Annotated in this window: 99 protein-coding genes, 1 tRNA gene, 3 pseudogenes and 2 riboswitches (1 of these 105 running past the window's edge); of the genes and pseudogenes, 65 read left to right on the forward strand and 38 right to left on the reverse strand. The window is 46.2% G+C overall.

The features are described from left to right. Positions 1-220 precede the first annotated feature (220 nt). Positions 221-622: pseudogene (locus AC58P7_RS15100) on the forward strand (IS110 family transposase); the annotation flags it as partial. A gap of 742 nt (positions 623-1,364) precedes the next feature. Here AC58P7_RS15100 and AC58P7_RS15105 read toward each other — a convergent pair. Further along, positions 1,365-1,868: an HD domain-containing protein gene (locus AC58P7_RS15105; RefSeq protein ID WP_497344147.1), complete on the reverse strand. Its 504-nt coding sequence runs from the start codon at positions 1,866-1,868 to the stop codon at positions 1,365-1,367. A 219-nt stretch (positions 1,869-2,087) separates the two neighbouring features. Between AC58P7_RS15105 and AC58P7_RS15110 the strand changes: the two genes are divergently transcribed. From AC58P7_RS15110 to AC58P7_RS15135, 6 genes and pseudogenes are all read left to right on the forward strand, one after another. Beyond that, complete coding sequence (locus AC58P7_RS15110) at positions 2,088-2,753, forward strand: DUF2306 domain-containing protein (protein ID WP_497344148.1); 666 nt, start codon at positions 2,088-2,090, stop codon at positions 2,751-2,753. 578 nt (positions 2,754-3,331) lie between these two features. Beyond that, entirely contained in the window at positions 3,332-3,856 is a 525-nt protein-coding gene (locus AC58P7_RS15115; RefSeq protein ID WP_497344150.1) for a DUF420 domain-containing protein, read from the forward strand. An 84-nt stretch (positions 3,857-3,940) separates the two neighbouring features. Continuing rightward, positions 3,941-4,147, forward strand: a pseudogene (locus AC58P7_RS15120) (IS4 family transposase); the annotation flags it as partial. A gap of 170 nt (positions 4,148-4,317) precedes the next feature. Further along, the gene (locus AC58P7_RS15125; RefSeq protein WP_497344151.1) at positions 4,318-4,929 is read left to right on the forward strand and encodes a TetR/AcrR family transcriptional regulator; all 612 of its coding nucleotides are present in this window, start codon (positions 4,318-4,320) and stop codon (positions 4,927-4,929) included. 92 nt (positions 4,930-5,021) lie between these two features. After that, on the forward strand, positions 5,022-6,440 hold the full coding sequence (locus AC58P7_RS15130; RefSeq protein WP_497344153.1) for an MFS transporter: 1,419 nt from the start codon (positions 5,022-5,024) through the stop codon (positions 6,438-6,440). 145 nt (positions 6,441-6,585) lie between these two features. Next, complete coding sequence (locus AC58P7_RS15135) at positions 6,586-7,407, forward strand: SDR family NAD(P)-dependent oxidoreductase (RefSeq protein ID WP_497344154.1); 822 nt, start codon at positions 6,586-6,588, stop codon at positions 7,405-7,407. A 264-nt stretch (positions 7,408-7,671) separates the two neighbouring features. On the opposite strand, the gene AC58P7_RS15140 is transcribed toward AC58P7_RS15135, so the two are convergent. From AC58P7_RS15140 to AC58P7_RS15150, 3 genes are all read right to left on the reverse strand, one after another. Continuing rightward, the gene (locus AC58P7_RS15140) at positions 7,672-8,769 is read right to left on the reverse strand and encodes a GerAB/ArcD/ProY family transporter (RefSeq protein ID WP_497344156.1); all 1,098 of its coding nucleotides are present in this window, start codon (positions 8,767-8,769) and stop codon (positions 7,672-7,674) included. A gap of 203 nt (positions 8,770-8,972) precedes the next feature. Continuing rightward, positions 8,973-10,127: a Ger(x)C family spore germination protein gene (locus tag AC58P7_RS15145; protein ID WP_497344158.1), complete on the reverse strand. Its 1,155-nt coding sequence runs from the start codon at positions 10,125-10,127 to the stop codon at positions 8,973-8,975. Position 10,128: 1 nt separating this feature from the next. Further along, positions 10,129-11,619 carry a spore germination protein gene (locus tag AC58P7_RS15150; protein WP_497344160.1) on the reverse strand — a complete coding sequence of 497 codons (1,491 nt, stop codon included), beginning with the start codon at positions 11,617-11,619 and terminating at the stop codon, positions 10,129-10,131. Positions 11,620-12,088: 469 nt separating this feature from the next. On the opposite strand from AC58P7_RS15150, the pseudogene AC58P7_RS15155 reads away from it, so the two are divergent. Beyond that, positions 12,089-12,178: pseudogene (locus AC58P7_RS15155) on the forward strand (VOC family protein); the annotation flags it as partial. 160 nt (positions 12,179-12,338) lie between these two features. On the opposite strand, the gene AC58P7_RS15160 reads toward AC58P7_RS15155, so the two are convergent. Beyond that, complete coding sequence (locus AC58P7_RS15160) at positions 12,339-12,959, reverse strand: TetR/AcrR family transcriptional regulator (RefSeq protein ID WP_497344162.1); 621 nt, start codon at positions 12,957-12,959, stop codon at positions 12,339-12,341. A gap of 185 nt (positions 12,960-13,144) precedes the next feature. Between AC58P7_RS15160 and AC58P7_RS15165 the strand changes: the two genes are divergently transcribed. Further along, positions 13,145-14,326: a YhgE/Pip domain-containing protein gene (locus AC58P7_RS15165; RefSeq protein ID WP_497344164.1), complete on the forward strand. Its 1,182-nt coding sequence runs from the start codon at positions 13,145-13,147 to the stop codon at positions 14,324-14,326. 250 nt (positions 14,327-14,576) lie between these two features. Next, on the forward strand, positions 14,577-15,575 hold the full coding sequence (locus AC58P7_RS15170; protein ID WP_497344166.1) for a type I glyceraldehyde-3-phosphate dehydrogenase: 999 nt from the start codon (positions 14,577-14,579) through the stop codon (positions 15,573-15,575). Between the two features lie 319 nt (positions 15,576-15,894). Here AC58P7_RS15170 and AC58P7_RS15175 read toward each other — a convergent pair whose 3' ends face one another. Further along, the gene (locus AC58P7_RS15175; protein WP_497344168.1) at positions 15,895-16,515 is read right to left on the reverse strand and encodes a TetR/AcrR family transcriptional regulator; all 621 of its coding nucleotides are present in this window, start codon (positions 16,513-16,515) and stop codon (positions 15,895-15,897) included. 188 nt (positions 16,516-16,703) lie between these two features. On the opposite strand from AC58P7_RS15175, the gene AC58P7_RS15180 reads away from it, so the two are divergent. The 6 genes from AC58P7_RS15180 (at position 16,704) to AC58P7_RS15205 (ending at position 22,562) form a co-directional block, all read left to right on the forward strand. Next, a complete protein-coding gene (locus AC58P7_RS15180) occupies positions 16,704-16,994 on the forward strand; it encodes a hypothetical protein (protein ID WP_497344170.1) in 291 nt (96 codons plus the stop codon). 56 nt (positions 16,995-17,050) lie between these two features. Next, positions 17,051-18,139 carry a nitric oxide synthase oxygenase gene (locus tag AC58P7_RS15185; protein ID WP_497344172.1) on the forward strand — a complete coding sequence of 363 codons (1,089 nt, stop codon included), beginning with the start codon at positions 17,051-17,053 and terminating at the stop codon, positions 18,137-18,139. 413 nt (positions 18,140-18,552) lie between these two features. Continuing rightward, complete coding sequence (locus AC58P7_RS15190) at positions 18,553-18,876, forward strand: metal-sensitive transcriptional regulator (RefSeq protein ID WP_497344174.1); 324 nt, start codon at positions 18,553-18,555, stop codon at positions 18,874-18,876. 138 nt (positions 18,877-19,014) lie between these two features. Further along, positions 19,015-19,212: a copper ion binding protein gene (locus AC58P7_RS15195; protein WP_497344176.1), complete on the forward strand. Its 198-nt coding sequence runs from the start codon at positions 19,015-19,017 to the stop codon at positions 19,210-19,212. Between the two features lie 16 nt (positions 19,213-19,228). Then, the gene (locus AC58P7_RS15200; RefSeq protein WP_497344178.1) at positions 19,229-21,667 is read left to right on the forward strand and encodes a heavy metal translocating P-type ATPase; all 2,439 of its coding nucleotides are present in this window, start codon (positions 19,229-19,231) and stop codon (positions 21,665-21,667) included. Between the two features lie 28 nt (positions 21,668-21,695). Beyond that, positions 21,696-22,562 (forward strand): DUF8832 domain-containing protein, encoded by an 867-nt coding sequence (locus AC58P7_RS15205; RefSeq protein ID WP_497344180.1) that lies wholly within the window; start codon positions 21,696-21,698, stop codon positions 22,560-22,562. Between the two features lie 70 nt (positions 22,563-22,632). Here AC58P7_RS15205 and AC58P7_RS15210 read toward each other — a convergent pair whose 3' ends face one another. The 5 genes from AC58P7_RS15210 to AC58P7_RS15230 all read right to left on the reverse strand — a co-directional run bounded on the left by AC58P7_RS15210 (position 22,633) and on the right by AC58P7_RS15230 (position 26,924). After that, positions 22,633-22,965, reverse strand: coding sequence for a lipid-A-disaccharide synthase N-terminal domain-containing protein (locus AC58P7_RS15210; RefSeq protein ID WP_497344181.1), 333 nt, complete (start codon positions 22,963-22,965; stop codon positions 22,633-22,635). 1 nt (position 22,966) lies between these two features. Beyond that, complete coding sequence (locus AC58P7_RS15215) at positions 22,967-23,674, reverse strand: glycosyltransferase family 2 protein (protein WP_497344183.1); 708 nt, start codon at positions 23,672-23,674, stop codon at positions 22,967-22,969. After that, a complete protein-coding gene (locus AC58P7_RS15220; protein WP_497344185.1) occupies positions 23,637-24,701 on the reverse strand; it encodes an NAD-dependent epimerase/dehydratase family protein in 1,065 nt (354 codons plus the stop codon). The genes AC58P7_RS15215 and AC58P7_RS15220 overlap by 38 nt, the downstream gene beginning before the upstream one ends. Positions 24,702-24,721: 20 nt before the next feature. After that, complete coding sequence (locus AC58P7_RS15225; RefSeq protein WP_497344187.1) at positions 24,722-26,047, reverse strand: UDP-glucose dehydrogenase family protein; 1,326 nt, start codon at positions 26,045-26,047, stop codon at positions 24,722-24,724. A gap of 277 nt (positions 26,048-26,324) precedes the next feature. Beyond that, on the reverse strand, positions 26,325-26,924 hold the full coding sequence (locus tag AC58P7_RS15230) for a TetR/AcrR family transcriptional regulator (protein WP_497344189.1): 600 nt from the start codon (positions 26,922-26,924) through the stop codon (positions 26,325-26,327). A 231-nt stretch (positions 26,925-27,155) separates the two neighbouring features. On the opposite strand from AC58P7_RS15230, the gene AC58P7_RS15235 reads away from it, so the two are divergent. Further along, complete coding sequence (locus AC58P7_RS15235) at positions 27,156-28,643, forward strand: DHA2 family efflux MFS transporter permease subunit (RefSeq protein ID WP_497344190.1); 1,488 nt, start codon at positions 27,156-27,158, stop codon at positions 28,641-28,643. 480 nt (positions 28,644-29,123) lie between these two features. Continuing rightward, on the forward strand, positions 29,124-30,386 hold the full coding sequence (locus AC58P7_RS15240; protein ID WP_497344445.1) for a voltage-gated chloride channel family protein: 1,263 nt from the start codon (positions 29,124-29,126) through the stop codon (positions 30,384-30,386). Between the two features lie 54 nt (positions 30,387-30,440). Here the strand turns inward: AC58P7_RS15240 and AC58P7_RS15245 are convergent, their stop codons facing one another. After that, positions 30,441-31,133 carry an MBL fold metallo-hydrolase gene (locus AC58P7_RS15245; RefSeq protein WP_497344192.1) on the reverse strand — a complete coding sequence of 231 codons (693 nt, stop codon included), beginning with the start codon at positions 31,131-31,133 and terminating at the stop codon, positions 30,441-30,443. Between the two features lie 228 nt (positions 31,134-31,361). Between AC58P7_RS15245 and AC58P7_RS15250 the strand changes: the two genes are divergently transcribed. Next, the gene (locus AC58P7_RS15250; RefSeq protein ID WP_497344194.1) at positions 31,362-31,811 is read left to right on the forward strand and encodes an RrF2 family transcriptional regulator; all 450 of its coding nucleotides are present in this window, start codon (positions 31,362-31,364) and stop codon (positions 31,809-31,811) included. An 84-nt stretch (positions 31,812-31,895) separates the two neighbouring features. Here AC58P7_RS15250 and AC58P7_RS15255 read toward each other — a convergent pair whose 3' ends face one another. Together AC58P7_RS15255 and AC58P7_RS15260 are read right to left on the reverse strand one after the other, a co-directional pair. Then, a complete protein-coding gene (locus tag AC58P7_RS15255) occupies positions 31,896-32,492 on the reverse strand; it encodes a hypothetical protein (protein ID WP_497344196.1) in 597 nt (198 codons plus the stop codon). Between the two features lie 173 nt (positions 32,493-32,665). Continuing rightward, positions 32,666-33,382, reverse strand: a complete 717-nt coding sequence (locus tag AC58P7_RS15260; RefSeq protein WP_497344197.1) for a response regulator transcription factor — start codon at positions 33,380-33,382, stop codon at positions 32,666-32,668. A gap of 266 nt (positions 33,383-33,648) precedes the next feature. Between AC58P7_RS15260 and AC58P7_RS15265 the strand changes: the two genes are divergently transcribed. Beyond that, entirely contained in the window at positions 33,649-34,917 is a 1,269-nt protein-coding gene (locus AC58P7_RS15265; RefSeq protein WP_497344199.1) for an EAL domain-containing protein, read from the forward strand. Positions 34,918-35,111: 194 nt separating this feature from the next. Continuing rightward, positions 35,112-38,357: a response regulator gene (locus AC58P7_RS15270; RefSeq protein WP_497344201.1), complete on the forward strand. Its 3,246-nt coding sequence runs from the start codon at positions 35,112-35,114 to the stop codon at positions 38,355-38,357. Positions 38,358-38,860: 503 nt separating this feature from the next. Here AC58P7_RS15270 and AC58P7_RS15275 read toward each other — a convergent pair. The 3 genes from AC58P7_RS15275 to AC58P7_RS15285 all read right to left on the reverse strand — a co-directional run bounded on the left by AC58P7_RS15275 (position 38,861) and on the right by AC58P7_RS15285 (position 41,464). After that, a tRNA-Lys gene (locus tag AC58P7_RS15275) sits at positions 38,861-38,932 on the reverse strand. 138 nt (positions 38,933-39,070) lie between these two features. Then, positions 39,071-40,627 carry an ABC-F family ATP-binding cassette domain-containing protein gene (locus tag AC58P7_RS15280; protein WP_497344203.1) on the reverse strand — a complete coding sequence of 519 codons (1,557 nt, stop codon included), beginning with the start codon at positions 40,625-40,627 and terminating at the stop codon, positions 39,071-39,073. A 93-nt stretch (positions 40,628-40,720) separates the two neighbouring features. After that, complete coding sequence (locus AC58P7_RS15285) at positions 40,721-41,464, reverse strand: spermidine synthase (RefSeq protein ID WP_497344205.1); 744 nt, start codon at positions 41,462-41,464, stop codon at positions 40,721-40,723. Positions 41,465-41,662: 198 nt separating this feature from the next. Between AC58P7_RS15285 and AC58P7_RS15290 the strand changes: the two genes are divergently transcribed. The 3 genes from AC58P7_RS15290 (at position 41,663) to AC58P7_RS15300 (ending at position 47,162) form a co-directional block, all read left to right on the forward strand. Further along, positions 41,663-43,252 (forward strand): MDR family MFS transporter, encoded by a 1,590-nt coding sequence (locus AC58P7_RS15290; RefSeq protein WP_497344207.1) that lies wholly within the window; start codon positions 41,663-41,665, stop codon positions 43,250-43,252. 327 nt (positions 43,253-43,579) lie between these two features. Further along, positions 43,580-44,563: an aldo/keto reductase gene (locus AC58P7_RS15295; RefSeq protein ID WP_497344447.1), complete on the forward strand. Its 984-nt coding sequence runs from the start codon at positions 43,580-43,582 to the stop codon at positions 44,561-44,563. Positions 44,564-44,702: 139 nt separating this feature from the next. Further along, positions 44,703-47,162 carry a S9 family peptidase gene (locus AC58P7_RS15300; protein WP_497344209.1) on the forward strand — a complete coding sequence of 820 codons (2,460 nt, stop codon included), beginning with the start codon at positions 44,703-44,705 and terminating at the stop codon, positions 47,160-47,162. A 126-nt stretch (positions 47,163-47,288) separates the two neighbouring features. On the opposite strand, the gene AC58P7_RS15305 is transcribed toward AC58P7_RS15300, so the two are convergent. Then, positions 47,289-48,176, reverse strand: coding sequence for a helix-turn-helix domain-containing protein (locus AC58P7_RS15305; protein ID WP_497344211.1), 888 nt, complete (start codon positions 48,174-48,176; stop codon positions 47,289-47,291). A 123-nt stretch (positions 48,177-48,299) separates the two neighbouring features. On the opposite strand from AC58P7_RS15305, the gene AC58P7_RS15310 reads away from it, so the two are divergent. The 3 genes from AC58P7_RS15310 to AC58P7_RS15320 all read left to right on the forward strand — a co-directional run bounded on the left by AC58P7_RS15310 (position 48,300) and on the right by AC58P7_RS15320 (position 50,811). Then, complete coding sequence (locus AC58P7_RS15310) at positions 48,300-49,373, forward strand: Gfo/Idh/MocA family protein (RefSeq protein ID WP_497344213.1); 1,074 nt, start codon at positions 48,300-48,302, stop codon at positions 49,371-49,373. Between the two features lie 76 nt (positions 49,374-49,449). Beyond that, on the forward strand, positions 49,450-50,289 hold the full coding sequence (locus tag AC58P7_RS15315) for a sugar phosphate isomerase/epimerase family protein (protein WP_497344215.1): 840 nt from the start codon (positions 49,450-49,452) through the stop codon (positions 50,287-50,289). A 225-nt stretch (positions 50,290-50,514) separates the two neighbouring features. Continuing rightward, on the forward strand, positions 50,515-50,811 hold the full coding sequence (locus AC58P7_RS15320) for a hypothetical protein (protein ID WP_497344217.1): 297 nt from the start codon (positions 50,515-50,517) through the stop codon (positions 50,809-50,811). Positions 50,812-50,989: 178 nt separating this feature from the next. On the opposite strand, the gene AC58P7_RS15325 is transcribed toward AC58P7_RS15320, so the two are convergent. Further along, positions 50,990-53,341 carry a helix-turn-helix domain-containing protein gene (locus AC58P7_RS15325; protein ID WP_497344219.1) on the reverse strand — a complete coding sequence of 784 codons (2,352 nt, stop codon included), beginning with the start codon at positions 53,339-53,341 and terminating at the stop codon, positions 50,990-50,992. A 122-nt stretch (positions 53,342-53,463) separates the two neighbouring features. Between AC58P7_RS15325 and AC58P7_RS15330 the strand changes: the two genes are divergently transcribed. The 13 genes from AC58P7_RS15330 (at position 53,464) to AC58P7_RS15390 (ending at position 72,192) form a co-directional block, all read left to right on the forward strand. Further along, positions 53,464-54,981 (forward strand): extracellular solute-binding protein, encoded by a 1,518-nt coding sequence (locus AC58P7_RS15330; RefSeq protein ID WP_497344221.1) that lies wholly within the window; start codon positions 53,464-53,466, stop codon positions 54,979-54,981. A gap of 318 nt (positions 54,982-55,299) precedes the next feature. Next, entirely contained in the window at positions 55,300-56,835 is a 1,536-nt protein-coding gene (locus tag AC58P7_RS15335; RefSeq protein ID WP_497344223.1) for an extracellular solute-binding protein, read from the forward strand. An 87-nt stretch (positions 56,836-56,922) separates the two neighbouring features. Continuing rightward, the gene (locus AC58P7_RS15340; RefSeq protein WP_497344225.1) at positions 56,923-57,873 is read left to right on the forward strand and encodes an ABC transporter permease; all 951 of its coding nucleotides are present in this window, start codon (positions 56,923-56,925) and stop codon (positions 57,871-57,873) included. Between the two features lie 37 nt (positions 57,874-57,910). Continuing rightward, positions 57,911-58,786, forward strand: a complete 876-nt coding sequence (locus tag AC58P7_RS15345; protein WP_497344227.1) for a carbohydrate ABC transporter permease — start codon at positions 57,911-57,913, stop codon at positions 58,784-58,786. 20 nt (positions 58,787-58,806) lie between these two features. Continuing rightward, positions 58,807-60,039 carry a hypothetical protein gene (locus AC58P7_RS15350; RefSeq protein ID WP_497344229.1) on the forward strand — a complete coding sequence of 411 codons (1,233 nt, stop codon included), beginning with the start codon at positions 58,807-58,809 and terminating at the stop codon, positions 60,037-60,039. A gap of 45 nt (positions 60,040-60,084) precedes the next feature. Then, positions 60,085-61,179 carry a glycoside hydrolase family 88/105 protein gene (locus tag AC58P7_RS15355; protein ID WP_497344230.1) on the forward strand — a complete coding sequence of 365 codons (1,095 nt, stop codon included), beginning with the start codon at positions 60,085-60,087 and terminating at the stop codon, positions 61,177-61,179. Then, complete coding sequence (locus AC58P7_RS15360; protein WP_497344232.1) at positions 61,180-61,368, forward strand: hypothetical protein; 189 nt, start codon at positions 61,180-61,182, stop codon at positions 61,366-61,368. A 3-nt stretch (positions 61,369-61,371) separates the two neighbouring features. Next, positions 61,372-61,944 (forward strand): OmpL47-type beta-barrel domain-containing protein, encoded by a 573-nt coding sequence (locus AC58P7_RS15365; RefSeq protein WP_497344234.1) that lies wholly within the window; start codon positions 61,372-61,374, stop codon positions 61,942-61,944. A gap of 160 nt (positions 61,945-62,104) precedes the next feature. Beyond that, positions 62,105-62,815 (forward strand): metallophosphoesterase family protein, encoded by a 711-nt coding sequence (locus AC58P7_RS15370; protein WP_497344236.1) that lies wholly within the window; start codon positions 62,105-62,107, stop codon positions 62,813-62,815. 72 nt (positions 62,816-62,887) lie between these two features. Further along, positions 62,888-63,796 carry an AraC family transcriptional regulator gene (locus AC58P7_RS15375; protein ID WP_497344238.1) on the forward strand — a complete coding sequence of 303 codons (909 nt, stop codon included), beginning with the start codon at positions 62,888-62,890 and terminating at the stop codon, positions 63,794-63,796. A gap of 194 nt (positions 63,797-63,990) precedes the next feature. After that, positions 63,991-64,317, forward strand: coding sequence for an Lrp/AsnC family transcriptional regulator (locus AC58P7_RS15380; RefSeq protein ID WP_497344240.1), 327 nt, complete (start codon positions 63,991-63,993; stop codon positions 64,315-64,317). 143 nt (positions 64,318-64,460) lie between these two features. Next, entirely contained in the window at positions 64,461-66,971 is a 2,511-nt protein-coding gene (locus tag AC58P7_RS15385) for a winged helix-turn-helix domain-containing protein (protein ID WP_497344449.1), read from the forward strand. A gap of 316 nt (positions 66,972-67,287) precedes the next feature. Beyond that, positions 67,288-72,192: an S-layer homology domain-containing protein gene (locus tag AC58P7_RS15390; RefSeq protein ID WP_497344242.1), complete on the forward strand. Its 4,905-nt coding sequence runs from the start codon at positions 67,288-67,290 to the stop codon at positions 72,190-72,192. Positions 72,193-72,846: 654 nt separating this feature from the next. On the opposite strand, the gene AC58P7_RS15395 is transcribed toward AC58P7_RS15390, so the two are convergent. The 7 genes from AC58P7_RS15395 to AC58P7_RS15425 all read right to left on the reverse strand — a co-directional run bounded on the left by AC58P7_RS15395 (position 72,847) and on the right by AC58P7_RS15425 (position 78,055). Then, positions 72,847-73,857 (reverse strand): glycosyltransferase, encoded by a 1,011-nt coding sequence (locus AC58P7_RS15395; RefSeq protein WP_497344244.1) that lies wholly within the window; start codon positions 73,855-73,857, stop codon positions 72,847-72,849. Positions 73,858-73,874: 17 nt separating this feature from the next. Continuing rightward, positions 73,875-74,819: a phosphodiester glycosidase family protein gene (locus AC58P7_RS15400; protein WP_497344246.1), complete on the reverse strand. Its 945-nt coding sequence runs from the start codon at positions 74,817-74,819 to the stop codon at positions 73,875-73,877. A 535-nt stretch (positions 74,820-75,354) separates the two neighbouring features. After that, a complete protein-coding gene (locus tag AC58P7_RS15405; protein ID WP_497344248.1) occupies positions 75,355-75,732 on the reverse strand; it encodes a DoxX family protein in 378 nt (125 codons plus the stop codon). A gap of 89 nt (positions 75,733-75,821) precedes the next feature. Further along, the gene (locus AC58P7_RS15410) at positions 75,822-76,589 is read right to left on the reverse strand and encodes a DODA-type extradiol aromatic ring-opening family dioxygenase (RefSeq protein WP_497344250.1); all 768 of its coding nucleotides are present in this window, start codon (positions 76,587-76,589) and stop codon (positions 75,822-75,824) included. A gap of 203 nt (positions 76,590-76,792) precedes the next feature. After that, entirely contained in the window at positions 76,793-77,167 is a 375-nt protein-coding gene (locus AC58P7_RS15415; RefSeq protein WP_497344252.1) for an ArsR/SmtB family transcription factor, read from the reverse strand. Between the two features lies 1 nt (position 77,168). Then, positions 77,169-77,591, reverse strand: a complete 423-nt coding sequence (locus AC58P7_RS15420) for an SRPBCC family protein (protein ID WP_497344254.1) — start codon at positions 77,589-77,591, stop codon at positions 77,169-77,171. 83 nt (positions 77,592-77,674) lie between these two features. Beyond that, a complete protein-coding gene (locus AC58P7_RS15425; protein ID WP_497344256.1) occupies positions 77,675-78,055 on the reverse strand; it encodes a hypothetical protein in 381 nt (126 codons plus the stop codon). Between the two features lie 557 nt (positions 78,056-78,612). Between AC58P7_RS15425 and AC58P7_RS15430 the strand changes: the two genes are divergently transcribed. After that, positions 78,613-79,599 carry a Gfo/Idh/MocA family protein gene (locus tag AC58P7_RS15430; protein WP_497344258.1) on the forward strand — a complete coding sequence of 329 codons (987 nt, stop codon included), beginning with the start codon at positions 78,613-78,615 and terminating at the stop codon, positions 79,597-79,599. Between the two features lie 101 nt (positions 79,600-79,700). On the opposite strand, the gene AC58P7_RS15435 is transcribed toward AC58P7_RS15430, so the two are convergent. Then, positions 79,701-81,038 (reverse strand): APC family permease, encoded by a 1,338-nt coding sequence (locus AC58P7_RS15435; RefSeq protein ID WP_497344260.1) that lies wholly within the window; start codon positions 81,036-81,038, stop codon positions 79,701-79,703. Positions 81,039-81,125: 87 nt separating this feature from the next. Next, positions 81,126-81,231, reverse strand: a riboswitch (guanidine-I (ykkC/yxkD leader). Between the two features lie 190 nt (positions 81,232-81,421). Next, positions 81,422-81,520, forward strand: a riboswitch (guanidine-I (ykkC/yxkD leader). Between the two features lie 68 nt (positions 81,521-81,588). On the opposite strand from AC58P7_RS15435, the gene AC58P7_RS15440 reads away from it, so the two are divergent. The 8 genes from AC58P7_RS15440 to AC58P7_RS15475 all read left to right on the forward strand — a co-directional run bounded on the left by AC58P7_RS15440 (position 81,589) and on the right by AC58P7_RS15475 (position 90,220). Further along, the gene (locus AC58P7_RS15440) at positions 81,589-82,308 is read left to right on the forward strand and encodes an urea amidolyase associated protein UAAP1 (RefSeq protein ID WP_497344262.1); all 720 of its coding nucleotides are present in this window, start codon (positions 81,589-81,591) and stop codon (positions 82,306-82,308) included. 31 nt (positions 82,309-82,339) lie between these two features. Further along, on the forward strand, positions 82,340-82,990 hold the full coding sequence (locus AC58P7_RS15445) for an urea amidolyase associated protein UAAP2 (protein ID WP_497344264.1): 651 nt from the start codon (positions 82,340-82,342) through the stop codon (positions 82,988-82,990). Between the two features lie 30 nt (positions 82,991-83,020). Beyond that, a complete protein-coding gene (uca, locus tag AC58P7_RS15450; RefSeq protein ID WP_497344266.1) occupies positions 83,021-86,644 on the forward strand; it encodes an urea carboxylase in 3,624 nt (1,207 codons plus the stop codon). Between the two features lie 18 nt (positions 86,645-86,662). Then, entirely contained in the window at positions 86,663-88,522 is a 1,860-nt protein-coding gene (gene atzF, locus AC58P7_RS15455; RefSeq protein ID WP_497344268.1) for an allophanate hydrolase, read from the forward strand. A 452-nt stretch (positions 88,523-88,974) separates the two neighbouring features. Next, positions 88,975-89,367 (forward strand): hypothetical protein, encoded by a 393-nt coding sequence (locus tag AC58P7_RS15460; RefSeq protein ID WP_497344270.1) that lies wholly within the window; start codon positions 88,975-88,977, stop codon positions 89,365-89,367. 268 nt (positions 89,368-89,635) lie between these two features. Next, positions 89,636-89,746, forward strand: a complete 111-nt coding sequence (locus AC58P7_RS15465; protein ID WP_497344272.1) for a YjcZ family sporulation protein — start codon at positions 89,636-89,638, stop codon at positions 89,744-89,746. A 55-nt stretch (positions 89,747-89,801) separates the two neighbouring features. Then, a complete protein-coding gene (locus AC58P7_RS15470) occupies positions 89,802-90,074 on the forward strand; it encodes a hypothetical protein (RefSeq protein ID WP_497344274.1) in 273 nt (90 codons plus the stop codon). Positions 90,075-90,118: 44 nt separating this feature from the next. Then, on the forward strand, positions 90,119-90,220 hold the full coding sequence (locus AC58P7_RS15475) for a YjcZ family sporulation protein (RefSeq protein ID WP_497344276.1): 102 nt from the start codon (positions 90,119-90,121) through the stop codon (positions 90,218-90,220). 160 nt (positions 90,221-90,380) lie between these two features. Here AC58P7_RS15475 and AC58P7_RS15480 read toward each other — a convergent pair whose 3' ends face one another. From AC58P7_RS15480 to AC58P7_RS15495, 4 genes are read right to left on the reverse strand one after another with little or no spacing between them, the layout of a single operon-like run. Continuing rightward, positions 90,381-91,409 (reverse strand): ABC transporter substrate-binding protein, encoded by a 1,029-nt coding sequence (locus AC58P7_RS15480; RefSeq protein ID WP_497344278.1) that lies wholly within the window; start codon positions 91,407-91,409, stop codon positions 90,381-90,383. A gap of 34 nt (positions 91,410-91,443) precedes the next feature. Next, positions 91,444-92,607 (reverse strand): amidohydrolase family protein, encoded by a 1,164-nt coding sequence (locus AC58P7_RS15485; RefSeq protein ID WP_497344280.1) that lies wholly within the window; start codon positions 92,605-92,607, stop codon positions 91,444-91,446. A gap of 24 nt (positions 92,608-92,631) precedes the next feature. After that, positions 92,632-94,212, reverse strand: coding sequence for a PucR family transcriptional regulator (locus AC58P7_RS15490; protein WP_497344282.1), 1,581 nt, complete (start codon positions 94,210-94,212; stop codon positions 92,632-92,634). Positions 94,213-94,233: 21 nt separating this feature from the next. Beyond that, positions 94,234-95,493 (reverse strand): amidohydrolase family protein, encoded by a 1,260-nt coding sequence (locus tag AC58P7_RS15495; RefSeq protein ID WP_497344283.1) that lies wholly within the window; start codon positions 95,491-95,493, stop codon positions 94,234-94,236. A 294-nt stretch (positions 95,494-95,787) separates the two neighbouring features. Here AC58P7_RS15495 and AC58P7_RS15500 point away from each other — a divergent pair, with 294 nt between their 5' ends. Together AC58P7_RS15500 and AC58P7_RS15505 are read left to right on the forward strand one after the other, a co-directional pair. Beyond that, complete coding sequence (locus tag AC58P7_RS15500) at positions 95,788-96,381, forward strand: TetR/AcrR family transcriptional regulator (RefSeq protein ID WP_497344285.1); 594 nt, start codon at positions 95,788-95,790, stop codon at positions 96,379-96,381. Positions 96,382-96,432: 51 nt separating this feature from the next. Continuing rightward, positions 96,433-97,398, forward strand: coding sequence for an MBL fold metallo-hydrolase (locus AC58P7_RS15505; RefSeq protein WP_497344287.1), 966 nt, complete (start codon positions 96,433-96,435; stop codon positions 97,396-97,398). 5 nt (positions 97,399-97,403) lie between these two features. Here AC58P7_RS15505 and AC58P7_RS15510 read toward each other — a convergent pair whose 3' ends face one another. Together AC58P7_RS15510 and AC58P7_RS15515 are read right to left on the reverse strand one after the other, a co-directional pair. Next, the gene (locus tag AC58P7_RS15510; protein ID WP_497344289.1) at positions 97,404-97,832 is read right to left on the reverse strand and encodes a hypothetical protein; all 429 of its coding nucleotides are present in this window, start codon (positions 97,830-97,832) and stop codon (positions 97,404-97,406) included. A 75-nt stretch (positions 97,833-97,907) separates the two neighbouring features. After that, entirely contained in the window at positions 97,908-98,195 is a 288-nt protein-coding gene (locus tag AC58P7_RS15515; RefSeq protein ID WP_497344291.1) for a hypothetical protein, read from the reverse strand. Positions 98,196-98,274: 79 nt separating this feature from the next. Between AC58P7_RS15515 and AC58P7_RS15520 the strand changes: the two genes are divergently transcribed. The 7 genes from AC58P7_RS15520 to rpmF all read left to right on the forward strand — a co-directional run bounded on the left by AC58P7_RS15520 (position 98,275) and on the right by rpmF (position 103,886). Beyond that, the gene (locus AC58P7_RS15520) at positions 98,275-99,312 is read left to right on the forward strand and encodes a S66 peptidase family protein (protein ID WP_497344293.1); all 1,038 of its coding nucleotides are present in this window, start codon (positions 98,275-98,277) and stop codon (positions 99,310-99,312) included. Positions 99,313-99,358: 46 nt separating this feature from the next. Beyond that, positions 99,359-99,547 carry a hypothetical protein gene (locus tag AC58P7_RS15525; RefSeq protein ID WP_497344295.1) on the forward strand — a complete coding sequence of 63 codons (189 nt, stop codon included), beginning with the start codon at positions 99,359-99,361 and terminating at the stop codon, positions 99,545-99,547. Between the two features lie 212 nt (positions 99,548-99,759). Next, the gene (locus AC58P7_RS15530; RefSeq protein ID WP_497344451.1) at positions 99,760-100,212 is read left to right on the forward strand and encodes an NUDIX domain-containing protein; all 453 of its coding nucleotides are present in this window, start codon (positions 99,760-99,762) and stop codon (positions 100,210-100,212) included. 349 nt (positions 100,213-100,561) lie between these two features. Beyond that, the gene (locus AC58P7_RS15535) at positions 100,562-101,077 is read left to right on the forward strand and encodes a GrpB family protein (protein WP_497344297.1); all 516 of its coding nucleotides are present in this window, start codon (positions 100,562-100,564) and stop codon (positions 101,075-101,077) included. An 84-nt stretch (positions 101,078-101,161) separates the two neighbouring features. Continuing rightward, complete coding sequence (locus AC58P7_RS15540; protein WP_497344299.1) at positions 101,162-101,575, forward strand: hypothetical protein; 414 nt, start codon at positions 101,162-101,164, stop codon at positions 101,573-101,575. 737 nt (positions 101,576-102,312) lie between these two features. Further along, on the forward strand, positions 102,313-103,092 hold the full coding sequence (locus AC58P7_RS15545) for a squalene/phytoene synthase family protein (protein WP_497344301.1): 780 nt from the start codon (positions 102,313-102,315) through the stop codon (positions 103,090-103,092). A 617-nt stretch (positions 103,093-103,709) separates the two neighbouring features. Continuing rightward, positions 103,710-103,886, forward strand: coding sequence for a 50S ribosomal protein L32 (rpmF, locus tag AC58P7_RS15550; protein WP_047680282.1), 177 nt, complete (start codon positions 103,710-103,712; stop codon positions 103,884-103,886). Between the two features lie 94 nt (positions 103,887-103,980). Here the strand turns inward: rpmF and AC58P7_RS15555 are convergent, their stop codons facing one another. The 3 genes from AC58P7_RS15555 to AC58P7_RS15565 form a co-directional block, all read right to left on the reverse strand. After that, complete coding sequence (locus AC58P7_RS15555) at positions 103,981-104,466, reverse strand: pentapeptide repeat-containing protein (RefSeq protein ID WP_497344303.1); 486 nt, start codon at positions 104,464-104,466, stop codon at positions 103,981-103,983. A gap of 223 nt (positions 104,467-104,689) precedes the next feature. Next, positions 104,690-105,541 carry an aldo/keto reductase gene (locus tag AC58P7_RS15560; protein ID WP_497344304.1) on the reverse strand — a complete coding sequence of 284 codons (852 nt, stop codon included), beginning with the start codon at positions 105,539-105,541 and terminating at the stop codon, positions 104,690-104,692. Between the two features lie 118 nt (positions 105,542-105,659). Then, positions 105,660-105,818 carry an SDR family NAD(P)-dependent oxidoreductase gene (locus AC58P7_RS15565; RefSeq protein ID WP_497344306.1) on the reverse strand — a complete coding sequence of 53 codons (159 nt, stop codon included), beginning with the start codon at positions 105,816-105,818 and terminating at the stop codon, positions 105,660-105,662. Positions 105,819-106,110: 292 nt separating this feature from the next. On the opposite strand from AC58P7_RS15565, the gene AC58P7_RS15570 reads away from it, so the two are divergent. From AC58P7_RS15570 to AC58P7_RS15580, 3 genes are all read left to right on the forward strand, one after another. Further along, positions 106,111-107,055 (forward strand): AraC family transcriptional regulator, encoded by a 945-nt coding sequence (locus AC58P7_RS15570; RefSeq protein WP_497344308.1) that lies wholly within the window; start codon positions 106,111-106,113, stop codon positions 107,053-107,055. A gap of 300 nt (positions 107,056-107,355) precedes the next feature. Then, the gene (locus tag AC58P7_RS15575; protein ID WP_497344310.1) at positions 107,356-108,036 is read left to right on the forward strand and encodes a cytochrome P460 family protein; all 681 of its coding nucleotides are present in this window, start codon (positions 107,356-107,358) and stop codon (positions 108,034-108,036) included. Positions 108,037-108,061: 25 nt separating this feature from the next. Beyond that, positions 108,062-108,742, forward strand: coding sequence for a DUF4405 domain-containing protein (locus AC58P7_RS15580; RefSeq protein WP_497344312.1), 681 nt, complete (start codon positions 108,062-108,064; stop codon positions 108,740-108,742). A gap of 188 nt (positions 108,743-108,930) precedes the next feature. Here AC58P7_RS15580 and AC58P7_RS15585 read toward each other — a convergent pair whose 3' ends face one another. Beyond that, on the reverse strand, positions 108,931-110,916 hold the full coding sequence (locus AC58P7_RS15585) for a hypothetical protein (protein WP_497344313.1): 1,986 nt from the start codon (positions 110,914-110,916) through the stop codon (positions 108,931-108,933). A gap of 192 nt (positions 110,917-111,108) precedes the next feature. Between AC58P7_RS15585 and AC58P7_RS15590 the strand changes: the two genes are divergently transcribed. From AC58P7_RS15590 to AC58P7_RS15605, 4 genes are all read left to right on the forward strand, one after another. Further along, positions 111,109-111,393 carry a hypothetical protein gene (locus AC58P7_RS15590; RefSeq protein WP_497344315.1) on the forward strand — a complete coding sequence of 95 codons (285 nt, stop codon included), beginning with the start codon at positions 111,109-111,111 and terminating at the stop codon, positions 111,391-111,393. 685 nt (positions 111,394-112,078) lie between these two features. Then, a complete protein-coding gene (locus AC58P7_RS15595; RefSeq protein WP_497344317.1) occupies positions 112,079-112,753 on the forward strand; it encodes a phosphatase PAP2 family protein in 675 nt (224 codons plus the stop codon). After that, on the forward strand, positions 112,750-113,931 hold the full coding sequence (locus AC58P7_RS15600; protein ID WP_497344318.1) for an MGDG synthase family glycosyltransferase: 1,182 nt from the start codon (positions 112,750-112,752) through the stop codon (positions 113,929-113,931). Before AC58P7_RS15595 ends, AC58P7_RS15600 begins: the two co-directional genes overlap by 4 nt. A gap of 306 nt (positions 113,932-114,237) precedes the next feature. After that, entirely contained in the window at positions 114,238-114,480 is a 243-nt protein-coding gene (locus AC58P7_RS15605; RefSeq protein ID WP_497344320.1) for a hypothetical protein, read from the forward strand. Here AC58P7_RS15605 and AC58P7_RS15610 read toward each other — a convergent pair. Continuing rightward, positions 114,452-115,343, reverse strand: partial view of an ArsR/SmtB family transcription factor gene (locus tag AC58P7_RS15610; RefSeq protein WP_497344322.1) — the 3' portion only. The gene runs 17 nt beyond the window's last position; the window shows 892 of its 909 coding nt (coding positions 18-909); the start codon falls outside the window, past its right edge; it ends in the stop codon at positions 114,452-114,454. The two genes, AC58P7_RS15605 and AC58P7_RS15610, sit on opposite strands and share 29 nt — an antisense overlap.

A 115,343-nucleotide genomic window follows, 5' to 3' on the forward strand; every position in this document is an offset into this window, starting at 1 on the left:
TCTTTAACGAGCAAAGTAGACAACCCCTTTGGTGAAAATTAACCACATAATTAACTTCGCTAAAGGTGCAGGAAAATCCTGTTATATGATCTTGCCGTCGTAGAAAAAAAAGAAGCTGTCCCAAACTAACATGGCCTGACGGCCACCACCATGAATGAAAATGTCTTGGCCTGTGAATCCGTATGTTCCATAATGGAACTGCAGGTCACACCGTAAACCCAAGCAAGATATTCGTACTTTTTCTACGACGACGAAGGGTTTACTAGCACTCCTTGACTGGATAAGTGACTGGGAGTGTACACATGTTGCCATGGAGAGCACGGGTGTGTATTGGAAGCCAGTTTGGAACATTTTAGAGGAGCAATTTACGCTTATCCTAGCGAATGCTAGACGGATCAAAAACGTTCCTGGACGTAAGACGGATGTCGCAGATGCAGCTTGGATTGCGCAGCTACTTTGTTCTGGACTCATTACTCCTAGCTTCGTACCACCAGAAGACATTCGGAATATGCGAGATTTGACGCGTTACCGACGCAAGTTGCTGCGGGACGCGACAGCTGAGAAAAATCGTATTCACAAGATTTTGCAGGATGCTAATGTAAAGCTTGTCGGGTCACTTATTATTTAATTGGATGTGAAATAATGCTGAATATTGGGCCCAATATTCGTAGATTACGAAAATTGAATATTTAAATCAAGTGGAGTTCTCGAATAGAATAGGCATTTCTCAAGGATGAGATTGAGCAAGGAAATTGTAATCCATCGTTTGATACCTTATTAGCAATAAAGAAACAATTTAATTGTGATGATTTAATAATAATCGAGAATGATATATTTAAATCAAATAATTCTTCTGTTTTATCAGAAGGAGAATTAAGCATGATATCAAACTATAGGTTGTTAGATGGGTTTGATCAAAATGAAATAGATGAAATCATTAAAATAAAGATTTCTTTAAATAAAGGAAGAATCAAATCTGAAATAAAGTCGTGATCCTCTTAATTAGTCCCGGTGAGCTATTACAGTCATCGGGACTATTTTTTTATGGTAGATTATCGAACTGTCATTAAAGCTAACGGACAGAAGAGCTGAGAAAATAAACGACTGAAAATGAATCAATTGATTGTATTTTAAGTTAAGTGAGGGATGAAAAATGGACAAATCAGTAGAGTATTCATTTTTATTGCCTATTTATTATTTTTATAATTAGAAAGAAGAAAAAATAGAAGCGGATTATTTTTGTACGAGCTATTTATCGAAAGGCGGATGTGGTATCAGATAGATCGCACATATTCGGAGGAGCGAAGCCATGAACATGATGTCTTCCAATGTCGGCCATGAAATTGAGATAGGCGATATGCGGCTTACGGCGGATCACCGCGGCGACTCCCAAGTCGAGGCGCGGCTTCAAATACCTCTTCGAAGAAGGCAGGCGCAAATTGGTCGATGTTCATAAACCCGCCGTCCGTGAACGCACCCAGATGAACCAAAGCAACTTCCGATTGCTTACGAGCGGCTATTTCCATACTGGCGTGCAAAGCGATTGCGTTCCATACGAGCGAGATCTTCTCAGAAGGATAAGCATGCTCCTGAAGAAATGCTGCTGCGGCATCGGCGCCATCGACTTCAAACCGCGAAGGCCCGATAAAGCGTTCGAGAATACCAAGATCATGCATGATCGCGGAGAGATATAGAAGTTCGGCGTCAAATTTCTTGCCCATTTTATTCCCAAGTGCCGCTCCAAAGATGTAGCTTCTAAGAGCAAGATTGAAGATTGGAGTTGGAGATACTTCGCGTTCAAGTAGCTTCTTTGGCAAGCTTTGTGTCCGGTATGACAATCCCTGCAATTTCTTTACCCATACTTGCATCTCATTCTATATATATTTTGCTAACATAAAGATACCGTTCGGTATCATAATGCTAGCAAATGGATGTAGGTCAGTCAACACAGACACTCCTTCGAACTAAACTTGTACACAAAGTCTTGTCAAATTAATGAAATTAGTCCTAGGAGTGTTGAAGCCGTAAAGTATTGTGATATATTAAAAAAAAGATACCGTTCGGAATCATATTGAAGGGGATGTCTTATGAAAAAGATGGATAGTAAGTTCTTATACTTCACCATGGTACTTGTAGTCACTGTTTTTGTAGTTCGGGTCATTTATACAAACATGATTGTTGACCCACAAGCGACTGAATTTGTAAGCCACAAAACCGGAAGCATCCCTTCTGTCCGCATGACGACGTGGTTGAATGTCTTACATATTCATATCATAGTTGCGTGTATTTCCATGCTGACGGGCGCGATCAATTTTTCAACTTCACTATTGAGAAAATACCCACTGATGCACAGAGGCAACGGGTTTCTGTATCTCGTCTCCGTCTTGGCTGTCATTATGACCTCCGGATATTTGGCTCCATATTCAACAGGCGGAAAAATGAACAGCATCGCATTCAACCTTATAAATATCATCTGGCTGGCCATCACCATTACGGCCTTTATCCAGATCAAACGAAGAAAAATCGATTTGCACCGCAAATGGATGACTCGCAGCTATGCTTTCTGCTTTACGAACATGTTCATTCATATATTTTTATTTGTACTCAATGATTGGATCGGAATGAGTTATGAAGCCAGCTATACTATTGGCGTCTATGGGAGTATCGTTCTCAATCTTACTTTGGCTGAAGCCGTGAACAGGTATATTTATAGAAGCCCGTCCGGCTCATCCGCTAACATTGAGATCTATTGACGATGTATGAATACTACGGGACGACAGAACTAAAGGAAAGAAGAGGTCTACTTTTCGTCTGCGGTCGTTTACGGCTTAGGATTTCCTAAGGTTGTAGTCTGCGATCTCGGTCGTGCCGTCGAATGGGCATTCAAAGGTGTTCGGCTTAAAGCGAGGATGCCCGCTGATGAACGCGGCCATTGAGCATGACGATGGGCACCCATTGTTGCGCCGAAAAGCCATGGATCGCATGAACATCGGCATATTTATTACAGCATAGATAATATATCCATATTTTTGAAAACCTTGTAAGCATAAGCCTCTACTTTTTGTTGACAGCACACAAAAAAAGCGCTGATCGCCGGCAGGGGACACAATGCTGTCAGGTTAGTAGATTTTGCTATAGTAGAGGTAAATGATAGAAACGGATGATAGCGCGTGGTTCATGCTATGCCATTAATACGAACAACTCGAAACCTCAAGCAATAACTTGGTATTGAGCCTCTATTATATTTTGTATTTTATGGTAGGCTGAATATCAATAGAGTACTGAATTTATAATTCCTGAAAAATAAATAAGATGTTACGAGGAGGCAGAAATGCAGAAAAATAGCAACTATACGCCATTGATCACGATTTTTTCAATTGCATTGGTAGGGTTAATTGCAACGTTATACTTTCTTCCGGGATACAAAGGAACGATTGGTTTTAATGTTAAGATTTTACCGCTTCTGAATGCGATTTTTAACTTGTTCACCTTCTTATTTTTAATTATTTCTCTAATTGCAATTAAGAGGAAGGACATCACTGTGCACAGAAATTTTATCCTTTTTGCATTTGTCACGACAGCATTATTTTTAATCTCTTATGTTATTTATCATTTTTTGACAGTACCAACCAAATTCGGAGGAAGCGAAGAATTAAAATTTGTTTATTATTTTATTTTAATCTCGCACATCTTGCTAGCGATCATCAATGTGCCGCTTGCCCTAATTTCCGCTACAAGAGGTTTTAATATGCAAATCGAGCAGCATCGTAAAATTGCCAAACTAACCATGCCCATTTGGTTATATGTGAGTTGTACGGGCGTCATTGTTTATCTGCTCATTTCCCCATATTATTAACTCAATTTTCGCATCTCACAATTGTAGTTTAGGCCCTGCACCATGCGACCTAAAAGTGATAGAAAAATACCTTTTGCTTGGTAATTACCAGGCAAGGACTTCATCATTCTTTTTCTGTATCATTCGAGCTTTGCTTGGCGCCGATTCCTCCAGGATTTAAGCCTTACCTTCATCCGGCATTTCAAGTCGCTTACGTCAAACTCTCGCATACGAGTTTTCATTGTAGATGATTCTGTCCTGAAGTGGACTCGAAGTAAGAAGGCGGAACTATTAGCACGCGTGAGCGATCACACAGTATTACAGGGAAATGTTTTTGAATTCAGAATTGACGATGGCTTTGATAAAAGAAGCAATGCCATTTGTATTTATTTTTCGATACATGTTAATAATAATTAGGAGTTAGCGAGCAAATCGTATCGTTGACCTAAAGAACTGACCTTAACAGTCAAGTTATTGACTTCATGTTCAATAATGAGTATGATAATTTCATGAGCAGACCAAGAGAATTTGATTATAACCAAGTTTTACGTGAAGCTATTGAAGTATTTAGAGAGCATGGATACAATGCATCATCATATGAACTTTTAACGAAAGGAACAAAGTTGAAAAAGCAAAGCCTGTATGGAGCATTCGGAGACAAGAAATCTCTTTTCGAAAAGTCACTTTCTTTTTATTGTGATGATTTCCTATCTCGTTTCCGGAAAATGATGGCTCATGATTCATTAGGCTTAGATGCACTACGATATTTGCAAAAGCATTTCCTCGTATTTAATGATGAAAGAAAGAATGTAGGGTGTCTTATCGTTAACTCCTCATTAGAATTGACGGATCCTGAATTTGTATTCGTTAAAAATGAGTTTGACAAAATGTTTAACGGGATAAGAGACATTTTAAACTGCGTTATTCTTGAGGGGCAACAGATGGGGACAATAACTCATAAGCTAACAAGTGAGCAGTTAGCGCATAATATGGCCAATTCGATTGTTGGAATTAGAGTTATGATACGGGCAAACATGCCTAAAGAACAAATCCAAGCAGCATTGGATACTACAATTGAAACAATTTTAATTTAATCTAGAGAGATCATTACTTTTCTTTATATATTATTGACTATTTGGTCAATAATGGTGAGCAGAAAATTGACTGTGATAAGGGAGCTGCTGATATGAATAACAGAAAAACAAACCACGCGGATAATAACAATATCCTATCAGCGAAGCATCGTAATATAATTTTAATAATCTTATGCATTGCTGTTTTCATGGCAAGCTTAGATGTTTTTATTGTGAATGTCGCACTAAATAAAATTGGACATTCTATAGGGCAAGCCTCGTTATCTAATTTGAGTTGGGTTCTTAACGGGTATGCCATTTTCTATGCCGCTTTGTTGGTTCCGGCAGGAAAATTAGCGGATAGAATTGGCCAGAAGAATGGGTTCTTAATGGGATTGAGCTTATTTACAGTGTCAAGTCTAGGGGCAGCACTTAGTGGGCATTTATGGGTGCTTATTCTGTTTCGGTGTCTTCAGGCTGTAGGAGCCGCGATTCTAACGCCGAGTAGTTTGGGGCTCCTGCTTACTGTTATGCCGGACGAACAAAAAAGACGAGCTGTTCAAATCTGGACGAGCAGTGGGTCACTTGCGGCGGCGGCAGGGCCTGCTGCCGGAGGTTTTTTACTGGAATTATCCTGGCAATGGATCTTTATCATTAATATTCCTATAGGTATATTCGCCATAATAGCTGCATTCAAATATATACCTAATCAAAGATCGATAACAAATTCGGGATTACCAGATCTTTGGGGTGGATTACTTCTTGTAGCTTCCATAGGAGGGTTGTCCCTTGGACTCGGAAAAGGTACTGATTTAGGATGGGAACATCCGGCAATTTGGGGAAGCTTCATTTTATTTGCGGTTGCGTTAACTGGTTTCATCTTTCGTTCACGCAAACATCCATTCCCTATTATTGAGTTCTCATTGTTTCGCAGCTCAGTTTTCACTTTTTCAAATACTACGATCTTCCTTGTTAATATTGCTTTTGCCATGGAACTGTTATCCATTATTATGTACATGCAGAACGTATGGGGCTGGTCTTCATTGACAACAGGACTTGCGATTAGTACAGGTCCCTGCATGGTATGGCCATTTGCCATTGTTGGTCAACGTCTATCTAAACGAATTCCTCTTAATATAGTCGCTGCTATTGGTATCTTTTTGATTGGAGTGGGTTCCATGCTATTTGCATTATCCACCCAAAATGTTCCTAATTATTGGACACAAATTTTTCCTGGCTGGATGATAATCGGGATGGGGTATGGAATGGCGTTACCTATTATTATCTCTTCAGCCACTAAAGAATTGACAACTAATCAGACAGCTACGGGCAGCGCGATCGTTAATATGTTCCGACAAATTGGTACAGTCTTTGGGACAACAATTTTAGTTGTTGTACTCGGTTCGTCCATAAGAAATTCGAGCGCCTTTGATAATAGTTGGATGATTGCGGCCGTGATTTCAATTCTTGGAACATTTACAGCATTCGGTCTCTTGCCAAAACAAAGTAGGGCAACAATACTTACGAAATAACAGTGCATCGAAACAATGTACGCACTGCATGATTTCCGCTCCATTGACTGAACCGCGTGGACGACGGTGGATGACGAAGAGCGCCGCCTCGCGCGTTCGCGCTATGCTGATGTAGTACTTATTTAACAATTGGGAGGTAATGAAGATGAGCAAGGTATGGTTTATTACCGGTAGTTCTAGTGGGTTCGGAAAACAATTTGTCGAACAACTCATAGCAAGAGGGGAGAAAGTGGTAGCGACTGCTCGCAATCCGAAAAATCTTTTTGAATTGGAAAGAGAAATTCCTCATCAATTGCTTGTAGCTGCACTGGATGTACGCGATCGCGATCAAATTGATAAGGCTGTCAATGCGGCAACTGAAAAATTCGGACGTATTGATGTAGTTGTTAACAATGCAGGTTATAGTTTAAAAGGGATGCTTGAAGAATATACGGAAGAACAAATCCAAAAACAATTTGAAGTTAATGTTTTTGGTTTAATAAATGTTGTCCGTGCTACATTACCAGTATTAAAAAAACAATTATCCGGTCATTATCTTAATTTTTCATCAGTTATGGGCACATTTGGTGTTCCAACTTTTAGTTTATATAGTGCTTCTAAATTTGCGGTTGAAGGACTATCAGATACGATGGCTGCAGAATTACAATCATTCGGAATTAAAACTACAGCCGTGGAGCCTAGTTTATTCGCAACGGATTTTGCTGGGCGCTCAATGGAGCATACGGAGAGACTGCCTGAGTACGAAGCTATCCATGAAGGAATAAACAAAATGATTGCTGGTTGGGCTGCAGGAGATCCAGCAAAAGCGGTACATGCCATAATAACGATGGTTGAAAGTTCTAATCCACCAGTTCACTTTCCTGTAGGTGCAAGTGCAACTGTGAGCATTCGCCAAACTTTAGAGAAAAGAATAGAGGAAGTTAATTTATGGGCAGACCTTGCTTCAAATACAGACTTTAGCCAGTAAAGTGAACTCAATACTCATAGCTGACGGTGCTTAAATGGAACTATTGAGTAGATAAACAACAATAGATACATTATACGACAGCCCTCAACATCTCTGCATGGTGGGGGCTGTTTGACGCTTACTTATAATCCATCTCGGCTGCTGCTTCGCATCGTTCGCAAAGTTCTTCGATATGGGTTTCAATTAATTTGTCCAGCAAATCTATTTGCCCGGTCGGAAACGCCTGGATTTTCAGTCTCGGTAGTCGAATCAAAGCATATTTTCTCAATCCGCTTGCATCGACTTCAAATTTTTTCGGCGAAGAATGGCAATTAACCAAAGAAGAGTTGGAATCCCAAAACGAAATATAGGAAAAATAAAGTTTTTCAAGAACATTGGGAAGATTACTTGAGACTCGTCGATATTTCTTGGTAAAAGTGAAACAATGAAGATAAGTGTTGCGGGCACCCAGATTACTTTTCTCCAGTTCCGAATTTGAAATAACTGTGCAGATCCGTAGCTCGTAATAAATAAGTAAAGACTCAATTTAAGATAGATACTGAAAATAAAACCGACGACAACCAATATATCCATGTTTTGTATGAACCCCATGACAGAAATGTATTGAATGAAGGAGAAGATCGGGTATTGTAATTTAGCTGGCACCGAGTTCCCGAAAACCATTAAAAGGTATGCGATATTGTTTAAAAGAAACAAGCATGAAATGCCAACGCCCCATAAACTCGAGAATAAAACCTTCTTTTTGTTTGAAATAAATGATATGAGCATTACGATCATGAACGATTCCCCAGTGAGCGAAGTCATAATTAACCCGCCTCTAAATACTGGTGGCCACCCTTCCGAGGGAAGTAGAGGAAACAAACGAAGTGGTTTAACGTCTTTTAAAGCCAAGATCGAAAATAGTACAACACTTAAAAGGATAAATGGGCCAATAATTTCACTACAGCGTGCTACGATATGAAGTCCTGAATGGACCGCATATACCATGACAATGAGCATGAATAATATAATCACCCATAAAGGGGTATTGGAGAATAGTGCCAAATAAACGAAATCTGCATACTCTCTGAGTATAATTCCAGCAATCACTATCCAAATAAACAAATAGATGAGTACAATTGCTCGGCCTAACCATCGTCCAATAAGTTTTTGCACAAATTCAACAAATGTTTCATTAGGAAAAAAAAGGCTGGTTTTTGCTGCGATATACGTGATGACAATCGAAGCAAATAAAGAAATGACCATAGCTAATAGGACCCCTTGTTTAGCCACAGCGAAAGCCGGACTCAACGTGAATAGATTTGTCATTCCTAATTCCATGGAAAACAATAGCCAAAACAGTTGGTAACTCGAAAGCTTCATGTTATCCATCCTTAAAGTCAGTTGTCCGCCGATGTACCTTGGAGGCCGATTTGTTTGATTAATACTTTTGACACACTGAGCTTACTATTTCAGGGTCGCGAGTAAATGAATCTAAAATATTTGAAAACCTGGATTTTTCCAATGACTCTTGGATACGCGTTGCTTCACGAGTTGGATAACATCCGTTTTATTCATCCTTATAATCAATTTTCTGTCAAAGATGGGCCCTGGAAGCCGATTTGTCTGATCGAAACTTTAGGTTGAACACTTAGTTTCGCGTCTATAAAATCTTGTTGCCAAGAGTACTTCAAGGACTTCCACTCGTGTGGATGTTGTCGGGAGATAGTTTCGCCAAAGTCAAATACATCGGACTTAAATTGTTTTTGAGCAGTACTAATGATTCGGAGTACAGCTTTCTCAATTTCTTTATTAAGAGCCTTTTCGAATTTGTTTAGATTCTCGATGTTTCTAATATTTAAGGTTGTATTGTTTTCGAGAACCAAGGCAGTTCCAGTTAATTCGATTTTTATGTTAACTTGGCCGGAATCGATTTGAGTATAAACCCTTCTGCCTAGATGCGCGATATTTACACTAAACATTGCATTTTCTTTTGGCATCTTTACGCTGAAAATTGGGAGGTTTTTCATTTCGCCGATGACCCACAACCGAAGACCGGAATCAACTAAATTATAAAATCCAACTAATTCCTGTTTACGATTAAAAATAGAGCGACCAAAGAAACTGATTGTTTTTTTATTTAATTTCTGATTTGTTTCAATCTCAACTGCCGGCAGCGTAGGGCTACCACCCTCACTGTTTTCCTGAATGATATAATCCAAAAAAGAATTCCCTACACCGGTACCAATCGTTTGCCTCATCTTTAGTGCGGCTATAGCAGGCACTTTTTCGAGTGGATAGTCCACTTTCATGAATTCAAGAGCAGTAGCACCTTTTACAACCCAAATATCGGCCCTAAAACGATTTTCAGAGTCACGAGCAAATGAATCCATGATTGTTGAAAAGCCGGTCTTTGCCATCTGCTCTCCAATAAAAATATTTCGACGGTGCCCACGGGATACTTTTCTCGATAACTTTCGTTGAATATTAAATAGCGTATCAGATATATTTTGCCCAATTCCCGTTTCGACAAAATAAGACTGTCTTGAACCACTTCCAGATTCTCCAGATTTCGATGGAATCATAAACTGCGTGGTAATCATATAGTTTCCATTTTCTTGAAGATCAATTCCGGCGCCTAATTCGAATAATCTGTCATTTAACTCTCGACGATCCCAACATCCAGTCAATAAAGAAATAATGATTACTGCGAATAGACAGGCTAGCCGTTTATCTTTCATTTTACCTCCGTTTTAGTCTACTGATTATCGATCTTGACAGTGAATCCATTCCCCACCACGGAGCTCTGATTAGTATATCTTTAAGACCACTTACGGACATTGGAGCGATTGGGGAAAGATAAGGGACACCAAACGATTCTAACTTTGTCAAATGAATCATAATGATAATTGTTCCCATTACGATCCCATATAATCCCAAAGCGCCAGATAGGAGGAGCAAAGGAAATCGAAGAATTCGAAAAGCAATTCCCATATTGTAACGGGGAATCGCGAAAGAGGCGATACCGGTCAAGGATACGATGATGACCATAGGGGCGGATACGATCCCTGCCTGTACCGCTGCTTGACCTATTACTAGAGCTCCGACAATGCTCACGGCAGATCCGACCGCTTTGGGTAAGCGTACTCCGGCTTCACGTAATCCTTCGAATAGGAACTCCATCAAAAGAGCCTCAATGAGGCTAGGGAATGGGACGCCTTCACGAGCAGATGTAATGCTTAGCAAGAAATTGGTTGGTAGCAACTGAGGATGGAATGTTGTTACAGCCACAAACAGAGACGGTAAGAACAGAGTGATAGTAAATAAAATAAAACGTGTCCAACGTACCAGCGTCGAATATAGAAAACGCTCGTAGTAATCCTCAGCGGATTGAAAGGCTGTCCAAAAAGTCATTGGTACGATAAGAGCATTTGGAGTTCCATCAGTAAGTATCGCGACTTTTCCCTCCAGTAAATTGGCTGCCACAATATCAGGTCGTTCGGTATTAAGTATCTGGGGGAATGGAGTAAATGATTTGTCTTCGATAAATTCCTCGATATATCCTGATTCTAGAACAGCTTTTATATGTATAACGGATAATCGTTGTTTCACTAAATTGATTACCTCAGATCGAGCCGTTCCCTCCAAATATGCGATTACAATCTTTGTCTTGGATAGTTGACCAATACTAACGGATTCCAACTTGAGTTCAGGCGTTTGAATTCTTCTGCGAATCAAAGCTGAATTGGTCGTTAAGGTTTCAGTAAAGCTTTCACGAGAGCCACGGATGGTAATCTCAGAAGCTGGTTCTTCCACTCCTCTGTGCTCCATACCGCTAATATCTAGAAGCACAGCTTCAGATTCCCCATCTACAATGATTGCCAATTTGGATTGCAGTATCCCTTCTACGATAGCACTCACATAGTGTGAATATTCGATTGATCTCAGTGCGGGAAATTGTTTTTTCAAGGATGAAGTAGACGATTCATTTTCGCCTTCGCTACCTAATTTTGCAGACAGCCACGAAGCAATTAGGGTAGGGTCAAAAATTGTAGTATCAACCAATCCGTTCACATAAATCATGAGGATTGAGCACTGGTTATGTAAACAATAAGTCTGATAAACGATGTCGAAACATCGATTGAAGACTTGCCGCATCAATGCTTCATTTTCTGCCAAATCAATGTTCAGAATGTCCTGGGAAATTGATTCAGGATTCGTATGTACTTTCAATCACAGACACCTCCTTTATTTTTTTAACATTATCCCTTAAGAAAAAATTTCTTATTCATGAATGCAATACTGATTTGGATTTGTACGAACAAAACCAAAAAGCATGGCGAAAGATTAATGGAAATATACGTTTGGGCAATCTCACTCTTTTTTCTATTATCGTACGGTGTGTTGCTCTGATGTTTTTTATAAAGAAGCAGTTTCAGGTAAACTTAAATTCGCATGTTTGCCCGAGTTGGCCTAATGCAGTTCAATGACACTGATTCTCCTTTGTACCTGTTCTTTGCCTTCGGGCCCAATAATCTTACTTTCTCTTTTAAATCGGACACATTAAGTTATTCAAGTGCTTTTCTTGACAAACGGTTCCTACTTCCCACACTGAATTCCTTTCAGCCCATTTATCCGTCCAGCCGTTTCCGAAATTGATTTCGTACACTTGGTATTCCCGTTTGCCTTTCGATTTTGGATTGTTGGAGACATAATGGAACTTCCCTCCGGCAGAGTCTTTAACTTCGCAGATGATGAAGAAAATTACTTCGCTGTATCGGAAAAGAAATAAGATAACGAAAAAATTACGAAAGCAGCTAATCAGAAATGATCAGCTGCTTTTTTATCTAGGCAAAATTGGTGTTTTTAAGATCGGAAATGGAGCAAAACCTTCCGTAGTTGAACTGCATTTCCTTATATTTTGAGAAGTGATTTAATGAATATTCTCCGGATCAGTCGTTGTGACCCTCTAAAACTCCGTAAGACATCATCGGACCGTGGTAGATAATTCGCTCAATGAAGCGGGCGATTTCGGACGGCGTCTCGCGCATGCCGGTATTTATCCAGTGCGAGAGCACGCCGAGATTGGCAGACACCGTATAAGCGAGTAAGTAGTCGGTGGGCACGAGGAACTGTTCGATATCTGGCTGTCGCAGCGTGATATTGCCCCAAATATGCTTCGTGACTAGCTCTTTGAAGCGCAGTCCGAACGAAATATCGCCCATAGGACCGAACATGATTTTCATGAAATCGCCGTTGTGCTCCAGCTCTTCAATGATCCGTACCAATTTCGGATAGGGCTCGTCTTTTTCGACGTAAGCTTTTACTTCGTATACATTGCTCTCTTGCATAAGCACCGAGAGCGTGTTCAAGATTTCCGTCTTGATCTGTTCGAGCATGTCCTGTGCATCTCGGTAGTGCAGGTAGAACGTCCCACGGTTTACGTCCGCGCGCGTCGTAATGTCCGTAACGGTTAAGCCGTCCGTGCCCTTCTCCTCAATGAGTGCCATGAGCGCTTGGCGGAGCAGTTGCTTCGTTCGTGCTTGTCTTCGGTCCATTTTACCGTTTGTCACCTATGCTTCCTCCATTTCCTGAAAAAATAGGTTGTGCTAATGAATACAATACCTGCCTAGTGACGATTAGTGAACAGTGATCGCGACATTGACGATTGTATTGTTCTCCTTTTTCATTATAATTAACAGTACGGTCATTAATCAACACAATGTCCGATATATAAAGATAGAGTGGAGATGGCGTGATGGCATTTTTCAAACAAAAAACGGTATGGATCGGATTGATTGCTGTCTTTGTCGTGCTGACAATATTCGGGGTGGCGATGATGGGCTCAGTGCTTGGATCGAAGCCGAAGAACCTGCCCGTGGCGCTCGTCGTGGAAGACGGACCGGCGACACTGCAAAATGGCAGCAAGTTGAACGTTGGTGTGATCGTGAAGGAGAAACTGCTAGCGAACAAAACGTTGCCGATCGAGTGGCACGTTGTCGCTACGGAAGCGGCGGCGTACGAAGGGCTCGATCAGCAGGACTATTACGGTGCGTTCGTGCTACCGGCGAATTTGAGCGCGGGCGTCGCTTCACTTGCCGGGCCGGAACCGCAACACGCGACGGTGCGAATCATCGGAAACGATGGAATGAACATGCAGGCGTCGACAACAGTGAAGCAGATTCTCGGCCAGGTGTCGCGGAGCATTAGTGCCGAGATGTCACAGCAGGTGCTCGGTATGATCTCCCAGCAGACGAACGTCATTCCAGTAGGTACGGCTACGGCGCTGCTCACGCCATTCGATGTGCAAGAGCAGACGGTGCATCCGATCGGTGCGAACAACGCCAGCGGCAACGCGCCGGGGATGCTGACGCAGATTATGTGGATTGGCAGCCTAGTCGTAAGCATACTGCTATTCCTGTCGTCAAAGAAGGTATCGGCTGGTGAAAGCCGCCGGATCGTTGTGATATCGTCGCAGGCGATCACAGGCATCGTGTTCGTGACTTTGGCTTCCGGCTTCCTGGTATGGATGGCCACGGCGTGGTACGGTATGCCGCTCGTTGATTCCGGTGGCACCTGGACGGTACTTATGCTTGCGGGAGTCGCATTCTACCTAATACAGTCCGCGGTGTTCAACTGGATTGGTCTGCCGACGATTCCGATTATGATCCTGCTCATGTTTTTCTCGATGCCCGTCGTGAACATGGCGCCGGAATTTCTCCCGCAAGCGACACAGGATTGGCTTTATGCATGGACGCCACTCAAGTTCGCGGCTTCGGCGCTGCGTAACTCGCTGTATTTTGCGGATGTGTCGGTGACGTCTTTGAATCTTACGGTGCTCTGGTCAGTCTCGGGTGCGGGGCTGTCACTGCTGCTGGCTTCGGCATGGAAAATGGTCAAAGCTCCAAATGAGGCTCCTGCTTCTGTTCCTGCAAAATAAACCGCTAATAAAGACGTGAATAGGTGCCAAAATTCAAATTATTGACTATTTGGTCAATAATGAGTATGATAGATTTATCATCAGACCAAGAAGACAAGTATTACATTTCTTTTTCGAGAATTCGATGATCAGCTCAAACAGCTTACAATCGCCGCCGAATCTCGGATCGAGTATATTCCGAATGAGTTTTGGCATATAAAGCATGGATCGTTAAGAAAAATTATAATTCATCATTCAATGGAGGTTAACAATGGGTAAAATAGGGATTTTCGGATTTGGACGTATCGGCAGGCAATTATTAAGAGTCGCTTTGCAGGATCAACTTTTCGTTCCGGTTTCCATTTCGGATATTAAAGATGAAGCGACGCTTGCGGCTCTTTTCGAAGTAGATACCAACTATAAGCGCTGGCCCGAAGATGTCTCCGGACGGGAAGGTCTTATGGTTATCGGAGGACGGGAGATTCAGTTTATCAATTCGTCGAAACAAGTTCCGGATTGGAAGGCATTGGATGTGGATCTGGTAATCGACTGTACAGGCCGAGCCGTTACCCGCGCTATAGCACAAGTCCATTTAGATCGCGGTGCAAATAGAGTACTGGTTAGTGGACCCAGTAAGAGCCTTGAAGATTGCGATGCTGTTTTGCTTAAAGGAATAAATCTGGATAGTTTCGATCCGGAAAAGCACAAGATCATTAGTATGGCGAGTTGTACGACCAATGCATTGGCTCCAGTTGTCAAAATCGTAAGAGAAAACTTCGGGATCAAGTATGGTCTATTCTCGACCGTCCATTCCTATACAAACACGCAATCGCTAACGGATCAGCCTATGAAGGATCGAAGGGATTCGTGGGCCGCTGCTGAAAATATCATTCCTTCTTCATCTGGGGCTGCAAAAGCCCTTAAATTCATATGGAACGATTTACAGATTACGGGTAAGGCGTATCGAATTCCAACCCGTACCGGAAGTATTGCTGAATTAAACCTTGTTACGGAAAAGCCATGTACGGTACAACAAGTAAACGATATATTTCGCAGTGCCGCCATAGATGGTCAACTGAAGGGAGTTTTGGATGTTTTAGAAGGTGAATGGGCATCTTCTCGTATCGTAGGCGATTCCCATTCCTCCATTATCGACCTTCCTTTGACTCAGGTACAGGGAGAACTCCTATCCGTTGCAACATGGTACGATAACGAATGGGGTTATGCTTCACGGTTAGCTGAAGTAGCAGCTTATCTAGTAAATAAGTGAAAATGCTAATATATTGAAATTATAATTTTTTATACATTTAGGGCTATCGAACATTGCCGATAGTCCTTTATCTCATTGTTTAGTGAACATGACGTCAAATTAATCGGCCGGCGGTACCATGATGAAGAAAATTACTTTGCTGTGTCGGAAAAGAAATAAGATAACGAAAAAATTACGAAAGCGGCTAATCAGAAATGATCAGCTGCTTTTTTATCTAGGCAAAATCGGTGTTTTTAAGATCGGAAATGGAGCAAAACCTTCCGTGGTTGAACTGCATTTCCTCATATTTAGAGAAGTGATTTAATGAAGATTCTCCGGATCAGTCGTTATGACCCTCTAAAACTCCGGAAGACATCAGCGGACCGTGGTAGATAATTCGCGCAATGAAGCGGGCGACTTCGGACGGCGTCTCGCGCATGCCGGTATTTATCCAGTGCGTGAGCACACCGAGATTGGCAGACACCGTATAAGCGAGTAAGTAGTCGGCGGGCATGAGGAACTGTTCGATATCTGGATGTCGCAGTGTGATTTTGCCCCAAATATGCTTCGTGACTAGCTCTTTGAAGCGCAGTCCGAACGAAATATCGCCCGTAGGACCGAACATGATTTTCATGAAATCGCCGTTGTGCTCCAGCTCTTCAATGATCCGTACCAATTTCGGATAAGGCTCGTCGTTTTCGACATAAGCTTTTACTTCGTATACATCGCTCTCCTGCATAAGCACCGAGAGTGTGTTCAAGATTTCCGTCTTGATCTGTTCGAGCATGTCCTGTGCATCCCGGTAGTGCAGGTAGAACGTCCCACGGCTCACGTTCGCGCGGGTCGTAATGTCCGTAACGGTTAAGCCGTCCGTGCCCTTCTCCTGAATGAGTGCCATGAACGCTTGGTGGAGCAGTTGCTTCGTTCGTGCTTGTCTTCGGTCCATTCTACCGGTTGTCATCTATGCTTCCTCCATTTCCTGCAAAAAAGGTTGTGCTAATGAATACAATACCTGCCTAGTGACGATTAGTGAACAGTGATCGCGATATTGACGATTGTATTGTTCTCCTTTCTCATTATAATTAACAATACGGTCATTAATCAACATCGTGTCCGATATAAATATAAAGATAAGGTGGAGATGGCGTGATGGATTGCTGTCTTTGTCGTGCTGACAATATTCGGGATGGCGATGATGGGCTCGGTGCTTGGATCGAAGCCGAAGAACCTGCCCGTGGCGCTCGTCGTGGAAGACGGACCGGCGACACGGCTACGGCGCTGCTCACGCCATTCGATGTGCAAGAGCAGACGGTGCATCCGATCGGTGCGAACAACGCCAGCGGCAACGCGCCGGGGATGCTGACGCAGATTATGTGGATTGGCAGCCTAATGCAAATCCAGGAAACGTTGGACACGGCAATTGAAGCGATTTTAATTTAGAACGTATTTATTTTTCAAGAGTTTGAGAATGAACCTACACGGAAGGAGCAACACAGATGAAAGTTCAGGATCAACAGCTAGAGAAAGCCATTCCTTTTATACAAGACAGCTACACCGAGTTAGGCAAAAGTCAGGCCCAAATCGAGTCGCGACTTGCAGAAATTACCGAAGCGATCTGGTTCAAAGGTGAGTATGAACACACCCTGGAAGAGCTGGAGCATGGTGCGAAAATGGCTTGGCGCAACAGCAACCGCTGCATTGGTCGCTTGTTCTGGGAGTCGCTTCGTGTACACGATGCTCGTCACGTTGAAACCGAGGAAGAGATGGTGGACGCGCTGTTCAGGCATATCGAGGTGGCGACGAATGGCGGCAAAATTCGCCCCGTCATTACGATTTTCCCGGCTGCACGAGATGGGAAGCCCCGCGTTCAGATTAAGAACGAGCAGCTGATTCGTTATGCAGGCTATGAGACAGACGATGGCATCGTAGGCGATCCTGCTTCATTGGCCTTCACGAAAGAATGCCAGGCCTATGGTTGGCAGGGCGCAGGGACGAATTTCGATGTGCTGCCGCTCTTGATTCAGGTAGGAGAGCGAGCGCCAAGGCTTTTTGAGATTCCGAAAGCGTTGATTTTGGAGGTCGCCATCACGCATCCACAGTTGCCCACCTTCGAGGAGCTGAACTTGCAGTGGTATGCGGTGCCGATGGTTTCGAACATGTACCTCGAAATGGGAGGCGTGATTTATCCCGCAGCTCCCTTTAATGGGTGGTACATGGGAACCGAAATCGGAGCTCGGAACTTTGCCGATGAAGCCAGATACAACATGCTGCCGCGGGTAGCATCGATCATGGGGCTCGACACGCTTCGCGAGTCATCCCTATGGCGTGACAAAGCGCTGGTGGAGCTGAACATAGCGGTGCTGCATTCTTTTCAAGAGCAAGGCGTAGCCATTGTTGATCATCACACTGCGGCGAAGCAGTTTCAGCGGTTTGAAGATAACGAGGAGAAGAGTGGGCGCGACCTCACCGGCGATTGGACATGGCTGATCCCACCGCTCTCTCCAGCGACGACGCATATTTTCCATCAGCATTATTCGAACGAAGTGAAGCTGCCGAATTTCTTTTATCACCGTAGAAAAAGGTGAAATCATAAATGTCTACGCTCGTCTTTCACCAATGGTGAAAAGAGGCCGCTGAAGAACTCTCTGTTTTTCAGAATATCTAAATTCTCTAAACAAAAAGACGACTCATTTCCATTTTTAATGGAAGGAGCCGTCTTTTTCTATTCATACATATACGTCTTTTGCTAGATTTTAATCAGTCAATTTCAATATTCGCTTCAAATTTACTGTGAATATTGCCAGTGCTCCTTGTATGTGGATCCGATGCAGATAGTTCCGGCCGTGTTGCATAACGGGGTAGTACCAGCGTAGTATCAATCCTCACATTCTTTAGAAAGTGACCAAGTTAGATAATAGGATATGAAATCGAAGTTAGTTTTGTCGTTTGCATAGGGTGGGGGGCTATGATAAAATGCAATCATTAGGGAGTGATTGTGATGAAGGAAGAGAGCAACTCACACGACATGTGTGCAACTTCAAGCGAACGAAAGAGCCACCATTCCGACAAAGCAAAAAGTAATCTAATTACCCGACTTAACCGAATCGAGGGGCAAATCCGAGGGGTTAAGGGGCTCATTGAAAAGGATACGTACTGTGACGATGTGTTGAATCAGATTTCATCCATCCAATCTGCGTTAAACGGTGTTAGCAAGCAATTGCTTGAGCATCATATGAAAAGCTGCGTGATCGATCGCATTCAAGAAGGCGACGAAGAAGTGATTACAGAATTATTAACAACGATTAATAAACTCATGAAATGATGGATCTGGAGAGCGATGAGAACTCCGGATTTTTTATCATTTTAAAGTGAAGCTAATCTTACAGAACCCCTTGACTAAATATAGGGTAGGGGGGTATACTAAATTCAATCATATCTAACACAAAAAGGAGAATGAACGATGCAGACTGTAACATTAAAAGTAGCAGGTATGTCTTGTAACCACTGTGTGAATTCAGTTGAAGGAGCTTTGAAAACGTTAGGTGCTGCAGGTAAAGTTGACTTAGCGAGCGGAACGGTGAATGTGGACTTCGATGAAACTAAGCTAACGCTAGATGCCATTAAAGAAGCCATTGAAGAACAAGGGTACGACGTATAAAAAAGAGGTGTAGATGATGGAAACTGCTAATGAAGCAACTGAGACTAAGCAAACATCACTGCAGATTACCGGGATGACATGCGCCGCCTGCGCAAATCGAATAGAAAAAGGTTTAAACAAGCTTGAAGGGATTACGGAAGCCAATGTAAACTTCGCGATGGAACGAGCAACGGTGACTTATGATCCTACTCGAATTGATGTTGCCAAGATGGAACAAAGCATTCAGAAGCTTGGATATGATACAGCTAAGGAAGCTGTTGATTTGCAGCTTGAGGGTATGACTTGCGCGGCATGCGCCATGAGGATTGAGAAGGCATTGAATAAATTGCCTGGTGTAAGCCTGGCCACGGTTAATTTTGCGATGGAAGCCGCCCATGTGGTGTACAATCCAGCTGAAGCTACCGTGTCGGATATGCAGAAGCGGGTGGAGAAGCTCGGCTACAAAGCAGTTCCTAAGCAGGAACAAGGCGATCCGTCCGAACGTCGACAACAAGAGATTACAAAGCAAAAACGTAAGCTTCTGATTTCTGCGATTTTATCACTGCCGTTGCTTTGGTCCATGGTTAGCCACTTTTCGTTTACCTCATGGATTTGGATACCAGAGTTCTTCATGAATCCATGGTTTCAATTCATCCTGGCAACGCCGGTTCAGTTTTACATCGGAAGACAATTCTATGAAGGTGCTTATAAAGCGCTGCGAAATGGCTCTGCAAACATGGATGTACTGGTTTCATTGGGGACTTCGGCTGCTTACTTCTATAGTTTGTATTTGACTATCGATTGGTTTATCGGGGGCGCCAGCATGCATCACGGGCCGTCTTTGTATTATGAAACAAGCGCTGTACTCATTACGCTAGTCATTATGGGGAAATGGTTTGAAGCCCTCGCTAAAGGGCGGACATCGGAGGCGATTAAGTCATTGATGGGACTGCAGGCCAAGACGGCTTTGGTCATCCGCGAAGGTCAAGAACTGAGTATCCCAGTGGACGAAGTTATGGCAGGGGATATCGTATTAGTGCGTCCTGGCGATAAAATACCGGTGGATGGGGAAGTGCTCGAAGGCTTATCCTTTGTGGATGAATCGCTGCTAACTGGCGAAAGTCTTCCTGTAGAAAAGAAGCCAGGCGATGCTGTTATAGGGGCAACCATCAACAAAAACGGGATGCTTCGCATTCAAGCGACGAAGGTAGGAAAAGAAACAGCGCTGGCACAAATTATTAAAGTCGTGGAACAAGCACAAGGCTCAAAAGCTCCGATACAACGGGTAGCCGACGTCATTTCTGGGATTTTTGTCCCCATTGTTGTGGGTATCTCCCTTATCGCTTTCCTAGTCTGGTATTTCGTCGTGACAGCGGGCGATTTTGCAGGGGCTTTGGAGAAAGCCATCGCGATCTTAGTTATTGCCTGCCCTTGTGCGCTGGGTCTTGCGACGCCCACCTCGATTATGGCGGGATCAGGACGTGCAGCCGAACTGGGTATTTTGTTCAAAGGTGGCGAGCATCTAGAGCAAACTCATCAAATAGATACCATCATTTTAGATAAAACAGGGACTGTTACGAATGGGAAGCCGGAGCTTACCGATGTTTACGCAGAAGGAGAAGAAATTGAATTCCTAAGACTTGTAGGCGCCGCGGAGAAACATTCGGAGCATCCACTTGCTGAAGCGATCGTTGCAGGCATTAAAGCCAAAAACATTGAAATGCCGGGGACGGAAGCTTTTGAAGCGATCCCTGGATATGGCATTAGAGCTGTCGTGAATGGTAAAGAGCTATTAATCGGGACTCGACGTCTCATGGAGAGATTTGAAGTTGATGCGAAAGGTGCTTACGACACGATGTCGAAGCTGGAGGAGTCCGGTAAAACAGCCATGCTCGTTGCCATTGATAAAGGGTACGGGGGTATGGTAGCTGTTGCGGATACCATTAAAGAAACTTCACAGGCCGCGGTTAGCCGATTGAAGAAAATGGGTATTGAGGTCATTATGATCACGGGGGATAACGAGCGGACAGCAAAGGCAATCGCGGCTCAAGTGGGGATCAATCAAGTACGTGCCGAAGTTTTACCAGAAGGAAAAGCGGAAGAAGTGAGAAAGCTTCAGGCACAAGGTAAAAAAGTAGCGATGGTCGGCGATGGTATCAACGATGCACCCGCTCTTGCGACGGCTGACATCGGGATGGCCATCGGAACAGGCACGGATGTGGCGATGGAAGCCGCAGATGTGACGCTGATGCGCGGTGACCTATCGAGTATTCCGGATGCGATCTACATGAGTCGTAAAACGATGAGCAACATCAAGCAAAACTTGGTCTGGGCGCTTGGATACAACACGCTAGGTATACCAATTGCTGCGCTAGGCTTATTGGCACCTTGGGTAGCGGGCGCGGCAATGGCCTTAAGCTCGGTCTCCGTTGTTCTTAATGCGCTTAGACTTCAACGTGTTAAGATTCGGCACTAATTTACCTAGATATAGGAGAGAACAACGCGTGGATATCAAAAAAATAGGGCTTATCTCAGCAGTGCTCGCGCTTGGTCTTCTAAGCGCATGCGGCGGTGTAAAAGATACAACAGGAAAGAGTGAGCATGCCAGTCATATGGCAACTTCTATTCCAGCAAGTACAAGTGAACACAGTGGACACGGTGCAGAACAACCAAAGACATCCACCAACCTCAAAGCATCGTTTACGTTCCCATCGACAAGTCTGAAGGCAAATGATAAGTCGGAATTAACGATCGAAATTACTGACAATGTCGGCAAACCAGTCACAGATTTTCAAGTTAATCATGAAAAATTGCTGCATCTTATTATGGTTAATCACAATCTATCGTTCTTTCAACACATTCATCCAGTATACAAAGGAAATGGCAAGTTTACGATCGACACGAGCTTCCCGACAGGCGGGGACTTTAAGCTCATTGCTGATTTTATTCCAAGTGGAGGTACCAGTACAACACTGAGTAATTGGGTGAAGGTTGAAGGGAAAGATGCAGAGCATTCTGCTCTTACCGCAGACGCTAAACTTATGAAAGAAGTTAGCGGCAAAGAGGTCGATCTTGCACTGAGCAGTACGAAGGCTAAAGAAGACGTAACGCTTACCTTTACGATTCGTGATGCTCAGACGAAAAAGGAGATCACGAATCTACAACCTTACCTTGGCGCTGTAGGCCATGTTGTGATCCTTTCAGCCGATGCGGAGCAGTATATTCATGTACATCCGCTTGATGAAAAGGCGACTGGCCCCGTTGCAAGGTTCGCGACCTCTTTTCCAGAAGCGGGTACCTATAAGATTTGGGGGCAGTTTCAACATAACGGAGAAGTGATGACGGTGCCCTTCGTCGTTGATGTGAAGTAAGCCCATCATGGAAAGAAGCCCTTGATTCCTCCAACAGGAGGGACCAAGGGCTTCTTCGTTCTGCTAGTTCCTATTGGCCAGAATCAACGGAATTGAACTTACCGTCGGTCGTCCGTACCGTTGATTTGCGGTTCAGAACGATGTTGCGGAAATAAATGAAAACACTGGGCAGCTGCCCGAGCAGAAATACGGGGTCTTTCCGATAAATGGCATAGATCGAGAGAACTGCACTACCTAGAATGCTATATACCCAAAAAGATAGTGGAATGACGGTTCTCTTCGCTTTCTCGCTGGCCAGCCATTGCGTAATGAATCGCATTGAAAACATGATTTGTCCGATAAATCCGAACACGATCCAACCAATTTGATAGGGCGACAGGTTAACGGAGGAATGCCACCACATGTTATTGTCCCTTTATTTGGTAGTGAATGACTCGTTTGCGCAGCCAACCAATGACGATCGCATCCATAAGTCCGACAAAGGCGCGATTGAATACGCCATATTTGGAGACGCCATGTTGTCTTTCACGATGGGATACCCCGACTTCGATGACCTTAAAGCCGTTAATTTTAGCCAGCGTAGGAAGGAATCGATGCATACCCTCGTATAAGTAATAGCTGTCTGCGACTTCACGTTTCATAAGCTTCATGGGGCACCCCGTGTCATAGATTTGGTCGCCAGTTAACCAATTACGGATTCCGTTACCGATTCGCGAAGAGACTTTCTTGACGAATGTATCTTTTCGGTGGACACGTTTGCCATTCACGAAGTCCATGTTCACGATATAAGGCATAAGTTTGAAAATATCACGAGGATCCGTTTGCAGGTCGGCATCGATCAACGCGACAAGTTCGCCTATGGATTGCTTGAGTCCCGCCGATATCGCGGCAGTTTGGCCGCTGTTCCTTTCGAAGTGAATCACTTTTACCGTAGAATCAGATAACGCCAGCTCATTTAAAAGAATCGCGCTCCGATCTTTACTGCCGTCGTTGACGAGCACGATTTCATAGCTTTCGATCTTGCCGCTGACCGCATTCGTAATTTCTTGGTGAAGCAGCTTAATGTTGTCTTCTTCATTGTAGATTGGTGCTATAATCGAAAGCTTGACCATTCGTCTTCCCCCTATACCATGTGACAAATTTGTTTATTCCTTCAGCAAAATCGGTCAGGGCATTGTATCCGAATAAGAGGTTAGCTTTGGAAATATCAGCGTAGGTTTGATCTACATCCCCAAGTTGATTCGGCGTCCTACGGATGCAGGCTTTTTTACCGAATGCCAATTCTAAATGCTGAACCAATTCGAGGAGTGTTATCGTCCGGTTCGTGCCTAAATTAACGATTTCATACACCAGGTCGTCTTGCTGCTCAACGAATTGAAGGGCACCGATGATGCCTTCGATGACATCACCGACATACGTGTAGTCTCGTCTTGTGGAGCCGTCTCCGTATAGTGTGAGCTCCTCGTCATGATCAAGAGACTTGGCGAACTTGTGAATGGCAAGATCGGGACGCTGTCGTTCGCCATACACCGTAAAGAAGCGCAGCATCATCGTATTGATCTCATAGAGATAATGGTAGGCGTGAGCGAGCACTTCGGACATTTTCTTCGTGGCGGCATAGGGCGAAATGCTGCGATCGACGCTATCCAGCTCAGAGAAGGGAACCTTCGTTTGATTGCCATAGACGGAAGAAGACGAAGCACACAGTAGGTGACGAACGCCATGCTTGCGCATGGCCTCCAGCACGTTAAGTGTACCCCTCACATTAACCTCTTCATAGAGAAGCGGTTGTTCGATCGAAGGCCGCACGCCTGCCATAGCCGCAAGATGAATAACCGCATCTAGGTGTTCGTGTGCAAATACGACATCTAAGTCTCGTGATTGCCGGATATCCGCAACGACCAATGAAAATTGTTCGCTATTAACAACCTTTTGCAGCTGGAGCAGATCGGACTCTTTGTTGGTATAAGGAAAAGGAAAGGTTCCTGTAGCATCTAAGAGATTTCTAATCTTAATTTTGTAGTCATAGGCATCGTTGAAATTATCCACGCAGACGACGCGATGGCCAAGGCCCAATAGTTTCTCACAAAGATGGGAGCCGATAAACCCTGCTCCTCCGGTTACGCAATAAGTTTTCATGAATCCTCCTAAGGTTAGCTCTAGCCAACCGAGTAATACTGAAATAATTCGCGCACCTGTAAATCCGCAGTGAACATATTTCTTAAATCAAAAAAGGTATTGCCGCGCATACGGCCTGCGATCAGCTGCCAGTTCATTTCTCGAAACTGGTTCCACTCCGTCATCAGTACGATCGCATCGGCGTTCTGGGCGCAATCAGCCTCGCTTTTACAATAGAGGATACGTTCGTTAAAATCGGACCACACGCGCTTGGCTTGCTCCATCCCTTGCGGGCAAAAGACTCGGACTACCGCTTCCTGTTGCAACAATCCGTTAATAATATCGAAGCTTGGCGCATAGCGAATATCATCAGTCTCCGGCTTGAACGAGAGTCCCCATAAAGAGATGATCTTCCCCTTTAATGTGCCGTTAGCGGATAAGCATTCGCTTATTTTGTTGACCATGCTCTTCTTTTGCTTCTCGTTGGCTGCGATGGCAGCACGAATCATGTAGAGATCTTCACCATTTTTTTCAGCGATATCGACCATGGCCTGCGTGTCTTTGGGAAAGCAGCTGCCTCCGTATCCCGGGCCGGCCTGCAGGAAATGAGGGGAGATGCGCTCATCGAGACCCATGCCTGTCGCAATATCTTGGATGCTAGCGCCAACCTTTTCCGATACAAGAGCAAGCTCATTGATAAAGGAGATTTTGACAGCCAGAAATGAGTTGGACGCGTATTTGATCATTTCAGCCGTTTCCAGATTTGTATAAAGAAAGGGGACATGATGCTGAAGATGTACCTGATAGATCGATTGCAAAACCTCCTTAGCCTTGCTGCTCTCTGTGCCGATAATCACTCTAGATGGTGATAACCCATCCTTCACAGCGTTCCCTTGGCGTAAAAACTCTGGGTTGGACACCACATCCACTTTGAAGTCGGCATGTCTCTCTCTAAGCGCAGCGTCGAGATAATTGGCGATACGGCGACTGGTGCCAACGGGCATGGTCGACTTGCAAACGATTATTTTATAACCATTTATATAGGCAGCGATGAGTTGGACGACGTCTCGAACATAGGAAAGATCAGCTCCTCCATCTTCTTTGGCAGGTGTTCCAACAGCAATAAAGATAACGTCACTTTCTTGGATAACCTTTTGTGGACTTGTGGTAAACGTCAGCATCCCATCCCGTATACTGATCTGGAGACGTTCTTCCAAGCCTGTTTCATACATCGGTGAAAATCCATCCTGTAAGCGATTAATCTTATCCACATCTATATCCATGCAAGTGACATGAAATCCATGACTGGAAAGTACTGCGCCGTGAACTAAGCCAACGTATCCTGTACCCATAATTCCAATTTTCATGATAGACTCACCTCCTAGTTGATCACCGGATAAAATTTAATAAACACTTTGTTGTATAATATACTTTTGTAAATAAATTATAGTTACGACCCTTGTTGTTCACAAGCAACAGATTTTTTTGAAGTGTTTAATAGTTTATAGATGCAAACAAACTGTCGACTAACCAGAAGAAAATCTACAAAGCAGCATCCAATTGTCGTATAAGGGTTTTCTAAGAATAAAAAAGCCTTGGTTCCTATGAAGGAATCCAAGGCTTATACGAATACTATGAAAGAGGTCATTTCTTAGGATTATCTTTATGTCTGGAATCACTTTGAGGGAGATGAAGTAATTGTGAAAGTTGTGTAGCCAAATAAACCGGCGTGTAAGGCAAATCATTGCGAAGCCAACAGACAATCGTACCAATGATGGCTGAGGACCCGTACCAGATCGCGATATCTGTTTGAATGTTCAAAGTATGGGAAGCCTCTAATTTGTCCATTCGGGCTGTGATAAAATCAGCCATCAGCTTCATAAGTCGTTCCGTAAATACGGGTATCCGCTTGGCAGCGAGCAGAACCTTGTAAAATTTCGAATTTTCCGCGATATGATCAAGCATTTTGACCAGGATCTGCATGTTAAAACCGGGTGGGTTCGGAATTTCTTTCAAGATAGCATGGATTTCGGAAACCATATCTTCAGCCAACTTATCGATCATATCTGGAATATCCCGATAATGCAGATAGAAGGTAACACGATTAATCGTCGCTCGCTCCGCGATTCGATTCACCGTTATTTTCTCCAGCTCAATCTCCTGAAGTAATTCGATAAAGGCATCTCGAATTAACTGGCGCGTACGCAGTACACGTGGGTCAATACGTTGTGATGATGTTGACATAAGTGATCATTTCCCTCCTCTGAAGCTCACTATGCGACAAATTCTGCAAGTTCTGTTGATTATGTGATAGTTAAACGACATAATTTCTTCTAAATGTAAACTAATAAACAATAACAAAAAAGTTGTTGCTTGTGAACATTAGAATGGATGACTATAATACTATTTACATCAAGTTTATTATACAACACTTTGTCAATTAGTAAGAAGTCTAAATTGAAAGGAATAAGGGAAATGAGTAAAATTGCTGCATTTGATAGTAGTTCCATTAAGAAAGGTCCTTTGTTGTTTGTTATGATTTTGGGAGCGTTCATTGCCGTTCTGAATCAGACGATTATGAGTGTTGCCTTACCGCCACTAATGGCCGAATTCAATATCGCCGCTTCAACTGCCCAATGGCTGACCACGGGTTATATGTTGGTTAACGGTGTCCTAATTCCGATCACAGCGTTCCTGATGCAACGGTTTACGACGCGGGAGCTGTTTCAAGCGTCCATGATTATTTTCCTCATTGGTACCATTGTTTCAGCGGTGGCACCGGGCTTTGAAATGTTGTTGGCAGGCCGTCTGATTCAAGCAGCTGGGGCTGGTATTATCATGCCGCTTCTTATGACTGTTGTTTTTACGATCTACCCGCCAGATAAGCGTGGAGGAGCTATGGGCATGGTTGGGTTGGCTATCATTTTTGCCCCTGCGGTCGGTCCTGCTATCGCTGGTTATATTTTGGAGCATTATTCATGGCGTACAATTTTCTACGGCATCATTCCATTTGTTGTCATCGTTATTGCGGTTGCTTTTATCTATCTGAAAAATGTCTCTGAACGTCAGTATCCCAAAATTGATATGTGGGGTGCCGTTCTATCAACAATCGGATTCGGATTCTTACTTTACGGCTTCAGTAGCGCAGGTAGTAAAGGCTGGTCGAGTGCGGAGGTTATCGTATCTATTATTGTAGGTGTCGTCGCTTTAATATTGTTTACATGGCGTCAACTGATTATTAAAGATCCACTGTTAGATCTTAGAGCATTCAAGTACAACATGTTTACCCTAACAACGTTAATCAACATTGCGGTTACAATGGTCATGTATGCGGATATGATGCTGCTTCCATTGTATTTGCAGAATGCTCGCGGCTATACGGCGTTGGAGTCAGGTATCCTAATGCTCCCTGGAGCGCTGCTGATGGGCTTCATGATGCCAGTGGCTGGTAAGCTGTTCGATAAGTTCGGAGCGAAGTGGTTATCCATTGTCGGTATGGCCATTACCATCGTAACCACACTTGGATTCATCAATTTGACGGATTCTACTAGTTATACGTATTTAGTTCTTATGTCCACAGGACGACGCTTTGGGATGGCGCTCTTCTTAATGCCAATCACGACGGCGGGCCTCAATCAATTGCCTGCAAGACTGAATGCGCATGGTACAGCGATCTCCAATACCATTAAGCAAGTGGCTGGTGGCGTAGGTACGGCACTTCTGATCACGGTTATGACGACGAGAAGTAAATCTCATCTCGTAGAGATGATGACGGCAAGCAAAACGGCGACTGCTACCAAGGAACTTATCAAAGAAGCATCTATTCAAGGAATTAATGATTCTTATCTTGTCATTATTGGTATCGGTGTTGTTGGTTTGCTGCTTTCCTTCTTCATTAAACGTATAGGTCAAGCGGAGGAAGTAGAAGTCGTTGTAAATCGGAAACCTGTTAATGCAACATAGGAATAACAGATAAATGTTACGTAGGAAGAGCTTTTCCTTTAAGTGGGAGAGGCTCTTTTGTGTTAGCTGAGTGAGTAAAACTCTGAATTTTAGGAATTTACTATTTCATTAATTGGTACTGTACGAAATTGTGTACAGCATACTCCTCAAGGGGAGCGCGCTGTGCTTTTTCTTTTTTAGGGCCTATACCCGTGAAAGCCTTCAACAGCTTGAACTCAGGTCTAGAGGGATGTCGAAGATTTGTGTATAATGAGACAAGTTGATGAACGGACCCGACTTTTCTGAGTCTGAAGGTCACAGGCTGCCAAAACGATACAGAAATACGAACACATCAATAAAACCGTAACGATTATTGGCTTGAACGCGGAAAGTAAGCATTTGATGGATCGAGTTGGACCCGTGTAGTACTAGGCCTTTCAATGAGGGGTGAGAGTTACGTTGAAATATCGTCCAAAGGCATTCGATCATGCCGCTAAATTCATGCATGTTGCACTTATAGGTTCATTAGTAAAATGGATATTCTATGGAAGCCTCGTAGGTATCATGACAGGATCTGCTTCCGCACTGTTTCTAGCTAGTCTGGACCTTGTTACAGAGAAACGAATTGTCCATCCGTGGTTACTGTTTCTTTTACCTGTTGGCGGGGCGTTAATGGCTTATGTCTATCTGAAAATCGGCAAAAATTCGGGCAAGGGGAATAACCTGATCCTCGAACAACTGCATGAAGGTCAGGAGACGATTCCTTTTCGTATGGCGCCTTTGGTCCTCATAGGGACCCTCGTAACGCATCTGTTTGGGGGATCAGCAGGTCGTGAGGGTACAGCCGTTCAAATGGGGGGAAGCTTGGCCGAATGGATCGGAAAAGTGTTCCGAGTCGACGAAAATGATCGAAAAATCCTGCTGATGTGCGGCATTAGCAGCGGGTTTGGCTCGGTTTTCGGTACGCCGCTAGCGGGAACCATTTTCGGCTTGGAAGTGGTCGCCATTGGGATGGTGAGATACCAAGCGTTAATCCCATGTTTTATCGCTAGCTTGGTCGCTCATCTCGTTACCACCGCGTGGGGGATACACCATATCCACTATGCCATGGGAGCTGTGCCGACGTTATCCACAGGGGTTGTGCTCAAGGTTGTGTTTGCGTCGATCCTGTTCGGCTTAGCTAGTATTTTGTTTAGTGAACTTACGCATGGGTTGAAAAAGCTGTATACACATATATGCAAGAACCCTGTGTTGAAAGCATTTGTCGGCGGTCTCGTCATCATCGCGCTTGTTGCGATCTTCAGAACGAGAGACTATCTCGGCTTGGGTATCCCCCTGCTGCAGCAGTCCTTCGAAGAACCCGTCGCCCACTTCGCGTTCTTGTGGAAAACGATATTCACCGCGCTCACGCTTGGTGCTGGTTATCTGGGCGGGGAAGTGACCCCTTTATTTGTCATCGGGGCTACCTTGGGCAATTCGCTTGCCGACTTGTTAGGGCTCTCCGCGCCATTCTTAGCAGGACTTGGACTCATCGCGGTATTCAGCGGCGCAACGAACACACCGCTTGCTTGCTTCATTATGGGTATAGAGCTGTTTGGTTCCGAAGGGATTATCTACATGTTCATGGCTTGTATTGTGAGTTATTTGTTTTCTGGCCACTCGGGGATTTACACGTCACAGCGAATAGGGTTATCCAAGTCGAAGGGACATGCTGTACCTGAGGGCGCAACGCTTGCATCCATCAAGGTAAAGAAAAAGGAATGAAAATAACCCGGCAGGCCATGAGGCTTGCCGGGTTATTTCGTATACATAGAAGTGCTACGACCATTTAGTTCTAAACGTTTGCGAAGCTTTCTCCATTATAGGCTTGCCATGGCCGAAGCAGGCAACATTGAAATCCGCTTTCCCTAAGCGGATCAAATCTTGCTTCGCTTGCGAGAAATTCTCGTGGCCTATGCTCCAGCCAAGGCCTATCATATTGGCCGCTGCATCCGCGGCGAACATCACGCCGCCTTGCTTCGGCAGAAGCAAAGCGAGCTGGCCTGCGCTATGAGCTGGGGCGGGGATGGTTTGCAGTCCCCCAGCGAAATCAAGCGTGTCATTCGCCTTCAAATAGCCGTCGATCGGAAACGTCTCGATCGGCGTTTCTTTGATGAATAAACGGAACATCAGTTTATTCAATAGTCCTGGTGTTGCTGTAAGTGGCCGCTGCGGCAGCCCCTTCTCCACGATCGGCGCATCCACTTCGCTGATGTAAATCTTCACATGCGGCACCTCTCGCTTCAGCGCAGCCGTACCACCTACATGGTCAGGATGGCCATGCGTGAGTAGAATGGTCTTTAAGTCCGCCGGCTTATGACCAATGTCTCGGATTCCCTCTAGGATCCGGGGGGCGCTTCCTGGCGTGCCGGTATCAATTAGAATGAGACCGTCCTCCGCTTCGATCACGTAAGCATTAACTGTTCCAAGAAGAAGCAAATATACCCCTTTAACAAGTTGTTGAACGTTCATGTTCATGTCCCCTCTCCGCGAATAGGAACAACTACAAAGAATACAAATTAAATTACACTAATCCCTTATTAATATTTAGTTTGACTAAATATTAATTCAACGTCGTTAAATAAGTTTCCTTTGAAATGTCACGGTGTCAAGCGACTTTATTGCGATTCTTAGCGATGGTATAATGGGTTTACTAAACAGGCATTTTCGGATGCTGCTAATTTATAGGAGTGGTGTCGAGTGAGTACAGCCAATCGAGGAGTGAACATTGGTCCTCCACGTTTCAAAATAGCCGTTCATGCCATTGTCTGGTTAGCTAACAGTGGTTGCCTTCTATCCAGTGCGACGATTGCGAACCAAGTGGACTCGCACGCGACCTTCATGCGCAGAGTGATGCAGTCGCTTGCTGATGCAGGGATCGTGGAATCCAAGGGCGGGCGTGAAGGTGGATACAAGCTGCGGAAGCGGGCCGAAGAGATTACGCTAGGAGATATATATTCTGCCGTTAGCCTTGGATGTACTGAGCCTGAAGGAGGCTCTGACTGTGGTGAAGCAGGTGAATTGTTGGACGCTGAGCTGGAGAAAATTTTGATGGAAGCCGAACAGCGCACGATTGATTACTTAGGACAGTTCACGATTACCCAAGTGATGAATCGCGTCGAATTCTTCACGAAACCGTGTGGTGAATAAGTAAGATGCCCATAGCTGCAATCCCTAGATAAACAAGCGCATGCACTCGAATAGAGCTGCGCTTGTTTATTTGTTTAGCACTCATCAGGAATAGAAGGTGTATGGCATGAATTTGGAGGCACCTGATTTGAACAATCCAGCAAGAATCACACAGTGTAACGCGACGACCTCATGTACCCAAGCGGGCTTGGAGGGGGAGTCAGCTGCAAGGGTTTGAACATCTTGAAGGGCAGTTTGCTGCGCAAAGAGTATGAAATCTTCTCGCAGGTAATACAGATCCTGTTCGAGTTCAATTGGCAACTGACGCAAGGCAGTAAGCCCGTTGCCGATACATGCAAAGGTCTGTAAGGTAGGCGGCAGGCGACAAGAGAGCCATTTGATACACGTTGCAATTTGCCTTTGATTTGGAGCTTTCCGCAAGTGGAACTGTTGATTCAGATCGAGGATACCGTTTGGAATGAAATAGGGGGTTTCACTTGAAGAGGTGAGAATATGGATGCTGCTTTTCCCCACATGAATGACATCGAGATGGCTGGGGATATCCGATGTTGAGATAGCCTTCTTCAGAGCTTCTACCCATTCATCCGTCATTCTATCTGCCTGCTCTAGGGTGTCATTACACAAACTGAACAATTCGTCCGATTCATGGCTAAACTTCCTAATGTACTTATCATTGTGCATGCTAATCCCTCACCCGTAAGTTACATAGTTATGGTCACCGCGGCAGCGGTATTCAGAACTCCAATAATAACGGATGATAGATGGAAGGTCAACCAATTTTTACTATTTTTAAATAAAAAAGTAATCCTAAAAAAGACCCATCCAATGACGGACCGGGTCTGTGTTTAATGTGGTTAGATTACAAATTTATATCCTACGCCCCATACCGTCTTTATATACTTCGGTTCTTTGGGATTAACCTCAATTTTCCTGCGCAAATTCGTAATATGTACATCGATCGCACGCTCATTGATATAGGAATCGAATCCACGTAAAGCACTAATCAGATCTTCACGACGGTAAACCCGTTCTGGATGTTCCACTAATAATCGGATAAGCTCGAACTCAGAGAAGGTCATTTCGATGGATTCGCCTCGCACATGCAGCGTTCTTTTCTCTAAATTAATTTGTAGCTCCATAGCGGGAACGGTGATCCGTTGACGAATCGGAGTAAGCTCAGCATGCTGGTGCTGCTCGGAGGGGAATCCCTTTTTGAAACGGCGTAATAAAACTTGAATGCGGGCCTTCATCTCATGCATGCTGAATGGTTTGCATAAATAATCATCGGCTCCAACGGTAAAGGCTTCGATTTTCTCGCTGACCTTGGAATTTGATGAGATGATAATAATAGGAACGGGTGTTAACCCACGCAAGGAATTACATAGCTCTGTACCTTCGAAGTCGGGAAGAATAAGATCAAGTAATATGAGATCTGGCTGGAAATTGTTCAGGGCCGTTAGACCCTCCTTACCATTGTGGCACCTGAGGACAAAGAACCCCTCCTCCTTCAGATACATGCAGATCATCTCACCGATAATATCATCGTCCTCAATTAATAGAACTCTGTCCATTAGAAGTCCCCCCTAACGCATAGTTTTCTAATTTGAAATTCGTAAAAGTGAAGAGATGAGTGGTGTTGCTAATATTTAGCTAATAATTCTATTATACGCTGTCGAATTTTAAGAGTAAACCGTTTTCATAAAGGAAATCTAAAAAAATGTTAGCAAAATATTAGCGAAAAATAGCGATGAAATTCATAGGATTTAAGTAAGTAACCTAATAAGTGGAAAGTAAAATGAGATTATAAGTAAGAATGGCTTGTAGAGGTGGCGGGAAAATGAGTCTAACGGGCAGGTATGAGGTACTATTGGTGAGTGTATCCGAGCATTCGCAGGAGGTCATTACGACTATATTAAAGCAGGATGCAAAGCTTAATCTGACAGGAATTGCAGCGGATGGTAATACGGCATTGACTTGTATGTTACGTGATAAGCCAGATCTGGTTCTTATTGATATGGCCTTACCTGAATTGTTAGGACTTACGGCACTAAGGCTCATCATGGACCATAGTCCTATTCCGGTGATTGTGCTTAGCACGCACACATCAGAGGGCTCGGTTCAAACGATCCAGGCGATGCGTTTAGGGGCCGTGGATTATTTCCATAAAGAAATGCTAGTTACCAATTTGGAGGGCGAGGGAGTTATCACCTATTTTCTACATCGCTGTAAATTGGCTATTCAAAATGGGGTTAAAGGTGTGTATCCCGCAGCAATCCATTCGGACAAAAAATCGGATAGCGGGCAGATTGGCACGCCGTTCAATGGAACCTTACTCCAGCGACGAATGGATATGGAGTTTCACTTACGTAAGGCGATCTTTAAGCAAGAATTTAAGCTTGTCTATCAGCCTGTTGTGGATATCGATACGAATCGTGTTGTTGGTGTGGAGTGTCTCCTTCGTTGGGATAATCCCTATTTCGGACATGTATCCCCCTCTGAATTTATTGCGATCGCTGAAGAAAGTGGACTCATTCACGAGATCGGGGAATGGGTGCTGCGAGAAGCTTGCCTACAGAACCAGAAATGGCAGTTGGCAGGTCTCCCCCCTATGTTCGTGGCCGTGAATTTATCTAGGAAACAGTTCAATGATTACCGGCTCAGTAGGACAATTGCGGAGATTCTGGAGGAAACCGGTTTGGATCCAAAGTATCTGGAACTCGAAATTACGGAGAGCTTAAGTGTCGATGCCAGACTTGCCTCAGATACGTTAGGGGAGCTTAAGAAGCTAGGCCTTCGCATTGCCATGGATGATTTTGGAACGGGGTATAGTTCCCTCGGTTACCTTCGTGATTTCCCTATTGATAAAATGAAAATTGACAAATCTTTCATTAAAGACTTACAGCATGGGCAAGTGAACGCGGTCATCGTGAGTTCCATGATTACAATGGCGAAGCATTTGAATCTCCTCGTGGTTGCGGAAGGCGTTGAATCTGAAGAAGAGCTGCAAGTGCTGCGCGAGTATGGCTGCCGCTTTGTACAGGGGTACTATTTTAGCAAGCCGGTTGAAGTGGGGCACATTGAAGAAATGCTCTTTCAACTTACTTAAATAAAAAACTTCTATTGAGGCAATTCATAGATGGGGACCCCGAGAGAGGTAAGTTTTATCGCCAATCATAAAGCAGCTTTCGGCAACCGAAATTTATACTTTCTGATGTGGAAAAATGGTAGAATGATGAAGTGTGAAAATTGGAATCTTTTACAAGAGTCGGAAACGGGTTGGTGATTGCTCTGTTACGTGATTTGTTCATAAATTTTGCGTTAATAACCGTCTATGTCGTATTTGTTGAACATTTCTTTCTCGTCATGAAGCTTGATCAGAGGCCTAGCTGGTTAAATAAAGTCTATATCGGATTGGCACATGGGGCACTTGTGGTCGTGCTGCTGAATGTCAGTGTTCAAATTGATCCGCAGGTAAGTCTAAATTTCCGTGGTGTAGGATTGTTGCTTTCCGTCTATATGGGAGGTTTCGTTTCCTTATTCATTACCTTTGTCTGTTTATGGGTAGGCAGGTTCGTAATGGATGGCACAATCTCACTGCCGACACTGCTAATTGGTCTAGCAGCGATCACCGGAACGGGCATCATCTATGCAAAAGCACGATCCTATTGGCTGAAATGGCTGGGTGGGGCTGTGTTCTTCTTTGTTTTTTATTATGCAATGATCTGGATGGTATATGGGACATCACTCGACATCATTTGGAAATACATTAGTTACCAGTTGATATGCGCCGTTGTAATAGCTAGTTTCATGCGTTATTTGGTTCGAAATCGAGAATATAAGCAGCAGATTCGGCAAGTGGAAGAAGAGCTGATCGATATGCTGCGCTTTCAGCCAGGATTTACGTTTAAGCTTCATAAACATCGCGATGAATACGTTTACATTGTTATTGAAGGACAACTCCTGCAGATGCTTGGCTTACACTCTAGTCAATTTATTGGCAAAAAAATAAGCGAAGTGAATGAGTATAATGAATCCTTTCGGGCTCGAATCCAGCAAAACTGCGAGAAGGCTTGGCAGGGAGAACGCGTCAATTACGAATATGACCGTAATGGTTTTACGATCCTAGTAAGTCTACAACCCATCTATAGATACGGTGTTGTGACAGAATTAATTGGCTCTGCTTGTGATGTTACGGAGCACCGAGCAGCGGTGAATATAGCAAGGGCTAGGGATGAACAGTATCGGACTTTAGTAGAAAATTCGGAAGACTTCATTTTCCGCTTTCGACTGGATGGTACGATTACCTCATCTAACAGTAAGATGTATATTACGTACCAGAAGGATGCCGACCAAGTGAAAGGAAAGCTATTAACGGAACTGGTCGAGATGGACGATCCTGAAACGTGGGAGATGAGATTTGAACAAACGATCACGGAGCGTAAAACGCAGCAGTTCGGTATCCACCTTATGCATCCGGACGGATCGGAGCATGCATATAACGTCACGCTATCCCCTCTATTTACAGAAGGGGAAAAGGAGATCGATGGCGTAACAGGGACGGTTCACGATATCACGGATCTGAAGAAGCGGGAAGAAGCCGATCAATCTAATCAAGCCAAGAGTCAGTTTTTAGCAAGGATGAGTCATGAAATCCGAACCCCGTTGAACGGGATCATCGGTCTGTCGCTGCTCTTACAACGAACGGAGTTAACGACGATGCAACAGGATTATTTGAGCAAAATTGACTCATCCTCTAATGTTCTGCTCGCCACAATCAACGATATTCTGGATTTCTCGAAGCTTGAAGCGGGTAAAATGACGCTAGAGACGGTGGACTTCTCCTTAGAGGCCTCTCTCCAAAAGGTAGCTGACCTAGCGAGTGTATCGCTAGGGAAGAGTCGAATCGAGATCATGCTCGACACATCGGAAGACCTACCCGATCTGGTTAATGGCGATCCGTTTCGTTTGGAGCAGGTGCTCATTAATCTAACGAATAATGCGATTAAGTTTACCAAGATGGGCTATCTGAGGTTGAGTGTTATTCTTGAGGAAACGATGGATGAGGGTTATTTACTCTCGTTTGCTATTGAGGATTCCGGTATCGGCATCTCCAAGGAACAGCTTTCCAAGCTCTTTGTACCGTTCTCACAAGCAGACACGTCGATGAGTCGGCGATACGGTGGGACAGGATTAGGGCTTGTTATCTGTCAGCATTTGGTACAGTCAATGGGTGGCGTCTTACAGGTGGATACGACGCTGGGGCAAGGAAGCCGATTCTATTTCAGCTTAATGTTAGGAAAAGCTCGTGTCGAAGAGGAAGCTGCGCTTAACTTGTTGAAAGAGGATCCTACTTCCTTCCAACATCAGCGAATTCGGATAGTGGAGGATCATCCGCTTGTTGCTGAGCATTTAGCTGAAATGCTAGGAATGATGCGCCTACAGACTGATAGGGTAGCGACAGCGTCGGAATTAGTAACCGCATTGGAACAGGATGCTCGGAAAGGCGTATCGGTTGACTATGTACTTCTCGATATGCAAATGGAAGATCTCCAGAATTTGGACGGAATAGAGCGTGTGATGGCGCCTAGCGACCGCGCACGCACGAAGATCATCGCCTATACGACGCTGGACGGCAGAGAACAGGTGTCGGAGCTGCCGGAGGCGTTACAGGCTGATGCGGTGCTCGTGAAGCCAGTGAGAAGAGGGATGCTGAAGATGGCTATTGAAGGGTTAGTTCAGCAAGAGACAAGATCCGTGGTAACGGAGCCAAGTCTTATGACACGGACGGCGGAGAAGCAGGTAGTCGCGTCCAAAGGGAACATTCTCGTGGTTGAGGATAATGAGATTAATCAACTCGTCATCTCAGAGCTATTGAAGCAATTAGGCTATAACGCGGTGATTGCACAGAATGGCCTTGATGCCATTGAAGTGGCGGACAGTCAAGAATGGAAGCTGATTCTCATGGATATTCATATGCCAGAGATGGATGGCTATGAAGCGGCACAGAAGTTGAGACAGCGTAAGAACTTGAATCTCGTGCCTATCGTAGCGCTTACTGCGAATATGCTTATGCAGGATCGGATGCAGCTTCTGAAGCTGGGTATGAATGATCTGCTCATTAAGCCCATTACGGAGGGACAACTAACAGATATGTTGGCGAAATGGCATCAGCTGAACTGGCTAAGCCATTTCCGTGGTGTAGGTACAGAGCAATTGATGCGAAACATCGATCATAAGCTTCATATTTTCCAATATATGATGGAGAAGTTTAGGCAAGATTACAGCAGCTTCTATGACCAACTCACACCGTTTATTACCAGTGGGGAACTGGTCACCGTTAAAAGGAAGATCCATACGCTGAAAGGGATTGCTGTGAATTTCTACGCAGAAGCGTTAGTGTCTGAAGTGCTCGCTATGGAGAAAGAGCTGGAGCAGGGCATCGATCAACAGGTGGTCTTTATGATCTTGAAGCGTATACAGCTTGAGATCGATGCGATCCTTGGAAAGATCAGCGACGCTGTGGCGATGGTAAGTGAGGGTCTTTGAGATAGTAAGAAACGGAGAGGGCTTGAGTGGCCCATGATGTAGGAACGACGGACAATTAGGCCTGATCACGTTGCTGCCGAAAGAGTCGGTAGTAAGTAGATTAGGCCTATATGTTTTGATAGCGATATATCCCTAGTTAACTAAGTGTTACCAGCAAAATATGTGAGTCCGTAAGATAGCCAGACGAAATGATACGCGCTGCAGACCGATATCGGTAAATAACGCGTCCAAAAAACATAGAACGAGCAGCAAGACCAGTGTTTTGCTCCTAAATAAGAATCGAAAAACAAGCATACGGTTCCTCGCTTTCCGCGGCTAAATTCGGATACGTTCCATAAACGGATAGCAAAGGGACGTATCTTTCTTTGTTAGTGATACATAATGTATCATTTTAGGTCGGGGATGTCCAGATTTATCCGAATGATAGTCCACATCATCCAGCTGATCGCCAAAAGACAAAAAAAACCCCCTGCGATCCTTGCGAATCGAGGGGGATTGCTGTATAGGCCCGGTGGGGGTCGAACCCACAACCTACCGGTTAAGAGCCGGTTGCTCTGCCATTGAGCTACGGACCTGAGTAAAAGTAATTCTAGCATGTAACGTTAGAATTGGTCAATCATTTTCCTAATGCTATCTGAACAAAGAGGTTGAGGGGAAGAGAAGAGCCCCTTTCATTCGCTAAGCGACTAGAGGGGCTCTCGATCTTTCATGACTTAGAATACTTTCGTCGTCCAGGACTCACAGTTCCAAGTTTCCGTCACAACATCGCGATAGAAATCAGGTTCGTGGGAGATTAGGATGATGCTGCCTTTGTAAGCACGAAGTGCGCGCTTGAGCTCTTCCTTCGCGTCAACGTCCAAATGGTTCGTCGGCTCATCGAGTACGAGCAGGTTGGTTTCGCGGTTGATCAGCTTGCATAAGCGGACCTTCGCTTTTTCGCCACCGCTGAGCACGACGATTTTACTCTCGATATGCTTGGTCGTTAGTCCACAGCGGGCAAGCGCCGCGCGAACCTCGAATTGGTTCAACGAAGGGAACTCGTTCCAAACCTCATCGATACACGTATTGTTATTGGATTCCTTAATTTCCTGTTGGAAGTAGCCGACTTGCTGGTTTTCGCCTTTATGCACGGAACCTGACAATGCAGGGATTTCGCCTAAAATGCTGCGCAGCAACGTCGTTTTACCGATACCGTTCGCACCGACGAGTGCGATCTTCTGCCCGCGTTCCATGCGCAGATTAAGCGGACGAGATAACGGCTCGTCGTAACCGATGACCAGGTCCGTAGCTTCGAAAATGAGCTTACCTGACGTACGCCCTTCCTTGAAGTTGAACTGTGGCTTCGGCTTTTCTTTGGCAAGCTCGATAACATCCATCTTGTCGAGCTTCTTCTGTCTGGACATCGCCATATTCCGTGTCGCGACGCTGGCTTTATTACGCTGAACGAAATCCTTCAAATCAGCAATTTCTTGCTGTTGACGTTTGTACGCGGACTCCAGCTGTGACTTTCTCATTTCATGCACTTCTTGGAAATGCGTGTAGTCGCCAACATAGCGGTTCAAGGCTTGATTTTCCATGTGGTAAATCAAGTTGATAACGCTGTTCAAGAACGGAATGTCATGGGAAATGAGGATGAAGGCATTCTCATATTCGTTCAGATAGCGCTTCAACCATTCGATGTGCTGTTCGTCCAAATAGTTCGTCGGCTCATCGAGGAGCAGAATGTCTGGCTTCTCAAGCAGAAGCTTCGCAAGCAAAACCTTCGTCCGCTGCCCGCCGCTCAAATCGTTCACGTCTTTATCTAAGCCGATATCAGTCAGACCCAGACCGCGGGCCGTTTCTTCGATTTTGGCATCGATCATGTAGAAATCCTGATTCGTTAACGTATCTTGAATCGTTCCTACATCTTCGAGCAAGCGTTCCAGCTCTTCAGGCGAGACGTCGCCCATGCGGCCATACATATCGTTCATTTCTTGTTCCATATCGAATAGATATTGAAAGGCACCCTTCAGTACGTCGCGCATCGTCATGCCTTTGCTCAGCACAGCGTGTTGATCGAGGTAGCCAACGCGCATGCGCTTGGACCATTCCACTTTGCCGTCGTCCGGTTGCAGTTTCCCAGTAATGATGTTCATGAAGGTGGATTTCCCTTCACCGTTTGCGCCAATAAGTCCGATGTGCTCGCCCTTCAACAGGCGGAAGGAGACATCGTTGAAGATCGCGCGATCTCCAAAGCCGTGACTAAGTCGTTCTACATTTAATATGCTCATGAATGACACCTTTTCTATTGAACTTTTTTTCTTCTTACATTTTATTATAAACGATAGGTTGCAAACAACTCCCCAGATGTGGAAAAAAGGGGTTTATTCCGTATCCATCAGGATATGCCCATAGCCTGGCACCATTTCGACGAAGCCTGCCATATGGCGCAGGTTGGCGGTGATCGGTTTATTTTGACCCATCATGATGACATTCTGTAGATCGCGGCGTCCCTCAGACGGAAGTTTATATGCTTTGACGTACGAGAATACCTCGCTAAGTGTCGTGTGAATGGCTGCGAGGAGCGGGTCATGCTCACCTTTCCCCATCAGGTTCAGGAGGATCGCGCCTTCGGCGTCGAGTTTTTCTTGCACCATTTGAAAAAAGGTTAATGTCGTTAATGGCTTAGGCGTGCCTTTTTCGGTAAAAGCATCGATAAGGATATAGTCGTAGGTGCTTACTGCCTGGTTGTTCAGAAGCTCCCGCCCGTCGCCGATAAACACATTATCTTGGCTATAACCGAAGAACCGTCTGCTAAGCGCTACGACATGCTCGTCCAGTTCCGCAACGGTGAAGCGTTTCTCCTTCAGATGGGAGGCGATGGTGCCGATGCCGTGTCCGATCAGGAAAACGCGCTGGAAGCTGACGTTATTAGCTTGCATGAGATGGATCATCGCGCGCGGGTATTCGAAAAGAACTCGATCTGGCTGCTGAAGATCCATGGCACCCTGCATGGCGTGATTAGAGAATTCTAGGACGCGAAAGCTTCCTTTTTCACCGAGAAAGATATTCGTGTCGTAAATAGAAATGTCATGATGAGCGGTTTGTTCCTTGTATAGCACGTTCACCGGTCGCAAACTCCTTCAATGGTAAGGTATGTGGACAGTATACCATAGCCTAGCAAACTACATCCCTAGACCGAGATGAGGTTAAAGCTCGCGCCTGATGAGTGAAAGGTCCTGTAGCTTTATGATAAAAGAGTCAAATAAACGCGTGATTTACAGGCTGGTGAAGCCAATATGGATAGAAGAAAATAGGAGGTACTTATGACAGAGCAAGGAAGTAATGTAGCGCTAGAGGGCGTGACGAGGCAAGGGCATCCTGCGAAGCTGGACAGTGAAGCCAAGCAGGGAAGTAATAAAAAGCTAGTTCTGATTGGCTTGATGCTGGGGCTCATCTTCTCGGAGCTAGATCAAACGGTCGTTTCAACTGCGCTACCGACGATTATCCGCGAACTGCATGGGTTATCGCTGTATGGCTGGGTGGCAGGCATTTATATGCTGTCGATTACGATGTTTATGCCGATTTTTGGGAAGCTGGCGGACATTTACGGACGTAAGAAAATTTATTTGAGCTGTGTTGTGTTGTTTTTGGCGGGGTCCATCATTTGCGGGATGGCGGATTCGATGACCGTGCTGCTGATAGGTAGAGGGGTTCAGGGGATTGGGGCTGGTGGCTTGATGCCGCTTGCGATGATCATTATCGGAGACACGTTCCCGCTGGAGCAGCGTGCGAAGCTGCAAAGCTTCATTGGACCGCTGCTTATTCTGCCACAGCTGCTAGGTCCAACGGTAGGCGGCTACTTCGTTAGCCACGTGAACTGGCATTGGATTTTTCTGATCAACATTCCGATTGGTATTTTCTCCGCCATTATTGTGTTTAAAGGCTTGCGCGAATCGGTTCAAACCGAGAAGAAATCCATCGACTGGGCAGGCGCTTGCACGTTGGTACTCGCCATGTTCTCTCTGCTGCTGGCACCTGTTCTCATCGATGTCAAAGGCTACACGTGGACATCACCGGCGATTCTCGGCTTGTTAGCTCTGTTCGTGGCGTTTACAGCACTATTCATCCGCATTGAAATGAAAGCGGCGGAGCCCATTATTCCATTGGTGCTTTTCAAAAATCGTTCCGTCGTCGTGCTCTCCATTATCGTGTTCCTCACGATGCTTGGCGTTATGGGCGGTATGTCTGGGTTTCCGTTCTTTGCTCAAAATGTCATGGGCATGACACCGACGGCGTCTGGTTACTTGTCGCTTGCCTTCATGGCTGGAGCCATTCCGGCTAGTATTCTTTGTGGCAATTTGATCACGAAAGTGGCTTACAAAAACCTGTTCATCCTTTCGTTTATTTTCCCGATAGCGAGTTATATTTTGCTTTCGCGGATTCATGTGGACACAACGGTCATGTACATTATTGTAGGATTCTTTATTTTGGGATTAGGGATTGGCGTTCTGTTCGGCTCCGATAATCTCATTGTGCAAGAGTCCGTGGCGAAAGAACATAGCGGCGTGGGCGTAGCGACCGTGCAATTGTTCCAGGCGATCGGTACGACGCTAGGGTTTAGTATTTTCGGCAGCCTGCTGTCGCGGAACATTACGACTGGCCTGGCAGGTATGTCGGATCGGTTCCCGGCGGGCACAGCGGAAACGATCCTGAACGGCGGCATCCCGCAAGGGCTGTCAGCGGATCTGCTGCTGCGGATCAAAACTGTATTTGCTGAAAGCTTTCAGCATATGTTCGTGATCGGCATCGGGTTTGCCATTGTGGCGTTCATCGCGTGCTTCTTCATGAAGCGGGAGGTGCTGTCGAGCCAGGAGGAAGCGGCTTCGGCGGCGGGGCCGGGGGCTAGTGCTTGATTGGGTTAGAGCTTGATTGCGTGAGGAGCTGCGGCGGCAGCTCCTTTTTTTTGAGCGAAATAACGGATCCTCGTTCCGTTTGAATGACGCAATGTTGTGTAGAATATCGTGAAAACAAATATATTTTAAAAAGACTTGATAGAAATTGCCCATTGCCTGTGTCTCTAAAACTGAGTACCACAAAATCCAGCTAAATTTTAATTGTCTGTATTGGCACAATTGGCGGTGAAGCTGCTTCACGCCCCCCTCACGCGAATGGGGTGATTCCCAGCGATATCGTGTATAATCAAGGGAGAATCACATTCTAGCGAGGAATGGGTGAAAAGTATGGTGGGGAAAGCGGTACTTCGGCAGATGGGCAGCTCGTCATTGGCCTTATCACCACTTGGCCTTGGCTGTTGGCAATTCAGCAACGGTCAGGGAATGGTGGGCAAGTTTTGGCCTGTGCTGAAGAAGGAAGATGTGCGCAGCATTGTTCAGACCAGTCTCAAGGGCGGGATTAATTGGTTTGATACAGCAGAGGTTTACGGAAAAGGCCAATCGGAGCAAATGCTAGCCGAAGCGCTGCGCGAAGCGGGTCCATTAGCCGAAGACGCGCACATTGCAACGAAGTGGTGGCCTCTATTGCGCACGGCGAGCAGCATCACGAGCACCATCGATGAGCGCATCCACTTGCTGGAAAACCGGACGATTGAGCTGCATCAGGTGCATCAGCCTTTTTCATTTTCGTCCGTTCGGGATGAAATGAACGCGATGGCGGAGCTGGTGAAAACGGGCAAAATCAAGAACGTGGGAGTCAGCAACTTTTCGGCGGACAAAATGAGAGAAGCCGACCGCGTCCTGCGTGAACATGGACTTCGCCTCATTTCCAACCAAGTGAAATATAGCTTGTTGGATCGCCGCATCGAGCATAACGGTATCATGGACGCAGCGAGGGAGCTAGGTGTCGCGATCATCGCGTATTCACCGCTGGAGCAAGGGATCTTAAGCGGTAAGTTTCACAAGAATCCGGCGCTCGTGAAGGCGATCAAAGGACCGCGCAAATTCACATCGGCCTTCCGAAATGCGGGACTGCAGAAGTCGAAGCCGCTGATCGATAAGCTGGATGAGCTTGCTTGCATATATGATGCATCGCCAACGCAGATTGCGTTGAACTGGTTGATCCATGCGCATGGGGAGACGGTTTTTGCCATCCCAGGCGCATCAAAGACGCATCATGCAGAGGAAAATGTGAAGGCCATGCAATTCACACTGACCGAGGGGGAATTGAAACAAATCAGCGATGTATCTAATCAGGTACTGAACAAATAAAGAGGAAGCCTCCAATCGTGATTGGGGGCTTTTTAGCGATACATGTAAATCTATTCTATTAATCTATCAATACACTATTTTCTGGTATATAATACTACGTATTACCTATTAGTTGTATACATTTTACAGGGGGCTGAACATGAAGTTTTTTATCCGAAAAGGAGTAGTTTCAATTTTGGCTGCGGTATGGATTGCTGCCGCAGTGGTTCCAATCAACGCTCAGGCTAGCAGTGAGGCAGTCGCCTATGCGGACGTACCGACAGATTATTATGCGAGTCAAGAAATCGCCCTGCTTAAGCAGCAAGGTATTATCGATGCGAAAGAGGATGGTGACTTTCATCCGGATGACGCCGTAACTCGTGGAGATGCTGCAGTATGGCTTAGTAAATCACTAAAGCTGAACAAACCGAAATCGCTGAATGCATTTACAGACGTATCAGAAACGAGTCCCTATGCGGAGGCTGTCAATGCGTTAAAGGAACTGAACATCGTGCAGGGTAATGAAGGTATGTACCAGCCAGATTCCCCACTTACGCGTGAACAGATGGCGAGTTTGCTTGTCCGTGCTTTTCAGCTCAAAGATAACGGCATCCAGGCATGGCTCAAGGATGAAGCAACCATCGGTAAAGCGCATCACGATGATGTCATCAAGCTGAAGCAGCATTTTATTACCGAGCAAGTGTCGTTTATGCCTCAGGATCAGGTGACACGTGCACAGCTTGTTTTATTTTTATATCGGACCATTTCCCAAAAGGATGAAACTACGCAAGGCCCTGTTTCATTGGATGACTTTTTGAAGATGCCCGATAAGGCTAATCTGCGGCTATCGCCTGACTCCAAAACATTGGCCTTTTTGCAACCATGGGAAAACCGAATGAACCTCTTCATCCAGAAGGTTGGAGAAACGCAAAGTACGCGAATTACGAGTTCTAAGGATGAGAACATTGATCGCATATATTGGATTACAGATAAGGTGATCATCTATATGCTCGATAGCGGTGGTACGGAAAATACGCATATTCGGGTTGTGAATGTCGATGGATCGGATGATCGCGACTTGACGCCGTATACGAATGTAAAGGCCTCTCTACTCGATGTTCTGCCTGCGAAGAATGAGAGCGACATTGAGCTGTTAGTTACTATGAATAAGCGGGATCCGAAAGCGATGGATGTCTACCGGGTTAATTTGAGCACAGGAGAAACATTCATGCACGTGCAGAATCCCGGGAACGTTGATTATTGGCTGGCAGACAATTGGGGGAGAGTTCGGGCAGGAATCGCCAGAGACGGCGAAAAGACCAGTCTGATCTATCGGGAAGACGGGAGCAAAGCTTTTGACAAAATTGCCACGTTCGACGCGAAAGACTCCTTTATTCCGGTTATGTTCACGTTCGATAATAAACAACTCTACGTAGCTTCAAACGTTGGGCGTGATAAACAGGCCTTAGTAAAATATGATCCGATCACTAAGAAAGAGACAGAAGTTATCTATGTGAATGACGATGTCGATATCGATAATTTCATTGTCTCATACAAAAAGAAATCGATTCTGGCTGTATCCTATGAGACGGATGAGAAGCAAATGCATTATTTGGACAATGAGTTCGAAAAGTTGTCGCGCAAAATCGAAGATAAGCTGCAAACCCGTCATTGGGGTCTCATCGGATCACCGGACAAGGACGTATTGCTCTTATATACGGAAAGTGATAAAGCGTATGGCAGCTATTATTTATACGATCGCGTAGGGGACAAGCTCGACAAACTTGCAGACATCCAGCCTAAATTCGATGAGAAGAAGATGGCGGATATGCAGCCCATTTCTTTTAAAAGCAGAGATGGGTTAACCATTCACGGGTACTTGACGCTTCCTAAAGGTGTTGCTGCAACCAAACTGCCCGTTGTCGTTAATCCGCATGGAGGGCCGTGGTCCCGCGATTCCTGGGGCTATAATATGGAAGTCCAGCTATTGGCTAGCCAAGGGTATGCCGTATTGCAGCTGAATTTCCGCGGTTCAACAGGCTATGGCAAAGCATTCGAGCACGCTGGAGATAAGCAATGGGGCCTAGCGATGCAAAACGATATTACCGACGGTGTGAACTGGTTGATTGGGCGAGGCACTGCTGACCCTGAGCGTGTGGCGATCTTTGGAGCCTCCTATGGCGGATATGCGACGCTTGCGGGCATGACGTTCACGCCTGATTTGTACGCAGCGGGTGTGGATTATGTAGGGCCGTCCAGCCTCCTTACCTTCATGAGTACCATGCCTCCATATTGGGAAATCGATCGTCCGCGGATGTATCAACAGGTCGGCGACCCCGTCAAAGATAAGAAGTTGCTTGAAACCGTATCACCTTTGCTCCATATCGACCAAATCAAATCGCCGCTCATGATTGCTCAAGGTGCGAATGACCCCCGGGTTAATAAAGCGGAATCGGATCAAATGGTCGCAGCGTTGCATAAGCAAGATGTAGACGTTGCTTACATGCTCAAGATGAATGAGGGACATGGCTTTCAGAAGCTGGAAAACGAACGCGATTTCTATCAGGCACTTATCCATTTTCTTAATAAGCATGTGAAGAACAAGAAGAAAGCAGCATAGGTTCGAAAGGAAGGGCTTTCCCGAAGGGGAGCTTGGAGTGAGATAACGTTCATGCAGAAAAAACCTTCAAAACCACTGAAGTGGGGTTGAAGGTTTTTTTCTAGGCAATGTCAAAGGCAACTGGTACTACGTTACCGCTCTTCCATGCTCAACCTTCCGATACTCCTTCGGTACGATGCCTTTACTCTCGCGGAATATCCGCGAGAAGGTTTTATACGAGCCGTAGCCAACCTCCAGTGCGATCTCCGTGACACTCATGTCGGTGGAGACCAGCAAGCTGCAGGCATGACGCAGGCGGAGATCGTGCAGGAAATGAACGAAGGTTTGGCCCGTCGTTTGCTTAATCACTTCACTGATGCGTGAGACACTCATCGTGAAGCGAGATGCAAGATCGGACAAGGCAAGATCCTCTTGATAGTTTCGATGGATATAATGAATGATCGGCCACACGGCTTGGCTGGCTTTCGATGAGGTTTTGGCCATGATCACAGTCTCCTCCTGACCAGCATGCTGGAAACGACGTCGATCAAATCGGATCAGAATCTCTTTCAATTTGGCCTTCAGCAGGGTTTGTCTGTAACGCTCCTCCCCCCGATACTCGCCATACATATCTTCGATAAGCGCATTCATTTGAAGCTGTTCTGCCCCTTCGAACTGCACATAAGCAGGTAAATCATTCGCGTCATTAAATAAATCAGACAGTCCCTGATCATTCCCTGGCTCCATGAGCAAATCCATACTGAACATGCCGTTATAGAGTACTAGTTTTTGACCTGGATCCGTAAAAATCTCATGCACCTGATAAGGCAACACGAAGGTAAATGTGCCTGGTGCCATCACATGCTTTACATCATTTATCGTTTCAGCGCCTAATCCTTCCACCACATAGGAAAACTCTAGGAAATCATGGCGATGTGCTCGAAAGCCACGCTCCAATGTATTTCTGCTGAGGTGAAAAGGAAACGGAGAGTGCATGTTGGGATACGTTTTCAAATAATCTGGAAAATACGTCATGGTCATTCAGGGCTCCTTCGAAAAAATGGGACGTTTTCCGAATATACGGTACGACTTCTAAGTGATCTTATTTTATCATAAAAGCAGGGTCAACAGCGTGTACTTATGAGGAGGAACGCAATCGTGGGAAGCGTTAACAAAATTAGAATCGGCATGATTGGTGCAGGAAATATTGGCGGGGTACATATGAAGGAGTTTTCGAAGCTGGGTGACCTCTGTGAAATTACAGCGATTACAGATGCCTACTTGCCTTTAGCTGAAGCGAAAGCGCAAGAACACGGGATTGCCCATGTGGCAGCGACCCCAGAGGAGCTTATTCAAAGCACGAATGTCGACGCTGTCATTATCGGCGTACCCAATCAATACCATGCTGGACTTGCTGTTCAAGCGATTGAAGCTGGTAAACATGTGCTAATCGAGAAGCCAATGGGCATTAATGCGGCAGCGGCTAAACAAATATATGAAGCGAGTAAGAAGTCGAACACGATCGTGATGATCGGTCACCAAATGCGCTGGGAGTCTGTACCTATGCAAATCAAGGAGCAGGTCGAAGCCGGTGAGCTAGGCAAAATTTACACAGCCAAAACAGGCTGGTTTCGCCGTAAAGGTATTCCTGGTTGGGGAACTTGGTTCACCAAAATGGATGAGTCGGGTGGCGGTCCGTTGATTGATATCGGCGTTCATATGTTGGATCTTGCTCTCTATTTGATGGGGAATCCGAAGCCTATATCTGTTGTTGGTGCAACGTATGCGGAATTCGGTCCTCGCCGCAAAGGGATCGGAACATGGGGGAAACCGAACTGGAACGGTACCTATGATGTTGAGGATTTGGCTACGGCTCTCATTCGCATGGAGGATGGCAGCACGCTGACGCTCGAAGTGAGCTGGGCCGTGCACATGGATACGGACAACACGCCTTTCGTGCACCTCATGGGCTCGGATGGCGGAGCTAGCTACAAAGGGGCTGCGGGTAAATTGTTGACGGAGAAGTTCAACCGTGCAATCGAAACTGAGCTGAGCAAGCCTGAAAACGACGAAGGCGAGCGCCAACGGCTTAGTGCACATTTCCTAGCATGCATTCGTGAAGGCAAACAGCCGATCACATCGGCACTTTCTGGCTACACGAACAACTTGATTCTAGATGCAATTTATGAGTCTTCACGTACGGGTAACGAGGTTAAGCTGAACTGGAATTAGTCGCGATATAGCGGGATAGTCAGGATAGAGCAAAATCAAGAAGTTTAGAGCAGGCAACCATTTGGAGGGATATCCGATGCTTAGAGGGTTAACAAGAGCAGGGCTTGGCAACATAGAGAGCAACGAGCAATTCATAGAGTTAGCGGCAAAATATGGCTTCCAAGCGGTCGATCTCGACGCTTTGAGCCTTGTAGAAGCTCACACCCTTGATGGTGCTCGTGAGTTATTGAAGAAGAATGGACTCGTTGTCGGGTCCATTGGGTTGCCCGTGGAATGGCGGACCACGGAAGAGGCGTTCCGCGAGGGCTTGCCGAAGCTGGCGCAGGCCGCGGAAGCGGCTGCAGCGCTCGGCTGTACGAGCTGCTGCACGTATGTGCTGCCCTCCACGGACTTGGGGGCAGCGCACTTCATGGCGCTCGCGACGCGCAGATTGCGCACGTGCGCCCAAATCCTAGGCGCCTACGGCATCCGCCTAGGGCTGGAGTTCGTCGGTCCGCACCATTTGCGGACACGGTGGAAGCATCCGTTCATCTGGACCATCGATGAAACATTGGATTGGATCGATGCGATCGGCGAGCCGGGCGTGGGCTTGCTGTTCGATTCGTACCACTGGTACACGAATGGCGGGACCGTCGCCGATATCGAGAAGCTCCACGCCCGGCAAATCGTGCATGTGCACATTAACGACGCGCCGGACGTGCCGGTGGCGGAAGTTTTGGATAACGGACGCGTGTATCCAGGTGAAGGCGTCATTGATCTGGCTGGCTTCCTGCAAGGCCTGCAGCGTATTGGCTACACCGGAGCTGTGGCGCAGGAGATCCTGACAGCGGAAGCGCCGACGGACTCGCCGGAGAGTCTGGTGGAGCGGTCTAAGGCTGGCTTCGACAAGGTCTATGCCGCGGCGGGGATCAAGTAGTGTTTGAGGAGCGAATTCTAGTGGGGATTCGCTCTTTTTTTCGGTTTTCATTGGCGAGGGTGGATGGGGAAGCTGCCCGGCAGGTTAGTAATTCTGTGATCATGTGCAAGTGAGAGACGTAAGCATCGCCTTCGACAAAAATTCCTACAATTCGTCCCTAAAGTGTGACAAACTTCTCACGGAAACTCGGGTACGATTTTAAAAAAGCGAAAAGGAGATAAGATCATGCAAATTAAGAATAAACAGGACATCAGCTTGATTTTGGACAACTTTTCTAACTTCGCAGAGTGGGACGCAGCAGGGAAGAAGCTTTACCTCGTATTTGGCGATAAAAAACGTGGAGGTCAATGGACCTTAATGAACTATGAAGACGAACGCTTTAGTGTGCATGGCGTGGGGAAAGATTATGAGGATGCGGCCGAGTTGTTTTTCGAGGAGCGTAACCAGTTGCTCTCCTTCTTGTGGGACAACCGTGCTGCTCTGAAAGCAGCGGTTGAAGCTAGTCAGGTCGTTTCCGCCTAGGAACCGACAAATGCTTCTTTACCGAAGGACAAGCCTGCTCAAGGCTTGCCCGGTAGAACAACAGCCTGCGAAACCACCAACTACAATGTTGGTGGCTTCGCAGGCTGTTTGCTTTGTCTTGTTAGCAGCCCGCCCTCGGCTAACTGGCTTGTGCCCTTCGCTCGTAGAGCCGAACCGCCTACGAACCAGGCAAGCCCTCTTTCTGCTTATCCCGATACTGGCCGGGCGTGAGCCCTTCTTGCTTACGGAAGGAGCGGATGAAATTCTGCGAGTTGTTGTAGCGCAGCTTCGAGGAGATATCCTTGATCGGCATATCGGTCTCGGAGAGCCATTTTTTCGCCATGTTGAAGCGGTAGTTCGATAAGTAATCGCTGAAGGAGCAGTTCGTTTCTTTGCGGAAAATGCTGCTCAAATAATTCGCATTGTAATGCAAACGAGAAGCGCATTCCTCAAGCGTCAGGTCGGTATCGTAATAATGCTGCACGAGATCGATAATTTTCTCGGAAATGTTGTGGTACTGGGCATCTTGTCTGTCGCGGTAGATACGGATCAGCGGATGGATGACTTCGGTCCAGAACCAGTCCTCGATTTCGGCGGTCGTATGCAGGCCCAGCACTTCTTCGAACAGGGAGCCTTTGTTAGGATGGATCTGATTCAAGGCGATGCCTGACTCCTGCATCATCATCAGCAGGTTGTTGAGCAGCCGTGCTAGCGGGATCTGGTACTCCTGCGGGGAGAGCGGTGCGGCGAAGACTGCTTGCAGCAACTGCTTCAGCAGCTCGCGGGATTTGTCCTTTTCAGCAAGCTTGATGCTGTCGATCAAATCGTTCTCCAAAGGCTTCGGATAGTTCAAATTCAAGTAATGCTTACCGGAGTTAATATTCTCATACTGGATAATGATGCCTTCTCCGAGCTTGATCCGATGCTTCAGCGCCTCAAGGCCTTCCTTATAGGCTAGTGCCATCTGGGTGAACGCATGAATCGGCAAGGAAATTCCGATGGAGATGTGCAGCTTCAAGAAGTTGTATATATGCTGCTGCACCTGCTCTGTCAGACCGTACACCATCGTGCGGAAGTCACTATCAACCATATCCGCGCTGCCGATTAAAGTAACGATTGTTTGATCAATCAGAATCGGCGCTAGTCGCTGCTCCGAAGGGATGAGCTCCTCCAGCATGTTATGCACGGCAAAAAGCAGCAGCTCCATATCCTTTTTCTCATAACGGGTATGGTCGATGGCATCGATTTGAATGGTAATAACGGACATCGTTTTCCAAGAAGCAATATGTTCGGTGTAGCCGAATTGCGCTAGCTTTTCCAAGAGCTCAGCAGGCTTAATATGCCCCTGAAAAGCCTTGATCAGGAAGAAGGTCCGCACCTGACCGATGTGCTGGTGAACTTCTTTTTCGAGCTGCGATTTCGATTGGAATAAGGTATGCACGTGCTCGCTGATCATCTGAAACTCATTGGCTTTGCGCTTCTGATTTACCGTCACAAGGCCTCCGATTTGGTTCAGGAGGAGTTGGATGGGTGAGTACATTTTGCGTGAGCCTAGCCAAGCTAGAAACATGGAAATAAGCAGCATGAGTACACAGATGTAGATGGTATAGGTACTGATTTTGCTGGATTCCTTCGTCAAACTGTCGATGGAGGTTAAGGATAAATACGTCCAGTTATTCAGGTTGGATCGCAGGAATGTGACGGAATAGGGCTTATCGTGAATGCTGGCACGGAACTGTCCGCTAGCTGCATCAAGCGGTTTGAGGTTGGTCAGACCAGTTGCTGTGATCGATTGGCCGATTAGCCCAGGATCCCGATTCATCATAATCCGTCCCTGTTCATCGATGATAACAATGTCATCGGGGTGCTCGGAGTCGCTTTGAATCATATCCTGCAAGGAGCAAGCGGGAATATTGGCCAAGGCCATGCCATATTTGTCCAGGCCGGTGGTCGGCAATTTTTTGATCAGCGAAATACTGTAATCGCAGGTCACACTTCGCGCATTTTCTTCGGTATAGAACCACTCGGAGGGACTGAGGGTCCACGTACTGTTATCCTGCGTGTTCATCAGGGAGATCAATTTATCGGCATACGGATAGTTGTCAAAACGGTAGAGGCCTGAATTTTTAATCATCCAGTTCATTTTCGCATTGATCAAGAGAACATCTTCCAGTCTCGTATCAAAAGATTGCATATATCGAATCTCACTGCGCAAGTCGTCGTACATCATGAAATCGGTTACAGTGAGCGGCATTTCCAGCGCTTTTTTGAGAACGGTGGAGTTGATGACTTGATTAAGTGTATGGTTGACAGTCGTTAATTTCTGCTCTACATTGGAATTGATTTGGGTGATTAACTGCATTTTACCTTCGCTTACATTTTTTTGGATTTCACTAGAGGAGGTCACGAAGGCGAAAGCACCGATAAAGATGACAGGCAGCGTACTGAGCACGAAGCTGAATATCGTCATTTTGCTAAGAAAACTTAAAGAGCGCATCGCATCCAACACCCTATCTATTCGAAGAATCATTCGTCAGACTATCTATGTATTGTAGACAAGAGTACGGTTCAATTCAATAATCATCTGCAATTGGGATAATCATTATCTCATATTTGCCGCCAAAAACACTGCTGTTGCAAGGAGGAATTAGCATGGGAAGTGGTTTATATGGCCGCAGGTTCACATGGATGGGACGGCTGATGATGGGGCTGGTCATGCTTGCGTTGTTGAGTGCTTGTCAGAGCGACAACACGCCCAAAGCAGCGGACGACAAAGGGGCCCGACCTGTGATTTCTATTATGGCACCGCTCCATTTTCCGCATCCGCCGATCCCTGAGCTTGTTCAAGAAATTGAGAATCGGACACAAACGAAGTTGGAGTTGAACTGGGTCCCGGACGGCATTTATACGGATAAAATGAATACAGCCCTCACGACGAACTCGTTAAAGAAAGCTACTTATGTAAAATATACGGACTATATGCTGATGAAAAATTCGATTCGTTCCGGCGCATTTTGGGATATTGGACCTTACTTGTCGGCGTATCCGAATTTGAAACAGTTGAATAAAGAGATTTTGGGACAGGCGGCTGTTGATGGCAAAATCTATGGCTTATACACCGAGCGTCCGTCCTCTCGGCAGGGGATTATTATTCGGGAGGATTGGCTGAATAAGCTGAAGCTGAAGAAGCCAACGAATTTAAATGAGCTCTACGATGTGCTAAAAGCGTTCACTTACGGAGATCCCGATGGTGACGGCAAAGACGATACGATCGGGCTGACGGATCGTAATGATTTGGTGTTCGGTTCGTTCAAGACGATCAGCTCCTATTTCGGAGCACCGAATAATTGGGCCGTTTCAGCCGGTAAATTCGTGCCAGAGTTCGAAACGCAAGCGTACGTGGATGCGATGAATTTCATGAAGAAGCTGTATGACGAGAAGTTGATTAATTCGGATTTTGCCGTGACGAGTAAAGATGTGCAGCGGGATAAGTTGATTCGCGGTACGGCCGGGGTATACATAGGGAGTATGCAGGATGTGCAGCGTCTCTCGGATGAGGCGCAGCTGGTGAATCCAGAGGCAAGGCTTACGCTTGTTAATCATATTGAAGGGCCGCAGGGGTTTCATATTTGGTCCATTCCGAATTATAGTGCCCTCTATCTTTTCTCTAAAAAGGCGATCCGAACCGAGGCGGAACTCAAGCAGATGCTGCAGTTTTTTGATCGGACGATGGATAAGGATGTCGCCAATCTCATGAAGTATGGCTTGGAGGGACGGCATTATACGGCCAAAAATGGGCAGATCCAGCTCTCCGAAGAGACGTCGAAGATTCGTGTCAATGAGGTCAACGCGCTGTATGCGCTAATGATCGCTGATTTGAACAATCCGAACGTGATTCCCGTTGTAGAGAGTGAATCATTGTCTCAGCTGGCGGATACGCTTAGTTTGGATAATGAGAAATATGTCGTCAAGGATCCGACATTAGGTATTGAATCGAAGACCTACGATGAGCGCGGCGTCGAATTGTATAAAATTGTTTCCGACGCGACGTACAATTATATACTCGGCAAGCTGGATAAGGCTGCTTTTCAGCAGGAGATTGAGCGTTGGCGGCGCGGCGGCGGTAATCAGATGATCACGGAGTATAATGAGGGGTATGGAAAGAAGTGAAGCAGTGAAGCAGTTATAGTTTCCATGGCATCAACCTTCTTTCCGGAGGGTGCCACAAACAAGTTGAGATTGTACCAACTAACGAGTCTACCATTTGGTAGGCTTTTTCTTTTTGTTATTTTGTGCTTAATGGCACGGCTACGGCCACAAATCCCTCCCCCAATAATCATCTCCCCCACCGATAATCATCATCTCACATCTCGCTCACATCCCGCGCCAGACGGGGGTTATATGAGTAAATGATTGTTTCGGTACCTATCTTATACCGTGTAATGTGTGTGTTGTAGCACACCACATTTTCGCGGAGGTCAAACCGATATGAAGAGAAAATTAGTTACGATTCCACTTAGCGTTCTACTCGTTTCCAGCTTTGCGCTAGCGGCATGCGGAGATAAAGATACGCCTGCATCGTCATCAGGCACGCCAACATCGACAACGGCAGCAACACCGAAAGCGACAGATAACACACCGACACCGATTACGATCATGGCACCACTCAATACGGCACAAACACCACCAGATACCATTATTAAAGAACTTGAGAAGCTGACGAACACGAAGTTGACGTACCAGTTCTTCCCGGCCGACACGTATGAAGAGAAGCTGAATACGACGTTCGCAACGGGCGCGCTGCCACAAGCAACATATTTGAAAAACCAAGCGACGTTCATTCAAATGAAATCAGCGATCCGTGACGGACAGTTCTGGGAGATCGGGCCTCTATTGAAGGACTTCCCGAACCTCAGCAAGCTGAAATCCACAACGAATGACAATACGAAAGTGGATGGCAAATTGTACTCCTTGTACCGCGGTGTAGACATTGCACGTCAAGGTCTAATCTATCGTAAGGATTGGGCAGATAAGCTAGGCTTGAAGGCTCCTGCAAATCTAGATGAATTATTCGCTATGGCGAAAGCGTTCACAGAAAACGACCCTGACGGTAATGGCAAAAAAGACACCATCGGTCTTACGGACCGTAACGATCTAATCTACGGCGCGTTCAAAACCGTTGCTGCTTGGCAGGGCACACCAAATAACTGGGGCGTTAAGGATGGCAAGCTAGCACCGGAATTCATGTTCCCGCAATATGCAGCGACGATGGATTATTTCAAAAAAATGCGTGATGGCGGTTATATGAACAAAGATTTCGCAGCAACAAGTAAAACCGATCAGCAAAAGCTGTTCACCAGCGGGACAGCAGGGATGTACATCGGTGCGATGACCGATGTTTCGACGCTGAACAAGGACTTGGTCAAAAACGTACCAACGGCAGTGGTTGATGTTCACAGTATGGTTGCTGGACCTGACGGCAAATTCGCAGCATGGGCATTACCTGGATATGCAAACGTAGTTCTGTTCCCGAAATCTGCGAATAAAACGGAAGCTGATCTTCGTAAAGTATTAGCTTACTTCGACAAAATGATGACACCAGAAGTAGCCAACATGGCAAACTGGGGCATTAAAGATGTGAACTACAGCGTAATAGATAACAAAGCGAAGAAGCTGGATGAAGAAAAATGGACACGTGAAGTGAAACCGTTCACAGATGCAGCGATCGGTGATGAAGATACATCCGGCAGATTCTTGGGCATTCCGACAATCCCTGCACAAGGAAAAGCAGACGAGTTGAAAATCGCGAACTTGAAGTTCGCTGTTCAAGATCCTGTAGTTGCGCTTGATTCCAAAACAAACCTTGAAAAAGGTGTGCAACTACAAGCGGTCATCGTGGATGCAACGAATAAATACATTTACGGCACGCTGGATAAAGCCGGCTTTGATAAAGCAATTGATGATTGGAAAAGTCGTGGCGGCAGCAAAATCATCGAAGAATACAACGCAGTTTACAAGAAGTAATTCAGCGATAATGCGTTTGACAAGTCAAGGCGAGAGGGCTGCTAGCACCGCGGCAGTCTTCTCCTTTTAAGGAAAGGAAGAAGTCCTATGCAAGAAGTGAATGTTGCACAAAGCGTGGTTGCTAGAAAGCAAAGCAGTGAACTCTCAAGACGTCTTTGGAAAAATAAATGGATTTATGTCATGCTGCTGCCGGGGATTTTGTATTTTATCGTGTTTAAATACATTCCGATGTACGGTTTAATCATTTCCTTCCAGAACTACAAGCCTTTCAAAGGCGTTAGCGGCAGTGAATGGGTCGGGTTGGAGCACTTTCGGCGATTGTTTACGGAGCCGGATTTCCTAAATATTTTAAGCAATACGTTAATTTTGTTCGTCATGAATCTCTTGTTCTATTTTCCGATTCCGATCATCTTGGCGCTCATGCTGAATGAGGTTCGAGGGGATCTATTCAAGAAAGTGTTTCAAACGATCGTTTATTTGCCCCACTTCATGTCTTGGGTGATTATCGTCTCCATCAGCTTCGTGATGCTGACCATGGATGGCGGCGTCATTAATGAAATGATTTCCTATTTCGGCTTTGAAAAGATTAACTTCTTACTGGCCCCAGAGTGGTTCAGACCGATTTATATTTTGCAAGTCATTTGGCGGGAAGCCGGTTGGGGTACGATCATTTATTTGGCGGCGATTGCTTCCATTGATCCTGGGTTGTATGAAGCTGCTCGCATGGACGGTGCAGGACGACTTAGACAAGTGTGGCACATTACGCTGCCCGCGATCCGAAGTGTCATTATTGTTTTATTAATTTTGAAAATTGGTGCGGTTCTCGAGCTCGGTTTTGAACATGTGTACTTGCTTCTTAACTCCATGAACCGAGAAGTTGCTGAGATCATTGATACTTATGTATATACAGCAGGGTTGAAACAAGGGCAATTCAGTTACAGCGCAGCGATTGGTTTGTTCAAATCATTCATTGGACTTGTACTGGTGATGCTAGTGAATCGTATTGCGAAAAAGATGGGTGAAGAAGGCGTTTACTAAGCCTAAGTGAGCGCCAAGCAGCTAGGAGGTTGAAGTCATGGTAGAAGATAAAACATTAGCCGGCAGAATGTTCGGTATCATCAACTATTTGTTATTAACGATCATCGGATTGATTACGATCATCCCGTTCGTGCACGTGGTGGCAGGTTCCTTCACGACGAGCGCGGAAATGGCGTCGAAGAAATTCGTCCTCATTCCGACGGATTGGAGTATCGAGGCCTATCGATTTATTTTTTCAACGGATACGATATTTAAGGCCATGGGTGTCTCGATTGGGACGACGTTTGTCGGCACGGTAATCTCTATGTTCATCACGGCGTTGATGGCTTACGGCTTGTCCCGCAGGGATGTGGATGGACGTAAAGGGATCATGTTCCTTGTCGTTTTTACAATGCTGTTTCATGGCGGCTTGATCCCAACGTTTCTGGTGGTGAAGGAGCTTGGTATGATCGACACCTATTCGGCGTTGATTCTTCCAACAGCGATTAGTGCGTTCAACTTAATTATTTTGAAAAATTTCTTCCAAAACATCCCCGAAGGGCTCGAGGAGTCGGCTAAAATTGATGGCTGCAGCGACTTCGGTATCTTGTTCCGCATCGTGTTGCCATTGTCGATGCCAGCGATCGCGACGATCTCACTGTTCTACGCGGTAACGTATTGGAACACGTACTTAAGTGCGATTCTTTATATCAATGAAAGTGCCAAATGGCCGATTCAGGTCTTGCTTCGCCAAATTGTCGTCCTTGCTAGCGGTTTGAACGTAAGTTCGGATCTAGACAGCGCGGCACCGCCACCGGCGCAGTCGATAAAAATGGCTGTTATCGTCGTAGCTACGATTCCGATTCTGATTGTGTATCCGTTCTTGCAGAAGCATTTTGCTAAGGGTGCAATGATTGGATCCATCAAGGGTTAGTCGGTGAATGAATGGACAGGATGTCACAATACACAAGCGAGGAAGCAGACATGACAGAAGGGCAAGAACAGCAAGATCAGAGAGAAGAACAGAAAGATATGGGAGAAGAACAACAAGATAAGAGAGAAGAACAAGGGCAGAATCAAAGTGCAGAGATCGATAAACTTCTTGCTGAGATGGATCAATTGTTTGATGGTTTTGGAGCGTGGCTCGGCGGGCAAATGGATGCAGAAAGCGGCGGGTTCTATTATGCCGCAAGCTCCAGACGAATACCGGGCGGCGCTCCGGACATTGAATCCACCGCGCAAGCGCTCAACATTCTAGAACGCTGCGGTTGGCTGGATGAAATGACAGTGGAAATGAAGCTAGGCTGTATCCGTTTCTTTCAAAGTAAGCAGGAGGCAGCCTCGGGCTACTTCTATGATCAGAATCCGCTCATGCGTGAAGATGAAGTGATGGTTGCCCGCGCCATCTCCTATAGCTTGAACGCGTTGCGCAAGCTTGGCGGGCAGCCGCTTCACGCATTGCCTTACGCGGTGCAGCAAGCACCATCGTATATGGCTTCGTCAGAAGACTATCTCGCATGGCTGAAGTCGGTTGAGCTAACGAACAGCTGGCGAGGCTGTGATCGTCTTTCAACCTCCAGCGTCTATGTGAGGCAAGTGGAGCCAGCGAGTCGCAGAGCTGAGTTTACCCAAACAGCGTTCCATTTCTTCGCCGATAGGCAGGATCCTTTTACCGGATTATGGGGAGAAGGATCCTACTATGTGCGAATCTCAGGAACGTTTAAGCTTCATATTTTCTATGATCATTTCAATGTGCCGCTGCCGAGAGAGGAACGTATTTACCAAAGCATCCTCTATGCCTTACGGCATGAGGAAGCGGTGGACATGTGCTATATTCGCAATCCGATTCACTTGCTTTCGTATATGAAGCTGTCCATTCCTGCAGAAGATTTGCGAGAGATTATTGCTATTACACTGGCAAATATGAAGCGTCTGCTGCGTGCGGACGGCGGCTTTTCCCGCGAGCTTGCGCATTCGCCTACGGCGCCTAATGTGGCGCAGGTCAAGGAAGGCGAATATTACTCCGGCATGCCGAAGGCGGTTCACATCGGGGGCGGCGAAGTGGAAGGCGATATGAACGCTGGCACACAGGCCTTGTTGATTCGTTCAGTGTGCTGCCAGTTAGCCGGCAGGAAGGCGCCAGCCCTCACGAAACGGCCGAGTTTCAACATAATGGAAAGAAATTGAAGCGTTTAAAATCTACGATTGTTCAATAGAAAGGGGAACCTCATTATGGCTCCTGTTCAGACGAAAACACCTTTGGAGTGGGCACAGGCTGCCTGCGACTCGATCATAGCTTCGCATACACCGATGGAGCTTCCGCCCGCAGGGCGTTGGCATTACCATCAAGGCGTATTCCTGTGCGGCATGGAAATGCTCGTAGAAGCGGGTCAGGATGACCGCTACGATGCCTACATCCAGGCGTATGTCGATGGACTCGTCGACGAGCATGGCAATCTTTACTTCGCGCGCGACGAGCTCGACGCGATTCAAGCTGGGCTGCTGCTGTTCCGTTTGGAACAGCGCACAGGCCAGCCCAAGTACCGCATCGCAGCGGATAAGCTGCGCAATCTGCTCAAAACCCTGAACCTCACCTCCGAGGGTGGGTTCTGGCACAAAGACAAATACGCCAACCAAATGTGGTTGGACGGTTTATACATGGCCGGCGTATTCTCGCTGAAATACGCGAACGCCTTCGGCGAAACGGGCTTGCGCAAAACCGTGCTGCTGCAAGAGCAGCTCATGCGCAAGCACATGAAAGACGAGCGCACGGGTCTGCTGTACCATGCGTGGGACGAAAGCCGCCGCATGCCGTGGGCGAACCCTGAAACCGGCTGCTCGCCGGAATTCTGGGGACGTTCGCTCGGCTGGTACGGCCTCGCCGTCTCGCAATTCCTCGACGAATTGCCGGCAGAAGAGCCCGGACGCGAAGCTTTGGTCAGCTCGCTGCGCGACTTCGTGCATGCTTTGATCCGCTATCAGGACGCGGAAAGCGGCCTCTGGTACCAAGTGATCGATAAAGGCGATCTCCCGGATAACTGGCTCGAAAGCTCGTGTACAAGTCTGTTCGTGTACACGATTGCCAAAGCCGTGAACCTCGGCGTAGTCGGCCCCGAGTGCGCGGACGCAGGCGTGAAAGGCTACGAAGGTTTGCTGCGCACGTTGAAGTTCGACGAGCAAGGGAGAGTTATTTTGCCACTCATTTGTATCGGGACGTCTGCTGGGGATTACGAGAACTATGTCACGCGCCCAACGAGTGAGAATGATCTTCATGGTGTGGGAGCTTTTGTGATGGCGTGCGTCGAAGTGGCGCCGCTAGTGAAGTAAGTGCGGATAAAGGAGCGGACGTTCTTATCCGGAAGGCAGTCGACAGAGACTGGCTATCTGGAAGAGACGCAGATCCAGTTCACTCGCTGGATTGACATTAGGAGAAAAAGGACGCCGGATGGCGTCCTTCTATCCGAGTTGCTGCGGAAAGCAGTAAGAAGCAAGAAAGAATGTAAGCGGATTCAATGAGGTTTGATTCTTTTTCCACAAGATTGGGTGAACCGTGACGTTACAGTAAACCTGATAGCAACGGATACTAGTTCTGGTGTTGCTGCTTCCCACTTTGCGTTAGACGGTTCTGCCGAACAAATGGGAACGACAGTTACAATAACAACAGAGGGTGTTCATACTCTCACTTACTGGAGTGTAGATCGTGCAGGAAATGTGGAGTTAAGGAAGGAAGCTATTATCCGAATAGACAAAACAGCCCCTACACTACAGGTAAACTTAGATACCACGACCCTCTGGCCTGCCAATCATAAGCTTGTTACGGTAAATGCTTCAGTGATTGCATCCGACAGTATAAGCTCGTTGGACAATGTTACGTTAACAGCCATTACCTGTAATGATCCAGCCGCAGATGCGTCAGATATTCAAGATGTGCAAATGGGTACGTTAGATACTACTTTTAAACTGCGTGCCGATAAATCGAGCAAAGGATCAGAGCGTATGTATACCATTACGTATACGGCCACTGATAAAGCAGGCAACAAGAAGTCAGTCTCCGCTGAAGTCACAGTTCCTCACGATCATTCAGGTAAGTAGAACATGAAAATAATGTTTTGCAGGGGCGTCCGAAAAGGGCGTCCTTTTGGCTGTGGATACATAGAATACCAGAATTAAGGACCCTCAGACTTTGAATTATGTTAAAATAAGCTTCATATACACGGGAGATGGACAAGATCACATACGGGGGAAGCTTTCTATGAAACGAATTCTAGTTGTTAGTGATATACACGGCTGTGCGGCCGAATTTAAGGAATTACTAGATAAAGTAAAGTTCAATGCGGAAGAGGATCAGCTTATTTTACTAGGAGATTATGTGGATCGAGGACCGGCGAGTCGGGAGACCGTGGAGCATGTCATGTTTTTGGTTCGTGAAAAGGGTGCGATTGCGCTCAAAGGAAACCATGACCAGCGCTTCATCGAAGTAATGGGCGAGACAGATTCCTTGACGGAAATGAAGTTTTTCGAGCATGGAGGCATCCAAACGTTTCAAAGTTTTAGCGGAGTCAGGGACTTCGATTTGAAAACAGCAAAAGAACGCATCCGCGCGAATTGCGGCGAGCATTTAGCATTTTTGCAGAATCTGCCGTTGTATCATGAAAATGATACCCATATTTTTGTGCATGCTGGACTAAATCCTGCTTATGTAGATTGGAAAACACAACCGGAGCGGGATTTTATCTGGATTCGTGCGCCATTTGTGGGGCAGAAAACGGTCGTGAAGAAGCCTGTAGTGTTCGGGCATACGACGACGAAGGATATTCATGGGAAAGCGGATGTGTGGTTTGATACGGATAAGATCGGGATCGATGGCGGTTGTGCCTACGGTCTACAACTGAATCTTCTGGAAATTAAGGGGAAGAATCAGTATAAGACGTACGCGGTCGCTTCGAAAGGGAGCTGGAAATAAGGAGCAAGAAATATCAAGAAGCGTAGTTCCGAATGGCGTAAACTGAGGTTACCAAGCTGAAGGGGGCAAACGATGGATACCAATTATGAGACGCGGATTCAGATGACGCTGGATCATATTGAGGAACATTTATCGGGACCATTGTCCGTAGAGTGCTTAGCCGAGGTCGCGTGCTTCTCTGCTTTCCATTTCCATCGGGTGTTCCAATTCATGGTGGGCGACGCGGTAATGGAATATGTTCGCAAACGGAGATTAGCGAGAGCGGCTTATCAAATCGCACATACGGAGCAGAAATTGATCGATATTGCCCTCGACAATGGCTTCCAATCCCCTGAGAATTTCACGCGGGCATTCAAAAAGGTGTTTGAACGTACACCGCTTGCCTATCGCAAGCAAGGCATACGACCACCTAGCTATCCCAAAGTGAATGTGCTGGAACGGAAATTTAATCCCTATTTAGGAGGAATACGTATGGACTACGCATTGAAAACGAAGCCAGGGTTTAAGTTAATTGGTTATGAATTGAAGACCTCGTGCAAAGAAGGCCAGAATCATCGGGATATCCCCGCATTTTGGCAAAAGTATCTGCGAGAAGGGATGGGTGCGCATATCCCAAAACGCCTCCACACGGAGTCTTGCGTTGAGCTCGGGATTTGTACGGATTTTGACTTGGAGAGCGGGGATTTGACCTACATCATCGGGATGGAAGCGACGAGCTTCGAGGATGTGCCTGCGAATATGGTATGCCGCGAATTTCCGGGAGCGGAATATGCTGTTTTCACGACACCGAAGGTGACGCCGGATCAGTTCGCTGCATCGATTCAGAGCACGTGGAATACGATTTTCACGGAATGGTTCCCTCATTCGGGGTATGAGCATGCTGGAAGCGCGGAGTTTGAATACTATGATGAGCGTTGTCATCAGAATCTGCATGAGCTTGTACAGATGGACATTTATATTCCGGTCAAGGCGAAAAGATAAGAAGTGCAAGCTGTAACAAAGGGGGAATCATTTGTCACGCAAATGACATCTGAATTTCATCTCTCTTTAAGGTTCGGAGCCTATAATGAAATTCGACCCCCTTTTAAATATATATACTTAAGACCCGCAGCCCGTTGCTGTGGGTCTCTTTTTTTGTGTAGAGTATACTTGCTCAAATTGGGGAGATAGTTCATATGTCAGGGGTGGCTGTAGCCAATCGTATCCAACGCTTAGAGGAGATAGGGGTTATTGAGGGGTATACGGTCCGGTTAAATGAAAAATTGCTGGGGAACATCTACTGTATTTTCATAACCGTTATGATGAAGGACTATAAACATACGAAGTTCCAAGAGTTTATTCAGCAACGCGATGAAATCAAAGAGGCTCACCGTGTTAGTGGGGAGCCGTGCTTCATTTTAAAGGTTCAAGTATCTGATCAAAACGAACTATCTAAACTTCTGGATGAGATCCTTGACTATGGCTATTATAAAATCAATATTTCCATTGGGCAGTATAAGTAAAGGTCATCTGTAAGTTTTTTGGCAGTTCCGCGTGAAATCAATGGTTCGCTCCCCTTTGCTCTATAAATAAAAAAGCTTAGCTTTCGGTCATAATCAGATATAATGTAGAAAGGATGTTAACAGCCAGATTCGAGGTGCCAACCATGATTCTAAGTACCAAACTTCATATCCCGCAAATGCGGCGTGATGACCTTGTTGAGCGAGAGGCGATCACCGAGCTATTAAATGAAGGATTGAAGAGCAAACTAACGGTCGTAACGGCTCCCGGGGGGTATGGCAAAACAACAGTCTTGAGTCAGTGGCTGCAGCAGACCGCCATACCTGCCGTATGGATTTCCTTGGGCCCGCAAGATAATGATCTAATTGAATTTTGGAGCTATACAATTGCTGCAGTCAATAGTAAGAACCCCAATTTTGCAGAAGCGGTCACCCCGTATCTGCCATCCCTGAAGTCGGGAGCTTTTGAGCCATTCATCACAGCGATGATTCACGAGCTTGACCGTTATTCGGATGAATTGGTCATTATTTGGGATGATTATCACGCGATTGATCTTGCTCCTATACACGCATCGGTGGCGTATTTCCTTGCGTATTTGCCCGCTCATATCCACCTCTATGTAAGTAGTCGCACTGAAATGCCCTTTCCTGCGGCAAGGTTGCAGACGACCGGTCAAATGGTGAAAATCACGATTCAGGAGTTGCGATTTCAACTTGATGAGGGAATTCGTTACTTTCAGGATTGCATGGGATTGTCACTGTCGGGAGAAAAGATAGCGAAGCTCGTCAGCCGTACGGAGGGATGGATCAGTGGACTGCATCTTGCGGCCATTTCGTTGCAAAGAAGCGGCAATTATCCTGATTTTATCCGTGCTTTTAGCGGGGAACACCGCAGTATATCCGATTATCTGTTTCAGGAGGTTTTTAGTCTTCAGCCGAGTGAGATTCAGTCTTTTTTATTGGAAACTTCGATCATAGAGCGAATGAACGGCCCGTTGTGCGAAACAGTTACCGGACAAGCTAATTGTCAGGAGCTGCTGGAAATACTGGAACAGCAAAACTTGTTTATCGTTCCCTTGGATGATCAGCGGCAATGGTATCGCTATCATCATTTGTTTTCCGAGTTTTTACGAAGGCTCTTTCGGCAGAGGTATGCGGTACGGTCGAAGGAACTGCATGTCAAGGCAGCTCATTGGCTGGAGGCGCACGGATTTCTGGAAGAAGCGGTAGAGCAATTGTTTATGGACGGACATTATGTTGAAGTAAGTGATTTCATCGAAAAGCATCTGCAAGACTTTCGTGTGAAAAGAGGGGTGCTTTACCGATGGCTGCGTGAGCTGCCGGAGTCCTGTTTGGCAGAGAAACCGGGAATTCAGTTTCTTTATGTCAAAGTGATGGTGGAAGCGGGTGAAATGGCGTTGGCGCAAGCCAGACTTCGTATAATGGAGGACAAGCTATCGGATCCGAAATGGAAAGAGTACGTTGGGACTGTGCTTTATTTGTCTTCGGCGGTTTCTTTTTATCGGAAAGACATTCGACGATTGGATGAATATATGGAGATGTTTGACCGGCATTTGCCGGAAGGCAGCTACATCCAAATGATTGAAGGGAATTCGTATTCGATCAATTTCGACACGCAATTGAGTTTTATCAACGATTTGCATGAAGCGGAGAGATACTTTTCTAAATGGGTCAAGACGTGGGAGGATAGGAAAGATTATCCCTTTGTCGGTTTTTACTACGTTACGTACAGCTTGCTGTTATATGAGCGGAACCGCTTGGAAGAGGCTGAAGTTTATGTGGACAGAGTACTGCAGACAAAGTGCATGCAGCCCTATGGCCTTATTTTGTTGGGTGGCACTGCGGTTGCCGTGCGGATTTATCAGGCTAAGGGAGATTCGGCTAAAGCGTTTGATCTGCTGGAGCGGCTCAAATCAAAAATCCATTCTCCAGACAAAAGTATCTTTATGAGGAAGATAGAGGCGGAGAAGGCGTATTTGTCGCTTGTGAACGGCTCTTTCGATGCAGGGTGGCTGCAAACAAACGGCATTCACTATACCGATACGGCCCCGTTCGCTTCGATGAGGGAATATCTTCACTTGGCCCGGGCGCTTATGGAATGTGGTAGGGAAAACAATGCTTTACAGCTGCTTGAGCAATTGTACCGTTTTGTCGAAGAAGAAGATCGACTGTGGGATAAGGTAAAGGTAGCCGTCCTGCATAGCATGGTTTTTTATCGAAAGGGAGATATGACGAACGCTGTAATGAAGCTGGAAATCGCACTCCAATTGGCGGAACCGGGAAAATACATCCGCAGTTTCCTGGATGAAGGGGCAAAGATGGCTGAGCTGCTGCGTGAATACCTCGGGCAAAGGAAGATCAACTCTAAGGGCGTATCCTTACCCTACGTCACAGAATTGCTTCTAATGATGGACGAATCTGCGAATAAGACCGGAAGCTCGGGGCTGCTTATAACCAATCAGGAATTGAAAATCTTACGGATGATTGACATGGAGCTATCGAATAAACAGATCGCGGAACAGCTCCATATCACAGTCGAAACGGTAAAGAGCCATTTGAAAAGTATGTTCAGAAAACTTGATGTGAACAGCAGAGAACAGGCACGGAGGCAAGGAAAAGAATTAAAATTGTTGTAGGAGCTATTGATCACAATTGAGGAAAATCAATCATTATACAATAGATAGTGGTATTAGGTATATCCCCCATTTTTTTAAAGTCTCTCCCCCCGGATGGGGGGATTTTTTTTATGTTGAAATAGTCTTAAAGTAGAATGAGAGTTGCAAAAGTCGACAAGCAAGGCGAGGATAATATCGTTATTTGTCGTCTGTAGTATTCAGAATCGCTGCATTGGCAGTTGCAATCATACTAATGACTGTAGAGGTGTATACGTAAATCGAGCAATATAGGTCATCGGAGCTACAATCAGAAATCAGCAGATATGGAGGAAGAAGAATGCTTAGTAAGGATAAACGTATTAGGAGCAATAAAGCAATTGACTTCAAAGAAGGACATTCCGTGCCGAACAAAGTGAGAGGGAAGCTATCATTTTGTGTAACGCTTCTTTTGTTGTTTACAACGTTTTTCGCCAGCTTTATAGGCGTGAAACAATCGGATGTCGCGTACGCAGCAACCACCCAAACCGTCACTTTCAACAGCAACGGCGGTTCGGCGGTGAGCAGCCAGACGGTGAACGATGGCAGTACGGCGACAAAGCCTGCCGACCCGATGAAGGCTGGGTACACGTTAGGCGGGTGGTACAGCGACAGCGGCTTGACGACAGCTTTCGATTTTACTACTCCGATCACGGTGGATATGACGCTGTATGCGAAGTGGACCCCGACCCCGATATGGACTAAAGCTGGACCTCAAACTTTCTCGGGAACCCCGGAGACCGAAGGGACTTCTATCGGCTCAGCCAGCGAAATGACCGTAGCGTTCGATATGACGGCAAACACGTTGGGCTTTCAGATTCCGATTGATAAATCTCCGAGGCTCAGTAGCGGTACGACAGCAGGATGGACAGTGAAGCTTAGAAATCAAGGCGATATATGGTTCGTTATAGGTCCGCAGACTAGTAGTGGTGCGTATATTAATGTGCCGAACGCATACAGCGCCAATACACCTGTACATGTTGCGCTTTCCTTTGGGAATGGGACTGCCAAAGTATATATCAATGGCGTTCTGCATACAACTACACTCAACAACGTTTCTCAAACAATTCAAACCAGTATTACGCAAACCGTAAATAATACAACTACTCAACTAGCTTTGGGAGGGGCAACTGAGATCGGTCAGAATGAAAAGTTTGACGGCTCGCTGCAAGACGTGCGCATCTATGATCGAGTCTTAAGCGACTCGGAAGTTGTCGCTTTGGTCGCACCGCACACGGTAAGCTTCAACAGCAGCGGCGGTTCGTCGGTGACCAGTGAGTCGGTCAACTATAACGGCAAGGCCATACACCCAACTCCGACGAAGACCGGGTACACATTCGGCGGGTGGTACAGCGACATCGGCTTGACGACAGTGTTCGATTTTAACACTCTGATCACGGCGGATACGACGCTGTATGCGAAGTGGATAAGCAGTGCGAAGGCAATTACAGCATTTAACTTCGCTGGATTGAGCCCAGCAGTAACGGGAACGATTGACGAAACGAACAAGACCATCGCATTGACCGTACCAAGTGGAACAGCGGTAACGGCGCTTGTACCGACGTTTACAACAACTGGAGCTAGTGTGAAGGTAGGAAGCACAGTACAAACGAACGGAACAACGGCACAGGACTTTACGAGCCCTGTAACGTACACCGTAGTAGCAGCAGATAACAGTATGGCGGACTACACGGTAACGGTAACCGTAACCGTAGCAGCCAGCACATCAGCAACGTTGATCTCGACAATAGGAACCGTAAGCACAGGTGGAACAGCGAATGAAAGCATCACGAACATTCCAAACGGAACAACGTTAGCAGCATTGAAGGCAGCAATCACGCCAGCAGCGAATGCAACGTATGAAGTCTACGATGCAGACGGAACAACAGTGGCTGCAGCTTTGGCAACAGGCGAGAAGGTCATTGTTACAGCGCAGGATGGAACAACGAAGGTAACGTATACCGTAACGGTGAATGCAGTAGCCGATTCTTTCGGATTAAACGGAACTCATGTGGTGAAATGGGGAGGTTTAATAAACCCGCAACGAATTACATTTGATAAGAGTGGATTTGTCTATGTGTCCGATGTATCGAGTAATAATATTAAAAAATTCTCCCCAGATGGTACGGTTGTCGCGACAATTGGTGGTTATGGTACAGGCGATGGCGGATTATATCATAATTACGGTTTAGCGGTTGATGGCAGTGGCAATATTTATGTAGCAGATTCAGTTCATAATCAGATTCAAGTATTTAAGCCGGATGGAACCTTTCTAAGGAGATGGGGAACATTAGGGACAGACAATGGACAGTTAAATTATCCGCAAGGTGTGGCGATTGATAGTCAAGGTTTTGTTATCGTCGTTGATTCATATAATAATCGGATCCAAAAATTCCAAGCGGATGGTACCTATGTATCTCAATTTAACGGTGGGTTTAATTATCCTACAGATTTGGCGATAGATAGCAATGACAATATTTATGTAGTGGAACAAAACAATTCTCGCGTGCAGAAATTTTCTTCAACGGGAACTCTCTTAATGGCAACTGGTTCTGATGGCGCGTCAGATGGACAACTTCATTATCCAAACGGTGTAGCAGTTGATACAAATGGGAACATTTACGTAGCAGACACCTATAATAATCGAATTAGTAAGTTTAACGCTAGTGGGAATTTTGTGGCTAATTGGGGTTCTTACGGCTCAGGAGATGGGCAATTCCAATATCCTGGTGGCGTTGCCGTAGACAATGGAGGAAATGTCTATGTTGCCGATGCGAATAATGGACGGATCCAAATAAAATTAGCAGTTTCCGATGCAGAGTTGATCGGGTTTACTTTGAGCGGCGCAGCACTGAATGAAACGTTTAGTAGCAGCAGATTAAGCTATACAGCAACAGCACCCAATAACGTATCGAGCATAATGGTTTCGCCAAAGGTTTTTAATAGCAACGAGGTAATTGAAGTAAATGGAAATATGGTAACAAGCGGTTCTGAAATAGAAATCAGTTTAAATAATGGATCTAATCTAATTACAATTGAAGTAACAGCAGAAGATGGAACAACGAAGGTAACGTATACCTTAACGGTAACCGTAGCAGCAAGTACAGCAGCAACGTTGACCTCGACAATAGGAACCGTAAGCACAGGTGGAACAGCGAATGAAAGCATCACGAACATTCCAAACGGAACAACGTTAGCAGCATTGAAGGCATCAATCACGCCAGCAGCGAATGCAACGTTTGAAGTCTACAATGCAGACGGAACAACTGTAGCTACAGCTTTGGCAACAGGCGAAAAGGTTATTGTTACAGCGCAGGATGGAACAACGAAGGTAACGTATACCGTGACTGTAGCAGCAAGCACAGCGAAGGCCATTACAGCATTTGACTTTGCAAGTCTATCAGTAACGGGAACGATTGATGAAACGAACAAGACCATTGCATTGACCGTACCAAACGGAACAGACGTAACCGCGCTTGTACCGACGTTTACAACAACTGGAGCTAGTGTGAAGGTAGGAAGCGCAGTACAAACGAGCGGAACAACGCCACAAAACTTCACGAGCCCTGTAACGTACACCGTAGTAGCAGCTGACGCCAGCACAGTGAACTACACGGTAACGGTAATTGTAGCAGCAAGCCCAACTGTTCTTACAGCGCCAACCACCCTATTTGCGACAGCTGGAGATTCACAAATCAATCTAACTTGGTCGACTGTTACAGGAGCTACTTATTATAATATCTATCAGTCACAAGATAGTGTAACCTATCATTTAATTAGCACTCCTGCTTTAGTAACTGGAGGAGCTTATCAGGTGACGGGACTAACAAATGGCACCTTATATTATTTCAAAACATCTGCAGCAAATACAGTTACGGAAAGTACTTATTCTAATATTGTCAGTGCAACGCCAACCCTAACACCAGCAGTAACAAGTGTAAGCGTAAGCCCAACAACAGCGAGTGTGGTTCAAGGAGCAACTCAGCAACTGACAGCTACAGTAACCGTGGTGGGCGGAGCGGCACAAACTGTAACATGGACAAGCAGTGATTCAACAAAAGTAGCAGTTAATGTAAATGGATTAGTAACGGTAGCGGCTAATGCATCGACAGGTAACTATACCATTACAGCGACTTCAAACGTAGATGCTAGTAAAAAAGGAATAGCCACGATTACAGTAACAGCAGCAGTTATATCATTGGGTGGTGGTTCAATAACACCAAGCGACACCCCAGTTACCTCCACAGATGGTAAACTAACGCTTCCGACAGGTAAAACAGGCGAGGTTAGCCTAGGAGATGCGGTCACGATCTCTATTCCGGCCGATGCTTCAGGCAAAGAACTGAAATTAACGATAGAAAAATTGTTGGACACTCAAAAACTAGTAACGAACAAAGACAAAAACGTACTAGCCAGCCCGGTATTTGAGATTTTGAAAAACTTCTCGGAGAACTTCAGTAATCCGGTAACGTTGACCTTTGCTTTCGATCCGAATAGTATGAAGAGCAACCAAAAGGCATCTGTATTCTATTATGACGAAGCGAAAAAGTCATGGGTACAAGTCGGCGGTAATGTAAACGGCAATCACATCTCCGTAGAAGTTAATCACTTCACGAAATATGCGGTATTCGCTGTAGATCAAGCGGCAACTGATACGAAACCGATGATTAACTTAAGTGATATCTCTGGACACTGGGCGGAGGCAAGCATCAAGCAAGCGGTGGGCAGCGGAATCGTCAGCGGTTATCCAGACGGTACGTTTAAGCCGGATGCTACCGTGACACGCTCGGAATTCGCGGTCATGCTGATGAATGCGTTGAAGCCGCAAGGAGAAGGAGCAGCGCTGGCCTTCACAGATACAGCGAATATCGGCGCTTGGGCTCAGAAAGCAGTCGCGCAAGCGGTGCAAGCAGGCATTATTAAAGGCTATGAGGATGGCTCTTTCCGTCCTGATGCCGAAATTACACGCCCTGAGATGGCAGCGATGATCGCAAACGCTTTGGGTCAGCCTGTCGAAGAGAATACCGCAACGGACTTCTCGGACGACAAGGACATTCCGACGTGGGCGAAAGGCGCAGTAGCAGCAATGAAGAAACTTGGCATTATAGAAGGTAAAGGCACGAATGAATTTGCTCCTGGTGATCAAACAACAAGAGCAGAGGCGGTAACGGTTTTGCTGAAGATGCTGGCACAAAAGAGCAAATAAAGTAAAAATCGCCGTACTTTATTTGCAATTTATTAATTCATAGCCCTTTGGGCTGTTCCAGAACCTGCAAATATCTTGTTGAATTGGAAGAAGGGGGTTGCCGTCCCCTTCTTTTCTGCTATAAAGTCTGCAACTGGGGAATTTCATTTAGGGACGGGATCAATATGCCTCATTACTATTTTGATGAAATCTGGACACCTCTTAAATTTGTCGGAATTCGACTGTTTCGGGATGATGATGGTGGGATATCGATCAAATATTGGAACACGAAAAGACGCCGTTTGCGTTCATAATGGATAATAATCCTATTATAAAATTTGACGCAGTGTAAACATATGTCCTTTTTTATATTGAAGTTTATTACATTTTTAGGTAATATCAAGAAAATTTACGAATGGAGGTTTTAATATGATCGGTATCGCTTCCTCGCACAACAATCGGCTGTAGGCCCCATCGTATCTTCTAAATCCTTGTCCCTCTATTCAAAAACTCTGTAAAGTGCTCTTGCAATTTCCTCTTTTCTCACTGTGAATCCTTCTTCCAAAAGCTTCAGAAATCCGAATTAATTTTGAATAACGCAATGTGGGATATGTAAAAAAACTAGGTCGGTTCACAACTCTTTCAATGAGTTGAGATATCGACCTCGTTTTTCTTTCAATAGACGAATTTTCGTTGTGCCCAATAGCTTAACACAAATAAGGAGGCTTCCGTTAAGAGCTTAGCCGCGACGAGCGGAATGCCAATGCTCTCATGAAAAAGGTGCAACATACCGTAATTTAACAATATGATAACGATAACGAGAGAGAAGTACCGAGGCAGCGATTTGCGGATAGCTGTTCCTTTTCCTTTGACAAAAACGAATCTCCGATTCATCGCGTAATTGAAAATGGAACTGCATAATCGAGCTCCGATGACGGATACGAGCAGATTCGAGGTCAACCATTGCAGCAAGAACAGTAGGGTGAAATCCAAGATTGCTGCGAATCCCGAAGACGTGGAGAACTTCAGGAAAGGAAAATAGACTCTGGCGGAATCGGCGAGCGGACGAAAGTGCGAAGATTTATTGTCGTCTAGGTAGACGGTTTCGATCGGCACCTCTACCAAGTCGTATCCGACATTTGGAGCCTCGAGAAGCATGTTCATTTCATATTCGAAGCGATCGCCTGGAACTTGGCATAACCAATCCAGCATTTCGGAAGAATAGCCTCGTAGGCCGGTTTGTGTATCTTGTATGGGCCTTCCCGTCGCAAAAGCGTACACCATCCGCGTAGCCGAATTCCCGATGCGGCTGCGCAAGGGAACCTTGCCCGTGAATTGTCTGCTGCCCAGCACGATATGATTACGATTCTCGCGAACGGCTTTCGTTAATCTCAGAATATCTCCTGGCAGATGCTGCCCGTCGCTGTCCGCACAGATGACGCCATCTCTTTCGCCGTGCTGTCTTACATAGTCGAAGCCCGTTTTCAAGGCGCTTCCTTTGCCTTGGTTGATCGGGTGGGTCAACACGGTACAACCCGCTTTCTCCACCGAATCAAATATATCGCGGTAGTCTTCACCGCTGCCGTCGTCAACGACAAGGATGGAAGCGTCGCTAGCTTCCTTTAGCTTGTGAATAAGGGTGATTAACCGTTCGTCTGGCTCGTAGGAAGGGATGAGTATAGTCATTCTAGCAGTCCTCCTTGTTATGATTTAGGAATATAGATAATGTCGCTTACGCCTCGTTCATTGCCTTTCCCAAGCGGATTGTTCACGACTCTGCCCATGAAATACATCGTGGACGAGCCACCGCCATCGAGATTATAAGCTTCAGTTACTCCGAGCTCGTGGAAAAGATTCGCAAATTCGGTTAACGTCATGCCTCGGCTATAATTGGTTGCTCTTCCATCGACCACGATAAACAGAAAGTGATTCGGCGAAATCATCCCAATACCGGTTCGCGGATTGGCGTCTTGAATCGATCGGTTGCCGAAGTTTTTGTCGATGGCCACGCTGCTGAAATCTCCGGCTACCTCGCCGTTCTCTACGAGAGTCGGGCCGAAGGAAAAGGTGTTCGTTGTTCCCTCGGATTGCAAAGCTTCCGAAGAAATCTCCTCCTCGTTATAGCTTTTCAAGGTGCCGTTGCTGAGGAGGGCCAAGCCGTCACGCGCCGGTTCGTCGCGGTAAACGGTACCGCTCCGGATGATAACGCCGTCGTTGCGAAAGCCGTAGTAATCGCCATTAATCGCGAAGACTGCATTGTTGTTTGCCGCGATCGTCGATGTGTTTTCGATGATGTTCGTACCGAAGGCGTTTTTGGCGAAAGCAGTAAGCAAGTTTGTTGTAGTGTTGAAAGTCACGTCGGCTACGAAATAGGTGATCGTGTCGGATCCAGAGCCGATTTGTACCTTTTTGATGCTGACCGTTTCGTTGTCGTCCTTATAATTCCAGTCATCCGCTTGCGCTTGCGCCGTTGATTGTTTCACGGGCTCCTCTTGGGTTGCAACGTTGTTGGAGGCGACGACGACCTCGACGTGCTCGAACAAATAACGATTGGCGAGCCCATATAGAATTACGGCGATGATAATTAGAAATATAGCTATAATGGTGATGATTTTGGCTTTTTTTCGTTGGCGAAAAATGATGATCACTCCTTCGTTTAGGATGCATGACTTCGACTGTCTGACAGGTCATGAATCTATCTTAGAGCGAGAACCTTTAATGAATCTTAAATGTCCGCAGCCGCGACTACTCGCGTTCCAATCGTTGATGCTAAGAGCTCTTGGGGAAATAATTACATACAGATCATCCGGTTTAATTAACCTATGTAGTCTCAACAAAAAAAGCGTGCGGGCCTCTTGGCTCGCACGCTTTTTTGTATGAGGGAAACCTTGTAAACCAAGCAAGGGCTCTGTTTACGGGTTAGTGAAGTGAATAGGGCATTTCAAGTTGCTTATTTGTCTACTGACAATTGTTTGGATTGGAGTAAGCAACGTGGGTGTGCTTATTATTAGCAAATGTTTCCGGAATGGAACTTTGCACAGGTAATAAGCACTTGCTATGGTCCTATCTCACAAGTTGACTTGATAGTAGAAAGAATAAGCCTTTTGGGGGTGCTTATTCTTTCCCTAAGCCTGTCTGGACGGAATGGCGAGTAGGTGCTAGACAACGATTCTCCGGTTTTCTCTAGCCCCATTCCCGTTCTCGTCCACGCGAGCTTCTCACAACGACGAATATCGCCATGATGAGGAAGATTAGCGGTAGTACCGCGGTGCGCATCCCCTCGTGGGAACGGATGTGGGTGAGCATGGCGCTAGCCATAATCATGGCAATGACACCCGCGGAGAGGAGCGCAATCCGCGGGTGCCATAGGCCAATGATGAGTCCGAAGCCGGCGACTAATTCGACGGCACCGACGATGTACATGAAACTTACACTGTACCCGTAGGTCGATGTGAAGACTTCCGTTTGCAGGTCATGGGCGGACAGCTTCAAAACCCCGAACATGACATAAGCTGCGGCCAACAAGATTTGAATGATGCGAGTCGTCCATGTCCATGCCAATACCAGAGCACCTCTGTTTGTTGAAATTGGTACTATTAGCTTGTGCAACCCTGCCAATTTCATTCAGATGTGCAACTGGCTGGTTTTACTTAAAAAGAAACCGCCAAATAGCTCAATGAGCCGACCTCATAGCTGCGGTGAATGATCTCGACAGGCCGCTTCGGATCGCCGCTTCCCATCGCGATGTAAAGCGGGATGAAATGCTCGGGGCGCGGCACTGCCATCTTCGCATTTGGTGCTTCCGTAGCGTAGTTGAACAACGCCTCTAAGTTCTGAGCTTGCATATTCGCAGCGAGCCAATCGTCAAAAGCGACCGCCCAAGCATCCGGCTCAGTGGCGTTCCAGTTCAGCGCACGCAGGTTATGCACGGTGGCGCCACTGCCAATGATCAGGATATCTTCCTGATCCAGTCCACGAAGGGCTTCGCCGATCCGATATTGCTCCGCAGGCGGCAAATACGGATTCACGGAAATTTGAATGACCGGGCATTCCGGCGTTGGGAACATTCTTAGAAGCGGTACCCACGAACCGTGGTCTAGGCCGCGTGTGCTGTCAAGCTGAACGGGGATACCCTTTGCTTGAAAACGCTCCGCGATAGATTGAGCGAGAGCAACGTCGCCTTTGGCGGGATATTTGATTTGGAAAAGCTCATCGGGAAAGCCGCGGAAATCATAAATGGTGTCATAGACATCATTCGTGGAGGAAATCGTGAGCACTTCGGTTTCCCAATGTGCGGTGAAGATGACAATGGCTTTGGGGGCCAGCTTTTTACCGTAATCAAGCAGAAATTGCGTACAAGCTGTATCCTGAAGAGCCATCATTGGGGAACCATGCCCTACAAAAATCGGTGAAATCATTGCGAACATCTCCTTATTTATCATTAATTTACTTAAATATATTTAATTACTTTATGTAACTAATGATACGCTTCGAAATCTGTTTCGTCAAGTAAGTTGATTACTTTTTGTAAGTTAGAGTAAGGGTGACTTTTCTTGCGTGAAATCACCATAAGCCTCCCAAAAGGGAGGCTTACTTAGACTCACGACCATATACATGATAGTTATTTCTCTGGATCCACAATCTCCGGGCGAGAATACGTAAGCTCCGCTGTGTCATCGTCCTGTTCAACAAATCGTTTAAGCACGTTGAGTTTGTTCTCCCAATAGCGCTCGTAATACGATAGCCAACGCTTGAGCTCCATTAGTGGCTCGGCCTCCAATCGGTATCGGGTCTCGCGGCCAACCTTGCGTTCTTTCACTAGGCCGGCCTCAGCTAGAATGCGAAGATGCTTCGATACCGCGGTGCGGCTCATTGGGAAATGACCTGATATGACCGTGACAGGCATTTCTTGATCACCGAGCAGTTGAAGCAAATGACGGCGCGTTGGATCGGCAATAGCCTGGAAGACGTCATGCTTCTGCGAAGGGATAGCCATCTTAAGCCTCGATGTAAGCAGTGAGCCGTTGGACAATGCCCGCCCAGCCTTGTGCCATGGTCTCACGAACCGTATCATGCGGTTGACCGAATTCGGTGACCTTGTCGATATCCCAGCCACCGTGGGTGAGGGTGAATTCGGTTTTGCCATCCAGATCAGTCAATTCGAAAGATAAGAACCAATCCTTGCCCCAAGAGAAGGATAAACGATTCGGTGGATCTAGTTCTGTGACTTTGCAAGGCGATTTACCGAAAGGTCCTGCCTCCAGATGAAATTCATAGCCGATCTCCGGCTTGAAATTATTCGGCATGAACCATACCGCGATGCCCTCAGCAGTAGATACCGCATTCCAAACCTTTTGAATGGGAGCATTAAAAACGAGTGTTTGTTTAATATCAGGTAGGGATTGAATTTGATTTTCCATAGTAAAAGGCCTCCAGGCAGACTAGTTTTGTTTTCTTTGTTTTCCGTGTGTTCGTTCTATTTCTTGTGTTCCTTATTTTCAAGCTACGCTTTGCTCTTCACTTTCGCTTTAAGACGCAATCGCAGCGCAGACCATTTATCATCCACCGCAACATTACTAACAACCGTATACGCTGTTGACTCATTGACTATAGCGAATAAGCTATCTCGGTTAATATCGGTTTTGACCTTCGAGCTTTGCTTGGGATACGTGATCCAGAACAGCGCATCTTCGTTTAGATAAGCTATCGCTTTATGTATCCAGGCATCCACATCAGCCGCATTTCCAACAAAAAGCTGAATAAAATCATAGGTGCCACTCGGCTCTCCCTGTTCCTCGACACCAAGCACATAGCCTTCGGGCGCTCCCATGACGAGAGCTCGTCCTTGCTTATAGCGCAGCTTTTTCAGCAATTCTTCCTGCATCTTAGCATCTCCCTTATTCCTCATGTAAAAGTCTTCAGATTAAAGCTCATCTACGTAGTTTTTCCTGCAAAGTCACTTTCCATCAGTCTCATCAACGCGAAACCTTCTGGTTACATGTTCTATTATATGAAACCATTTAGTTTCATGTCAAGGTGTACACGCCATCGTAACTTTTGGGCAATTTGGGATCGATTATTATTCTCCTTTTCGCGGAGGATGGACAAGGAACCTAGGCGATTTGAGATACCTGCTCTAAATTGATCCTGTTGCACCTATCATTAAAGATGACGGAGATCATGCCGTGGTCGATCGGATTGCACTTTTTAAGGATGATCGCTATAAAATGAGGATTGAAGCGCGAGAGGCGCTTTATTTTGCTATGCTGCGTGGGAATTTCCGGATGTGAAAATCAAGCATTATGGGAAGTTTCAGTGAGTTCACCAGAGGAGAAGTAAGAAAAATTCTAGGAGAGAGTAACAATGAGAATTGAATTCGATGGTTGAATTTGATAGGGTAAATCATAGAATCTAGCAAGGTGAAGGAGTCATGGGGAAAAAATGATACGATTTGCTATTATTGGTACGAACTGGATCACAGAGGAATTCATACATGCGGCGCGCGAAACAGGAGAGTTCGACTTGACCGCTGTTTACTCCCGCACGGCAGAAAAAGCGGCTGAATTTGCTGGGAAATTTGATATAGAACATCAATTTACTGACCTAACAGCATTTGCGCAAAGTGACGCGTTCGATGCTGTCTACATTGCGAGCCCGAACTCTCTGCATGCGGAGTATGCGGTTCATTGCATGAAGCATGGCAAGCATGTGATTTGCGAAAAGCCGGCGGCTTCGAATAGCGCTGAGCTTGCGGCGATGATTGACGCTGCACGGAGCCATAAGGTTGTGTTCATGGAGGCGCTCAAATCTACGCTGATGCCTAATTTCAAAGTGATACAAGAGAATTTACATAAGCTTGGGAAAGTAAGACGTTATTTTGCAAGCTATTGCCAATATTCGTCCAGGTATGATGCGTACAAGAAGGGCACTGTGCTGAATGCGTTTAATCCGACGTTTTCGAATGGCTCGATGATGGATCTAGGTGTGTACTGCATCTATCCATTGGTTGTATTGTTTGGCGCGCCGGAGAAAGTTCAGGCGAGTGCCGTGATGCTGGAATCCGGTGTTGATGGCGAGGGCAGTTTGTTGCTCAGCTATGAAGAGATGGATGCTGTCATTCAGCATTCCAAAATCGCCAGCTCCTACCTGCCGGCTGAAATTCAAGGCGAGTTAGCGACCATGGTGATCGATAAGATTAATCAGCCAGAGAAGGTGCAAATTCGTTACCGGGACGGCTCTGTGGAGGATCTGACGCAGGAGCAAAGCGTAAGAACAATGCGCTACGAGGCGGAGGAGTTTTGCCGACTGATCAAGGCAGGCTCACTTGAGTCTGCGACGAATTCGCATGCGAATTCCAGCGCCGCAATGGCGATCATGGATGAGGCGCGGAGGCAGATCGGGCTGGTGTTTCCGGCGGATCGGAAGTAGGGCGGGCGGCTAACAGATGAAACAAGAAGAACCTGAGGAACTCCTCAGGTTCTTCTTTATTTCAGATCGTGGAGCGGGAGATCATGTTGATGCTCCCCCAACTACTTCAACGTCCCCGTAGCATGCAGGGTGACGGCTGCGTCTTTGGTTTGAGCGGCACGCTTTTGAATCAGATGATACACAATCCCCATCAGCAGCCACGTTACGCCCATCCATAAGGCATCCTTATCCAACAAGGAGAGCAGATAGCCGATGAATCCGGCGCCGAGCAACGGAAGCACGAGATACAATACCGTTTGCTTCGGGGAGCGTTGGCGTTCTTTCATATACTTTTGCGCAATAACGGATACGTTCACGAAGAAGAAAGCGGTTAAAGCGCCGAAATTAACGAATTTCACGGCATTATCCAACGAGATGACAAGAGCGAGCAGTGATACAACGCTAACGATCACGATGTTGATGACCGGTGTGCCCAACTTCGGATGAAGGAAGGCGAACACACGCTTAGGCAGTACGTTATCTCGGCCTAACACGAAGAGGAGACGGGAAACGCTGGTTACGGACGATAGACCTTGTGTGAAAATCGCAAGAATCAAAACTGTGAGGAATACGGAGCTCAGCGCTGCGCCACCCACCATTTTAACAATTTCAAAGCCGGCAGAATCGATGTTTACAAAAGTCAGATGCGGATATACGAGCTGTGTTAGAAAAGATGGCACTAAGTAGAGAATGCTTGCGGCGATGATGATGATCATGATGGCTCGCGGGATGGTTTTCTCCGAGTTGACCGTTTCTTCTGCCATCGTCGTCACCGTATCAAAACCTAAGAACGAGAAACATATAATAGAAGCCCCAGCTAGAATGGTGGAGAAAGGCACATCCGTTTGCAGAAAAGGCTGAAGCGGGTGAATTTCACCAACACCAGATAAGTTACGGAAAAGGAAGAAGCAGAACACAGCGATAAAAATGATTTGAATCCAGACGAACAATTTGCTGATATTCGCGGAGAACTTAATACCTACGATGTTAATCAGACCGAGGACGATGTTAAGTCCAATGATCCACACATAAGCGGGAATAGACGGGAACTGTGCATGCAGGTAAATGCCGAAGGTTAGGCACGCGATGATGGGGGAGAAGAAGTAGTCCAGGAGCAGAGCCCAGCCCACAAGAAAGCCTAGATAGGGGTGGATGCTGTTTTTGGTGTAGGTATATGCGGAGCCAGAGGTTGGAAAAACCTTAGACATGACGCCATAACTATACGCGGTAAAAAAGATAGCGATAAAAGCAAGCAAATACGCTTGCGTCAGCATCCCATGTGCGTTCTCATACGCAATGCCATATATGGAGAAATAGATCATCGGGGTCATCCAAGCAAGCCCCATGTAGACGACTTGGTAAAGGCTTAAAGACTGACGTAGTTTGACTTCAGTTGTCATAGCGATAACACTTCCTCTCAGTGGTTGGCTGTGAACACTTGAACGGGTTGTATGCAAAAAAGCCAAGGAGATATCTAGGTTACAGATATCTCCCGGGCTTTTATCCCTCCGTGAACACAGGGCTAGCTGTGCGTCTCCTCTTGGTCCAGACCGGGGCGGCAAGCATTCCCGCGGAACCCTAGAAGACTTTGTATGTGATGTTTCATTACTTATGTATAAGATCGTTAAGCATTTCATTAATGATGTTAGCTATTCGGCTTTTGTGTAAGTTAATATAACACATTATTAGAGTCGTGAGAAGTATTTTAAGCGGAATAACTAAAATAGTTAGAAGTTATTGACACACACCATCAACGATGTTATGTTTAGTAACACAAACGAATACGATTGTTTACTAGGGTTCCGCCGGTACGAACCGGGCTGGTCCGAGAGTAAACCACTCTTGTAAGAGAGTGACACGGAAGGATAAAAACCTGGGAGATATCACCAAGACAATGGTCTTGTGATGTCTCCCTTTTTGTTTAATCAAAAAGCGAAGGAGAGCGATAGCATGGGGAACATTTGGAGCAAGGACATAGGGCCGGGAGGCAAATGGTCAGCGGTAATTGGCAAAGGGAAGTTGATTCGTTTGACAGCGCTCCAAGCGGGCGCGAATGTGTCGATCCAGTTGTACCACGCAAAGGACCTGACGGAGCGCTACAATATGCCGGATACGTTGAAGGCACAGCATACGGCTCATTTGACCCGAGGGAATGTGCTCATGAGCGATAATGGTCGTGCGATGGTGAGTATCGTCGAAGACAGCCTAGGCTGGCATGATCCGCTTAGCGGATACACAAGTCGTGCAGCGACGGATGCGAAATACGGGACGACGAACTATCAGGAGCTGCGCAATGATTGGCTGCGGAGCGGTCAAGAGAACTTCGCAGTAGAGTTGGTTCGCAATGGCCTGAGCATGCGGGATATGATGCCGGTTGTGAATTTATTTTCCAAAGTTGTCGTGGATGACAATGGGGATATGCGCCTCAGCCTAGATCACTGCCCAGCAGGGGCAACAGTTACGCTAAGGACGGAGCTAGATACACTGGTAGTCCTGTCTAACACGCCGAATCCACTAGATCCAAGAGAGAATTACCCATCTGTACCTGTCAAAATCGAAGTGCTTGCCGCATCACCTGTGAATGAAGACGATTATTGCTTGAATTATCGCCCGGAGAATCGCCGAGCTTTTGAAAATACATGGGAATATCACACACTGTTAGGTTCTTAATAGAAACGAAAATGCGGAGGAGGCAGGGAATATGGCTGTATTTAATCGAGTAGAGAGCCCTCGTCAAGCGGAGGATGCGATATATAGTGAAGTGATTGGGGCGGGAGATGGCTGGATGCGTGTCCTGAAGCCAGGGCAAGTGATGCGGATCGTGGATCTGGAAGGAAATCAGGCGGCAGACACCTTGTTCTATGATGCAGAGAATCCGGAGGATCACTACAGTGCGGTAGCGACGATCACGGGTCAAAGCAACATTTACTTGAGCACAGGTTCAATACTGAGAGCCGAGTCAGGTAAGGAATTACTGAAAATCGTAGCTGACACCTGCGGACGTCACGATACGGTCGGTGGATCATGCTCAGCTCAAAGCAATACCGTACGTTACTCACACGATAAACTGTCGATGCACAACTGTCGTGATACGTTCATGCTTCAGCTAGCTGGGCAGGACGTTGTGTATACGAAGCGGGATTTGGCGCCAAACATTAATTTCTTCATGAATGTACCCGTGACACCGGACGGTGGTTTGAAATTTGATGATGGCGTATCCGCGCCTGGCTGCTATGTCGAAATGCAATCTATTGGGAGCTCGATGGTGCTGATCAGCAACTGTCCGCAGCTTAACAATCCATGTAATGCCTATAACCCGACACCGATTCAGGTGCTCATCTGGGATAAATAACGAAGATAAATGCGAAGGAGTGTGGTTACGATGTTTACAAAAGTGCTAATTGCCAATCGTGGCGCGATTGCTGTGCGTATTGAGCGTACATTGCGCAAGCTTGGAGTTCAATCCGTGGCTGTGTATACGGCGGCAGATCAAGATAGTTTACATGTGGATGGAGCCGATGAAGCGGTTCTGATCGGTGAGGGGCCGGCGAAGTCGAGTTATTTAAATACAGAGCTGATTTTGAAAACAGCGCTCGAAACCGGTGCACAAGCGATCCATCCCGGCTATGGCTTCTTGAGTGAGAATGCGGATTTTGCCCGTGCTTGTCGCGAACATGGCATTGTATTCATCGGACCGACTCCTGAGCAAATGGAGATGTTCGGACTAAAACACTCTGCGCGTGAGATTGCCGAAAGAGCTGGCGTACCGATGCTGCCAGGCACTCCGCTGATTACGGAGCTAGAAGAAGCTTTCGTGGAAGCTGCGCGTATTGGTTATCCTGTTATTCTGAAAAGCACGGCAGGCGGCGGCGGTATCGGGATGCGTGTTTGCGCAGACGAGGCGACATTGCGGGCGGCATACGATGGTGTGCGCCATTTGGCCGAAACGAATTTCAAAAACGGGGGCATGTTTCTCGAAAAATATATCGCGCGTGCTCGTCACGTTGAAGTGCAAATTTTCGGCAACTCCTTGGGCGAGGTTGTCACGCTTGGTGAGCGCGATTGCTCCATTCAACGTCGTAACCAGAAGGTTATTGAAGAAAGTCCAGCTCCGAACCTGTCGGATGACGTACGCGAGGCGATGTTTGCTTCGGCGAAACGTTTGGCAGCAGAAGTTGGTTACCGCAGTGCGGGTACGGTCGAGTATCTTTATGACCCAGAGACATGTGAGTTCTACTTCTTGGAAGTGAATACACGTCTTCAAGTTGAGCACGGTGTCACCGAAGAAGTGCTGGGGATTGACCTCGTGGAGTGGATGGTGCGTGAAGCAGCATTGGAGCTGAATGATCTTCAATCGCTGATCCGCAAGCCGCAAGGCCATAGTATCCAAGCTAGAATTTACGCGGAGGACTGTCTTGGGCAGTTCCGTCCGAGTGCAGGGCAGTTGGATCGTGCTGTGTTCTCTAGCAGCGCGCGTAACGAAACGTGGGTCCGAGATGGTCTGACCGTAACGACCTTATATGATCCGATGCTGGCTAAAATTATTATTCATGGCAAGGACCGCTTAGATGCGATCCATAAATTAGTGGAAGCGCTGGCTGAAACGCGCATGTACGGTCTAACGACCAACTTGCAGTATGTGCGTGCGCTTCTACAAGAAGAAGCCTGCCTAAGCGGCAATGTCTATACGCAGTTGCTCAACACTTTCGAGCCTACCGAACGAGCGCTTGAGGTTGTCGATGGCGGTATCCAAACGACCGTGCAAGACTTCCCAGGTCGCATCCGCCATTGGGATGTTGGTGTACCGCCTTGCGGACCGATGGATCCGTTATCGTTCCGCATCGGGAACAAACTGCTTGGCAATGCCGACGATGCTTGTGGGCTAGAGATGACACTGCGTGGCGGCTCTTACAAGTTCCGCAGTGACATGTGGTTCTGCGTGACGGGTGCGGATATGCAAGCGGAGCTCGATGGCAAGACGGTTGCAACGTACCGTCCTGTGTTTGCGGCACGCGGGCAAGTGCTGAGCTTTGGCGAGGCCAAAGAAGGCATGCGCACCTATTTGCTTATCGGCGGCGGGCTAGATATGCCGAAGATTCTAGGCAGCTCGTCCACGTTTACGCTGGGCGGCTTCGGGGGGCACGGCGGACGTGCGCTTCGTACGGGAGATGTGCTAGGTGTGAATGAAGGCGGCGAGATTTTAAGTGGTGAGCCGACTGAACTCGCTATAGATCATCGCCCTGCGATGACGCGCGAGTGGACGATTGGGGTTGTTCCTGGACCGCATTGTACAGGTGAGTTTTTGCGTACGGAGTATCTGGATCAATTGACAGAAACGAGTTGGGAAGTGCATTTTAACTCCTCGCGGACAGGGGTTCGTTTGAAAGGGCCTGCTCCGCTATGGACACGGGAAGATGGCGGGGAAGCGGGACTTCACCCGTCCAATATTCATGATAATGCCTATGCGGTAGGTACACTGGATTTGACCGGAGATATGCCGATTCTGCTTGGACCAGATGGACCGAGTCTTGGCGGGTTCGTGTGTCCGGTGACGACGGCATCAGCCGAGTTCTGGAAGTTAGGTCAGCTGCACCCTGGTGATACGATCCGTTTCCATCTGCTGACGCTTCCGGAAGCGGAAGCACTGCGTGATCTGCAAGAGAGCAACCTGCGTACGATTGGCGATGGACATTTTGACCAATTAGTTCACGTGCAATTGCCTGCTGTAAATGAGGAGATTACGCCGGAATATCCGCGACTTTTCCATGAAGTGGAGAACCGTCGATTCCCAATCACCATTCGCTGCTGCGGCGATCAAAACTTGCTCGTCGAATACGGTGAGCTAGAGCTGGATTTGCTGCTGCGCTTCCAAGTGCAAGCGTTGATGCAGGCGATTGTGGAAAGTGGTTCAATTCCCGTGCTGGATCTGACGCCAGGCATTCGCTCCTTGCAAATTCATATTGATCCGTCCCAAATTACCGTGACTGAGGCGTGCCAAAAAGTCGTTGCGATTGACGCTGCCCTACCTCCTTTAGAACAGTTCCGAGTGCCTTCGCGTATTGTGCGATTGCCGTTGTCATGGGATGACCCGGCTACACAGCTGGCAATTCAACGTTATCAACAGGGCGTGCGTCCGGATGCACCTTGGTGCCCGAGCAACCTTGAATTCATTCAACGGATTAACGGATTAGACACGATAGATGAAGTGAAAAAGATTGTTTTCGAAGCGAATTACCTCGTACTGGGGTTAGGCGATGTGTATCTGGGGGCTCCTGTGGCAACGCCTGTTGATCCTCGTCATCGTTTGGTAACGACGAAATACAATCCAGCTCGTACATGGACACCGGAAAATGCCGTCGGTATTGGCGGAGCTTACATGTGTGTGTATGGGATGGAAGGTCCTGGCGGCTACCAGTTCGTAGGACGTACTATTCAAATGTGGAATCGTCTGCGCTCAACGGAGAGCTTTCAGGCGGGGAAACCTTGGTTGTTGAGATTTTTTGATCAAATTCAATTCTACGAAGTGAGTGCGGAAGAACTGCTCCAATTGCGTGAGGATTTCCCTCGCGGGCGTTATGAAGCGGACATTCAGGAGACGACTTTTGATTTAGGCGAGTATCTCCAATTCCTAAGTTCCATTGAAGATAGCGCAGATACGTTCCGTACCCAGCAGCGTATTGCGTTCGATGAAGAGCGTGAGAGCTGGAAGGCGAAAGGGTTAGCTGAATATGTCTCCGAGCAGGAAACAGGTGATGCTGCGCCGGAAGATGAGTTGCCAGCGGGAACTGTGGCTGTACGAGGTATTATGCCGGGCAGTGTGTGGAAAGTACTCGTGTCCGAAGGTGAACAAGTGAAGAAGGGTGATCAACTGGCGATTCTCGAAAGTATGAAAATGGAGTTCCCGCAGCACGCGCCATGTGACGGCTTTGTTTCGATGATTGGTGTGAAGCCGGGCGATCAGGTGCATGCAGGGCAACTCATTCTAGGTATTGCACAATCTGCGTAAGGGAGAGGTGAAGAGGTTATGGGTTTGGAAAAAGAATTAACCATTGCTTACTTGCGTGGAAAGTATGAAGTGGGCACATTATCTCCACAGGAGGTTATGGCGACAATTGTAGAGCGTTCTATCGCGGATGCCGATATGAACATTTGGATTACGCCGCCGACAATGGATGCGATCCAACCGTACTTAGATCGTTTGTCATCTCTTTCAAAAGCAGATGCACCGCTGTGGGGTATTCCCTTCGCGATCAAAGATAACATCGATCTAGCTGGCGTTCCGACAACGGCAGGCTGTGTGGAATATGCATATACGCCGGATGAACATGCGGGAGTCGTGGAGAGGTTGATTGCTGCAGGCGCCATTCCTGTAGGCAAAACGAACCTAGACCAGTTCGCAACGGGTCTAGTCGGCGCGAGAAGCCCTTACGGTGACGCGCATAACGCGCTGCGTCCCGAATTGATTAGCGGCGGCTCGAGCTCAGGCTCAGCCGTCAGCGTAGCCCGTGGCCAAGTAGTCTTCTCGCTTGGCACGGATACAGCCGGCTCTGGCCGTGTGCCGGCAGCGCTGAATCGCCTAGTCGGCTATAAGCCGAGTCTCGGCGCTTGGCCGACCAAAGGTGTCGTGCCAGCTTGTGCGAGCCTCGACTGTGTCACGGTCTTCGCGCATACCCTTGAGGATGCGCTAGTCGTGGACAGCGTGGCGCGCGGTGTCCACGCGGAAGATCCTTGGTCAAGGAGCGTAGTGCGGAAGGCGGCTGGACTTCCTGTTCGAATTTGCCTGCCTCAAGGTGAGCTAGGCTTTTATGGACCTTACGCTGTCGAGTATCGTGCTGCGTGGGGGGAAGCGGTTAGCCACTTGAAGGAAGTGTGTCTTCGTGAGAATATCCCTGTAGTTGAAATTGATGTGAGTTTATTCGCGCAAGCTGCGGCGATTTTATATGAAGGTCCATGGGTAGCTGAACGCTGGGCCGATATAGGGCCGTTTATCGAAGCCAATCCGGGTGTAGCCTACCCAGTAACGGAGGAGATATTGCGCTCGGGCTCCGCTGCCGAGTACGATGCGGCTTCGGTGTTTGTTGCGATGCATAAGCTTCAAGAGCTTAAGCTTGAAGCGCGTAAGCTGCTTCAAGATGCTGTGCTTGTGATGCCGACCTGCGGTGGCACTTGGACACGCGAGCAAGTGCTTGCTGATCCGATCAGCACGAATCGTGACATGGGTCGTTATACGAACCATTGCAACCTGTTGGATCTGTCTGCTGTGTCTGTGCCTGCGGGCGATGCGGCGCCGGAGACGCCTTTTGGGATTACACTCTTCGCATTAGCCGAAGAGGAAGGGTTGATTTGTGGGGCTGCGGAGTTGTTCGTGGCGGCGAGTGGTGGAGTGAGAGCTGAGGCAGCTGCGAGTGAGGAAGTGAGTGCTGTAGACGGAGCAGTGAGTGCAGGTGCGAGTGCGAGTTCAAGTTCAAGTGCGAGTTCAAGTACGGATAGCGCCGTTGCTGTGCAAACGACGCTGGTGGCGGTTTGCGGGCTGCACATGCGTGGCTACCCGCTGGAGAAACAAATGCAAGGCTGTGGAGCACGGTTCATCCGAGAGGATGAATCCGCTGCGAAGTACAGCCTTGTGAAGCTGCCGACATCCCCTGCGAAGCCGGGGATGATCAAGCAACAGCAGGGTGGCGCGGCCATCCAGCTGGAGATCTGGGAGATGCCGCTCGAAGCATTCGGCGGCTTCGCTGCAGCGATCCCAGCTCCGCTCGGGATCGGCAAGGTTGAGCTCCGGGACGGCACGGAAGTCCCGGGCTTCGTGTGTGAAGCTTACGCGGCCGCAGGCGCGGAAGATGTTACGGCGTTGCGCAGCTGGCGCAACGTGGTGCCTTTGTAATCGGCGGCGTCAGCGCCGATCGTGTTCTACCGGCCGCTCAGAGTGGCGGCCGTGCTTTGCTGAGGAGCACGCTTTCGGCGACTCAGCGGGTATTTGAGACCTCTCGTGGCAGCTTAGCTGCTGAGAGGTTTTATTAACGTACTCGCGGTCAAACTCTGTTAAACGACAAACACTAACAGCCGTCTCTTTTAGTTATTAAGGAAACCAAAGCCACAAAAATATGCCAGGAGGATTTGGATTATCTCGAAATTCGATTAGGCAAGCACCTCCATTGCTAGGACGCACATACACTGTTATAACTTGGAATACATTACATTAAGCAGTGGTGATGAGGAGGGGTACAGTTCAGATATACAGTGCAATATATACCTCTAAGTAAGATTAAGCAGGAAAGTAACATCACTAAGACCTCACAACCAAAGAAGGAGTTAAAAAAAGTTGCACAGGATCTTATGCATCTATTGATTGTGTATAAAAGCAGAAAAGATGGTGGTTATATTATCCGAGACGGACATCATCATTTCGATTTCCTCAAAAAGCACACAAATAAAAATCGGGCAGCTTGTCTCGTGGATGAAAGCAAGATTTCAGCTAACATTGGAAGATTTGTTAATCAATTCCGAAAACGACAACTGCCTTATGAAGTTCCTTACCTCAAACCAGATCGGATTGAAGTCAATAGCTGGTCTATCATTCGTAATTTTCTGAAACGTGAACCCCGTTTTCGAAGGCTTTCCCGAAGACAGCAATTGAAGGTACTTCGGCTTGGAATTCAATATAAGAAAACAACCGTTCAAGCTATGCAAGCAAAAGTAGAAGATATATTGAAAAAGGTAGTACTCTGATTAGACTAAGCTAACAAGGAGCTTAGTTAATAAGGGACTCATATACAAAAAAAGGAAGGTGCTGCCACTGCAGCTCCTTCCTTTTTTTGCAATCAAGAATTTTGTATATGTGTCTAGTTAATCGCAGAATTACGTAATTGTTGTTAGGGATAAAAACGGCCAAATGAAAAACATTAAAACAGGCTTACGCTAACTGATATTTGTCCATACATTTCTAATGCCATTGAAATACAATAGACCATCTGATAAAAGAAGGGAGCTAACTGGAATGGGTTACACAGCAGGAGGTTGTTATAGCGGTGGTTTGGGTACAAGTACGGCAGTTGTTTTGGTTCTTTTCATTCTTTTGGTTATTATCACCAGTGCTTTTGCGTGGTAATTTGTAACATACCTCAGGCTTTCTAAGAGAATGTAAACAATCGGAGGTTAATGGAATGAGCATTAGCAAAAGTCGGCTTACATCCCTCATGGGTAAACATGTTTATGTTATGACACAACAAGGGCAAGTTTTAGATGGCATTTTGGATAAGTGCACGCGTGACAAAATCTATCTTCGTTCAAATGCCAAACCCATAAGTACAAGCGCATTTACACCATTTACACCGTTCAGCCCTTTCTTCAACCCAATCACTCCACTTGTCCTTTTTGATTTATTGGCCATTGAGGAGTCCCCGTTTTTCTTCAATAGGTCTCCATTTTTCTTTTGAAAAAAGCAATGTTGAAATTACGATGAAAGGAATGATTGAATATTATGGGAAATGTAGCAGGAGTGGGACATAGCCGGACTAGTTCAGCGGCAGTATTGGTTCTCTTTATTTTGTTGGTTATTATTACCATGACTTTTGCAATTTGATACACAGTAATAGGTTATATATTATTAGGTCCACAGCTCATCTGTGGATCTATTTCTATACTCGAAGAACTGTATGGAATGTCTCCTTCAATTATAAAGAAGAGGCGCCCGATATGCCTCTTCCTCTGGAACAACCCCTGTAAATTCTCGCACTCAACCTTTATTTCACCGGTAAAAACTCATTCGTATACAAATCCTTCACCGGAATGTCTTCTTTGATCATGCCGGCTTCTTTCATTTGACTAACGAGTGTTTTCCAACGCTCATCGGACATGTAGCCAACGCCGTGAGCTTTGGCATCACCGCCGAAGATAAAGTCTTTGGCGACGGCTTGCGCATCCTTCAGGTGGTCAACGTCATAATCTTTGTTAACGCCATTAAGGGCATTGTTCACTTCGTCGGCATGGGCGTAGTAGTAATCCCAGCCTTCGCTGGTGGCTTTGATATACCGCTTGATCAAGTCGGGATTCTTCTTGATGAAATCATCTGTGGCAATAACAACGTTGCCGTAAGGGTTGTAGCCAAGGTCAGCGTTCAGGAACCAGTCGACGTCGACGCCTTGCTTTTTCAATACATACGGTTCGTTGGTGGCGAAGCCTTGGGTGATGGAGTCCTTATCGGCAGAGAAGCCGGCTAAGGAGCCTGTGTAGTTCTGAATTTGTACTTTGTCGAGCTTGTATTTATAGCTGATATACTGCCAGAACGGGAAGCCGACGGCTGTGTACACTTTGCGTCCGTTGAGGTCTTCAATTTTTTTGATGCCGGAATCCTTGTGGAAGATCAGGTTCTGAGGGTTTGTTTGCAAATTGGCATAAATGACTTTGACCGGGATGCCTTCTTTGCGGGCGAGAACGACCTCATCCGCATTGGCCATCGCGAATTGCACCTTGCCGCCGGCAACCAGCTGCACGTTCGATACTTGAGGTCCACCTTGTTGAAGCGTAATGTCGATGCCAGCTTTCTCATAGAGATGCGCGACTTGCGCAGCATAGTGTCCACCCATTTCTGGCTGTGCGAACCAGCTCATGGCTTGGGTGACTTTGTCAGGTGCAGCTTTCGTAGTTGTCGAAGTTGATGCTGCTGGTGCTGTTGTGCCCGACGTTGTTGGTGTGCTCGTTCCGCAAGCGGAGAGTAGAAGGACTGTTGCAATAGCGGCTGTACCTACCTTTGTTTTCCCCAGTAATTTCATTCGAAATCTCCCCATTCCCTTTAATTGTTTATGTCTATATCTTCCAAGCGTTCTGCAGCTGACGACCAGCAACAGGAACACCTCGAACGCTTACGACCTCACGAGGAGGGGCTGCAGCTGCGGCATGTTCAGCATTTACCGCAGCTAGAAGGATGAAGTCGGCGGGGTCACCAATTTGGAATACCGCTGCTGTAGAGCCAAGGTGCGGATAGACGGAGCGCAGGCGCTCATCGTCATTCCAACGGTACATATCTGCCATTCTGCGGCCACGCATGAGGAGATCGGTAAAGCCGAAGGGCGTCCATGCATCCAAGCCTGTATGGTCGGAGCCGAGGTATACTCGCACGCCTTCCGCTCTCAATTGAGGGACGCGAGGCATTGCGGAATCGATCGGCACGCTGGTAATGATGGCGATATCGAGTGCGGCCAAACGCTGCGCAATCGCAAGGGATTCGCTTTCGGAGACCTCGCCTAAGCAGTAGGCGTGACTGACGTTGACTTTCCCGATTTTGCCTGTCTGCTCGGTATAATCGATGATGCGCTCCAAGGTGAAGAGTCCGAGGTGACCAGGATCGTGAAGGTGAATATCGACCTCGGCATCATGAGCGACACTTAGATCGAAGATAGCACGTAAACACGCCTCAATATCGCGGTCAACGCCAGCAGGATCAACGCCCCCGACAATCGTGGCACCCTCCTGAAGGGCTTGCTTAATGAGGTTAATTGATTGTGAACGAATCAGTCCTTGCTGCGGAAAGGCGACGATTTCGATAGTTAATGCCCCTAAGAATTCCTCCTGGAGCTCCTTCACCATGGCGAGATGTGACAATCCGATATCAGGATCGATGTCGACATGAACCCGAAGGCGGGTCGTTCCGAAGGCCAGCATTCCCTGCAAAATGCCTCGCGCCCGTTCTTTTTGTCCACTTTTAAGTGGAGCTAGCAGGTCTTTCTCCATTTGAAATTGATCATATAAGGAACCGACTTTTTGCCTCGAAATCCACTGTTCGTCAGGAAAAGCTTTATCCAAATGCACGTGATAGTCTTTGAATGTTGGCAACATGAGCATGCCTTGCGCGTCCCAAGAGGGAGTCTCCTTGCTGTTAGCAGCGGGGACGATCTTGGTGATAACGCCTTGATCTAGATAAATATTGTGGAGCGCTCCGTTTACGAGAACGTTACTTAGCCATTGTCCCATGGTGATAACTCCTTTACCTTGCGGCTATTTCAAATAATTTCGAAAGAGGAAAGCGAGCTTCAAGCGCAAGAGATCACTCATCTTTTTAAAATCCATCTGCAATAAATCTGCAATTTTCTCCAGTCGGTACGAAACGGTGTTGCGATGCACGAATAAATAACGGCTTGTTTCATTAATGGATCCGTCATACTCGAAGTAAACTTCGAGGGTTAAGGCTAGCTCGGGGTCGACCTGCTTGCTTTTGCCATAAATAGGCTCCAAAACGTAGGAATAGTAGCTTTCCATGGCTTCCTGAGATAGATGCTGAAACAGGGAGAACAGCTCGATGGAATCGTGATGCAGCACGGTTTGACTCATACCAAGCCGATTGGCGGCGTGGTGTGTTTCCAGGCATTCGTTATAGGCGTTGAAAATGAGTTCAGGTTGAGTTTTCACTCGACTTACCCAGCAATGTAAGCTGGCAGCAGAAGTTCGTGCAGTCAAAGTTGATAAGCAAGAAGTCAGTGAAGTTAGAAATTCTTTTTTATGAAAAATTTGATCCTCTGGCAAGGCGAAAATAGAGAACAATCCCTCAGCTAAATAGAAGTGCTCTGACTCATAGTGCTGCAGCTGCGGCTGATAGATCAACAACTGGCGAACCTCATTTAGGAGCCTAGCAGCGCCAGGTTGTTCCGATGCAATCGTCGTAAGAACGCACTGATATGTCCCAGACATGACGGTGAGCTGATGGCTTTTGCAGGTCTTCATGAAATCGTGAAAGGAAAGCTCTCGCTGGAAAAAGTCTGTAAAAACCTGACTCAGCACGTGTTGGCGCGAGGGGTCTTTGCCTTTAAGAATATCGAGTCCGAGATGATAGGTTAAGATTTCGGCTGCTTGATGGAACAAAGCTTCCTCTTCCTTGAGCATCAAGGGGGAGTTCACGTACACTTTGAAAAAGCCGGTGCAACCAAGCAGATCCAATAGTGGGATGCGGAAGCATCTTGTGTCCCCGAAGCCCTCCCATTGCGGCGATTTGGTCCATGGCCATTGGTGAAGGATGACATCCTCCGACCACGAGGTGTTATGGAAGAGAATGTTGCCTCCTTGCCCGAATACAGCGATGGGTTGCCCTAGAATACCTGAAATCATATGAAAAATATCCGAAGATTCCTTATTGCGCAAGGCGAATTGCATGAGCTGTTTTTGCTTTTCTAAGACCGTCTGCAGCTTCTTGGTCGTTTTGGTGTGTTCGGCGTTGAACAAGGCATCCATCTGATCGGAAAAAGTGAATTCAAATGGCAGCTCCAGGATCGGCATTTCGAGTCGATTGGCCTCATCGTAGAGTTCCTGAGGAATTTGATTCCAGTATCGGCCGACTTTGATCCCAAGCCCTGCTCCACCGCGCTCGTCGAGCATGCGCAAGGTGGAAAGAGCCATATCCAAGTGATCTTTCATGACAAAAGCGGTCGTAAACAGCATCTCGCCGGACTTGATCCAATCGCCTGCATCGGGGGCGTCCATGACATTGACGGATCTTAAGATGCGTGACAAGCCTTTCTCTCCAGCAACTAATTTGGCACGTGACAAAGGGTAAATGGTTAACGCTTCTTCAACGGTCAAGTGCATCTAATCCCCGCCTTTCCCTCATTAGGAGCTTAATTTCTCATCGTAAAAGGTTGTCTGCTTCACGGTTGAAGCTACCAGCTGCCCTCGCTTCCAGACATATCGTCTGGGAACACGTTCGTAAAAGGCACTGCGCAGATTAGTTGCCTCGAATAAAACGAGATCGGCATCAGCTCCGATGTGTAGGCCGTAATTGGTTATTTCAAGTGCCTTAGCGGCACGAGTTGTCGCCATTTCGATTAGGGTAACGACGTCCTGATTGGAACCCATATACGCGGTTTGTGCGAGAAGCATGCCCGTGTCCAGCGGATCTGCTGTGCCAAAAGGTGTAAAAGGATTCTGTATATTGTTGCTTCCATAAATAACATTGGCTCCTTGCTCTAAAAGGAGAGACACAGGGGTGAGTCCCCGTCTGTGACGGTGATCATCGCCGCGCCCATTAAGATACAAATCCGTTGCGGGCAGCGACATGACGTGGATGCCGGCTTCCGCGATGGATTGGCAGATGGCTTTGGCCTCTTCATAAGGGAGTGAACCTAGTGATGTGAGGTGCCCAACACTTACGCGTCCTTGCATCCCATACTGATGCGTCATGCGGATGATGGTGAGAATGGCCAGCATGGACGGATCGTCGGAGAAATCTACGTGTAAGTCCAGAGGCTTATTGAAGGTTTGAGCTAGGTTAAAAACAGTGCTGAGATGCGCTTGCGGATCCTCATCCTGATACGTAATCCCGCCGACGACATCGGCGCCAAGTTGAAGGGCTTTGGCGAGAAGTTCTTCTGTACCCGGCTGCTTGGCAATGCCTTCCTGGGGGAAGGAGACGATTTGCAGGGTGATCTGGTTACGGTAGCGCTCCTTCAGTTCTAGCATCACTTCGAGGCCAATCAGGCCGACGATAGGATCAATCTCAACGTGACACCTCATGTGTGTGACCCCGTGAGTTATTGCCTGTTGGATCACTTTGATCGAACGAGCTAGGATGTCTGTTTTGGTAAAAGAACGTTTAAGCTCCAAGGTGGAGGCGATTGCTTGCTCGATGGAGCAGGCGTCTTTCGTCATTTGATTCAGGAGAAAGGCTTTATCGAGATGAATATGCGGTTCTATTAAACCGGGGAGTAGAACCCGTCCGTTGGCTGCTATAAGTTGTCCCGTGCTGAGCGCATTAGGGTTGTTGGGGAGATGCTTCTGCAGGGAAAAGATTTTCCCGTCCCGAATGCCGACGTCCATCAAGGTGCCGAAGTGGGGGTTAGAGAAGCATTGGATAATCAAATCGGGCTCCATAACGCTGCACCTCTTTTTGTGTTAGGTAATCTAACGTAATTTCGTTTTATTAACTGGATTATAGGGCTGTTTGTTGGAAACAGTCAATGACCTGGTAGGAGGATTGTGTTTTTTATTAAAAGAGGGTGGTTAATTGTGATTATGTAAATTTTAATGTAATGAAACATGACATATATTTTTTCGACAACCCCAACAAAAAGAATACGCCCCGCCTATCTGGGGTTGCATTTCAATACCTCGATTTCATTTGTTATACTATTAGGTAAGATTTTACGCGTGTAACGGAGGGTTAGCATGCAAAAAGGAGAAAGAACTCGCAAGCATATCATTGCTCAGGCAGCAGAGCTTTTTAACCAGAAAGGGTATGCAGGTTCATCCTTGTCTGATATTACGGAGCTAACAGGCATAAAAAAGGGCGGTATTTATCGCCATTTTGCCAGTAAGGACGAAATTGCGCTGGAAGCTTATGACTATGCAGGCAGTGTAGTTGGCGGGAAAATTACAGATGCCATCCGTGAACAAGGGACCGCCATTGGCAAGCTGTTAGCTTATTTACATGTTTATGAAAATGTAGTTGAAACGCCGCCTTTTATCGGAGGATGTCCTCTGCTTAACTTAGCAACCGAGAGCGATGATAGTCATCCTATCTTACGCGAACTAGCTCAGCGAGGACTGAAGGGTACGCTGCACACCATGAAAGAGATTATTTCACAAGGTGTTCAAAGTGGTGAATTTAAAGCAGATCTCGATATCGATGCTTTAGCGACCTTCACGCTTTCCGTTATGGAAGGCGGTATTATGATGAGCAAGCTAGAGGGGGACAATCGACATGTTCGAATGAACATCGAGAGTCTTTCCGTGTATCTCAAAGGAGTATGCGTAAGCTGAAAGACGATTGTGTTACCTAGTGTAGGTTTGATGATGAATGGGGATGAGTGAATGGCGCGGCAGCGGTACAGCAATCTAGATCCAAACGCAAAGACGAAAACGTGGAAAGAAGTACGTCGTTGGCAAAAAGAGCGGAAGGGAAAAGTTAAAGATTTGAGCTTCCGAATTGGCCAATCGGAGCACAAGCAGCTGGAACTACTGAAGACGAATCGCAGTGAAGTAACGATCACCTGGGTCGGACATTCCACCTTTTTGCTGCAGGTGATGGGTTTGACGATTGTTACCGACCCGGTTTGGGCCGCGAGGATGGGCTTCACCAAGAGGCTCGAGGAGCCAGGTCTTTCAATAGAAGAGATCCCGCCAGTTGATGTTATTTTGCTATCCCATGCGCATTATGATCACCTGCATGTTGGTTCGTTAAAAAAGCTGCGAGGCACGCCCGTCGTGCTAGTGCCCGAAGGACTTGGCTCCAAGGTGCGGAAGCTAGGGTTTAGCACCGTTTACGAATTGCCATGGTGGGGGAGTCAGACCGTCGGCCAGCTGGAGTTTCACTTTGTTCCCGCGCAGCATTGGACAAGACGTACGCTAACCGATACGAATACTTCGCTTTGGGGCGGCTGGGTGATTAAACAGACTGCGGCGTCTATGCCAGTTGGAGAGCGGGACAGCAATGCGATTTACTTTGCTGGCGATAGCGGGTATTTTGATGGTTTCCGGGAGATCGGGACGAGGTACCCGGGCATTCGCTACGCGTTGATGCCGATCGGCGCCTATGAGCCGGAGTGGTTTATGGGGATGCAGCACGTAAGCCCGGAGGAAGCGGTGCAGGCATTCCTTGATGTTAGGGCGAAGCAGTTTATTCCGATGCATTATGGGGCATTCCGACTCGCGGATGATACGCCGAAGGAAGCGTTGGATCGGTTGCTGGTGGATTGGCAGCAGAGAGGACTTGACCGCAGCTTACTGCATTTGTTAAAGCATGGGGAAACCTTGGTGGCGGAGCGAACTGGGGAATAGGGACGCTAGCTCCGACTAAATTCTGTAGTCACCTTCGTTTTGTTCCACACGACTTCGATTAAATAGTCTCCTTTAGGTAGATTCGTAAAGGTTTTCGAATCTGTATAGGATTGCCCCGGCTCCAGTTCCAAGTAGTCTTTGATTGGAACGCCGCCTTTTTCGATTACCGTTTGATCCTTCAGTAGGGTATATGATGCCCCGCCGATGACGGTGATCGTTCCCTTGCTCTGGTTCTTGAATGTGTATGTCACCTTCGTCTCCTTGTCCCCGTTGTCTACCGTCGCAGATCCTTGCATTGTTGTCGCGACTTGTGTCTCTTGTGAAGAAACTACTGGTTTAGTTGAGATTACTGGCGCCACCTCGGTCTTTGTGCATCCTGCAAGGAGCAACGACGTGCTTAAAACACATAGTAAGGCATAACTCATTCTTTTCATCCGTAGGCCACCTTATAAAATAGTTTATTTATGAGATGACTGACGGGAAGTTATTCATTTTAGTTGCATGGAAATTTATTGGAATGTTACTTTAACAAAAACAGACAATAGCTCATTGATTGAATCGAGATACTGTTCGAAATTCTCTGCTCCAGCAATGTATTGGTTATCACTGATCTTCCAAGCGACTTCCTTCGGCTCTGTAAATGGCTGTAATTTAGTAAATACATTTCGATAAGTATAAATCCCATTTATTGCAGCTTGTTCAGTGAAGTTTAATACGTTAACTAAATAGTCTTTGACCTGTCCCCGGAAACTAGAAAACTCAATAAATTCTTCAGGACTGAGATGTTCAAAGCTCATCTTTCACCAACCTCTCGGTTTGTTGGCATAATTACTTGATTATATCCTTCTTTTCATCCTAACTAAAGGAGTGAGTTCAATGATCAAACCAAAGAGATTAAAGCCTGGATCCAAGATAGGCATCATTTCGCCTTCGAGTGGATTGCCTTATTTGTTCCCAGATATTTATGAGCTTGGCTTGAAGCATCTTCAAGAGGTCATGGGTTGGGAAGTCATTGAAATGCCATCGGCAAGGATGTCTCCAGAGGAGTTGTACATGAAACCACACCTGCGTGCGCAGGACATTAATTTTTGTTTCGAAAATGAACAAATGGATGGGATCATCACTTCAATTGGTGGATATGAATCGGTGAGGATATTACCTTTTTTAAATAAGGAAGTCATCATAAACAATCCTAAATTTATCATGGGATTTTCGGATGCGACGACGTTTTTAACGTACTTAAATCATTTGGGGATGGTAACGTTTTATGGACCTTCTGTCATGGCGGGCTTCGCCCAGTTGCAAAATCTTCCCAAAGCATATACCAAGCATCTCAAAGCAATATTGTTTGAAGATCATTTCCCATATCGCTATGCTCCTTATCAACAATGGACGAATGGATATAAAGACTGGAGCAAGCTAGAGACATTGGGCGAGTGTAAGCCGTTTACGAAGAATGAGAATGGGTGGACTTTTATACAGGGAGAATCGATTGAGCAAGGGTATTTATGGGGTGGATGTATAGAGGTTTTAGAGTTTATGAAATCGACCATCTATTGGCCGGAGAATGATTTCTGGCAGGATAAAATTTTGTTTTTCGAAACGTCTGAAGATAAACCTTTGCCCATGCAAGTGGGTTATATGCTGCGGAATTATGGGATGCAAGGCATCTTTTCACAAATTAAAGGAGTCATTTTCGGAAGGGCGAAGGATTATCGTGAGGCAGAGAATCTAGAGCTTAGAGAGACTCTCATAAATATTATGGCAAAAGAGTTTGGTGCGGGTCATGTGCCGATTGTTGTTGATTTTGACTTTGGCCATACGGATCCGAAATTGATTCTGCCTCTCGGTGGGAGAGTGGAGTTAAATCCTAGGACGAATGAGGTTATTTTGCTGGAGAGTCCGTTTACATGATTGAAATGTAAGGATGGGTGGAAATTTGGAGCTGAAGGGAGGATATATGAAAACGATCATTTATATGGTAAGGCATGCGGAATCACCCTTCGAATTCGGGCAAGAGAAAACACGCGGTTTATCGCCAGAGGGCTTCGTGGCAGCTAAGCGGGTTGCCGAGTATTTCTCTGATCTGGATATTCATTATAGGCATCCAGCTCCTACACAAGAGCATCGCAGACCATTCAATATATAGCTGAGCAAAAGTCCTTAGAAATCGTAGAATTCGAGGAGCTTATCGAACGCTCGATAAAAGGGTTGGATTATCAGGCTCCTTGGGGAGAGTTGTACGAGGGAATTAGAAGGTCTTTTGAGGATCCAGATTTCGCCTTAGAAGCGGTTGGAGAAGATTGAGCGGGTATGGAGGGATTTTCATAAGTGAGTAAAGTGGAATGTGGCATCTACACAATGTGCTTGATACAAGATGAGAATAGGGTACTTCTGATAAACCGTCCCGAATCTAAGGGGTTTCCTGGATTTCTAGGCCCCGGTGGTAAGGTGGATTTAGCGGAGAGCTTTGCGGAAGGGGCCGTTCGAGAAGTTTGGGAGGAAACGGGGCTCATTGTGAACCCGGAAGACCTCATTTTTAAGGGCGTCGATGAATATTTAGTTCCCGAAAAGAACTATCGATATATGGTGTTTAATTATCTGACTCGAACTTATTCAGGCGAGTTACTGTCTAATCCACCAGAAGGGGATGTAGCTTGGGTGGACATTGACGAGGCATTACAATTACCTATGCAAGGGTGGTTTAAGCGTAGGTTTCCTTTATTTTTCGAATCAGGTACATTTGAAATATCGGTAGTTTGGGATGAAAGTAATCAATGTGTAGTGAAGGAACAGGTTAGGAAATTAGGGTGATGGGTTTATAAGAAATACTTACGTCAACTGGTTCAAGAGAAGAATTATTGTATGCAAAGGGACATCCTTATAACAACAAGAGAGGGTTGCAGATGAACATGAATGAGACAATAAGTTTAAGTCTTGGGGGTTCTTACGTTGTGGCTCCTGACAACCCAAGAAAGACAAAGAATCGAGGGAGAAAATGTATGATTCTTGCTTTCGAGCTTAACGATGAGGAATTAGACATTAGGGTGATTTATCTCGATACCAGTAGAGAGGTATTGCTAAAGTTCAGTGATTTGAAGCCGATTACCGAGTGACGCAGATTGAGAAGTAATGTTTTCGATGTGAAATCGGGGGGATGCACATGGCAGCGCCTATTATAATCGTAGAGTACGATCCTGATTGGGTATTGATTTTCGAACAAATTAAAGACTTCTTGCTTCCCGTCGTGGGCGATCTTGCGGTCGGAATTGAACATATCGGAAGTACTTCCGTTCCGAGATTAGCGGCTAAACCGATTGTCGATATGGACGTGGTGGTCTCTAATCATGAAGACGTTCGAACCGTTATTCAAAGGCTTGCGATACTCGGCTATGTGCATGAAGGCGATTTAGGAACTACAGGACGAGAGGCGTTTATCCCTCCGAAAAGTAGGATATGGCATCACCTTTACGTAGTACCTGTGGATAACTTGGAGTATAAGCGACATATTCTTTTTCGGGATTATTTGAGGAGCCATCCGAAAGCAGCCGAAGAATATGGTGACTTGAAGAGGGAGCTGGCACAGCGATTCCGCGATGATCGGTTGGCTTATTCGAATGGAAAGCATGATTTTGTAACAGGGATACTGCAACGTGCGGGATGGAACGGATCGTTATGATAAAAAGTGCAACATTTACATCCAATATCATGTTTATACTCATGTAAAGGAAAATAAACATATATTGGGAGGAGTGTGCGATCCATGAGCAAACGGTGGTTTTTTATAACGCTAACCATGGTCATCATTTTGGCCTGTGTAGGGTGTGGCAAGGGAGAAACGATAGTAAAACCTAAGCTTACAACGAAACAAATAGAAGAATTCTATCCAGGCGACATTTCGAAGGTGGATCATATTGAGATTAGAAGTGGTTCGACAGGAGAGCTTCGGGTCGTTACTGATAAACAAGTGGTTCAGGACTGGATCGGTACAATCCGTCATATTAAACTTACGCCCGACCCGAATCAAGAGGCTAGAACAGGTTATTTATTCGCTGTTGGATTGTTTGAAGGCACGGAAAAGAAGCTCCCATTTAGCCCAAATAGTATTGCAGGGAATTATTATGTGTACTCAAAGGAATTGGAGAAGCATATTAGCGATTTATTTGAAACTAAGTAGTTAACTCATTATTACCAACTAGCTCCTCGAAGCCCACAGCATAATGGAGACCCCGATTACACAAACAGCGGCCCCGATCCAATCGAAGCCTCCTGCTAAAGCTACCCGACAAGGGGGGGATTTACACTGCTTTTTTTACCACATAGGAAGGCGGGAGTGTGCGAGAAACCGCAGCAGGGATAGACGTTCTATGCTTGTTGGTTGGATAACTTATCGTTAACCATGCTAATCTTTGTCGCACTTTGTGCAACATTATCAGGGCATTTCCACCTTTTTCACTCTTCAAGTTGCAAAAGCTACAACATTTTCGCCCGAAAAGCCTCTCAATGAACGGAAACGGCTATTTATGTTGTATGTTTTACAACAATCTCAACAAGAATCGAAAATTTGCCCTATAATGTTGCACAGAATACAACAATAGACACCATTTATATGTTTTTGGCAACCGAATGGAAAGATGAATTGGATGTAGTATTTTTAATCCTTTTATTTTTCGGGTATAATATCCAGAAAAAGGTGCATTTATTTATTTCATGGGAAGTGATTTGCAAATGGCGACTTGTCATTTGAAATATTGACACTTTTGTGTAATGAAGCGCAGTTTGGTCAACTATTGGCTGTTTGATTTGGATTAACTTTATTAAAGTATGTTATCATGAGATAACATAATAAATAAGTTAAAGGTAAGTATATACTTGGAGGTAATTACCATTAATACCGATACCCTGAATGATGCAATGTCGATGTTGAAACAAACGAGCCGTACCTTTTACATACCGATAAGTAATTTGGATGCAGGACTAAAAGAGGCTGTAACATCTGCCTATTTATGTATGCGGGCTATAGATGAAATCGAGGACCATGAGGATCTCGCAGACTCATTGAAAATAGAGCTTTTATCTGGGGTATATGACGCTTTCCAATCCTCGGATATCATCGGTGCTATACAGAAATTACTATCGCCTTATCAAGCGGTAATCCCCGAAGTTTCGATGCGCCTGGATGAATGGCTGCTTCTTTGCCCGCCAACTGCAACTCCAATCATTGAGAAGTATATTGCTAAAATGTCCATTGAAATGTCCGAATGGGTCCAAAACGGTTGGAACATTCATACGGAAGATGATTTGGACCGCTATACGTATAGCGTAGCTGGTATGGTTGGTGAGATGCTGTCTGAGCTTTGGCTATGGCATGATGGAACGCAATCTGATCGTGATAAGGCCATTGCGTTCGGGAGAGGACTGCAAGCGGTGAATATTCTTCGTAATAAGGCGGAGGATGCGAAGCGCGGCGTGAGCTTTTTCCCGGATGGTTGGGGCTTTAAGGAAATGCAGCAGTACACACGTCGCAATTTGCAACTAGCCGATGCGTATATCGCAGATCTGAAGCAAGGCCCGGCGTTGAAATTTTGTAAGGTTCCATTGGCGCTAGCACATGCTACGGTAAATCTGCTTGCTGCTGGTGGGAACAAGTTGACGCGGGATGCGGTTTTGAAAATTGTGAGTAAAGTGACGTAAAAATGAGATTTCCATAGGTAGATAAGAAGAGAAGCCTGCAGCGTTTTGTGTGGGCTTCTTTTGTTTGGATAGAAGTGAGTATCATGGAGGAAAGGGAACTAGGGTGCCTTATTTGCGGCAAAACGCACAAAATGGACTCCGAAGGGGAACGTCAGTACGCTATTTACCCGAAAAATGCCGAAAAGGACGAAAATCGGGCAAATAGCGCACTCAGGTTCCCCTTCACGCCAAAAACGACCGATTTCATCTAAATAGCGTACTCACGTTCCGCTTCTATGTCTTATCACACGCCCATGTAACGAAATAGGGAAAGAGACTATCCCCAAGTAGACGAATCTAATTGGGGACAGCCCCTAAAAAAGGGTAGGAGTGCTAATATTTCAATTATTACCTACATGAATGCCTTGATCGATGCTGGATTCCGAATTACGAAGGTCTCCGAACCTCAACCGACGCAAGAGACGCTGGATGCTTATCGGAAATGAAAGACGAGACTCGTCGTCCTATTTTTCTATTGATTTCAGCGGTTAAGAGCCATAAGCATTGACAAAGTATACAGAGAAGGCTATGATATCTCTTGTTGTTGATTTTGAAAAGTAACTGGAGGTGTTTTGATCATGGCTGTTCCTCAACGGAGAACGTCCAAAACACGTCGCGATAAGCGCCGTACTCACTTTAAACTGGCTGTGCCAGGAATGGTGAAGTGTGAACAATGTGCTGAACTTAAAAAAGCACATCACGTTTGCAAAAACTGCGGTTCATATAAGGGTAGAGAGATCGTACAAGCTCAATAATCATATGAATCTTGCAATGAAAATGACACTCCTCATGGGAGTGTCATTTTTGTTTTATGAAGATTTATAGAAAGACTGTGGATTAACTTTAGATTTAATCGTTCCTCGAAAATCCCTTCAACAAATCCTCGACTAAGACGCCGTTAATTTTCAAGCCAGCGATATTGCAGTTAGAGATGTTCACATTAGACAAATCACAATTTGTAAGTATACTGTTAATCAAAACGCAATTATCGAACTGAATGGGCTCGTAGTCATTATTGGCGTTATATTTAGCGTCTCCTTCAACTGGAAGCATGACATTACGAAATTGAGTGCCAAATAAATGTACATGCTCAATGACAGCATCGCTAAAATTTGCATTTGTTATTTTCACATTTCTTAAGTTGGCATTATTGATGTGGGAGCCAGATAAATTCACGTCATTGAACAACAACCCACTTAAATTAGCATTATTAAACTTCGTCCCTGCTAGACTGACGTTATCAAAATCCAGCTTTTCTGCTTTAACCTCTTGAAATTTGGAACCAGAGATATCTGCTTTCTGTAAGTCTAACACTTCAGTTGTCCATCCAGCCATATGTACCCCTCCTCAAATTGATCACCTCCTAAATTTACCATAAAATTCAATTTAAATGTAAGCACGATTTTCATCAAATACCTGGATTCTGCAAACGAAATAGGAGCGGAATGCCTAAGTGCATCTGCTCCTTATTTCAACATCTAATTGCTAAATTAACGAACTATTTCCCGGTTTTTTTGCGAAAACGGAACCTGTCGGTTATCTTTCGAAATAGCGATTATTAGATATCAAGTTTACGGGTACTGATCCATTTCACCATTTCAGGATCGCGATGTGAAAAGAACAGACTCTGTTTCGTATCTAACGTAGTAATCGATTCCATATCCTCTTGGCTTAATTCAAAATCAAAGATATTGAAGTTTTCGATAATTCTTTCTTTACGAACAGACTTTGGAATCACAACGACTTCTCTTTGTGTCAACCAACGTAAAACCACCTGAGCAACGGATTTATTAACCTTTTCAGCAATGGATACCAATACCTCATTCTGGAACAAGTTATTTTTCCCTTCAGCAAAAGGCGCCCAAGACTCAATCTGAACATTGTTCTCTTTCATGAATTTCGCACTTTCGATTTGCTGGTTGAAAGGGTGCGTTTCAACCTGGTTTACGGCAGGAACTACTTCATTATGAATAATCAAATCGATCAGACGATCCGCCTGGAAGTTACTAACGCCAATTGCACGGACCTTTCCTTCACGATACAATTCCTCCATAGCACGCCAAGAGCCATGCACATCGCCAAAAGGTTGATGGATTAAATACAAATCCAAATAATCCAATTGCAATCTTTCCAGTGATTTTTCAAATGCTTTTTTTGTGCGCTCATAACCAGTATCCTGAACCCAAAGTTTCGTAGTGATAAATAATTCCTCTCTTGCCACGCCACTCCGTTTGATCGCTCTGCCAACTGCTTCTTCATTTAGATAAGAGGCAGCTGTATCAATCAGCCGATAGCCTGCCGTAATAGCGTCATAAACGCTTTGCTCACATTCATGTTGATCTGCAATCTGAAAAACACCAAAACCGAGTATAGGCATCTTAACACCATTGTTCAAAATAACTTTTTGCATATGAAATCCTCCTGTCAATTCTTATCGGTTATTTTAATTGTGAGTTCCGAAATAGTGATTGTTAAAATATCACGGTTGCTGAGCCACATGCATGATTTCACGATTCTGTTTGTAGTCATCAATCTCGATATCCGAAAAGATGGCCGAATGTTTTCTCCATCCCTTCTGTGTTACGTGCCGCGGCGACAACTTTATATCCTCTTTCCAGAGCTTCTTTCGCAAATACTGCACCCAAGCCCTTATTGGCACCTGTAATAAACCAAACCTGGTCGTTCATCTGTAAATGCATACCTCCTTCGATTGATTCTGGGAAGTTCTCTTGCCCTCATAGATAACGCTCCTTTTACTCACTGACATCTCAGCATTCGTACAGTACATGACAGCTGTTTCAGTTGCATTGGATTTGTAAGGAGTGAGCATTATTGAGCATGACCTTATTATGCAGCAACAAATAAAGAAACGTTATCTCATTTGTCGCAAATGTTTGCCTAATCCTCTCACTCCCATTAACACATCGGATGTGAATGGGTTATAATTGAACACAATAAAGCAACAAGGAAGGAGTCCATGTGGAGGAATTACTAAAACGGCAGGATGAGCTCATCAATTTGATTGAGCATCATTCTAATCAAGATGGGGTTTTCAAGACCACGATCCCTTCTTTGTCCATTATTCGTCGTGCCAATGTGACTGAGCGAGCCTATGGCGTGTACAATCCTTCCTTTTGTTTCATCGCTCAAGGGATGAAACAGGTTTTTCTAGCGGAGGAACGCTTTGAATATGGTCCTTCTAATTACCTAGTTTCATCCATGAACCTGCCAGTGATTGGACAGGTCATAGAAGCTTCATCCGACGCACCCTATTTGAGTTTGAAACTAGAATTTACCCAGAATGAAATTTTAGAGGTTTTGATAGACTCCAAAATTCATATCAATCTGAAGGAAAATGCTTCACGAGCTATGTTTGTCGGCCAGATCGATTTATCGATATTGGATCCTGTACTCCGATTAGCTCAATTGCTTAATCACCCGCAAGATATATCGTTTCTTGCTCCATTTCACAAAAGAGAAATTATTTACAGGCTACTTCAGGGGCATTTTGGTGTTGCCTTAGCGCAAATTGCGATGGAAGGAAGCAGTACCTATCGAATTAGGGATGCCATCGATCACATTACCCTTCACTATGATCAACCTTTTCGGATTGAAGAGCTTGCTGAGATTGCCAGTATGAGCATTTCTTCATTTTATAGGCACTTTAAAGAAATCACCGCTATGAGCCCTCTTCAATTCCAAAAACAGCTTCGTTTACAAGAAGCTCGGCGCTTATTGTTAACGGAGTCAGCGGATGCTTCTGAGGTAGCATTTCGGGTAGGTTATGAAAGTCCATCTCAGTTTAGTCGAGAATATTCTCGTATGTTTGGTTCTCCTCCCAAAGCAGACATAAAGCGTCTGAAGGAAACATTTGACCAAGCACAAGAATTAACTGAACATATTTTTGCTGGATCCAATGTATGAGACATGGCTGATGCCGCCGGAATTTCCTCCGATTATATTTTAAGCAGTTAGTTCGAGCTATATCCAGAAAAGGCCAAATAGAAACTCTCTCACCAATGTAAGGTGGGGAAATCTATTTGGCTTTTTTATTATTTCGATCACGTGAGAGAAATAGGCAATCATTTAAGATAATCAGGATATCGATTTCTTTTTGATTCGTTGCATAATTAAATTACGTATGGTCTGTCATTTTGGACGAACCGATATTTTGATCAATAGTGCTGGATAGGTAACTTGGCATATTGAGGAGGAGGGAAAACATTGAAAAAACGATTATTACTTGTCTTCGGTTTCGTTACTGCCTTCACATTCTCTGCATGTGGAAGTAACAACAATGACATGACAAACAGTTCTCGGCAAGCGGAGCAGTCTGCAACTGATAGTGCTATGACAGACAGTACTCGGGAAACGGAAGCGTCTGGAACTGAAAGTGAGCAAGTTAAACTCCCTGAGAACTACGATAAGGGCGTGCTCTATACGACTGTGACTCGTGGAAATGCCAAAGAGCTGCTTTATGCGAGTCGGGAAACAATTGAAGCTGTGCAAACCGGCAAGCCGTTCCCTAGTGGAACTGTATTGACTCTCGAAATCTACAGGGATGGAATACTATCCGACATTTTTGTCTCGGAAAAGCGCACGGGGTGGGGCGATCAGAACTCTCCTAAGAAGAGTAACGGAGATTGGCGATACCAGGCTTTCACTGCTGATAAGTCAGTTAATAGCAAGAGAAACATTGAGAGTTGCATTTCTTGTCACGCAAGTCAGGTACGGGATGATTTCGTATACACGTACAACCAGATGGAGAGTTTCAAACTTGAGGATTTTACGGCATCACAGGATAATAATACAGAATCGAGGCATGCAAGTATCCCTTTGGCAGATTGGGAGTTACATGCATTAAAAGCTTATATGACTACTCTATCATCCGAAAAAACATCATAAGCTAATAAGTTATGGAGGTAAGCTTTTGAATCCAAATATGTTTATTAAGTTGGCCATTGACCTTATTATGACAGTATCCATGTTAGTGGCGATGGCTTATCCTGTTACTGGAAATATGATCCACGAACTGGTTGGTGTTTTATTGTTTGTATTATTTATGGTTCATAATATCTTAAATAGACGGTGGTATAAAACGATTTTTAGGGGGAAGTACAAGGTACAACAAATTCTTAGCATAGCGGTAAATTTGCTGTTTCTATTAACGATCGCTGTGGCACTGATTAGTGCCGTGCCAATTTCACGTGATATATTTCCTTTTATTCCGATAAATAATGACATGATCGTGAGGCAGATACATGTTCAAAGTGCTTATTGGGGATTTATACTCATGGCTGTTCATATAGGAATCTCGTGGGGAAGGATTATGAATGCAGCGAGAAAAATGACGGGAATCCTCACTACAAGCCGTGTACGCACAATTGCGTTTCGTTTCTTGGCGGTGTTAATTGTTGTTTATGGTGTGCAGATTTCTTTTGAAAGAGATATGGGTTCTAGGTTGCTCATTTATAATCCATTTGGGTATTGGGGCTTTGATGAAACCGCCTTGAGGTTTGTAATAGATTACCTATCTATCATGGGGATCTATATTTGCGGGACTCATTATACTTTGACATATATTCAGAAACATGAAAAGGCTAAGGCTTAAAAAGTAGATCAATGATAAAACGGAGATAAGTTATGAGTTTAAATGTACTAAGGGAATTTAGACGCCGCGCCTGGATGGATCCGCTTAATCACAAAAAGGGATACCCCCAGTGGTTTCGCTAACTCATAAGAACCGAAAAAGAAGAAGCCTCTCCCAAGGCTTCTTCTTTCGTTCCATCCGCAAAGCAACTACTCCATCACCACATGCCATGGCCGCATCCACACAATACGCTCGCCTACACGAAGAACGATGTTCAAGTCGTGGGGGCCGGAGGCGAGAGTTCTTGAGGCGCTCAATCGATACAAAGGGACCACTGTGTCATCGGTAACCTGCTTAGCGGCAGGGGCGATAGAGATCGCTGAAACGGAATCCTTACCGCCATGATCATTGTTTTCTTCCAGAGAAAGCTGTGGTTGTAGGGAGTCTTTGAGGTTTTTCTGCGTCCATTGAACCTGCGTATCGTAAAGGAACGCATCTAGTGTAGCCGTTGTCCCCGTTAATTTACCAGGGAGTTCTCCGAATTCGATCTTATAGGCTCCTTCATAAAGGGCGTGCCCATCATACCAAGGAATGGGAGAAACACCGAATAATTGCTTGACATCGGGCTTTTCCAAGTACCAATCGCCTTCTTTTTGGGTGGGCGCGCTGCTAAGGGTAATTTTCTTTGTTAAAATACCCTTCCAATAGATCTCCGCATTCCGTTCCCCCTTGTGCAAAATGAAGCCATAGTCGCCTTTCGTATAACGTGCGGCTCCGCTTACTCCTTCGACATTCGCTTGTTCATATCCCAGCTGCTCAGCTAGGATCTTCAGCTTCAGAACGTCCACGCCTTCCTTTACAAAGCCTGCGTCAACCTCATGATTCCACTTCAGGTTACCTTGGCTATCAGGCGTGATGATCAGCTGCTGTGGATATTGGGTTTCAATCTGCAACGCTGTGCCTGTATCCAGATCCCAGAATCGATCTTGGATCCATGGCTGTAGAGGAATCCACCCCGTATGCCCCTCTGCGCTCACCTTGAGCCATGTAGCTCCGTTTGGCAGGCTCCATACCGCGGTTACATCCACATCTTGATTCCGTAGTAATAAAACGGAAGACGTATAGTACACATCGGGATAGCGCATTAACTCGCGGTCACCACGAATGGATACCTTCCAATGTACGTTTATCGCATCGGCTGGCTCTCCGAAAAAGAGATTGATCCAACCCGTTCCTTTTGATGTTATTACATGATACCAGGTAGTGGCGTACCAAATATCATAAGGACCTCTACCGTACCATAACGGCTCCGTGATTTTTTCGAAGGCAGTGACCTTCTCGCCAGAGACGACAGCTATTTCTTTCTTCGCGGGTCCATTGAGTAAAGGAACCTCAGCGGTCAGATTAAGCGTCTCATCGGTTGAGATGATGGGGACGCCACTTTGCCATGTCCAGAGGGGACCTTCATCTGTTTTTACTAAGAAATAGCGGTCATAGATCGTTGTAAATTCTTTGATGATGCGTGTTTCGCCTGCGGCCTCAGAGGTTATCGTGGACTTTTCCGGATGAAGTACGGCAAGAAGATCCGAATTTCCAGTAACGTTTTGATGGTAAACAGGCTTGTTAACGTCCTGAACTATGCCAATTTGATTCACCGGGATGTGCGCCCACAAGTCTCCCATCCATGAAGTATGAACTTGAATCCATGCCTTACTGGAAGGATCGTTCGTATAGAACCATTGCTTCGCCGCGCTGACAACCTCAACTTCCTGCGGTGCTAGGGCGGCTACCGAACCGCTGCGTTCACTTGTTTTGCTGTAGAGTGGCGTATCCGAAGTTAGCATGATACGCTCAGGTGGAGCGATATCAATGTCCCATGGGTTAGGATGAATCCACCTAGGGCCGAACATCGTCTCGATTTTCCAAGTAGCTGCGCCAATGGACCAAGCGCCGTACGTCTCAATGACCTTGACGGTTTGAGGAGAAAACCAGCCCTCAGGTTGGTCTATAGGAGTATCTGGCGAAGGGGAGTAAGCTGTATTCGACAACAGCTCTATAGATCCAGGAATGCGTAAACCATCAGGGGGATAGGGCCCCCGAGCCATGAAATCCGCTGAGGATCCAGCAGGTTTGCCTAGCAGACCAACTAGGATGACCACTAACATAGATACAATCAAGCTTACTCGCCACTTCATTCTCAAACCACTTCCCATCACCATTTGTGGTAAATATTTCAAATATTAGACGTAAAGTGAGGGCCGAAAGTTTCTGAAATAGGTGTAACATATTTGAAAAGAGGTAAGGATTAGACGCCTTGTACCAACATTGTATAAGACCACCACATAAATCGAATGCTGAAGATGAGGTTTTGAAAGGAGAAAATAAGGTTGAAGGTTTCGAATTATTTCATGGTATTAACGATAATGGTAGGTTTGTCTGCTTGTGAAGCAACAGAGCCTACAACGATTGAACCGAGTGCCATAAAAGAGGAGAAGGCAGCTCCCGAAGAAGACTATAACCTGCTTACAGGTGATTATGTCAAAAGAATCGTAGATGACCCAAAGGCCGAAAAGCCCACTTCACATACGATAACTGGCAATATGGGGAAGAAGAAGCTTTTGAAGCTTAGTAATTTTGTTGCGACGGCATCCACGGATCAGTTTTTGAAATAATAAAGTGCTCGCGGCCGCTGGATTCTTCGTATCACGCTGAATCTTGTGGCTGCTAAAGATGTAGATGGATTTCCTTCATCTACCCAGTAGGCTCTCAACTTCTATCCGTCGCTCTTTTTTATCTATCTACCTCACGTATCAACCCGATCTTCCCTATCCATCTAGCTTCAAATCGTATTCATCCTCCATCAATCCATATATGGCCGTACATCCACCCCGTCTCTCCCTCTTTCTCACCTGATTTTCCCCACTCCAATCCCACGAAAACACACTTATCCCCAAACTTACCCACAGTATCAACATGTCCACAAATCATACTGTGTATAAGATTTTAACAACCTTATACACATATCCACAGATAAACTTATCCACAGGAAGCGCAGGGAGGGATGCTGCTCTCCGAGATGCTCAAGAGGTGCTTTTCCTCGTGCGATTTGGTATGCTGTATTATGTTGTAATATTGTCGTAACATTTCTGTAACAGTAACGATGGAAAAGCCCCTATGCGGCTGTACCGATGCGTCGCCGACGTCAGCCTTGTATGCACCACACAACGTGGACAACTCCGCCTTTAGTCTAGGTTTTTTCACGACCTTTGGCTAACGAAAGACAGTACCTAAGTGCGTTCAGAAAGTGGCACATCTCCTTTATGATAGAGTTAACGTAAAGGAGAGCGGGGATTTTGCATGAAAAAGAAAGCTTGGATGTCCTACATGCTAGCTTGCAGCGGACTACTTTTGATCCCATTAGTAGGGCTCATTTATATACATTTAAATCAAGATAGTGGTACGGCTTACAGCCTAATGACCGATCTCGATCGACAGATTCCTTTTATCAAAGGTTTCGTGATCCCGTATTTATCCTGGTATGGCTTTCTTGCCGTAGGGTTCCTGTATTTAGTATATCGAGATCGCTGGAACTACCTCCAAACACTAGTCGAATTTATCATAGGTTTGCTTTTGTGTTATAGCGTCTATGCTATATATCAGACGACAGTGCCGCGACCGGACATTGTAGGCAGTGATTGGCTGCTGCGGACGGTGCAGTGGGTGTATCGCTCAGATGAACCGTTTAACTGTTTTCCCAGTACACACGTGCTAACGGCCTACCTGATGATGAGAGCCTATCTCCGATCGGTGCCGATTGCGATGCGATACAAAATCATAGCGGCAAGTATGGCCATTTTGATTATTGTCTCGACACTGTTCGTGAAGCAGCATGCGCTTTTGGATATTGTGGGTGCAGTGCTCGTGGCTGAGGGAGTCGTCTATGTAGTAGTGAGATGTAGAAGAGCGTGGTTGACAGGATCTATGGCTGCTAGTGCGCCGCAGGATAAGCTCGAAAGGGGACTAAAGCAATGAGACGAAAAGGGAAGCTTTTGATACTGACGGGCAGTCTGGGAGACGGGCACAATAAAGCAGCACAAGCGATTCTTGAGGCTGTTTGCCTGCACAAGCCGGATATGGAAGTGAAAGTGGTCGACTACTTGGCGTGGACACATCCTTACCTGCATGGGTTCGGCAAATACTGTTATATGCAATGGGTGAAAAGCTTACCCTCCGTGTATGGTTTTCTATATCACAAGACAAGACATGATACCGCGTTATCCCATATGTTCAAAAGAATGAAGTCGTTCAGCACAGACCGGATGCTGGATTTGTTAGAAGAAGAGGCGCCCACGGAAGTCGTGTGTACGTTTCCAGGTGCTGCGGCAGCCATGTCTTATCTAAAATGTAACGGCTTTACAACCGTGCCGACCGTGACGGTCATCACCGATTACACCGATCACAGCTACTGGATTCATCCGGGGACGGATAAGTATCTGGTAGGGGCAGAGCATGTGAAGCAGGCGCTTCTGAAGTATGCGATCCCAGAGCAGCGTATCGTCGTGACAGGGATTCCGATTCGAATGCCCTTCACACAAACTTACAATCGTGCCGAACTTCGTGATAAATACGGCTTGCATCGCGACATGCCAACAGTCCTTGTGATGGGCGGTGGGCATGGCCTGATCGGGAAGTCGTTCAAATCCGTGCTGCAATCGGATGAACTTGCGGTGCCTGTGCAATTTGTTTTCGTGTGTGGACGCAATGAGAAGCTCAAGCAGCATTTGGAAGAGGAGCTAGGAGGCTCCAAAACGCACCATCATGTGATGGTGACGGGCTTTGTCGATCATGTGCATGAGCTGATGGCGCTGTCTGATCTGATCGTGACGAAGCCAGGTGGGCTCACCGTTTCTGAAGCGCTAGCACTGGATCTGCCGATGATGCTGTACAAGCCGATTCCAGGCCAAGAGCAGGCGAACGCAGCCTATCTCGTTGGGATTGGTGCAGCCGTTGAAGTGAAGAACGCGGCCGAGATGAAAAGCCAACTGCTAGAAGTCATCGCGAATCAGTCCGTATTACTCAAGTTGAAAAAGAACGCACAAATGAGTCATCGTCAGCCTGATGTGCTTCACACCGTGGATGCGATTTTGGAAACGGAGCATCATTATCTTCCGATTCAGGATGGTTTACAATTTTCGTATGCCAATGTTTAAAATCATCGTTGAACTCAGGTCAACTACCGCAGCTCAATTTCGGGAACGACCGTGAACCGATTTTCAAGGTTGACCTCTGTCACATTTCAAACCCGACTCTTCTTCCTCCCTCTTTTTGGTGTGGAAAAAGGGTCATTTTGTTGTACCAGCCAATTCCTCCTTCTGAAAGCCTTCTTTCTCCCCTCTCCACACCCTCCCAACCCTCGCATTCGTCATGTTTCGCTTCTTCGTCAAGCTTTCTGTCAACAACATCTGTTTATCCTAATTACATAGTATTGGACCTGCACAGGTTGAATTACTTGACAAATGGATTTTGTCAATCTACTTTCTTTTGAACGTCATTTTCCAATCCAATATAGTTTGGTTACGCATGCAAACAATCACATTGAACCACTTACAATGGCAATTGCGAATGATTATTTCTTCTCCACGCAAAAGGAGTTCGTCTACCTCGAGGCGCTTCGCTTCACAGGGGCTGGCGGATTGGGGAATAGATGGACGCTGCTAGACGCAGAAGGAGCTACTTATCCTCCTGCATCGTCACGATGATATCTTGCGCATAGTTGCCGAAGTTTTTCCCGAAAAGCGTAACGCCACCACAATTCGCGGCCGTTTCTAAGGAGGCAATTCGGAAATGTATATCTTGCGAGAATAAGATGTTCAGGTCGTGAATCGTGGTCGCTGAGATTTGTGTGCCATCCAGAAAAGAGCCTTGCGGATTCACCGTAATAATTTTCAGCAGACCATGCTGCGTGTTGCCATTCCCCCACCAATCGGGGGAGAGCACGCCTCTGTGCTTGCCGAAATCACCAGGGCATGTCCACTGTCCGAGTGGCTTATCATTGATCGAAAAAGAAATATCCGAAGGCCAATTTTCGTTAAAGCCAGGCGCCTCCGAGCAAATCTCAAACGAAATTTCCAGCGAGCGAAGCTTCTGGTTGCTATGAAAGAAATTCGGGATGCGGTACTCAACATAGCCGCTGCCGAACCAGAGAATGCCAGCTTGTACATGCAGCGGATCCGCAAAATACCGCGGATCATCCAGCACCCCAATCAGCTGCGTCGAGGAGGCCAAACCGCACGTCGGGTTCACGTCGAAGGCCGAGTATTGGCCAATAGGGATTGCAATCGTCGTTGTTGGATGCTCATAAGGCTTCTTCGACTTAAACTGAAGTGTGGCTTGCTCAAGCTGCAGGTAGCAGATCTTTTGCGTGCCGCGCACACCAGTCACGTTCTCCGAACGGACAATGCCAGCCTGCTCGAGCTTCTGAATATGCTTCGTCACGATCGCCGATGAAATCTCCAGCCGCTGGGACAGCTGTTTAATATTTAACGGCGCTTCGCCTAATAGTTCAATCATCTTCACGCGAGTCTCCGAGGAGAAGCATTCCAGGAAGGGCATATTTTTGGAT

Source organism: Paenibacillus sp. J22FR5 (assembly GCF_059691975.1).

Bases quoted from the DNA above. Each gene is read 5' to 3' on its own strand.
- AC58P7_RS15105 (WP_497344147.1), bottom strand. From the start codon at position 1,868: ATGCAAGTATGGGTAAAGAAATTGCAGGGATTGTCATACCGGACACAA.
- AC58P7_RS15110 (WP_497344148.1), top strand. From the start codon at position 2,088: ATGAAAAAGATGGATAGTAAGTTCTTATACTTCACCATGGTACTTGTA.
- AC58P7_RS15115 (WP_497344150.1), top strand. From the start codon at position 3,332: ATGCAGAAAAATAGCAACTATACGCCATTGATCACGATTTTTTCAATT.
- AC58P7_RS15125 (WP_497344151.1), top strand. From the start codon at position 4,318: ATGTTCAATAATGAGTATGATAATTTCATGAGCAGACCAAGAGAATTT.
- AC58P7_RS15130 (WP_497344153.1), top strand. From the start codon at position 5,022: ATGAATAACAGAAAAACAAACCACGCGGATAATAACAATATCCTATCA.
- AC58P7_RS15135 (WP_497344154.1), top strand. From the start codon at position 6,586: ATGAGCAAGGTATGGTTTATTACCGGTAGTTCTAGTGGGTTCGGAAAA.
- AC58P7_RS15140 (WP_497344156.1), bottom strand. From the start codon at position 8,769: ATGAAGCTTTCGAGTTACCAACTGTTTTGGCTATTGTTTTCCATGGAA.
- AC58P7_RS15145 (WP_497344158.1), bottom strand. From the start codon at position 10,127: ATGAAAGATAAACGGCTAGCCTGTCTATTCGCAGTAATCATTATTTCT.
- AC58P7_RS15165 (WP_497344164.1), top strand. From the start codon at position 13,145: ATGGCATTTTTCAAACAAAAAACGGTATGGATCGGATTGATTGCTGTC.
- AC58P7_RS15170 (WP_497344166.1), top strand. From the start codon at position 14,577: ATGGGTAAAATAGGGATTTTCGGATTTGGACGTATCGGCAGGCAATTA.
- AC58P7_RS15175 (WP_497344168.1), bottom strand. From the start codon at position 16,515: ATGACAACCGGTAGAATGGACCGAAGACAAGCACGAACGAAGCAACTG.
- AC58P7_RS15180 (WP_497344170.1), top strand. From the start codon at position 16,704: ATGGATTGCTGTCTTTGTCGTGCTGACAATATTCGGGATGGCGATGAT.
- AC58P7_RS15185 (WP_497344172.1), top strand. From the start codon at position 17,051: ATGAAAGTTCAGGATCAACAGCTAGAGAAAGCCATTCCTTTTATACAA.
- AC58P7_RS15190 (WP_497344174.1), top strand. From the start codon at position 18,553: ATGAAGGAAGAGAGCAACTCACACGACATGTGTGCAACTTCAAGCGAA.
- AC58P7_RS15195 (WP_497344176.1), top strand. From the start codon at position 19,015: ATGCAGACTGTAACATTAAAAGTAGCAGGTATGTCTTGTAACCACTGT.
- AC58P7_RS15200 (WP_497344178.1), top strand. From the start codon at position 19,229: ATGGAAACTGCTAATGAAGCAACTGAGACTAAGCAAACATCACTGCAG.
- AC58P7_RS15210 (WP_497344181.1), bottom strand. From the start codon at position 22,965: ATGTGGTGGCATTCCTCCGTTAACCTGTCGCCCTATCAAATTGGTTGG.
- AC58P7_RS15215 (WP_497344183.1), bottom strand. From the start codon at position 23,674: ATGGTCAAGCTTTCGATTATAGCACCAATCTACAATGAAGAAGACAAC.
- AC58P7_RS15220 (WP_497344185.1), bottom strand. From the start codon at position 24,701: ATGAAAACTTATTGCGTAACCGGAGGAGCAGGGTTTATCGGCTCCCAT.
- AC58P7_RS15225 (WP_497344187.1), bottom strand. From the start codon at position 26,047: ATGAAAATTGGAATTATGGGTACAGGATACGTTGGCTTAGTTCACGGC.
- AC58P7_RS15230 (WP_497344189.1), bottom strand. From the start codon at position 26,924: ATGTCAACATCATCACAACGTATTGACCCACGTGTACTGCGTACGCGC.
- AC58P7_RS15235 (WP_497344190.1), top strand. From the start codon at position 27,156: ATGAGTAAAATTGCTGCATTTGATAGTAGTTCCATTAAGAAAGGTCCT.
- AC58P7_RS15240 (WP_497344445.1), top strand. From the start codon at position 29,124: ATGCATGTTGCACTTATAGGTTCATTAGTAAAATGGATATTCTATGGA.
- AC58P7_RS15245 (WP_497344192.1), bottom strand. From the start codon at position 31,133: ATGAACGTTCAACAACTTGTTAAAGGGGTATATTTGCTTCTTCTTGGA.
- AC58P7_RS15255 (WP_497344196.1), bottom strand. From the start codon at position 32,492: ATGCACAATGATAAGTACATTAGGAAGTTTAGCCATGAATCGGACGAA.
- AC58P7_RS15260 (WP_497344197.1), bottom strand. From the start codon at position 33,382: ATGGACAGAGTTCTATTAATTGAGGACGATGATATTATCGGTGAGATG.
- AC58P7_RS15265 (WP_497344199.1), top strand. From the start codon at position 33,649: ATGAGTCTAACGGGCAGGTATGAGGTACTATTGGTGAGTGTATCCGAG.
- AC58P7_RS15280 (WP_497344203.1), bottom strand. From the start codon at position 40,627: ATGAGCATATTAAATGTAGAACGACTTAGTCACGGCTTTGGAGATCGC.
- AC58P7_RS15290 (WP_497344207.1), top strand. From the start codon at position 41,663: ATGACAGAGCAAGGAAGTAATGTAGCGCTAGAGGGCGTGACGAGGCAA.
- AC58P7_RS15295 (WP_497344447.1), top strand. From the start codon at position 43,580: ATGGTGGGGAAAGCGGTACTTCGGCAGATGGGCAGCTCGTCATTGGCC.
- AC58P7_RS15300 (WP_497344209.1), top strand. From the start codon at position 44,703: ATGAAGTTTTTTATCCGAAAAGGAGTAGTTTCAATTTTGGCTGCGGTA.
- AC58P7_RS15305 (WP_497344211.1), bottom strand. From the start codon at position 48,176: ATGACGTATTTTCCAGATTATTTGAAAACGTATCCCAACATGCACTCT.
- AC58P7_RS15315 (WP_497344215.1), top strand. From the start codon at position 49,450: ATGCTTAGAGGGTTAACAAGAGCAGGGCTTGGCAACATAGAGAGCAAC.
- AC58P7_RS15320 (WP_497344217.1), top strand. From the start codon at position 50,515: ATGCAAATTAAGAATAAACAGGACATCAGCTTGATTTTGGACAACTTT.
- AC58P7_RS15325 (WP_497344219.1), bottom strand. From the start codon at position 53,341: ATGATTCTTCGAATAGATAGGGTGTTGGATGCGATGCGCTCTTTAAGT.
- AC58P7_RS15330 (WP_497344221.1), top strand. From the start codon at position 53,464: ATGGGAAGTGGTTTATATGGCCGCAGGTTCACATGGATGGGACGGCTG.
- AC58P7_RS15335 (WP_497344223.1), top strand. From the start codon at position 55,300: ATGAAGAGAAAATTAGTTACGATTCCACTTAGCGTTCTACTCGTTTCC.
- AC58P7_RS15340 (WP_497344225.1), top strand. From the start codon at position 56,923: ATGCAAGAAGTGAATGTTGCACAAAGCGTGGTTGCTAGAAAGCAAAGC.
- AC58P7_RS15345 (WP_497344227.1), top strand. From the start codon at position 57,911: ATGGTAGAAGATAAAACATTAGCCGGCAGAATGTTCGGTATCATCAAC.
- AC58P7_RS15350 (WP_497344229.1), top strand. From the start codon at position 58,807: ATGTCACAATACACAAGCGAGGAAGCAGACATGACAGAAGGGCAAGAA.
- AC58P7_RS15355 (WP_497344230.1), top strand. From the start codon at position 60,085: ATGGCTCCTGTTCAGACGAAAACACCTTTGGAGTGGGCACAGGCTGCC.
- AC58P7_RS15370 (WP_497344236.1), top strand. From the start codon at position 62,105: ATGAAACGAATTCTAGTTGTTAGTGATATACACGGCTGTGCGGCCGAA.
- AC58P7_RS15375 (WP_497344238.1), top strand. From the start codon at position 62,888: ATGGATACCAATTATGAGACGCGGATTCAGATGACGCTGGATCATATT.
- AC58P7_RS15380 (WP_497344240.1), top strand. From the start codon at position 63,991: ATGTCAGGGGTGGCTGTAGCCAATCGTATCCAACGCTTAGAGGAGATA.
- AC58P7_RS15385 (WP_497344449.1), top strand. From the start codon at position 64,461: ATGATTCTAAGTACCAAACTTCATATCCCGCAAATGCGGCGTGATGAC.
- AC58P7_RS15390 (WP_497344242.1), top strand. From the start codon at position 67,288: ATGCTTAGTAAGGATAAACGTATTAGGAGCAATAAAGCAATTGACTTC.
- AC58P7_RS15395 (WP_497344244.1), bottom strand. From the start codon at position 73,857: ATGACTATACTCATCCCTTCCTACGAGCCAGACGAACGGTTAATCACC.
- AC58P7_RS15410 (WP_497344250.1), bottom strand. From the start codon at position 76,589: ATGATTTCACCGATTTTTGTAGGGCATGGTTCCCCAATGATGGCTCTT.
- AC58P7_RS15415 (WP_497344252.1), bottom strand. From the start codon at position 77,167: ATGGCTATCCCTTCGCAGAAGCATGACGTCTTCCAGGCTATTGCCGAT.
- AC58P7_RS15420 (WP_497344254.1), bottom strand. From the start codon at position 77,591: ATGGAAAATCAAATTCAATCCCTACCTGATATTAAACAAACACTCGTT.
- AC58P7_RS15425 (WP_497344256.1), bottom strand. From the start codon at position 78,055: ATGCAGGAAGAATTGCTGAAAAAGCTGCGCTATAAGCAAGGACGAGCT.
- AC58P7_RS15430 (WP_497344258.1), top strand. From the start codon at position 78,613: ATGATACGATTTGCTATTATTGGTACGAACTGGATCACAGAGGAATTC.
- AC58P7_RS15435 (WP_497344260.1), bottom strand. From the start codon at position 81,038: ATGACAACTGAAGTCAAACTACGTCAGTCTTTAAGCCTTTACCAAGTC.
- AC58P7_RS15440 (WP_497344262.1), top strand. From the start codon at position 81,589: ATGGGGAACATTTGGAGCAAGGACATAGGGCCGGGAGGCAAATGGTCA.
- AC58P7_RS15445 (WP_497344264.1), top strand. From the start codon at position 82,340: ATGGCTGTATTTAATCGAGTAGAGAGCCCTCGTCAAGCGGAGGATGCG.
- uca (WP_497344266.1), top strand. From the start codon at position 83,021: ATGTTTACAAAAGTGCTAATTGCCAATCGTGGCGCGATTGCTGTGCGT.
- atzF (WP_497344268.1), top strand. From the start codon at position 86,663: ATGGGTTTGGAAAAAGAATTAACCATTGCTTACTTGCGTGGAAAGTAT.
- AC58P7_RS15460 (WP_497344270.1), top strand. From the start codon at position 88,975: ATGCATCTATTGATTGTGTATAAAAGCAGAAAAGATGGTGGTTATATT.
- AC58P7_RS15465 (WP_497344272.1), top strand. From the start codon at position 89,636: ATGGGTTACACAGCAGGAGGTTGTTATAGCGGTGGTTTGGGTACAAGT.
- AC58P7_RS15470 (WP_497344274.1), top strand. From the start codon at position 89,802: ATGAGCATTAGCAAAAGTCGGCTTACATCCCTCATGGGTAAACATGTT.
- AC58P7_RS15475 (WP_497344276.1), top strand. From the start codon at position 90,119: ATGGGAAATGTAGCAGGAGTGGGACATAGCCGGACTAGTTCAGCGGCA.
- AC58P7_RS15480 (WP_497344278.1), bottom strand. From the start codon at position 91,409: ATGAAATTACTGGGGAAAACAAAGGTAGGTACAGCCGCTATTGCAACA.
- AC58P7_RS15485 (WP_497344280.1), bottom strand. From the start codon at position 92,607: ATGGGACAATGGCTAAGTAACGTTCTCGTAAACGGAGCGCTCCACAAT.
- AC58P7_RS15490 (WP_497344282.1), bottom strand. From the start codon at position 94,212: ATGCACTTGACCGTTGAAGAAGCGTTAACCATTTACCCTTTGTCACGT.
- AC58P7_RS15495 (WP_497344283.1), bottom strand. From the start codon at position 95,493: ATGGAGCCCGATTTGATTATCCAATGCTTCTCTAACCCCCACTTCGGC.
- AC58P7_RS15500 (WP_497344285.1), top strand. From the start codon at position 95,788: ATGCAAAAAGGAGAAAGAACTCGCAAGCATATCATTGCTCAGGCAGCA.
- AC58P7_RS15505 (WP_497344287.1), top strand. From the start codon at position 96,433: ATGGCGCGGCAGCGGTACAGCAATCTAGATCCAAACGCAAAGACGAAA.
- AC58P7_RS15510 (WP_497344289.1), bottom strand. From the start codon at position 97,832: ATGAAAAGAATGAGTTATGCCTTACTATGTGTTTTAAGCACGTCGTTG.
- AC58P7_RS15515 (WP_497344291.1), bottom strand. From the start codon at position 98,195: ATGAGCTTTGAACATCTCAGTCCTGAAGAATTTATTGAGTTTTCTAGT.
- AC58P7_RS15520 (WP_497344293.1), top strand. From the start codon at position 98,275: ATGATCAAACCAAAGAGATTAAAGCCTGGATCCAAGATAGGCATCATT.
- AC58P7_RS15525 (WP_497344295.1), top strand. From the start codon at position 99,359: ATGAAAACGATCATTTATATGGTAAGGCATGCGGAATCACCCTTCGAA.
- AC58P7_RS15530 (WP_497344451.1), top strand. From the start codon at position 99,760: ATGTGCTTGATACAAGATGAGAATAGGGTACTTCTGATAAACCGTCCC.
- AC58P7_RS15535 (WP_497344297.1), top strand. From the start codon at position 100,562: ATGGCAGCGCCTATTATAATCGTAGAGTACGATCCTGATTGGGTATTG.
- AC58P7_RS15540 (WP_497344299.1), top strand. From the start codon at position 101,162: ATGAGCAAACGGTGGTTTTTTATAACGCTAACCATGGTCATCATTTTG.
- AC58P7_RS15545 (WP_497344301.1), top strand. From the start codon at position 102,313: ATGTCGATGTTGAAACAAACGAGCCGTACCTTTTACATACCGATAAGT.
- rpmF (WP_047680282.1), top strand. From the start codon at position 103,710: ATGGCTGTTCCTCAACGGAGAACGTCCAAAACACGTCGCGATAAGCGC.
- AC58P7_RS15555 (WP_497344303.1), bottom strand. From the start codon at position 104,466: ATGGCTGGATGGACAACTGAAGTGTTAGACTTACAGAAAGCAGATATC.
- AC58P7_RS15560 (WP_497344304.1), bottom strand. From the start codon at position 105,541: ATGCAAAAAGTTATTTTGAACAATGGTGTTAAGATGCCTATACTCGGT.
- AC58P7_RS15565 (WP_497344306.1), bottom strand. From the start codon at position 105,818: ATGAACGACCAGGTTTGGTTTATTACAGGTGCCAATAAGGGCTTGGGT.
- AC58P7_RS15585 (WP_497344313.1), bottom strand. From the start codon at position 110,916: ATGAAGTGGCGAGTAAGCTTGATTGTATCTATGTTAGTGGTCATCCTA.
- AC58P7_RS15595 (WP_497344317.1), top strand. From the start codon at position 112,079: ATGAAAAAGAAAGCTTGGATGTCCTACATGCTAGCTTGCAGCGGACTA.
- AC58P7_RS15600 (WP_497344318.1), top strand. From the start codon at position 112,750: ATGAGACGAAAAGGGAAGCTTTTGATACTGACGGGCAGTCTGGGAGAC.
- AC58P7_RS15605 (WP_497344320.1), top strand. From the start codon at position 114,238: ATGGATTTTGTCAATCTACTTTCTTTTGAACGTCATTTTCCAATCCAA.